Raw genomic sequence first — 115,343 nt, forward strand, 5'->3', positions numbered from 1 at the left:
TTGCTGTAAAGGCAGGAAAAGATTTTCATCAGAGAGGTTTTGAACAGGAATTTCGTAAGCAGAGCTTTTAATTTGTAAATTCAAAAGTTTTCCCTGCTGTTCATCATTAGCAAAATGAAGGTCTGTATTTCGGTCTTCTAGTTTTCTGTAGGCTAAAGAGGTTCCTCTTTTATGATAAGCGGAAATCCAGTTTGATAACTTTATGGTGTTCATGTCTTTGCCGGAATGGTTGTAATACACCAATTCCTGATTTACCGTTAAAGTTTTTTTATCCAAAGACAGTTTGGCTTCAATAGATATACTATCTTTCTGTGCAGAAACTTCTGCAACACCTAAAAACAAAATAAGACAAATACTAATTCTTTTCAATATTCCTGATAAAGTACCAAATATAACTTATTTTGAATAGATTTCGTAAAGATTTGAGTAAGGAGTTGATAAAAAATTAACCACAAAATATACAAGAGAACTGATTTAGGTCCTTTGTATATTTTGTGGTTCGAAAATATTCTGAATTGTTTTTTTATAAAGAGTTCAGGTAAGCTTTCCAGCCTTCATTTTTATAAGTGATGGCAGCTTGTTCAGGATTTTCAGCTTTGTAAATTCCTCTACCTACGATAATGAAATCTGTGTGAAGCTTTCTGAATACATGTTCCGGAGTGTTATACTGTTGTCCTTTTCCGTCACCTGAATCTGCTAGATTTACACCCGGAGTGAACAATAGCAATTCTTCAGGAAGAGTATTTTGAGAAACCCCTCCGATTACATTCGGGTGAGATTGAGCTACTTTTAAAGCTTCTTCTCTGTAGCTGCTTGTCGTTAAAGCTCCTTTAGAAGACATTCCGATAATAGCCACAACGCCTACATTTTTGAAACAGTCTAAAGATTCAAAACCACCGATTACCTGTGATGTTACAAAATCTGCCCAATCTGTAATTTTGAAAACTCCGCTTGTGAACTGAAGTTCCTGAGTATTTCCGATATCTGCAAACTTTCTGTCTTCCATTAATAAGAAATTGTGTTTTGCAGCCAATGCTTTTAACGGAGTAATTGTTTTTTCGTATTCAAAATCAGAAATAACATCGATATGAGTTTTTAAAGCAATTACGTGTGGTCCTACTTTTTCTGCAAGATCTAACAACTCCTGTGTAGTGGTAACGTCTGCAGAAGCAATTAAGTTAGATTGTTTTGCAATAGCAGTTTCTAATAATTTTTTTGAAACAGAATGTTGTGTATTGCTTAGTTTGTGTTCGTAAGAAGATTTTGTCTTTTCTTCAAATTGGATATGATTTCCCTGTAAGAAATCCTGAATTCTTTTTACTTCTTCGTCAGATAATTCTCCATTTTCCTGAAGAATCTCGCAAACCTCCGAAATATTGAAAAGCGTGTGAACTTTGTATCCGTTGCTTTCTAAAAGCTGTTTTCCACCTTGCTCTCTGTCAAGAACCACAACAATATCTGCAACTTTCAGATCTTCCTGTTCAACTTCTGCAATGGTTTCGATCAAAGATTTTCCTGAAGTGATTACATCTTCTACCAAAAGACAATTTTGTCCTTTCTGATAAATCCCTTCAATCAGTTTCTTTGTACCGTAGCTTTTTGCCTCTTTTCTTTTAATAATTAACGGAATGTAGCTTTCCAAAGACATAGCTGTTGCCATAGGAAGTGCTGCATAAGGAACTCCACAAATTAAATCAAAATTATCCAAAGGAAGCATTTCCAATAAATAATTAGCCAGGCTTTTCAAAATTTTAGGATCTGAAGCCAACGGTCTTAAATCTACATAAAACGGACTTTCAATACCGCTTTTTAATGTAAATCTTCCGAATTTAATGATGCCTAGTTTGTAGCACTCCAAAAAGAATTCTTTTTTACTTTCCATTATTTTTTATTAGATAGTGCAAATTTAAGAATTTGAAAACGAAATGGAAAAAAACTCAAATATCAATTTTATCAGATAAAGTAAATCGTGAATTTTAAGTTTAAACTTTTGAGACGTTATAAGGATATTTATTTTAAAGAAAATTTTAGAATTTTGTCATTTCGACGAAAGGAGAAATCTAGTTTTATTATTAATAGATTCTTCATCCCGCTTTCGTTTTATTCAGAATGACAAATACATATCATAAAAAAGCATTCCATTTTGGAATGCTTTTTTTATTCTATTATTTCAGCGTCAATGATTTTTGTATTTCCTGAGCTGTATTTCTGTTCAGCTTCCCAAAGCAGGAATTTATCTACTTCTTTGATCAGTTTTGGAATTACCAGATATAAAACTGCTAAATCATCCATTACCCCCAAAACAGGTAAGGCAACTTCAGGAAGAATATCGATCGGTGAAAGTACATATAAAATACCTAATAATGGAAGAATGATATTGATGGATTTTATAGGATATGCTCCTTTTCTCCACATTTTTACCATTCTGAAAATATCAGGGATTTTTTTAATGAAGCCCTTATGGTTGATAGCTTCTTTTGCCAGATTCAATTTCGAATATTTCATTTTGTGTTTAGTTTAAATAATTCTTAACTCTGTATATTTCACAAACTTTGTACCAAATATTTATAAAATTTAGTTAAAAAATTATTTAACAATACTGTCGATAAACTGATTGGCAGATTCTGAATTCCAGTCTCTTGAAGCATCCTCTTTGATAATAATCCTTCCGTTTTTGTCCAAGAGATAAGTGGTAGGGAAAACTTTAGGAAGTATTTTTTCAGAAATAGGACTTTGTGCGATGTACACAGGAACGTTGTAATTGTTTTCTTTTAAAAACTTTCTCACAGCATCTTCCTGATCATTCATGGCGATTAAAACAAAATCTACTTTATCTTTTCTTGCTTCATATAATTTTTGAATCGAAGGCCATTCTTTTCTGCATGGAGGACACCATGTTCCCCAAAAATTCAGAAAAACAGCTTTGCCTTTGAATGCTTTAAGATTAGTACTCGGAACATTGATTCCCTGTAAATCAATATCATAATCTTCATCACTTACATGAACGGCATTCTCAATAGTGGCAATCGGGAAAAAAGTGTCCTGTAATTTTTCTTTCACTCCCGGAACGAAAGCAATAACTCCGATAATAACGATTAATACAAGATAAATTATGTTTTTTTTCATTTTTACTTTTAATAAAAATTATTTTAAACCTTAAAGGTAATTATTGTTTTAAAAAAGTTAAACATTTAGTTGTCATTCCATAGGAATCTCGACAAAGTAAATTAACGTAATAAAATTATAAATTCAGCTTAGATTCCTACGGAATGACAAACTGCACGTAATATTTTAAACTGGCTTTTAAAACTATAATAGTTCTAAAATTTCCTGAACAGCATCTTTTCCTCTGTTTTTTGCATAATACAACTGCAGATCATTGTAAAAATTATCTTTCGGATACCCTTCAGGATCAGCCTTGTATTTCATAAGCAATTCTGTTCCGTATTTTGGACGTGGTCCCCAAGAGTTTTTTACATTAAAATCTTTATCCATGATGATCACTTTAGGAATAGATTCGGTTCCGTTGGTTAAAAACTGATTGATTAAACCTTTATCATTATCTCTCAGGAAGATTTTTACTTCATTATGACCTTCAAAAAATTTGATCAATGCAGGAACCGTTGCACTCGCATCACCACACCAAGCTTCGGAAATAATTAAAATTTTTCCGTCAAAGTTTTTTGCAGCCAGTTCGTTCAATTGTTCTTCATCCGGAACATACTTTTTTAAAGTTCTGTCCATTCTCTGAAGTCCCAGTTCGTAATATTGTTTGTATTCGATTTCTTGTTGAGTAGAAGGATTTTCTAATCTTTCTCTTGCGATCTGAATATATTCTTCAAAAGAAATTCCTTGAGCCCAGTAATTTTCCATTACTCTATTGATATTTAAAAATTATTGATATTTCTAGTTTTATTGATCAAAAATAAATCCGCTAAAACAAATGCGGCTAAGCTTTCCACTACAGGAACTGCTCTTGGAAGTACACAAGGATCGTGACGTCCTTTTCCTTCTACAATGGCAGGATTTCCAAATTTATCCACACTTTCCTGAGGTCTTAAAATAGTCGCAACCGGTTTGAAAGCTACACGGAAATAAATATCCATTCCGTTGGAAATTCCCCCCTGAATTCCACCAGAAAGATTAGATTTTGTAGTAAAATCTTCGTTGAAAAGGTCGTTATGCTCTTTTCCTGTCATCTTTGCCCCACAGAATCCGCTTCCATATTCAAAACCTTTTGCAGCATTGATATTAAGCATTGCTTTACCTAATTCTGCCTGAAGTTTTGAGAAAACCGGTTCACCAATTCCTACAGGAACATTTTTGATGACACAAGTAATCGTTCCACCGATTGTATTGCCTTCTTTTTTGATTTCTTTGATTCTTTCGATCATTCTTTCTGCAGTTTCTGCATCAGGACAACGAACCTCATTGCTTTCTGTTTTAGAAAAATCTAAAGCCTGATAAGGTTTTTCGCAGAAAATTTCACCTACGGAAGATACGTAAGCATTGATCTCGATATTTGATAAAAACTGTTTTGCTAAAGCACCGGCAACTACCCAGTTCATAGTTTCTCTCGCTGAAGATTTTCCTCCGCCGCGATAATCTCTCAAACCATACTTTTGATCATACGTGAAGTCTGCATGACTCGGGCGATATGAGTTGGCGATATGATCATAATCTTTTGATTTCTGATTTTCGTTTTCGATAATAAAACCAATGGGAGTTCCTGTCGTTTTGCCTTCAAAAATTCCTGAAAGAAATTGTACCGTGTCACTTTCTTTTCTTTGAGTTACGATTGCGGATTGTCCGGGTTTTCTTCGATCCAATTCGTATTGAATTTTTTCAAAATTAACCGTTAAACCTGCCGGGAAATTATTAATGATTCCACCATAAGCCAAGCCATGACTCTCTCCAAATGTTGTAAGACTGAGAAGATTACCTAAAGTATTTAACATGATACAAATTTAAGGCTTTTTCTTCAGATAAAAACGCTCCGTAATTACTTCTGTTGATACAAATTGTTGATAGAATTGATCACGTTTTGAGCTTCTTTTTTTTCTTCCGGATTCAGTCTTTTCCAGATAAATCCTTTTTTCATGTTTGTTTTGTCAATAAATTGAGGGAAAATTCCGGCTCTTATATGTTCAAAAACATAGCCTTCTGAAATGGCGGGAAGAGGGGTTTCGTAATTAAGCGGATATTTCTTAGTAACATTGAAATCAAGGTTTCCGATTTTATAAGAATTGAAATCCATGGTTTTGTAAACGGCAGGTTTATAAAATTGCTCCACTTTAGGCTCTTTCATGAAATTTCCCAGATAGAAACTTTGAAAATGTTTTTTGACAAGTTGGGGTATGGATATAAATCCAACAAAAAACAGGCTGAAAACAGAAAATAGGATAAGTGATTTTTTTTGATCAAAATAAGTAATAAACATTACGAAAAAGATAACGAAAAATACATCGATGAAAAATCGATATTGCGCTGAAAATAAAATCACCAAAATACTTTTAATGAGTATTGAAATACAGATTAGGGTAATGGTTTTGTCTTTTTTTCTGAATGTAAAAGCTGTGAAAATAAATAAACTGATAACAAATAGAATGTTAATTTTAGACTTTATACCCTTTAAGAAGAACCAGTTTTTTATATAATCCAACCAGGAAAATTGCTGAATCTGCCTATAAGTATATTGCATATCGTAGGTTTTCCGAATAGCAATTTGTGATGAAACTTTTAAAACTTCAGAATTGGGTTTCCAGCTTATTCCAATATCACCAATTGAAACCGGAAAAACAGGATAACCGAAAGTATAGATGTTTTTAATACAAAATAAGACAACGACTAAAATTCCGGGAATTAAGTTTTTAAAATTGGATTTGATAATAAAAATTGAATATAAAAAACTTAAAATAGGGAGCCAGATCATCGTGGGCTTTATCGCAAAAACAAATACGGAATAAATGAATATAAAAGAAATGTTTTTGTTTTGCTGTAAAATCTCGTTTAAAATAAGTAATGAAAAAATTATTACCGGCAAATCCGGGCTTGGAGATTGGGAAAATAGTAATAAAATAGGAAGAAAACATAGGTGAATCCAGCTTTTTCTTTCTATAATGTAGAAGGCATAAATAATTAGTACAATTGAATTTATTCTTAAAAATGGATCGGAAAAATTAGAAAATCCGGCCTGAAAAATGTGCCAAATAGACATTTGCCCAAGCGTAAGGTTAAGATTTGAAATCCCTTTAATTAAACCGAATTCTGTTAACCATTTGATTGTGGGAACATAATATCCGAAATGGTCTATCATATATGGATAAAATGAGCCGCAAAATAAAATAATTAGCGAAGTAATAAAAAGTAGTACATAGTCTTTTTTTGAAAATACAGAAAACTCTTGATATAATTTATCTTTTAAGAAGAAAAAAAGACCTAGTAAAATCGTAGGTATTTCCACATAAATATTCAGCGGAATAAAAAAGGAAAGAACAGTCCAGATTAAACTGATTATTAAAATTCCGGAAAATATTTTTCCTGACATTCCTTTTAATGAAGAACCCAAGAAATGTTCTGAAATTTTTCCCCAACCGATTAAAGTCGGAATAATCAAAATTGCCGAAAGTAAAATTGAAATCATAAAAAAAGATTGCTTAAAAATAAGCAATCTTTTAGTGTTATTGTAAAAATAATAATTTATTTTGGCTGAACTCGACCATCTTTTCTGTCACCGGCTCTACCAATTGTATAACCGGTTGCGCCACCTACAACTCCGCCAATTACAGCTCCAAGTCCTCTGTTTTTCTTAGCGATAATTGCTCCGGCTGCGGCACCCCCTACTGCACCAATAATGGTTCCTTTTGCTGCTTTACTCATTCCTTTTTTCTGAGTGGTTCCCTGTGAAGCGGTAGTTCCGTTGTTAGCATAGGTTCCGTTTGAACCTGAGCTTTCTCTATCTCTATAGATGGTTTTTGTTTCTCTTATTACCTGTGGTTTTGAACTGTTTGAAGAAGTGGCTTCTTTTGCTTTCTTAGCTTCAACGATGCTATCTGCTTGTTTTTGGGCTTCATAAGCCATTTTTTCTTTTTCAATAGCCAATTTCTGTTTCTCAATTTCCAATTGTCTCATTTGGAATTCAATTTTCTGCTGTTCCAAAGATTTTTCGGCTACCTGATTATCTTTTTTACAAGCTGTCAGTAAAAATATCGACAAAAAGCTTGTTAATACTACCTTTTTCATAATTCAATTTTTTTATTGACAGATTTTGCCAATCGTTGTAAAGGTAATTTCAATTATAAAGCCAAAATAATGTTAACAAGTGTTAAAATTAGCAAAGGAGGAAAAACAGAATTTAAAATTTTTAACGACAAGTAAGAAGGTTTTGGTTTGAAAATTAGGATGTTAGATGAATAATTAAGAAGATTTGGTTGTATTTATTTCACCTGAACTTGATGAAAACCTTGAAATATGTGTTTTTTTGATTTAAAATTATGCTGAAAGTGTCTTGAATAGGAGGTTTTTGTCCTTTTGAATGAACTTTTTGGTGAAAAAAATATTGCATTATATCAAATTGTATTGAAATAATTATAAATCTGTTTTTGGTGATTTTTTTACATTTTTTTCATGTAAAAGGTGAAAAAATATCTTAAAAAATCTGTTTTTTTAGTTTTTTATAGAATTTTTATTTTTGTAAATTTGTTTAAACTAAAAAACTAACCATGGACTTATTTGATTATTCATTCTTTAAACTAATTTTATTATTAGTACTCATTATGTTTGTTACTATTTGTTTGTATCTGTTTCTCCGGAAAAATAGTAGCAGATCTGGATTCTGGTATTACAGCTACGATTTTCCTCATTACAAAAAATATATGGATACTAAGAAAAAAGGCTTGGGTTCTAAAAGTATTGAAGTAAGTAAAAGCGTTAACTATCCTGATGGAAAGATATAATTTCATTAATCTAAAAAAGAGGTTATGATAAGAATTTGTGAAATTTTACTTTGCATTACAAATACCCATATCTAATTATAAGATCAAGTGGGAGCTATGGAAATGTCTTTTAGTTAAACTAAATTTTTACCGTTTCTTGTATTTAAGTCAACTTATTTAAAATAAAAAAACTCTGGTCTTAAAGATCAGAGTTTTTTGAGGTGCCTAGCGTACCCGAATGATGGGTTTTTATACATTTGTATAATATCTCAAAAATAGTTTAATTTACTATGTTTAAAAGGTTTGTAGGTGTTTTTAATTTCATTTGATTTCATAGAATTGCAAGTTTATCGGGAAAATATCGGGAAGATTCTCTATTTTTGTCTTGTTCAAAATTCTTAGTATGGCATCATCAAAGTTCTTCATTAGGTCAACTTCCGAGACCTCACAAATTTATATCCGTTTTATAATTGGCTATAGGAATGAATTTCAAGCAAAAACAGGCTTGAAAATTAAAGTTTCTGATTGGAGCAAAGAAAAGGCATTGCCAAAACAAACGAGTGTCGAGAACAAGAGAATTTCAACCCAATTAAAGGAACTTGAAACTTTCATTCTAAAAGATTACAATTTTGATTATTCAAAAGGTCAAGTATTCACAAAGGATTGGTTATCTGAAAAGATAAATTCTTTTTTCAATCGTATTGATATAAATGAGGATGATTCTGTATTTCTTATTTATCTAAGAAACTTTATTGATTTTAAAGAAAGTATTTCAGATTATACAGTCTCAACAATCGGAAAACTTAAAAATTTACAAGATCGTTTCCAACAGTACCAAAAACTTAAAAAGAAAACATTTTTAATCCATGAGATTGATGCGAAAACACTTATTGGTTTTAAAGACTTTTTAGTTAACGAATGCAATTTAATGGACACGACTGCTGTGAGATTCGTGAAAAATCTTAAAACAGTTATATTCGATGCCGGAACCAACGGAAAACAAATAAATCATCAGGTTAAAGGGTTTAGTCCAGGAACAACAAATACAGAATACAAGGTTTTCTTGTCATTTGATGAGTTGGATTTAATAAAAAACATCCAAACTCTAAATAAAGATTGGGAAATTGCAAAGGATTGGTTAATCATCGGTTGTTACGTGGGGCAGCGGGCTAGTGATTTACTAAGGATGACTAAAAGAATGATTTATACTAAAACTGACAGTGATGGTAATTTATTCCGATTCTTAGAAATTAAACAACAAAAAACAGGTGAAAAGGTTGTAATTCCTATACACGAAGAGGTTGAAACTATTTTGAAAAAATATAGTGGAGATTTCCCGCCAACCTTTGCAGAAAAATTTGATTCTAATACTGCATTATTCAATAGACATCTCAAAAAAGTTTGCGAATTAGCCGGAATACATGAGATGATTACAGGAAAGGTTTATGATGACGAAAAGAAAAAAAAATTGATTGTAGAAACCGAAAAATGCAATCTTGTAAGCTCCCATGTCTGCAGACGTTCTTTCGCCACCAATTTTTATGGTAATAAGATGTTTACAACACCTCAACTGATGAGTGTTACAGGTCATAAAACAGAATCTATGTTTCTAAATTATATTGGCCGAACTGCAGATGATTGGGCAATGCAAACCGCTAAAACTTTCAAAGAATTAAGTAGTAAGAAAATTTCATAATTTGAAAATTCGGTTTTACAATGAAAGAATCTGATAAATATGAGCAATCAATACGTGTAGAAAGAATTGCAACAAAAGAGGATGAGCTAAGAAACCCGATACTAATTGAGGGTACAAAATTTTCTGAAATACCAATTCCAAAAGATAAACAGAACTTAATTGAACGATTTGAAAAGCTTTATGCTCAAAGATGGTTTGAAGTCATGCAAAAACATTTTTTGGAAAAAAAATGTAAGGGGCTGAGTAATGAAATTTTTTATGAACAAGAAATTGAAGAATTGGAAACATTTATTTCTAAAACAAGGACCTTAAATATCTTTGATGCAATTGATAAAAATATTCAATCAAGCTACTATGAGTTTTTAAGGCTAGAAAATAATTATTATAATAGTAACTTGAAATACCAAAATGACTTTGAGGTATTTGATTACTTTAATCATGATTCAGATTATGTTTATGCGAAGTATTTTCTTTACAAAAAATGGCTAGAAAGTAGTTTGTCTGAGCTTCAAGGAATTAATACTCCTGCTCACTATATTAATGAAAATACCGAATTGCAGCAAATGATAAATGTCGTTTTCTCAGGTGATGGAGATATGGTTAATTTATTAAAGTACTTCTCTGATAACTTTACATCGACTTACAAAAAATTCACAAATCTTACAAAATACAACCAAATTTATTATTATTTTAATGTTGATGATATTAAAATAGAGCAAGCTGCCTACAAAAGATTAATTATGCTTCTCTTTGAATTTGACTATAAGAAGTCGGAAATCAAAGGTGTAAGCCCAAAACATCAAATGACACTTGATAATCTTAAAATATCGTATAATAATTCTAAAGGATAACAGACTTTAGTTGCTCTAGAATAAAATAGTAATAACTACGGAATAACTACGGAATAACTCTATTTTTACTTTGTACCCATAATAAACAATTATTAAATTATGAGTACAATTCAATTTGTCGGAATTCATCCGACCGACCTAATCATGGAATTAAAAAATTCTTTGATCCCGGAATTAACAGCTAAGCTTTCAACGCAATTCCAACCTGTCCAACCAACGGAATATCTTACGCGTTCCGAAGTGTGTAAACTTCTCAAAATCGATTTATCGACACTCCATAGATGGCGGAAAGAAAATGTTATTCCTAGCTATGGAATGCAGAATCGTGTTTATTTTAAGCGAAGCGAAGTTGAGCAATTAATCAATCAAAACAAGTTGAGTTAAAGAATTGCCATTTGATAAAAAAGGGAGTAGATAAACAACTCCCTTTTTTGTTCAAAATATGTAACAGTGGCAACTATTACAACATCCCAAAGATAGAAAACTATGATTGATAATTTGAAATTGAGAGTGGTTGATCAGGATATAATACAAAGGCTTTTAAATAATGAGAATATTATGCCTTGCAAACCGAAAACAAACTGTTATGATTCTTTCAAACATTCTGAATTTGGATTGAAATTAAGCTTTGATTTCCGAAAGGCAATAGATAAAGGTATATTGATAGGTTACAGTTATTTAGACATGAATTTAAGCCCTCATTATCACAATAATCAATACAAACATAACGGAAATGATTTTAATCCTTTGCAGGCTACGAACGCAATTTCTGATATTGTTACATACTTGAATATAAAACCTCACGAATGTGACAGGCTAAAAGTGTGTAATATCGAATTTGGAGTTAATATTGTCCCAGACATGGATGTCAAACAACTTATTGATGGTCTTTTTCTATATAAGAGAACACTTTTCAAAGTTCCTAACTGTAAGTTGCCATATTACAGGAAATCAGACACAACAACATTTAAAGAAATAAAGGCATATGCTAAAGGTTTGCAGTTTATAGAATTTCCAAAATACGATATAAATCCAAACACTTTCCGTTTTGAAATAAAAAGTAAACAGACGAAGTATATAAAAACCTGTGGAATAAATACCATTTCTGATTTGATGAGGTTGGAAGTTTACAACAGTTTAATTCAAAATATTTTAAACGAATGGGAATTGATTTTATTGGTCAATGTCAATCTTAAAACAAACGAATTGGACACTTATAAAAGAGAAGACCGCCAATTTATTCAAGATGCAAAAAGATTGGATTTTTGGAATATTTTAATGACTAAACACCGGAATACTTTCAATTCTAATAAAGAGAAATATTACGGAATCCTGAATGATAAAGATAATCTGCATAAACAAATTAAGATTTTAATTATTGACAAATTAACGTCATTCTCAGAATGTGCAAAATCCACATAGCAAAGTACCATAAATACGGAAAAACAACGAACCAATAAAATGAACTCTCAATTGATAAACTTGGAATCTGCACATTGTAACAGATGTATTGTAACAGGCTTAAATATTTCAATGCAGAAAAAAAGTAGTAGGTTTTTATTTATTACAGGCTTGAAATATTATCGAGATAATGAGCCGGAAATATATAAATTTCTACAATTGAAATTCTTAACATCGAAAGGTAAGCAACAAACTGAAGATCGACAAATGGAGCGTATTTGCAAAAACATAAGAAATATGGACAGTAATAAAAGAAATAATAGGAAAGCTTATGAAAAAAGAAATAATAAGCCCGGTCAATTACAATTCCCATTTGAAACAGGATTTGATTAATATCTTTTCATTTTATTGTTAACTTAAAGAGAGTTAACAACCGAAACAATGAATCTTTAAAATTACCTGAAAAATTATAGCAACTTTCTTTGTATTGCTATTCTTTAATAATTCTCTATCTTTACATATAATATTAGAAATATAGCGTTAGCTATTATTCGATGGAGTAAAAACGACCAAATAAAATTACAGACCGTTGAATGATAAGCAAATGCCCATGCTATGCGTGGGCTGTGCTTATTGTTGGTCTGTGGGTGCTTGGTCGTACCTTACTCCGATAATGTACAGACCCACGTTCTTTTTTTGTATAGGTCTGTTTGATAGTGATTAATAAAATTTAAATAGATCAGTAATGAAAAAAGTTTTTTTTGTGTTTGCCTTGTTGTTTATTAATGCAAACTTATTTTCTCAACAATTATCTTATCAAGACACAATTTCAGGAACCTATCAAAGTGCTATGATAAAGATAGCGCAGAGCTATAATGATGCTAGCAAGGTTATTCAATACAAAGACAAAGAGGAGGGGATAATTGTGCTTAAAGCGGCTTTTGGCTTTGATATCCCATTTTCATGGGGTGCTAATAAAACAGTTGATGGCATGATATATTATTCTCTGACAATAACGGATATAGGAAAAAATCAACTTACGATAAAGATGGATAATTTTGAACATCGTTCACATGGTAGTAAAAGTTTTGGTATCATAACAACCGATGAGGAACCTAATGTGAATACATCGCAAACAAAAGGTTGGAGAATCAAAGTGTATAATCGAATGAGAGAATATAGTGAACGAAATTATTTATCAATAAAATCAATTCTCAATAATAATTGATTAGATTAAGATAACAGAAAAGGGTTAATATAATAGCCCTTTTTTATTTTTCGATACAAAAATAAATTACATTGAAAAATTCATAACTTACAAAAAAAACGGCAAAATAAGGTAAATTTCTTATAAAATTAAAAAAAATAATGTTCCTACACTATTCCATAAATATGGCACTAAGTACTAAAAAGTTAGCTTTCATATTTTTGTGTTAAGTGTCTTATTCTCTGTGTTTAGATTGGGTTAAGTTTACATCAATTGAGTTATAAATTCACTAATTTTTGGAAGTGCGTCATAAATGCCTCTACCAGCTAGGGATGAACCAACACTAGCACACCATGCCATCAGTTTTTTTCCGAATTCAGGTTTGTCTTTATTATTTTCAGCCAGGATTGTATTTAATTGTTGAATCTCGATATCGTTAACTCCTAAATCCTTTAAATTTTTTTCTTGAATCGGAGATAGAGTGTTTGTGTATTCAGACTTTATAGATATATTGTTACCAGCTGCATTGTTCAGATTGTTGTTAGGTGCGTATATGTTATTTGTAATGATATTTGAAACCGCTTCATTATTTAGTTTAGAGTTTTCAAAATCATTTTCTAAGTCTGGAAATTGTTCGTTTAAATCCATAAGTATATCTAATAATTTTTGTTTTGTGAGATCTAAAACATTTTGAAAGTGCAGTTTTGCAAGTGTTCTATATCCTTTTCTTATCCATCCACCTTGCGATTTTACATTTTTGATGTATAATTGACTGAATACTTCTACCTGTTCAATACTAAGTTTCATGTTCCACTCAGGGCCCTCAACGTTTTTTACACTATTCTCTATAGTAGAAATAGGCATTAATATTTTATGAAATTTTGAAATTTCAATTGCTTCTTTATCAAACGTATCAGGCAGATTAACATTAATCTTGATTTGTTGACTCGTTTGAAATTCTGCAATTAAAACTATGGGCGCGACTACTATTCGATATTCTGGTACTTCAAGTGAATCGTAACCTTCTATTTCATTTTTTAGCCAATCTTTAAAAGATTTATTTTTAATCTTTGATTCTATGAGTTTGGCTCTCGTTAATGCTTGGGTCAGAGTAATATTATCGTATGCAATATCTGTAATTAATTGCTTTATCATATTTTTAGTTTTTCCGAATATACAAAAGATTATTTACTCATTCCATTTATCTTTTAAGGCTTGTAATGTCACATAATCAATAAAACCAAAACACATTTTATAATGCATGATAGAAGTACAATTGAATATAAATGAAATTCACAATAGTATTCATTGATATGTCCGATTGCTGAAAAATATATTATCATTTAATTTTGTACTCAATTCTCATATTTTAATTTGAGTTTTCATGGTTATTAGTTTTTATCCTCGGCTACGGTCGGGGATTTTTAATTATATTTGGCTTTCTAAAAACTACTGACATGAGTAATACAAAGAAACAGGATGGGACCCCTGAAAAAACCTCATTAATTGAAAATCAAGAAGAACAGAAAGATGATCGTCCCGTATGTGGTTTGATTATGCCAATTGCAGATACAGAAGGTTATCCTGCTGGTCATTGGGAAGAATTGAAAAGACTTTATATTTCTGTTGGTGAAGATGCTGGTTTTCGTACTCGACTTGTAAGCGACAGTGATGATGTTAGAATAATTCAAAAGAATATTGTACAAAATGTTTTTGATGATGATATTGTAATTTGCGATGTAAGTTCAAAGAATCCTAATGTAATGTTTGAACTTGGATTAAGGCTAGCGTTTGATAAGGCTGCGGTAATTGTGAAAGACAATATTACAGGTTATTCTTTTGATACAAGCCCTATCGCTCATATTAATTATCCTAAAGATTTAAGATATTATGATATTGAAGATTTTAAAATTGAATTAAAATCTAAATTATCTGCTACCTATACAGAGTCTAAAAAAACCAATCATTCAATGTATTTAGATAGTTTTGGTAAATTTATTGTGAAGGGCATACAAACACAAGAGATCACTGATAGTCAATTTGTTTTAGAAAGTCTTAGAGATATAAAAAATGAACTTAGAGGTTTACGTTCAAGTAAAAATAATAATTTAGTTAATAACAAGTTCAGAAATTCAAGTCCTAATATTAAGGCTAATTCAGATTATTTAAATGATATGTTTGAAAATTATTTAAATAACAAAAGGGAGGGTGGACAAATTAGCCCTGGAGATTTTTATAGATATGTAAGTGATCTAGCTGATCTTTTGGGGGATGAAATACCTTCTCAACAATCTACGTATGATTTTTTTAAAAGTAAAATATCACTGGATAAATTAACTTAACAAACTTTTTATTTCCTCTAAGAAGTAAGATTTATTTTTCTTCTCTCAATTATTTTTTTTATTATTATTTACCCATTCTTGAAATCCAGGGGAACATCAGCGTATATTAAAGGCTTTTTTTCTGACTAAATATTACCGAAAAAAAAGGCAAATTTTAATTTATCGGGAAAATATCGGGAAATACTTATAGCAAAAAACCCTAAGACATTATATGTAAATGAATTAGGGTTTTGTTGTGAGGTGCCTAGCGGATTCGAACCGCTGTAGATGGTGTTGCAGACCACTGCCTAGCCGCTCGGCCAAAGCACCGTTTTTACCATTTTTGAGGTGTGCAAATATAGTAAAATATATTATTCAACAAAAATTTTAGGGTAGATTTCTATGACAGGAATTCTTTTTATCTGTTTATCAGTCGGATAAATTTTAAAACAAATACTGATATTGTGCTGCGGATATATCAAATTCCGTTTAATATTAATTTTAAAGAAGCATTGGTATCAATAACGGCAGTAATAGCAGATGATGATAAAAGTATTTTTGTGGGTTTCAGGTTAAAAACTCTTCCGCTCATTTTTAATCCTTTATAATATTCTTTGTTGAAAGCTTCTTCAATGCTTTTTTTAGAACTGTTTTCCAGATCTTCTGTAGGGATGCCGTACTCTTCTTCGATCATTTTTACAATTTTTCCCTGGAATAAAACAGAGGCGGTTTTATGTATAATATTGGAAGTCTTAAGCTTGAATTTGGTTTCTGAGAGTACAATTTTTCTTTTTATTTCATCATACACCGGAATTCCCGAGATAATGCAGGTTCCTTTTATGTATCCTTCGGTCTGAGCCTCAATCATAATTCTATCATCTATTCCGTATACTCTGATGTCCGTAATTTTTACTTTGGAATCTCTTACATCGAATTCTTTATTCAAAAATGTTTTTTTTGCGATATTACTGGCTTCCGTATAAGGAATATTGGCTGTGGTTTGCAGTAAAAAATTATCGGCTAGTTTAGGCGAGAAATTGAAGTTTGAGGCTGTTTTTATGGGTTGTGAAGCTTCCGGTTTAGTTCCTGTAAACGTTTCGGAATAAATATCAATACCAATGCTAGTGTTGATCTGATTGGCATAAAATTTTAGCGGAGTAATATTTACGGTAATAGGAGAGACTTTTAGCCAGGTATTATATTCTTGCGAAATATTGAAAGGTTGTGAAAAAACGTTCCAGGCCATCACTGCATACTGTTGGAAATTCAGTTGTGTTGCCATTTGCTGATCAATAGTCTTGCAGAATTTTTCCTGTTGTTCTTTCAGGTTTTTTTCCACTAAAGAGGTAATAGGGATTTGAATTTTTCCGAAATCTAAAACCGGTTTTGTTACCCATCTGAAGCCGTTCGGTTTCGTACTGGTAGCAATCGTCCAATTGTTTTGAAAATTCAACGTAGTATTAAAAGACATTACCGTTTCAAAAGTTGTGTTTTGATAGGTGTAGATGCCCAATGTTCCGATACCTTTTTCTGCCCAGATTTTTAAAGGAACTTCTATTAAAAGGTTATTATTGGTTCCTCCGACTAATCGTATAGGTCGGGTTTTCCATACTTTTACCTTAAACTGATCATTATTGTTATCCGTATAAGAATCGTCCTGATAGATAAGCTCTTTTACGGAAGCATTAATCATATTGCTAATTTCCGCAAGAGGAATTGTTACCGGCATGGTAACATTGGATTTTATCTTCGGGAAATTGTAAGCTGTAGCTTGATTATCAACATTGGTTTGTCCAAAGATATTGATGAAACTAACCAGAAAAAATATTTTGATGAACTTCAATGGTGTGATTTTTATAAAACTAAATTAAGGAATAAATTAATTTACAGGTTTAAAGCTTTGTTCCAATTCAATACTCGCGCCTTTCATTTCACCTTGCATAGGAGGAGCTGTTTTGGTAATTTTTAATTTAATATAATCAATCTGCGAAAATTTTTCATGAATACTGGAAATGATTCTTCCTGCTACATGTTCCAATAATTTAGATTTGATTTCCATCTCGTCATGAATGATTTGGTTAATATCTGCATAACTGATGGTGTCATTCAAATCATCTGATTCTGCAGCCTTCCAAAGATCGGTATGAATTTCGAGATTTAAAATATAATACGTTCCGATAATGTTTTCTTCGGGGAGAACTCCGTGATAAGCATATATTTTTAAATCTTCAAGATATATTTTGCTCATATTTTTAGTTTGTAAGGTTAAAAAAAGCGAGTATTTAACTCGCTTTATACTATTTAATTGATTTTGATAAATCAAGCATTGCTTCGATGGGTTTCAATGCCTTTAATCTCAATTCTTCGTCGATCAATATCTCAGGAAGCTCATATTTCATACATAAATACAGTTTTTCCATTGTATTACGTTTCATATAGAAACACTCTGAACAGTTACAGCTTTCATCAAAAACTAAAGCAGGAATCAATTCTTTATGAGGAGCACGTTTTCTCATTTCGTGCAAAATTCCTTCTTCTGTGGCAATGATGAATTTCTGGCAATCGTCTTGTTCAACATAATTCAATAGGGCAGATGTAGAACCGATATAGTGAGCCAGTTTTAAAACGGCTTCTTCACTTTCCGGGTGAGCAATTAATTTTGCATCAGGATTGTCGGCCAATTGTTTTGCAATTCTCTCCATAGAAAACGCCTCATGAACGATACAGCTCCCATCCCAAAGAATCATATCGCGACCTGTTTTTTGAGATAAATATCTTCCCAAATTTTTATCTGGAGCGAAGATAATTGGTCTGTCTTTTGGAAGAGCTTCAATCACTGTTTCAGCGTTTGAGCTTGTTACAATGATATCACTTTCAGCCTTAGTTTCCGCATTACAATTGATGTAAGTCGCTACCAAAGCATTTGGGTGCTGTTCACGCATTTTTCTCAATCCTTCTCCTGAGCATCCGTCTGCCAAAGAACATCCTGCCATCGTATCCGGAAGAACTACTTTTTTCGTTGGATTCAGAATTTTTGCAGCTTCTGCCATGAAATGTACTCCACAGAATACAATCATATCGGCATTGGTATCTTTTGCCTGTCTTGCCAATTGTAGAGAATCTCCAAGGAAATCAGCGATATCCTGAATTTCTCCGGGTTGGTAATAATGCGCTAAAATGACCGCATTTTTTTCTTCTTTTAATTTAAGAATTGCTTTTACAAGCTCTTCTCCTTGAGGAATCACTAAATCTTTTATATCCAAAAATCCTTTTACCGGAATTGTAGATTTAGCTTTTTCTAATGTTTCTGTACTCATATCAACCTCAATGTTTTTTGAATATAGAAGTTAGAAGTTTGGGGTTAGAAATTAGAAGTTGAAATGTTCGAATTTAAAATAATCATCAAACTTTCATCTTCCTGGTTCAGGCTTCCATTCTTTTAACTTCCGATAAAATTTTTTATTAAACTTTCTATTTCTCTTTTTGCTTCGTCCAAATCCGTATTGATGACAATTTTGTCAAATTCATTAGCATAAGACATTTCTTCTTCTGCTTTTGCTACACGGGTTTTTATGGTTTCTGCATCATCTGTGTTTCTTGAAATCAATCTTCGTTCCAATTCTTCAATGGAAGGGGGTTCAATGAAAATTGACAATGCTTTTTCTCCAAAATATTTTTTTAGGGAAATTCCGCCTTTTACATCAACATCAAAAATAACAACTTTTCCCTGATTCCAGATTTTTTCAACTTCAGATTTTAAAGTCCCGTAATATTTATCCGTATAAACTTCTTCAAATTCTACAAAAGCATCTTCCGTAATTTTCTGTCTGAATTCATCCGGTGTTAAAAAATGATAATCTACTGCGTGAGTTTCACTTCCTCTCGGCTGCCTTGTTGTGCAAGAAATTGAGAACTGCAGCTCATTAAATACCTCCAAAGAATGTTTTACTAATGTAGTTTTTCCGCTTCCAGACGGTGCTGAAAATATGATAACTTTATCCATATGGTTGTTGGTTGCTTGTTTTCGGTTGCCTGTTTTCCAGCAACTGTCAACGATTAACTAGCAACTATTATAATACGTTTAACGTCTGTTCTTTAATTTTTTCCAAATCATCCTTCATCATCACTACCAGTTTCTGAATTTGTGCGTGATTAGCTTTTGATCCTAAAGTATTGATTTCACGACCGATTTCCTGAGAAATAAAACCAAGTTTTTTTCCATTGAAATCTTCATTGTCCATTACTTCTTTATAATATTTTAAGTGCTGAGCCAATCTCACTTTTTCTTCGGAAATATCCAGTTTCTCTGTGAAATAAGCCATTTCCTGATAAAAACGAGTTTCATCAACGTTTTCAAATTCTTTTAAAGTTTTTTGATAACGTTCCCTCACAGCAATGATTCTTTCTTCTTCAAAAGGAATCACTTCAGCTAAGTTTTTATCAATATTCTGAATGTTTCTTTCTAATTCCTCATGTAGAATTTTTCCTTCCGTTTTTCTGAATTCTTCAAAACGATCAATAGCTGTATTTACAATTTTTGCCAATGCTTCCCATTCACCTTCTGCCAATTCATCGGGTCTTGAAGTGATGGCATCAGGAAGTCTTACCGCCATTTTCAGATACTCAAAATCGGGTCCGTCCGCAGCAACTTCGCGAAGCTGATTGATGTATGAATCAATTAACCCTTTGTTGATTTTCACATCGTTGGTTTCTTCAAGATTCTCTATATTAACATAGCAATCTACTTTTCCACGGATGAGTCTATCGTTTAGAATTTTTCTTACTTCAAATTCTTTTTCTTTATATCGCAAAGGAATTTTAATATTCAAATCAAAGCTTTTGCTGTTCAATGATTTAATATCTATTGTAATTTTTTTTCCTTCAAAAACATCTTCGGCTCTGCCGAATCCGGTCATTGATAAAATCATAGTTTTTTATTGTCGTACAAAGATAATCATTTAAGTCTATAGTTTAACTAAAGTGCAATGGTAGGAAGCTAGAAGAGGGAAGAGGGAAGATTGTTTTCAATATAAATAACGGTAAGTCTTAAACTTCCAGCTTCAAACTTCAGACTTCCATCTTCCGGCAAATTCAGAAAAATAAAATTCAAATTATCTCAATTTCGTAAATTAGCGCTGTGAAAAAGAAAAATTTGATTTCTGTAGTAGGACCCACCGGAATTGGTAAAACGAAACTGGCAATTGATTTGGCTCAACATTTCAATACAGAGATTATTTCCTGTGATTCCAGGCAGTTTTTTAAAGGGATGGAAATTGGTACAGCAGCACCTTCTGCAGAGGAATTGGCGGAAGCACCTCATCATTTTATCGGGAATCTTTCGGTTCAGGAATATTATTCAATTGGGCAATATGAAGAAGATGCGTTGAAAAAACTCAATGAACTTTTTCAAAATCATGATACGGTCATCTTGGTTGGCGGAAGTATGATGTATGAAAAAGCGGTAATCGAAGGGTTGAATGATTTGCCGGAAGCTGATGAAGACAATCAGAAAAAACTACATGAAATTCTTGAAACCGAAGGAATTGAAAAACTTCAGGAAATTTTAAAAGAACTCGATCCCGAATATTTTGCAATAGTTGATTTTCATAATCACAGAAGGCTTTTACGGGCCATTGATGTTATTTGGCAAACCAATAAAAAATATTCTGAACAAATTGCTGTTTCACAAGATTCCAGAGATTTTAAAACCATCAGAATCGGAATTGAAGCGCCACGAGAAGAATTGTACGACCGAATCAACAGGAGAGTGGATATGATGATGGAGAAAGGATTGTTGGAGGAAGCAAAAAGTCTGGAAGAATTTAAAGATTTGACGGCATTGAAAACGGTTGGTTACTCTGAACTATTCAAATATTTTGATGGTGAATGGGAATTGGATTTTGCCGTTTCTGAAATTAAGAAAAACAGCCGAAGATATGCAAAACGCCAGTTGACATGGTACCGAAAAGCGGATGATATTCATTATTTGCCTTTGGGATATTCTCAGGAGGATTTTGATGGACTGATTGGGTATATTAATGGACAAACATCAATTCACTAAAAGTTTTTTTGACGCAAAGATTTATTTTTAATTCTGAATATTTTTAAAGGAGCAAAGAATGGAATCAACTTCATTGATTCTTACGAAGCTTTCTTTACCAGAAGCTTTATCGATTTGCTTTGTTCTTTGACCTAATATCTAATTATAAAATAAAAATGCGATCCCGAAAGACCGCATTCCATTAACAATATAATTTAATTTACTACTTCCAACCGCCTCCTAATGCTCGGTACAAATCTACAATGCTGCTTAATCTCTGTCTTTTTACGGATGCAAGATTCAGCTCTGCCTGCAGAGAATTTCCCTGAGCTGTTATTACTTCTAAATAGTTTGCCATTCCGCCTTTGTAAAGCATTTCGGCACTTTTAATTCCATTTTTTAAGGTTGTCACTTGTTCGGTAGCTTTTTGTTCCTGAACTTTTAAGCTTTCGTTAGAAACCAAAGCATCAGAAACTTCACCAACAGCATTTAAAACAGATTGACGGAATGCCAATACGTTTTTCTCTCTCTGAATTTTAGCAACATTCAAATCCGTTTTCAATTGTCTTTTCTGGAAAATAGGCTGAGTAATTCCTCCTAAAACAGAACCGAACAATGAAGCCGGAATCTGAAACCAGTTGTCAAATTTAAATGAGTTCACTCCTCCGTTTGCAGTAATTTTCAATGAAGGATACATATTTGCCTGAGCAATTCCTACGATTGAATTGGATTCTAACAATACCAGTTCTTGCTGACGAACATCTGGACGACGGCTTACCATGGCTGCAGGAAGTCCTGCAGAAATGTCCTGAGGTAAAGAAGTGTCAGACATTTCAATAGTTCTGGTAATCTTGTTTGGATTTTCACCAATCAAAATACTCAATGCATTTTCCTGAATCGCAATATTTTGTTCTAATTGTGTAATCAGAAGTTCTGTAGACTGCTTTTGTGCGGTTGCCTGTTGAACTCCCAACGAAGTGGTATCACCACTTTTCCACATTTTTTCTGTAATGGAAAGGGTATTTGTGCTTAATTCTAAGTTTGATTTGGCAATCTGTAATTGTTTGTCAAGCATCAATAAATTGTAATATCCCTGAGCAATCGCTGCAACAACTTGTGTCTGAATTGCTTTTGTAGCTTCATAAGTTTGCAGGTACTGCATTCTTGAAACTTCCTGTTGATTTTTGATCTTTCCCCAAATATCGGCTTCCCATGAAAGGTTGAACGCTGCATTATAATCTTCAACATGACTTTGACCTAAAAATAGATTTAAGCTCTGTCCGTTCATGCTGTTTTTTGAAGGTTTTGAAATCTGCGCTGAAACTCCGAAACCCACATCAGGATATTGAAGATATTTTGCCTGTTTTAATTTTTCCTGTGATGAAGCGACTTGTTTTAAAGCAATCTGTAAATCGTAATTGTTTTTAATCCCTTTTTCAATCAGGGTTTGCAACATTGGGTCACTGAAAAATTCTTTCCATTCTAAGTTGGCAACGCTGGCTGTATCAGCAGTTGCGGTATAGTTGAACGTTTCCGGAAGCTCAAGCTCAGGCTCCTTGAATGCCATTTTTGACACACAGGAGACCGAACCTAAAGCCAATCCAAAAGCGATGATGATATTAATTATTCTTTTCATATTTTTTAAATAAGCTTTTAATTGATTACAAAACTTTGAGAAATTGGATTTTGCAAAGAAGTCTTTAGTAGGAGAAAATGCTTTGCGTTATATGATATTAGTTTGAATAGTTTACTTCTCTATTGTATTCTCAAAGTTTTGTCAATCATTTTATTAATGAGCCGGACTTAAAAGTTCTTGCTCAAGTTTTTGTCTTTGAAGTCTTTTCTTTTTTCTGCTCGGCATTTTTTCATGTAAGTATTGGAAAATCACAAACATGACAGGAATAATGAAAATTCCGAATACTACTCCCGTGAACATTCCTCCAACAGTACTGATACCGATAGAATGATTCCCTTTTGCAGCTGCACCTTGTGACCAAACCAATGGTAACATACCCACGATGAACGCAAATGAGGTCATTAAGATCGGTCTTAAACGTAATCTTGAAGCCTGAAGAGCAGCTTCAATTAAACTTCTTCCTGCATTTCTTCTCTGAACGGCAAATTCTACAATCAGAATGGCATTTTTGGCTAATAATCCGACGAGCATGATCAATCCGACCTGAACATAAATATTATTATCAATTCCGGCTAATCCTGTGAAAGCAAATACCCCGAAAATCCCTGTTGGAATGGTTAGAATAACAGCAAACGGAAGTATATAACTTTCATATTGAGCTGCCAGTAGGAAATAAACAAAAAGAATACTTAATGCGAAGATAAATGTAGTTTGTCCGCTTGTCTTGATTTCTTCACGGGTAATTCCGGTCCATTCATATCCGAAACCTCTTGGAAGTGATTTCTGAGCAGTTTCTTCCACCGCTTTAATGGCGTCTCCGGTACTGTAGCCAGGTTTTGGAGTTCCGTTGATGGTAACCGCGTTGAATAAGTTGTTTCTTGTTACGGTTTCAGGTCCGAAAGTTCTTTTTAAAGTCACTAATGTTTTCACAGGAACCATTTCGCCTGATTTATTTTTAACATAGATTCCTTCCAGAGAATTTGCATCCGTACGATACGGAATATCTGCCTGAGCCATTACTCTGTAATATTTCCCGAATCTGTTGAAATCTGAAACAAAACTACTTCCGTAATAAATCTGCATGGTCTGCATCAATTCTGTAATCGAAACTCCCAGCTGATTTGCTTTGTCTGAATCTACATCAATCGTATATTGTGGATTTCCAGCTGCGTAAGTTGTAAAAGCAAACGCAATTTCCGGACGTTTCATCAATTCTCCGATAAATGCCTGGGTTGTTGTTCCTAATTGTTCGAAGGAGCCGTTGGTTTTATCCTGAAGCATAAATTCAAAACCGGAAACGTTACCAAATCCCTGAACAGTAGGGAAGTTGAAGAAGAATGCATTGGCATCTTTTACCTGTGATACTTTACCCGTTAATGTAGCAGCGATCTGATCAGGATCTTTTACTTCACCACGTTGATCATAATCTTTTAACTTAATAAATCCTGCAGAATAAGGAGAAGCATTGGCGTTACTGATAAAGTTCATTCCGTCGGCTACCCAAAGGTGATTCTTAGCTTTTTCACCATTGATGATTTGATCAATTTGTTCTGTAGCTTTATGTGTTCTATCTAATGAACTTCCCGGAGGAGTATTCACTGCGTACAACACGAAACCTTGATCTTCTGTAGGAATAAATCCTGAAGGTGCTTTTTTAATCAGAAAAACACTTCCTGCAATCAGAATGGCTAAACCTCCAATGGCAACCCATTTGTTCTTAATTAAAAACTTAAGGCTATAGATGTATTTTTTCGTCATGTTATCAAAACTAGCATTGAAAGCATTGAAAAATCTTGCTCCAAAACCTGTTTTTTTACCATGCTCACCGTGTTCTCCTTGAGGATCGTTCAGGAACATTGCACATAAAGCCGGGCTTAATGTTAATGCATTAATAGCAGAAATTAAAATTGCAATCGCCAATGTAAAGGCAAACTGTCTGTAGAAAACTCCCGCAGGTCCCTGCATGAAACCAACCGGAATAAATACGGCACACATCACCAATGTAATGGAAATAATGGCACCGGAAATTTCACTCATTGAGCTCATCGTTGCATGTTCTACCGGCATTCCTGTACGTTCCATTTTAGAATGGACCGCTTCAACGACTACAATTGCATCATCCACAACAATACCAATGGCGAGTACCAATGCAAACAATGTCAACATATTGATACTGAATCCAAATAACTGTAGGAAGAAGAATGTTCCGATAATTGCAACCGGAACAGCAATTGCAGGAATTAATGTAGATCTGAAATCCTGAAGGAAAATATACACTACAATAAATACCAGGATAAATGCAATGACCAAGGTCTCAACTACCTGATGAATGGATGCATCCAGGAAATCTTTAGAATTGTACATGATGATCGGTTCCACTCCTTTTGGAAGTGTGGTTTTCATCTGATCAACCTGTTTTTCAATTTCAGTTAAGATTTCGTTTGCGTTTGATCCTGCAGTTTGAAGAATGGCAAATCCGGCAACCGGTTTTCCGTCAACTCTGTTAGCTGCGGTGTAAGTATAAGATCCGAATTCTACTCTTGCCACGTCTTTCAGTCTTAGGAAAGAACCGTCGCTATTGGCTTTAATGGCAATATTCTCGTAGTCTTCGTTTTTGTTTAATTTACCTTTATATTTTAAAATATATTCGTAGGTTTCTTTACTTCCTTGTCCCAAACGACCAGGAGCTGCTTCCAGGTTGTGATCTTTTACTGCATTCAAAACCTCCTGTGGCGAAAGTCCGTTAGCAGCTAATCTGTCTGGTTTTAGCCAAAGTCGCATTGAATAATCTCGTGTTCCGAAAACCTGTGCCTGAGCAACCCCAGGAATACGCTGAATTTGAGGAATAACATTAATCTTCAAATAATTCTGCAAGAAAAGTTCATCATATTGTTTCGGATCATCACTTGATAATCCCATAAACATAATCATACTGTTCTGAACTTTCTGGGTTGAAATTCCGGCCTGTACAACTTCTTGTGGAAGTTGGCTCATTGCTTTGGAGACACGGTTCTGAACATTTACCGCAGCATTATCTGCATCGGCACCCTGTTTGAAAAATACACTTAACGTCATCGTTCCGTCATTACTGGAATTTGATGTCATATAAGTCATATTTTCAACTCCGTTCACGGCTTCTTCAATCGGTGTTGCCACTGAACGAGCCACAACTTCCGCATTTGCTCCCGGATAAAAAGCCGTCACCTGAACACTTGGTGGTGCAATATCCGGAAAGAGCGCGATGGGTAAATTAAAGAGGGACAAAGCCCCCAATAATAAAAGTATTATGGAGATGACCGTTGAAAGTACCGGTCTTTCTATAAATTGTTTTAACATAAGAAGTTTATTTTTTTAGTCTTCTGTATTGTGAATAGGATGTTTACAATGGTTTTGCTTTCAACAAACTGTCAGAAGAAATTGCTTTGGGCTTAATAGAAGCTCCGTCTTTTAAGTTACCTAACCCAACATATACGATTTTTTCTCCCGGTTGTACACCTTCAGAAATAAAGTAATAGTTCTCAGTTTTTCCGGAAATTTTTATCGGTTTGCTAGTCACTTTCTGGTCTTTTCCGACCACATAAACGTAAGTCTTATCCTGAATTTCAAACGTAGACTCTTGTGGAATCACCAATGCATTAGACATTAACTGAGGCATACGAACTCTTCCCGTATTTCCTGTTCTCAAAGTTCCGTTGGCATTTGGAAAAACTGCACGAACGCTGATGGCTCCGGTTGTTTTATCAAACTGCCCGTCAACAATGCTCATTTTTCCTTTTTGAGGATAAACACTGTTGTCTGCGATTACTAAATCTACCATTGGCATATTTTTCAGTTTTTCTTCTAAGGTCGCTCCCTGATATTTATTTTGGAAAGCAATAAAATCAAGCTCACTTAAAGAAAAGTAGGCATAGATCTCACTGATATCAGATAATAAAGTCAATGGATTCGCGTCGGTTCTCGAGATCAAACTTCCTTTTTTGTAAGGGATTCTTCCGATATATCCGCTTACCGGTGCTGTGATGGTGGTAAATCCAACGTTAATCTTAGCGCTTCCAACTGAAGCTCTTGCTTGTGAAGCGGCTGCAACCGCGGCTGCGTAATTTGCTTTTGCCGTTCTCAATTGTACATCAGAAACTACTTTTGCAGCAACAAGAGGTTCCAATCTGTCAACTTCTACTTTTGCTTTTTGAATGTTAGCATTAGCGGCCTGAAGATTGGCAGAGGCCATATTCATTTGCTCTCCGTAAGCTCTTGAATCTATTTTAAATAAAGGTTGTCCGGCTCTTACATAAGCGCCTTCTTCCACATAAATTTTATCTAAATAACCGTCCACCTGCGATCTGATTTCCACATTGTTTTTCCCTTCTAAAGCTGTTGGAAATTCCTGATATGTAGTAGCGGGAGACGTAATTACGGTATAAACAGGCAGTTCGGGAGCTGGAGGAGCCATATTTGATCCTTCGGCGGCCTTTGTGCAGTTTTGTAAAAGGATAATACTTGATATAAGTACGATGATCCTCGTTTTTCCAAATATTTTCATTTTAAGTTTAAATTTTTAATGAAGTGTTAAATTAAATAATGTTGTTTTTAAATTTGAATTCCGTTATATTTTCTAACAGTGTTAATGGTTTGTTCAAAAAAAATTTCAGAATTCTTAATCTTGCTTAAATTGTTGTTTTCATGATTACAATTTTTAGATGTTTTTTGGTTTGAATGGTTTTGCATGTTATTTTTCTTAACAGTGTTAATGATAAGGAAATAAAATCGCAAGAATTAATGTGAAAAAATCATATTTCATAATAGAAAATTGTTTTTAATGTTGGTTTAAGTATAGTTAAGATGAGGTGTAAATTGTGTTATTTTTACTAACGGTGTTAATTGAAATTGTAAAAAAAATTAATTTTTACGATTAATTTTCAAATCTTACATATGATGTTTTTTTAATTTTTAAATAAATACTGTATATTAATTCAGTGTTAATATTCCTAACGGTGTTAATTTTGGGTTCAAAAAAAATTACAAAGACTTAATGAAAGCAGAAACCGTTTCATCTAAAGTCGTCTTGTTCATCGTAGAAGGAATATCATCATTACGCATCATCATAATCGAGATCAATCCGTGTACTGCTGAAAACAGGGCGTGAGACATGTGACAGGCATTGTCAGGGTTTGATCCGTTTTTCTTGATAATTTCATACGTGCAATCGTAAAGCATGTCCTGAAAAGATGAAAATTCTTCTTTCATCATTCCTTTTCCGCTACATTGCATTCCCAATCCGAACATCAATTGATAGTACTCTTTGTTTTTGAATGCAAACTTCCAGTAAGCATCTACAATAGCTTTCAATTGTTCATCCGGAGCGTCGTGTTCTCTCTGGGCTTTTAACAATTCTATGTGCAAACAATTGAAACCATTTAACGAGATCTCGTATAAAATAGCTTCCTTGTTTTCAAAATAATCATAAACTACCGGTGCACTGTATTCAATGGCATCGGCAATTTTTCTCATGGAAAGTGAAGCCCAACCCTCAGTTTTAGCCAAAGAGAAAGCAGCGTCCAGAATGCTGGTGCGTATATTTTCTTTTTCTCTTTGTCGACGTTCATGTAGACCCATGATTTTTTATTACTAACAGTGTTAGCAAAACTACTAACTTTTGAACATATCTTCCAAACAATTTTTTGCATTTAATTTTTAACGAAAGGTTTGGAGAACTTTTTTAATTTGAATGAATGCTGATAGAATAGGTGTCTTAGGTTACTTTAAGTTACTAATATCTGAATTATTGTAAAAATTAATGAGGTCGATAGTTTAGTTCAATTGGGTTAAATTTTTTTAAATTCCCTAAACTTTCATCTTCCTGCTTCACGCTTCCTTACTTTAATGAAAGAAATTTTTATCTTTGTGGCTAAATAAAAAGTTATGAATACGCCCTCAAATATGATCGATCTGGGTACGAAAGCACCATTTTTTGAGCTTCCCAACCCGTCAAAAACAAACGAAATTCAGTCATTGGATGATCTGAAAGGAGAAAAAGGTACATTGGTAATCTTTATGTGTAACCATTGTCCGTTTGTTCTTCATGTCATTGATAAATTAAACGAATTATATGAAGACTACAATGAAAGAGGGATCGAATTTATCGCAATAAACTCTAATGATGTAGAGAAATATCCTGCAGATTCGCCGGAAAAAATGATCGAATTCCAAATTGAAAGAAATTTTGATTTTCCTTATTTGTATGACGAAAGCCAGGCAATTGCAAAAGCTTATGATGCAGCTTGTACACCGGATTTCTTTTTCTTTGATGAGAAATTGGACCTTGTCTACAGAGGGCAAATGGATGATTCAAGACCGGGAAATAATAAAGATGTAACTGGAGAAGATTTAATTATTGCTTTTGAAAATCTTTTGTTGGGTGAAGCTCAGGAAGAAATTCAGAGACCAAGCATGGGTTGCAATATTAAGTGGAAATAAAATTGAACACTATAAAAATGAAAAGCCGTCAGATTCTGACGGCTTTTTTTTATGTAAGAAAAGGATTGTGTTGTTTTTCAAATCCGATTGTTGTAGAATTTCCATGACCGGAGAAAACTTGGGTTTCATCATCAAGGATGAACAATTTTGTTTTAATACCGGTAATTAATTGCTCATAATTTCCTTTGTATAAATCCGTTCTTCCAATACTTCCTTCAAAAAGAACGTCACCGGAAATCATGAATTTTTTGACTTCATTATGATACACCACACTTCCTGGAGAGTGTCCTGGAACATGGTAAATTTTAAATTGCTCTCCGTCAAGATCAAGTTCATCACCTTCATTCACATATTGTGTTTCTACTTTCACAGGAGGGACCTGGAATCCGAATCTGGCACCGCTTGCCGAAAGCATATCCAAAACTTCCTGATCATCCTTATGTAAAATAACAGGCGTTTTAAAGATGTCGAAAGCCCATTGTAAGCCTAATACATGATCGATGTGAGCATGGGTTAAAAGAATTTTTTCAATGTTTAATTTATTTTCAGTGATAAAGTTGCTGATAACATGAGTTTCCTGCTCATTCATATTTCCCGGATCAATAATCCATGCATTTTTATTATCGTTATAAAGGATATACGTATTTTCACTGGCAAAATTGAACACGAATCTCTGGATATGAAGCATAATTGAATATTTTCCCCAAAAATACAATATTATGGAGAAAATGGGTATTTTTCGTTATCTTCGTCATAATGAAAACTTTGCAATTACTTTTATTTTCTTTGAGCGGACTGATGTTTGGACAAAATATCCAAAGTATTCAGCTTTTTAATCCTCAAACCAACGATGAGACACCGGTAATCAAAATGAACGAGACGCTGGTTTTAAGTTTTGATGATCTTACCAATGGCAGCGAAATTTACAGATATACCATAAAGCATTATAACAGAAACTGGGAAGACGACAATCTTTTCTTTACTGAATTTGCGAATGGAAGTTTGAACGGATTACTTGATAATTTTCAATATTCATTTAATACATTACAAGCGTACACTCATTATAAGTTGACATTTCCTAATGAAAAAATACAGCCTAAAATTTCAGGAAATTTTGAATTGATCGTTTATAAAGATTCTGCTGAAAAGCCTCTTTTCAAAAGACGCTTCTATGTCGTGGAAGATAATGCTGCTGTAGCTCTGGAAGTTTCAAGATTTGCAGATAAAAATCCCAATATCAACCAAAGAGTAGAGGTGCAGGTAGTTTCGAAAGGCGGCGACTTATCTTCAAATGTAAATTCGATGAGTCTGAATGTTATGCAGAATAACAATCCGAATGTGGCTGTTAACAATTTAAAACCAAGTGCAACATTGGGCAGTAAACTGCTTTTTCAACAAACCAATCTTTCTTTTCCCGGAAATAATGAATTTTATTATTTTGATAATAAAAACATGAACATGGCTGCAGATATGGTGCGTGCAACGGAAGTGAAAGACGGAGTAAATCATACCTATCTTCATCCGGTTTGGGCATATCCTCTGAATTATCAATATCAACCCGATGTAAACGGAGCTTGGTATTACAGACGAAATGATTTGGGGCTCGAAAGAAATGCTGAGAAAGAGGCTGATTATTCATGGGTTTATTTTTCAATAGATTCAGATCCTATGGAAAAAGAGTTGTATGTTTTAGGAGGTTTCAATGGTTATAAACCTTCTAAAGAATGTCAGATGCAATATGATGAAGCTACTAAAAAATATGTAGCAAAAATATATCTAAAACAAGGTTTTTATAATTATGTTTTGGCAACGAAGGAAGCAAACGGATCCCTGAATTTCGGTGAAGTCAATGGAAATTTCTGGCAGACAGAAAATCTTTACCAAGGCTTTTTGTATTACGCTCCTTTTGGCAGAAATTATGACGGTTTAATGGGATACGGTGAATTTAGAACACCGATTAGATAATAAAAAAAATCTCCCGGTTTATATAAGCCGGGAGATTTTTTTATGGGTTTAGTTTCTGTTTCGAAACAATTATTTTGAAATAATCAGAGTCTTCAAAACAGATTCCGTTTTCTTTCCAATAGGGGTTTTTAGGTTCAACCAGAGGCACATTAAAAGTTTTTAAATTTTCTGTAATTTGTTCAAACTCTTCTGTACTTTCCGGATAAAAGACTAAAATGTCATCTTCATCAAAAACCGATTTGGGTTCTTCAGAAGACTGAGTAAATTCAAGATGCCATTTTTCACCGTTTTTTCCAAGAAAAACACCATCGTAACCATCGTGATCTTGAAAACTTCCTAAAATATCAAAATTTAATATTTGAGTATAAAATTTTATCAGACTTTCAAGTTGGTTAGTATGTCTTGCGTAACGGAAAATCATACTTATTTACACTAAATAAAACTCATTAAGCTTTTCTTCACAAAGGGTTTTTACCACTTCAATCCATCGGTCTTCATCATTCAGGCAAGGAATATAATGGAAATTTTCTCCTCCTCCGTGCAAAAACTGTTCTTTTCCTTCTACAGAAATTTCTTCCAACGTTTCCAGACAATCTGATACAAACGCAGGGCAAACAATGGCAAGGTTTTTTACTCCTTTTCCAGGAATTGTTTCCAAAGTTTCGTCAGTATAAGGCTCGATCCATTTATCTTTCCCTAGTCTCGATTGGAAAGAGACAATTGTTTTTTCCTTTGGTAAATTAAGCTTTTCAATCACCAGATTGGTCGTAGTGAAACATTGGTGACGGTAGCAGAATTTATGACTCGGATTGCTCTCTCTTGAACAACAATCATTAAGGTTGCATGTTTTGGTAGGATCGGTTTTGTAAATATGTCTTTCCGGAACTCCGTGATAAGAAAATTGCAGGGCATCGAAGTTTTCAGGAAGTTTCTCCTTAATACTTTCTGCCAAACAGTTCACATAAATATCTCTGTCGTAAAACGGTTGGATATAATTGATTTTTACATCCGGAAACAGCTTTTTTCTTACTTCCTCTGCTTTTTCGATTACAGTTTCTGTTGTACTCATCGCATATTGCGGATACAAAGGGAAAAGTACAATTTCAGAAACGCCTTTCTCTGTTAATTTTCGGATACCAGTTTCAATGCTTGGTTCTGCATATCGCATTCCGATTTCTACCGGAACATCAACCAGCTTTTGAAGTTTTTGCTGAATTTTTTCTGTGATGACAATCAACGGAGATCCCTGATCTGTCCAAACTGTTTTGTAAGCTTCCGCAGATTTTGCAGGTCTGGTTTTTAAAATAATTCCACGAACCAGCAATGCACGGAAAATCCAACGATAGTCGATTACCCTTTCATCCATCAGGAATTCATCGAGATATTCTTTTACATCATTTACTTCAGTAGATTTCGGTGATCCTAGATTGACTAATAAAATTCCTTTCATAAATATAAATAATGAGTAATTGGTAATGAGTAATTTTTATTGCTTATTATTTTTTACTGATTACTTATGTTTTTATCCGTTTACAGCTTCTACTTTTTCTACTAAATCAGGCACGAATTGTTTCAAGATATTTTCAATTCCGTTTTTCAGAGTAGCGGTAGAACTTGGGCATCCTGAACAAGCTCCCTGAAGAAGCATTTTTGCAGTTTTATGTTCCTGATCATACTCCATCAAAGAAATTTTTCCACCGTCGTTTTCTACTGCAGGTGCAACGTATTCATTCAGAATATCAGAAATTCTTTGTTCGTCATTCGTATATTCTCTGTTGATGATTTTTTCTACAGGATTTTCGTGTTTCTGAGCTTCAATATTGGATATTTTACCTCCATTTTGAAGATATTCAGCAATAAAACCACGAACAGCCATCATCACCTGATGCCATTCTACAGAATTATCTCTTGTAACTGCCACGAAATTATCAGAAATAAAAACTTCCTTAGCAAAATCAAATTCTTTGAGAATTGCCTGAGCCAATGGAACTCCTTCTGCTTCATCTTTTGATTTTACCTCTACAAAACCTTCTATCAATAATTGATTAGAAACAAATTTCATTGCATTCGGATTTGGCGTCATTTCCGCGTAAATCTGATACATTTCTTTTCTTTTTTGAAGATAAATTCTCGGGTTTGCCAACAATTCGTCTTCTACTATATTTTTCAGGCTTTCAGCTACATGTTCCCATTCCACCGTATCTTGTTTTGCGACCGCAACAAAATTAGCCGTGATGAAAATTCTTTCCACAAAAGGATAATTGAAAAGTTCCTGTGCTAAAGGAATTTCTGAAATATCTGAATCTCTGTCCAACTCTAAAGATCCCGGAATCAGGTTGTAATCTGCTACAAATTTCATCACTTTCGGGTTTTCGGTCGGTTCTATAAGGATAGTATGCATTTTTTCGTTAAATTTGAGATACAAAAATACGGAATTAGAAATTGAAGTTAGAGGCTGGAAGTTAGATTTTCGCTATCGGTATCATTTTAAATTGATGAGATATAAAATTTAATTATCAGATGAACTTATTATCAAATATTCAAATTAAAAATATGGCACTTATAAAAGAACTTTTAGGAAAAGCACCACAGATAGGAGAAAACACTTTTTTGGCAGAAACCGCTACCATTATTGGAGATGTTACGATGGGAAAAGATTGCAGTATTTGGTATAATGCCGTGATCCGAGGAGATGTTCATTACATCAAAATGGGGAATAAGGTGAATGTTCAGGATAATGCAATGCTTCATTGTACCTATCAAAAACATCCTTTAAATATTGGAAATAATGTATCGATAGGTCATAATGCAATCGTTCACGGATGTACAATCCACGATAATGTTTTGATCGGAATGGGTTCCATTGTCATGGATGCTTGTCTTGTGGAAGAAAATTCTATTGTAGGTGCAGGTTCTGTAGTAACGCAGGGAACTCATATTAAGTCCGGAGAAGTTTGGGGTGGTGTTCCTGCAAGGAAAATTAAGGATATCAATGCTCAGTTGCTGGAAGGAGAAGTGAACAGAATCGCGGATAATTATGTGAAATATTCCTCTTGGTATAAAGAAAACACTAAAGAAATTGAAGGATAATTTTTAAAATTACGTCACTTCAAAAAATGAATAAAAAAGCTCTCTCAACTTCAATTGAGAGAGCTTTCTATTGTAAATAATAGGGTATTAATATACTAAAACCGCTTTTCCATTTTCACATTTCACTCCGGTAGGTTCAGCCGCCATCATACAGTCTGAGGTAATATTGTATTTTTTATTGTATTCGGACATTACATTTTTGTAAAGTTCAATCTTAGGGAGGAGAGTGCTTTCTATTTTTTTAGGATAAGCAATATAAGAAATAGGTCCGCCACAAGCTTTTGATCCAATAGGAGAAAACGTCCAATCAGCGGCATTGGTACATTCTTCTTTTGCAATATCTTCTTCAATAGATGATTTTATTTTATCAAGACGTGCCTGATCATATTTCTGACTATTTTCATCGGCTGGTCTCTCGGAAATGTCCTTTGGTAAATTTGCCTCGTCATTCACAACTGTTTTGCATGATACCGCAAAAAGAGATAAACAAAATAAGATGACAGATATTTTTAACAACTGATTTTTCATAAATTTTTTTTAACTATAATCAAAGTTTATGCCTTAATGACATTTTCCGTAATTTTGACAACGATGAACAATCATTTTTTTGACTTAATAGAACATACCAACCGAAGCATATTTTTAACGGGGAAAGCAGGGACAGGGAAAACTACTTTTCTCAATGATTTTGTAAAACGGACTCGTAAAAAACACATTGTTGTTGCACCTACGGGAATTGCAGCCATCAATGCAGGTGGAGTTACCATTCATTCGATGTTTGGATTACCGCTGAGAACTTTTTTACCAACTACTGATAGAATTGATACCAGTTTAGCAAATAATATTGCTGATCTGATGCCTCATTTTAAATATCGTAAGGATAAGCTTAAGCTGTTAAGAGAGGTTGAAGTGCTTATTATCGATGAGGTTTCGATGCTTCGTGCCGATGTATTGGATATGATGGATTTTTCTTTACGGTTTATCCGAAGAAATAATCAACGTTTTGGAGGTGTTCAGATGTTGTTCATTGGAGATTTGTATCAGCTTCCGCCGGTAGTGAGAGACGAACATATTTTGAAAATGTGTTACAATTCTCCTTTCTTTTTTGATAGTTTGGCTATCAAAGAAATTCCTTTACTTACGATTGAATTAACGAAAGTCTACCGTCAATCTGACGAAGAATTTTTGGAAATTTTAAATGCTATCCGTGACGGTGATGTTGCCCGTATTGATTTTGATCATTTGAATGAAAGATATGATCCGGATTTTGATATGGGGAAAGAGTCTTACGTTTACCTGTGTTCGCACAATAAAATGGCAGATGAAATCAATCAGGAAAAACTAACGGAAATAAAAGTTGATGCTAAGACGTATGAAGCTAAGCTTTTTGGAGAGTTCAAAGAAAATCAGTTTCCTAATGAACAGTTTTTAGAACTTAAAATAGGGGCTCAGATTATGTTTATCCGTAATGATATTTCAGGGGAAAAGAAGTATTTTAACGGAAAATTGGGTGAAATTTCCGCTTTGGATGAAAACGAAATTAAAGTTGTTTTAGAAGGAAGTGAGAGAGAAATTGTTGTTAAACGCGAAGTCTGGGAGCAGAAAAAATATTTCCTAGACACCGAAAAAAATATAAAGGAAGAGGTTTTAGGAAGTTTCGAGCAGTTTCCGATCAAACTGGCTTGGGCGGTTACGATTCATAAAAGTCAAGGATTAACGTTTGATAAAGTGATTATTGATGCCGGGAAAAGTTTTACAGCAGGACAGGTTTATGTGGCATTATCGCGTTGCAGAACATTGGAAGGAATTGTTTTAAAATCGAAAATTACCCCCGAAGTTATTTTTAAAGACAACAGGATTTTGAAATTTCAGGGTGAAACTCATGCTAATGATAATGTTGAAGCAATTTTAAATCAGGAAAAATACGATTACAGCATCAAAAAAGTTCTTCGTACAGTCGATTCCCAATGGTTGTTGAAAGAAGTTGAAGAATGGAATAACCTTTCGATCGTTACCAAAAGTATTGACAAGGTAAAAACTAATCAGCTGTATCTTCAGCTCAAACATGAAATCGTTAATCTTGGAAAGATTTTCGAAAAACTGGAAAGAGTTATTTCTCAGAAAGTCAATAATTTTATTGAACAGAAAGAAGAATGGTCAGAAATTGAGAATAAAACAAAAGGAGCAGTTAATTTCTTCTTTATCGAAATCAGAGATAAAGTTTTTAATCCTTTGAAAGAATTTTATGCTGAAATAAAAGGTGTAAAAGGGCTGAAACAATACAATGAAGAGTTTAAAAGCTGGCTGGAAGATGTTGAAGAATACCTGAACAGTCTGAAAGAAATTCATTTGTTGGATGTTAAACTTCTGGATGAGAAAAATGATAAGGAAATCAGCATGAAAATTGCAAAAGTTCCGTCTCAGGTTCTTACTTTTCAATTATTTGAACAAGGGAAAACAATTGCCGAAGTTGCCTTGGAGAGGGGATTGGTAAAAGAAACAGTAATCGGTCATCTGGCGAAATTTGCAGAACAGGGTTTATTGGATATTTCAAGAGTGATCACTTCAGATAAAATCAAAGCCTTTGAAGATATTTTCTATAAGGATCCAAAAGAAACGTTGACCGAATGGAAGAGTGCGCTGCCTAATACTTTTGAGTTTAATGAAATCAGGATTTTGATTAATCATTTTACTTATTTGAAGGAGAAAGGAAAATAAAATAAAAAAGGATTCAATTAGACTGGATCCTTTTTTATTTCATGGTTTGAAGATCGTTATTTTAGGTCAGAATATTTAATGTTTTTTTCTAGATTATATTTTTGGAGTAAATTTGAAATGATATCAAAAAACCATTGGGGGGCTTTAGGACTTATAATGATTTCTTCGATTAGAGTGTTTACATCAATATTGATATATTTTCCAAATTCATTTTCTTCTTTTGACCAATCATATTCTAAACCAGATTTAAATGGTACTTTATATATTAGTCTTATTTCTTTTTCATAATCATAATGGATACTTTTATGAATTATTGGATAATTCATATTGCCCATCTTCATTTTATCTTTCTTATAGTCAAGATATTTAATTTCACTTAATTGTATTTCTTCTTTAGTATTTTTAAATGATGCTTTTAACTTTTCAATATCCGTTGTTATCATAATACCCTTAGATAAGTCAGAATAAATTTTCCATAGAGCATATGATTCCGAATCGTATTTATTCCAACAAGAAACACAAACTAATTTTTTATATTTTTCTTCTGCTTCTTTTTCCTCAATCATTGTCTGTTCTACATGTTCCTCAACACTAGTTTGAATAATATCTAATAAGCGATTATGTGTAAATGCGGTATACCATTCTTTATATTCTTGAAAAGTAAGTTCAGGAACTGTGCCTTCATAATTATCCTCAAATTTGTCTAATCGAGAAAAATACAATCGATTTGTTTGAATTAGTGAAAGAAACTTAACTAAGTCTAAATATCTCACTATTTTATAATTATCAGTAGGAAAATATACTGGCGCACTATTCTGTGTTGGTATTTCGATTGGCATTATAGTTTTTATTTAAATAAATATAACTAATTTTAAATGATGCTCCATTAATGTATTTAAAATTTTAATCAAAATTAATTCCAATAGTTTTTTCCTGAACTACGCAATCCATCCTATCAATTACAAAAAGTAACTAATGCGATTTATTAGTTTTACATTTGCTTGGTTTTATGACCTAAAATTTAAAATATGAAGAATTTCGAAATATCGGTTCTTGATCTTGCTCCCGTAAAGCAGGAGAAAAGCATTCACGATACTTTTCAGGATAGTTTGTCTTTAGCCAATTATACTGAAAATTTAGATTATAAAAGATTCTGGCTTGCGGAACATCATAATATGGAAAGCATTGCCAGTTCTGCAACTTCGGTTCTGATTGGCTTCATTGCCAATGGAACAAAAAAAATCAGAGTAGGATCGGGAGGAATTATGCTTCCGAACCACAGTTCATTAGTTATTGCCGAACAATTCGGAACCTTAGAGTCTCTTTTTCCCGGAAGAATTGATCTTGGATTGGGAAGAGCTCCCGGAACGGATGGATTGACCGCTCAGGCATTGGGAAGAAATCCTGCAATCATTAATCAACAGTTTCCAAGACAGATTCTGGAATTACAAAAGTATTTCTCCAAAGAAAATCGTGATGCATTGGTTCGGGCAATTCCCGGAGAAGGATTGGATATTCCGTTGTATATTTTGGGTTCAAGTACAGACAGTGCTTTTTTAGCAGCAGAATTGGGACTTCCGTATGCATTTGCTGGGCATTTTGCTCCTGAACAAATGGAAATGGCTTTTAATATTTACAAAGAGCATTTTGAACCTTCAAAATATTTAGATCAGCCTTACATGATTGCTTGTGTAAACGGAATTGCCGCTGAAACTTCTGAAGAAGCGCATAAAATGTCAACGACTTTGTTTCAGGCTTTTATTAATATTGTGAGAAATGACAGAAAACCTTTCGCTCCGCCAGTTGATGATATGGATGAAATTTGGTCTCCTATGGAAAAATCGATGGTTTTGCAGAAGTTAAAATATACTTTAATCGGGGATCAAAGTGAAATTGAAGAAAAGCTGAAAAATTTTCAGGAAAAATTCAATGTGGACGAATTAATGATCAACTCCCATATTTACGATCATCAGAAAAGACTGGAGTCGTATCATATTTTCAGAAATGCCAAAAACTCAATATTCAAAGCATAAGATTAATTGGAAGATGCCTTTTTTTATGAGTATCTTTGCATAAATTTAAAAAGTAAAAATGTCTGATATTAAATTAAATACTATTCCAGAGGCTATTGAAGACCTTAAAAATGGTAAAATAATCATAGTAGTAGATGATGAGGATAGAGAAAATGAAGGTGATTTTCTTTGTGCAGCTGAATTAACAACACCTGAAATCATCAATTTCATGGCACTTCACGGAAGAGGGCTTATTTGTATGCCGCTTCCTGAAAAAAGATGTGATGAACTAGGATTAGAGGTAATGGTTAGTAGAAGCAGTGATCCGAAAGAAACAGCTTTTACGGTATCGGTTGACCTTCTTGGAAACGGAACTTCTACAGGAATTTCTGCAGGAGACAGAGCCAAAACAATTTTAGCTTTGATGGATGAAAAATCTAAACCTACAGATTTCATGAGACCAGGACACATTTTCCCGCTTCGTGCAAGAAAAGGAGGAGTGTTGAAAAGAGCAGGACATACTGAAGCAGCGATTGATCTTACGCATTTAGCAGGATTAAAAGAAGGAGGGGTAATCTGCGAAATTATGAATGAAGACGGATCAATGTCTCGCCTACCGGATTTACAGGTTTTTGCTCAAAAACACGATATGAAAATCGTTTCTATTGAAGATTTGATTCATTATCAGCTTAAAAAAGGAAACCTGATCGAAAGATTAGAGGAAAGAAAAGTAAAAACGGCTTATGGAGAATTTGATTTCTTTGCTTTCAGAGAGACTTCAAATGATCAGATCCATTTTGCCTTAACAAAAGGAGCTTGGACTGTTGATGAGCCTGTTTTGGTAAGAGTTCAGTCTTCTGATTCTTATTTTGATGTATTAACAAGATTGAATAATGGTGAAAAGCCTTTATTGGAGAAAGTAACCAATATGGTGAATGAAGCAGGAAAAGGGGCTATAATTTTCATCAATAACGTTTCAAATTCTGAAAATACATTAAGAAAACTACAACAGTTTTTAAATTATCAGGATGGTCAGGAACAGCATCCTACGTTAGCTTACAATTACAGAGATTATGGAATCGGAACTCAGATTTTAAAGAATCTTGGAATTAATAAGTTCAAAGTAATTACTCAAAATCCTAATATTAAACCTCAGGTTGGAGGATATGATGTTGAGGTGACGGAGTTGGTGCAACTATAAAATGTGAATTGTGAATGGTCAATTTTGCTTTGCAAGGGAATTTTCCAGTAATTTAAAATTGATAATGAAGTGAATTGACTTCGAAAAAAATTACAATTGACTTAAAATAAAAATGGCTTGATCAAATCAAGCCATTTTTATTTCGTCGAAGTTTCTGAAACCGTTCAGAAAATCTTTGATATTCATTCTTTTCTTTCCTTCCAATTGTAATTCTAGAGGAAAGTATATTCCGTCTTTCGTATAGATTTTAAATTCATTTTTCGAAATATCTAAACTTCCTACCGTTTTATCATGATTGGAAAGCTCGAATTTCCCACCGAATATTTTCAAACCTTTTTCTTCTTCTCCGATTTTCAATGTGGTGAACGCTGCCGGATAAGGCGACATTCCTAAAATAAACTGGTGAACTTCTTTTGATGTTTTCGTCCAGTCGATTTTTGTGTCTTCTTTAAAGATTTTATAAGCATTTTTCGGATGTTCTACATTGGTTTGAGGTTTTTCAATAATTGCATTTTCTGCCAATCCATCCAATGTTTTTACTACTAATTTAGACCCCATTTCCATTAGTCGGTCGTGAAGACTTCCTGCATTTTCATCAGGTAAAATAGCTAGTTCTTCCTGTAACAGAATATTTCCTTCATCTATTTTTTCATTGATGAAAAACGTAGTTGCTCCGGATTTTTCTTCTCCATTAATCACTGCATAATTGATAGGAGCTGCACCTCTGTAATCAGGAAGTAGGGAAGCGTGCAAATTGAACGTTCCCATTTTAGGCATTTCAAATAAGATCTTAGGCATCATTCTGAAAGCTACCACTACAAAAACATCCGCATCAAGCTTTCTTAACTCTTCTAAAAATTCAGGATTTCTCAATTTTTCAGGTTGAAAAACAGAGAGATTATTTTCTACTGCAAAAACTTTTACAGGTGATTGATTGATTTTTTGTCCGCGACCGCTCGCTTTATCAGCAACGGTTACAACGCCTACAACTTCATGATGTGAATGATGAATGGCTTCCAATGAAGTTTTTGCAAACTCCGGAGTGCCTAAAAAAACTACTTTCAATGATTTCATGGTGCAAAGATAAACTTTGTGGATTTAAAAAAATAAAGATTGAAGAATTTCAGGATAGATAAAATATTACCCATTACCTATTACTCATTACTTATGCCAAAGCGTATGTTCTAAAATTCAGCATTTTTACTTTTCCTGAATCTAAAAGATAAATAAGGTTTTCTAAAATGTTATCTTTTGGATGGTAAGTCAACTGTATGGATAATTCTTCTATCGTCGCCGGTTTTTTAGCTAAAATACTAATGATTTCCAGAGAGATATTCTGCCCGAAAACAGATCGTTTCTTTTTTTCACACACCGAACAATTGCCACAATTTTTAGCATCTTTTTCTCCAAAATACGAAAGAATAAGCTTCATTTTGCAGTATTGACTGTCTTCCAGATAGAATTTCATTTCTTCCCACTTCTGGATTTTGTTTTTCTGGATGTGTTCAAAAAGCTTCCAGTAAGAGCTGTTGATGACCCTTTCGTCTCTGGGTTTTAAAAATTTAATGCTGGACAATGCTCCGTCAATATATTCAACGTAATTTTTTTGCTGAAGTTCTTTTAGTCTTTCTTTTATTAAATGGACACTTACGTCGATTTTATTGCTTACCTGTTGCTCACTGAACATGACTTTGTGAGTGGCAATTCCTGAAACAGATCTTAGTAAGAGTTCAATAAAATAAGCATCTTTTTGAGGCAATTGATCGATTTCATCAGCTTGCATCAACAATTGAAGTGAGGAAAGACTTTTGTTATTGTTAAAATAAATAATTTCCTGATTGTGCAGGAAGCCCAAGACATTATTAATTTTTGCTTTTGATAACCTTGTGAAATTCTGAATTCCCGCTGTGTTGAGCTGAAAAACTTTTTCAGGAAGTTCATATTCCGCCACCTGAAAAATAGAGTAGAGGTAAGAAATTATTTTTAAAAACTCAGCTTTATTCGGGATTTGGTTTTTTAAAATCTGGTCGAAATTGGAGAGTTCCTGTTTATCCCAAAGTAAGAATGCAAAGCTTTTTTTACCATCTCTTCCGGTTCTTCCTATTTCCTGATAATAATTTTCAATAGAAGGAGAAGGAGAAAAATGAATCACGAAACGAACATTATCTTTGTCGATTCCCATTCCAAAAGCATTGGTAGATATTAAAACATGCTGATCACTATTATTCCAAATGTTTTGTCTCGTATTTTTTTCTTTTGACGTTAATCCTGCATGAAAGAAATCAACATTTTTTAATTGATTCTTATGAAGAAATTCTGTCAGCTGCTCTGCATCTTTTCTTGTCCTTACATACACAATACCCGATTTCGTAGCATACTTTAGAATGTCAAAAACTCTTTGATATTTATCTGAAACTTCTTCTGAGAATATTTTAATATTTTCTCTCCTGAAACTTTTTTGAAGAACAGTAGGATTTTTTAATTCAAGTTTAGTCTTTATTTCCTCTAAAACCTTTGGTGTAGCGGTTGCTGTTAATGCTAAACAGGCAATCTCAGGGTGGTTTTTCCGGAATTCTTTAATATTCTGATAACTGGGCCTGAAATCTTGCCCCCATTCCGAAATACAATGCGCTTCGTCAACAGCAATAAATGAGAGCTGTATTTCTTCAATATTTTGTAAAAACTGAATATTCGTCAATCTTTCCGGAGAGACATATAGCAATTTTGTAAGACCATCTTTACATCTATTATAAATAACTTCTGCATCAAATTCATCCAATTCAGAAGACAGATATTCAGCTTCAATCTGACGAGCTTTCAGTTGATTGACCTGATCTTTCATGAGCGCAAGTAGCGGTGAAATAACCAAGCAGACTCCTTCCCGAAGAAGTGCAGGCAACTGGTAACACAATGACTTTCCTGCTCCTGTAGGCAATAAGGCTAATGTATCTTTTGAATGGAGAACAGAATCTATAATTTCTTCCTGAGAATCCCTGAAAGTGTCATAGCTCCAAAAGTATTTTAGAGTTTCGAATTTTAATTTTTGAAGGTCTTGTGGAGAAATCATAAGGTAAAAGTAAGGAAAGTATTGACACAAAAAAAGTCACGCATTGCGTGACTTTTAAATATAATAGAAAGTTTATTATTATTTAGCTTCAAAATAAACCCTTCTGTTTGCTCTGTTTTTCCATTCAGGACATTTTGTAGCAGGATCACATTCAGGATACTTAAGGTCTTTTTTACCTTTTCCGATAGCATTTAATTTACCAGACTCAACTCCGTTTTTAATTAAGTAGTCTTTCACATTATTTGCTCTTCTTTCAGATAATTTTTGGTTGTAAGCATCAGTTCCTCTTGTATCTGTAGCTCCTACCACTGTATATGTTCCACTTGATGTGTTGATATAGTTTACAGCGTTGTTAAGGATAGGAGTGTTTGATGGTAAGATTCTATCAGAGTTTAAGTCAAACTCAATTCCTTCAAGAGTTCTTGTATCATCTGTTACAGGTCCAGTCGTTACAGGTCCAGTTGGACATCCAGCATTTTCAACTGGTCCAGGTACAGTTACACATTTATCGTAAAGGTCGATTACTCCATCTAGGTCTGTATCAAGTGCAACTCCGGCTCCGTCAACTCTTGCACCAGCAGGAGTGTCAAGCTGTCTGTCCCAATCGTCACAAACTCCATCATTGTCTAAATCTCCTTTTTTACAAACTTCAATATCTTGGTTTTTATTAGCTAAAACATCTAGTTTGTAATATACTTCTTGAAGCGGATCATGCCACATTAAGTGAGATTCGTGCTTACCTAATTTCAGAGTTACCCCTAAAGTAGCATTGAAGAAGTTGTCAGAAACCTGCTCTTCTCTTCTATTGATGTTACTGTATTGTGCACCTCCACCATCAAATTCATCATCAGTAGTCACGACATAGACTAATCTACCTTCAATATCCAACCTGCGGTTTATCTTATACTTAAGACCAGCTCCGGCTTGTCCGAATAGTGAGTTTAGTTTAAATGGTTTTACTTCAGTCATTAACTTTTGCCCCATCTCATCTTTTTGATAAGCCCTGTAAGCTAATGTACCGATACCGGCATAACCATGTAGAGCCCATCTGTATGGAGACTTGTTATCAACTCTTCTAAATATGTTTGAAATATTAAGATCTCCAATTAAAGAGATTGCATCATATTGGGTTCTAGCACCTACCTGCTGATAAGTAGAAGCGTTTGCTGGAGCAGCATTTTTTGTGTTAAACCATCCTTGTCTGGTTTCACCTCTGTCGTATTGTAGTTTTAAACCAAAAGCATGAGTAATCGCTTTATCAATACTTACATACGCAGAATATCCAAAAAGATTTTTACCATTACCATTTTTGATTGAGGTTAAATCTGCTGATTGAACCAATGGTACACCGGCTCCTGCTGAAATAGCCCAATCATTGAATCTTTTAGATTGTTGAGTGAAGGGCGAAACATTAGCTGAACCTGATGAAAAAGTATTAGGATATTTTTCTTCAGCCGAAACTGCTGTTGAATCTTGTGCAAAGCTTACGGCAGGAACCGCTAACGCTAATGCTACAATTGCTAAACTTATTTTCATAGTGTATTTTTATTATTTAGTTAATTAAATGATTTATTTATTTAGGACAACCAGCATTCTCAACTGGTCCCGGTACGGTTACACATTTATCGTAAAGATCAATCACACCATCAAGATCCATGTCAAGTGCAACTCCGGCTCCGTCAACTCTCGCACCAGCAGGTGTGTCAAGCTGTCTGTCCCAATCATCGCAAACTCCGTCATTGTCTTGGTCTCCTTTTTCACAAACAACAAAATCTACTTTTGTATTTTCTAAAGTATGAATTCTAGAATATGTTTCTTGTAAAGGATCATGCCAAGCTAAATGAGTGTTGTGTTTTCCTAACTTAAATGATAATCCTAAGTTAAAAGTCATCATGGCATCAGAATATGAATCGTTGATTAGGTTATAGTCAACTCTGTTTGGTGCCGTTTCATTTCCTCTGCTAACACCACCTCCGTCAAATTCTTCATCGAAGCTGTTAATATACATTACTCGAGCTTCAACGTCAATAAGTTTGGATACGTTATATTTTAGGCCAACTCCGGCTTGCATAAAGAAAGATTCAATCCCTAGCTTCTGATCAATTGAAATAGGAATTCTTTTAGGTGGAGCATCACTCCATCTGGAACCGTCTAAGTCAATCAATTCTGTTTTATAAGATTGTACTCCTCCTCCAATGTAGCCATGTAAAGCCCAACGGTAAGGTGAGAGATTATCAACCCTCCTAAAAAGATTAGAAAAATTAATATCTCCTAACAAAGATATTTGTTGATATTTTGTCCAAGCGTTCGCAACTCCGGCCGCAGGATTGTTCGGTAACTGAGCTTGTTGCTCCGTTTTTCCCATTTGATACTGCAAACTTAGCCCAAATACATGGGTAATTTGCTTATCTACACTGGCGTAGGCATTCCATCCCCAGTTTACTTTCTTGTCATAAACAGATGTTAAATCTGCAAATGTCATCAATGCAGTACCTCCTCCAACTGAGATGGCCCAGTCGTTGAATTTTCTTGCTTTGTTGTTGAAAGGCTGTACATTGGCAGAACCAGAAGAGAACGTATTAGGGTATTCATCGTAGGAACTAACAGCAATACTGTCCTGTGCATATGTTGCAATAGGCAATGCAGCCAATAATAATAAACCTAATTTCATACAATATGTTTTATGTTTTAGATAAAGTCTTTTAAAATTATCTTGGAGAATTCCCTTTCAAAAAGATGTTTCTGATGAGGGATTTCTAGCTTTTCTGACACAAATTTCAGGTTGTCAAACTTTACGATATCAATGTCTATTACTCTGTCCGTGTATATTCTAAGAGTGCTAGAATCATGTGCTCTTCCCATCTCAACTTCAATCCTTTTGATATGTTTAAGTAACTGAATAGGTGAAAAATGTGTACATATTACTAATGCAATATTACAAAAAATATTAGAACTAACAAATTCTACGGGTTCAGTAATTAAAAATTCGCTTAATTTTATTACTTTTCCTACCTCCTGATTGAGTCTGTGAATAGCAGTCTCAATATTTTTTTTTGTATCGCCAAGGTTACTTCCGAGTAACAAAATGACATTATGTTGCGACATATTGTTCAAAATAAGTTTTATGAAGAGTTTCTTTAAAAATGTATTGGCAAATATAGTTGCATTTGTGATACTATCTGTCGTGTTTTTTTTCTTTTTCGTGGTAGTTATTTTCTTCAGTGCAATGAGTGGAGAGAAGTCTGTGGTGGTAAAAAAGAATTCAGTTTTAACAATTAATTTAAAGACGGATATCATAGATAGTCCTACAGAGGAACAAACAAGTATATTTAATGTTAATGATAAGAATAAAAGTATATTGTTATATGATGTTTTAGAAGCAATTAAGAATGCTAAAACAGATAATAACATCAAAGGGATCAGTATTGAAACGGATCATTTAAATGCAGGAATTACTCAGTTGGATGATATTAGAGCTGCTTTAGAAGATTTTAAGAAAAGCGGAAAATTTGTTTATGCTTATGGAAACGGAGTTTCTCAGTCTACTTATTATTTAGGATCTGTAGCTGATCAGTATTTTCTAAATCCTTCAGGGATGATAGATCTGAAAGGGCTTGCTACAGAAGTAACTTTCTTTAAAGAATTTGCGGATAAATATGGTATCGGAATAGAAGTAATCAGACATGGTAAGTTTAAATCTGCGGTAGAACCTTTTTTAAGAAATGATATTTCCGATGAAAATAGAGAGCAATTAAGTACTTTATTGAATGATATCTGGAAAAATACTTCAGACAAGATCGCTGCTTCGAGAAAAATAGATGCCGGTCAGTTTAAAACTGTAGTAGACAGCTTGTACGGAATGATTCCTGAGCAAAGTTTAAAATATAAATTGGTAGACAAATTAGTTCAGAAGTCGGAATATGATGATTTTATTAAATCAAAAATCGGAGCATCTAAAGACGATAAACTGAATAAAGTATCAATTACAAATTATATCAATTCAACAGATAAAGAGAAGTCGGGTGAGGGAGTAGCGGTATTGTATGCATCAGGTTCTATTAATAACGGAGATAAATATGGAGATATTTATTCTGAAAAATATGTGAAATATATTCAGGATCTTAAAAATGATGATAAAGTAAAAGCGGTTGTTTTCAGAATCAATTCTCCGGGAGGAAGTGCAAATGCATCAGACGAAATTTTATATGAGCTTCAACAACTTAAAAAAGTGAAGCCGGTAGTTGTTTCATTTGGGGATTATGCAGCTTCAGGAGGTTATTATATTGCCATGGCTGCTGATAAGATTTATTCTGAACCGAATACACTTACGGGTTCTATCGGGGTTTTCGGAGTAATGCCTTATTTTAAAGAAATTGCCAATAAGAATGGAGTACGTTCTGATATTGTGGCTACTAATGCGAATTCAGCATATTATTCAAGCTTAAACGGACTTACGCCTTATGGTGTTGCACAAGTTACGAGAAGTGTTGAAGGTACTTATAAAAGATTTGTTCACTTTGTGACTCAAAACAGAAAACAAACTTTCGAACAGATCGATAATGTAGGAGGGGGTAGAGTCTGGAGCGGAGTACGTGCTAAACAGATTGGTTTGGTAGATGATTTAGGAACATTGGATGATGCCGTGAAGTTTGCAGCACAAAAAGCAAAATTGAAATCTTATGGCGTAACATCTTATCCAAAGAAGAAAACAGCTTTTGAACAAATTTTTGATGACATGAATGAGGATGATATTTCTGCAAGACTTATTAAAAATAAAATTGGAAAGGCGAATTATGAAATTCTGGAACAGATTACCAATGAAAAATTGAGATCTGAAGTAAAAATGGAAATGCCTTATCAGATAAAAATTAACTAAATTATATATTGTACACAGAAACGGCCGGTTTGAATATTCAAACCGGCCGTTTTATTTTTTATGTTAATTTTTTCTAACTACTTTTTTTAGTTGCCATTCCATAAATCCAGAGGACGATCAGTGCTCCTCCAATGGCTAAAATCCAGCTTCTTGGATTCCAGAAAGAAGTGACATCACCCCAGTGGAGAATGTAAACTCCAATAGCTCCTCCTACGAAAGCTCCTACAATACCTAGAATGATTGTGATCAGCCATCCGCCTCCCTGAGTTCCCGGCATGATCATTTTTGCGATTGCTCCAGCAATAAGTCCGAATAAAATCCATGTTAAAATTCCCATAGTTGCAAATTTTTAAATTGTTAATATTTATGAAATTGATATTGCTAATTTAGGGAAAACATGATAAATATCATCTTTTCTTGAAGAACGAATCAACAAATTCCGTACCATTGAATAATTGAAGGTCTTGCATTTTTTCACCCACTCCAATATATTTTACGGGAATTTGGAATTGATCGGAAATACCAATGACAACACCTCCTTTTGCAGTTCCGTCAAGTTTTGTTACTGCTAAAGCATTTACTTCGGTTGCAGCAGTAAACTGTTTTGCCTGTTCAAAAGCATTCTGACCTGTAGATCCATCCAAAACTAATAAAATCTCATGAGGAGCATCAGGAATTACCTTTTGCATTACTCTTTTGATTTTAGAAAGTTCATTCATCAAATTGATTTTGTTGTGAAGCCTTCCTGCTGTATCGATAATCACGACATCTGCATTTTGTGCAACGGCACTTTGTACAGTATCAAAAGCTACTGAAGCCGGATCAGAACCCATTTCCTGTTTTACAATAGGAACGCCCACTCTTTCGCTCCAGATCACTAACTGGTCAACGGCAGCAGCTCTAAAGGTGTCAGCAGCTCCTAAAACTACTTTTTTCCCTTCAGAAGTAAATTGGTGGGCTAATTTTCCGATTGTGGTTGTTTTACCAACACCATTTACTCCTACAACCATAATAACATACGGTTTTTTGGTGGTGTCGATATTCCCTGTTCCTGAATGAGGGTTGTCAAGTAAAAGTCCCGAGATTTCTTCACGAAGAATTTTGTCTAGTTCGTTTACGCTGACGTATTTGTCACGTGCAACACGTTCTTCGATTCTTTCTATGATTTTGATGGTTGTAGACGCGCCAACATCGGAGGCGATAAGTATTTCTTCCAGATCATCCAGAACTTCATCATCTACCTTGCTCTTGCCGACTACGGCTTTCGTCATTTTTTCAAAGAACCCCTGGCTGGATTTTTCCAATCCTTTATCTAAAGTTTCTTTTTCTTCTTTTTTAAAAATATTTTTAAACCAACTCATAGAATTTTATAATATAAGATGTTGTGTTATCTATGTTTAGAGCAAAGATAACAAAAAAACTACCCAAAAGCTGAGTAGTTTTTTATATTGTAAATAAAGTGTAGATTATTTTTTCAAATAACCGTCTACTTCGTCTGCATTCATTACTTTTTCTTCGAAAACGTAAGCACCTGACTTAGATGACTTAACCATTTTCACAACTTTAGTCATTTTTTTAGACCCAGTTTGTAGGGTTGCTACTACTTTCTTTGCCATGGTAAACTATATTTTCTAAATTACTTAATTTCTTTGTGAAGGGTAGATCTTTTAAGAACTGGATTATACTTCTTAAGCTCTAATCTCTCTGTAGTGTTCTTTTTATTTTTAGTAGAAATGTATCTAGACATTCCTGGCATACCACTTTCTTTGTGCTCTGTACATTCAAGGATTACTTGAACTCTATTTCCTTTTTTTGCCATGATTTATTAATTCTTTTTAATCAATCCGTTTCTAGTAGCTCTTTCAATAGCTTCCTCGATTCCAATCTTGTTAATCACTCTCAATCCATGAGCTGATACTTTCAGTGTTACGTGCTTATCTTGCTCCGGAAGGTAAAACTTCTTCTCCAATAAGTTAATTTCAAAACGACGCTTCGTTTTGTTATTAGCGTGAGAAACGTTGTTACCAACCATTGCACGCTTTCCTGTTATTTGGCAAATTCTTGACATATCTCGATGTTCTTATTTGTATAATATTTGAGGTTGCAAAATAACGAAGAATTTTTTAGATAGACAAATGTTTTAAAATTTATTTTTCAATTAGTTATCATATTTTTTCACAAATAAGACTGTTAAGCCTGTTGTTTAGCCATCTTTTTCTGAAACCATTTTATGATAAAATAAAATAATAAAAATCCTAATGCAAATATAGAAAACTGAGTGAGGAGATCTCCTGCCTTTACATAGAATGTTTGTTTTTCATAAAGATTAATTTTAGCAAAAAGAGTGGTTTTGTCTCCATAAAAAGTATCTTCCACAATTTCTCCTTTGGCATTAATATGGGCGGAAATACCGCTGTTTGCAGCACGTGCAATTTCTCTTCGGGTTTCTATGGCTCTTAATTTTGCATAAGATAGAAGTTGTTTATGGCCTTCTGAAACACCCCACCAAGAATCGTTGGTCATAATTCCCAGAAAGTTGGCTCCTTTTTTTACATATTCTGTTACGAATTCTCCATAAATACTTTCGTAACAAATAATAGGCGCAATTTTTCCTTTATTGTAAGGGTTCGAAAAAGCGATTCTTTCCTTGTCTGTTCCTAACGAGGCAACAGTTCCTCCCAGATTGAGCATAGCATCGCCGAGAATAGGCTTTAAATAGTCCATATAAGGGAAAATTTCTACACCCGGAACTAATTTACCTTTGTGGTATACTTCCACGTTTTGATTAGGGGTAATTTGAACTGCTGAATTGTATCGTTCCACCCAAAGTTCAGGGTTTAATTGATAGGCGGCTTTTGGCAAATTATTTGAACTGGTATAAAATCGATGAGACGAAATTCCTGCTGAAAAAACAGAACCCGGATGTTTTAATAAAAATCCTTTTACATTATTTAAAATTAGACTTTTCTCAAAAGCGGTTTCGGAAATGGAGCCATTGCCGGGAAGTGCTGTTTCGGGAGCAATATAATAATCTATTTTTCCTTTTGAATTTCTTTCGGCTAGGCTTAAAAGATCGTTTTCAATCGTTAAACTGTCCTGTGAATATTTTTCAGCATAGGGATCAAGATCCGGCTGTAGCATTAAGACATTCACTGTTCCGATCGGTTTTTCATTAAAGCTATTGTATTTGATTACTGAGATAATCATTGGGATAATAATTAACGCAGTAACAATAGATGTATTTTTAATTAAGTCTTTTCTTTTTCTACCAGCTTCCCAGATTCTTATGGTGTAAAATATCAAGATGTTAACTAACAATATCCAGAAGCTTCCACCTGTAGCACCTAATGTATCATACCACTGAATTAATTTTGGGTATTCTGAAAATGAATTTCCAAGATTCAACCATGGCCATGTTAGTTCCCAATTCAGATGGAATTTTTCAAAGCTCATCCAAATGGCTACAAAAAATGCTAGTCCCCAATACGTTCCCTGCGCATTTTTGTACCAGTGATAACATTGAAATACTAATGAATACAACAAAGAATTGACTAAAACAGGGAATAGAACAGCCATTAAAGAATGACTTCCGTCCGGATTTTTTGATCCATACAACCAGCCCGTTGTTACGATATTCCAAATGATAAAACAGATATAGGATAGTCCGAAAACAACCCAGCCTTTTCTTTTGTAATTGGAAAATTTAGAAATGCCGTGTTCCATCATTAAAAGAGGAACCAAAGCAACAAATATAAAAAACGGAACACCGTAAGTTGGCCACGAAATGGACAGAAGCATCGCTGAAATGAGCGCAAGTAAAACGTATTTCATTAAATTAATTTAACACACAAATTTAATGTTTTTGAAATGAATAAATTTGCAATCGATGTTAAAGAAATTTTATAAAATTATTATTATTCCCTTCACTGTATTTTTGCTCTATCTGATGTTTTTCGGGATGGGAAGGACTCAGATGGAGGATAATTTATTGACATTCGAGCCGATATTTTCCACCATCAATTTCATTAAAGGCTGTATCTCCTGGAAAGATATTGTGATGATTGTTGTCGGAAATGTTGTGATGTTTATTCCTTTCGGATTTTTGGGTTGGATTTTTCCTAAGCTTAAAGAATTAAAAAGTCTGCTTTTTGCTTTTATTTCTGCAATTACAATTGTTGAGGCTATTCAGTATTTTACAAGAATGGGGATTTTTGAAGTGGATGATATTATTCTGAATACTTTTGGAGTGTTTTTAGGCTTCTTGATGAGAAGATTTATCGAAAAGAAATTTCAGAATTTGGTGTTGTAAATTATTGAAAATTAGTTTTTCAAATATCATTTATTCAGTTCCTTAGCGCGCTTTTCTGCATTCAGGATTCCTTTTTTCAGGATTTCCTTGCAGTTGTTTTCATCGAACGTTTTTAAAGCGGCTTCGGTTGTTCCTCCTTTTGATGCCACATCTTTTATCAGGTCTTCAAGGCTTTTTTCAGAATTGTTCATCAGGTGATACGCTCCCAACATCGTTTGCTTTACAAAAAGTTTAGAAAGGTTTTCCTCAATTCCCATTTCAACCCCGGCTTTTATCATGGCATCAACGATGTAATAAAAGTAGGCAGGTCCGCTTCCAGAAAGGGCTGTAACGCCGTCTAATAACTCTTCATTTTCCAAGTAAACCGATCTTCCGGTGGAATTTAGTAATCTTTCGATATTAATCAATTGGCTGAAAGAAATTCCTTCCGCAGCAGTGTATCCGGTGATTCCCATTCCCAAAAGAGTAGGTGAGTTCGGCATTGCTCTGACAACCAACGGATGGTTTAATAATTTCTGGATTTTTTCTATTTTAATTCCTGCCATCACGGATAAAACCATCTGGTTTTCTTTTAACTGAAACTTTAAATTTTCAGCAACCTGTTGAAAATCTTGAGGTTTTACAGCGATGATGATTAAGTCTGCGTCCAGCTCTTTAACCTCATCAAAAGCTAAAATCTTCGACTTTGGAAAATCTTCCGATATGTTGGAGAAATTGGACTGATTCTTTGTAATTAAATATAGGTTTTCAGGTTTTATCAATTCATATTTTAGGAATGATTTTGAGAATGATAATCCCATATTTCCTGCTCCGAGAATAGCTATTTTCATATTCGTGTATGCTTGTTTTATATTTTGAAGAGGTGTTTCGACTCCGCTCAGCATGACAATACTACAAATTTGCTGCTAAGTTTATGTTGAAATAAAACAGTTAGTATTAGCAATGTCATCCTGAGCGGAGTCGAAGGATCTTATTATAAAGTTTTTAAATTATCTTTAAAAATATCAAATAATATTCACTTCTCTTTCCAGTTCAATTCCGTATTTTTCTTTCACGGAATTAATAATTTCTGTAGAAAAATCAAAAATCTCTTTTCCTGTTGCGTTTCCTGTTGCGTTGATGATCACTAAAGCCTGAAGCTTGTGTGAAGCTACATTCCCGATCTGCTTTCCTTTCCAACCGGATTGTTCGATCAGCCAACCTGCAGGAACTTTAACGAAGTTTCCATTGGGATATCCCTGGATGTTTTCGAACTTTTGTTTTAATTCTTCAAATTGGGTTAAAGGAATGGTAGGGTTTTTAAAAAAACTTCCTGCATTTCCAATCTCTTTTGGATCGGGAAGTTTACTTTGTCTGATGTTGACAACGGCTTTAGAAATATCCTGAATAGTGGGTTTGCGAATACCTAAATTCTCCAATTCAGATTTGATTGCTCCATATTCTGTTTTAATAGGGTGATCTTTTGTGGTAAGCCTGAATGTAACTTCCAGAATTACATATTTACCTTTTCCTTCCTGCTTGAAAATAGAATCTCTGTATCCGAATCTACACTGTTCAAGGTTAAATGTTTTGAGTTCAAGACTTTCAATATCTAACACTTTGCAGTCTACAAAAATGTCTTTTATTTCCGTTCCGTAAGCTCCGATATTCTGCATTGGAGAAGTTCCTACGTTTCCGGGAATTAAAGAAAGGTTTTCCAGACCTCCGTAATTTTTATCCAAACAGTGCATTACAAAATTATGCCAGTTTTCCCCTGCTTTAGCAGTTACCAATACTTCATTTTCTCCTACAATTTCTTCGGAAATTCCTCTTAAATTTAATTTAATGGCAAGTCCGTCAAAATCTTTGGTGAACAATATATTGCTTCCTCCTCCAAGAAATAAAATCGGAGTTTTTGGAGTTTGAGAGCTAGAGAAGTTAATAGCTTCTTTTAACTCTTCTACGGTAGTGACTTCAACGAAATATTTTGCTTTTGCTTCTACTCCGAAAGTATTGTAAGCTTTTAATGAAAAATTTTCTTGCATGAGATTATGGATGTTCTTTTGGGAGAATTTTTTCTAATTGTGATTTGAATCTTTCAAATTGCTTGTAATGAAGTGTGTCATTATAAGAATTTACATAGATATGGGATTTTTTGGAAGTCTTTATCTGAAATACTTCATCAGTTCCGCCCTTGGCTTGTATGCTTTCGGAACTTTTAATTTTGTTTAAAGTCGCAGCGTCAAAAGAGAAGATGAGTTGTTTCCATACTTCCGGATTTATACTGGAAGCCCATTGTTTATGGATTTGTCTGGCAGTATTTCCTTGTTTTAAAGTAATGGAATCTTTGGTGATTTTAATAATCCTGTAATTTCCTAAATTTCCACTTACGTTTGAGACGCTGATGGACGTAATTTCGTTGTTTTTGGAAATCGTTTTTTTCGATTTTTTGTTACAGGAAAAAAAAATCAGCAATAAAACTGTTGAAAAGAATATTTTCAAACGTAAAAATTTTATTGCTGACATTATAGGGTATTAAAGATTGAACTCTAATCTGTATTGCTGTAAAGCATCTTTTAGGATTTCTGCGCTTCTTTTCAAATCTTCTTCTTTAAGAACGTAAGCGATTCTTACTTGCTTTTTACCCAGCTCCGGATCACTGTAGAATCCTCCTGCAGGCGCAACCATAATGGTTTCGTTATTGTTTGAATATTTTTCTAACAACCATTGTGCAAACTTTTCAGTATCATCTACCGGAAGTTCTGCTACACAATAGAACGCTCCTTTTGGTTTCGGGCAGATAACTCCCGGAATAGCGTTCAGTTGATCTACTAGAACGTTTCTTCTGTGAGTATACTCTTCTCTTACCGCTCTGATATAAGCTCCGTCATTTTGATGCGCTGCAGTTGCTGCAATCTGTCCTAAAAGAACCGGACTTAATCTCGCCTGAGCAAAAAGCATTGCTGCATCATGGATTTTTTTAGAACGGGTAATCATACATCCGATTCTTACTCCACACATTGAATAACGCTTAGATTCTGAATCGATAATAATGCAGTTTTCGCTTAGTTCAGGGAAAGCAAGCATTGAAATTTGTTGTTTCCCGTCATATACATATTCTCTGTATACTTCATCTGAGATGACAACAATATCGTATTTTAAAGCAATTTCTGCTAGTTTTTGTAATTCTTCACGAGTGTATAAATATCCTGTAGGATTTCCAGGATTACAGATCACAATTGCTCTTGTTTTTTCTGTGATTTTCTTTTCAAATTCTTCGATAGGAGGAAGTGCAAAACCTGTATCGATTGTTGAAGGAACAGCAACTACATGTACGTTAAATGTACTTGTAAATCCATTATAGTTGGCATAATAAGGCTCAGGGATAATTACCTCGTCTCCATCATCACATAAAGTTGAAATAGCAAAATTAAGAGCTTCTGATCCTCCATTAGTAACAATGAAATTATCAGGGGTAAGATCTGTAAAGTCTAAAGAATGATAATATTCTGTAAGCGCTTTTCTGTAGTCTAAATTTCCTTCAGAAAGTGCATATTCTAATACTTTTAAATCAATGTTTTTTAAAGCATTCAGTGCTGTTTCAGGAGTTTCAATATCTGGTTGCCCGATATTAAGGTGGTATACTTTTGTTCCTTTCTGTTTTGCTTTCAATGCAAAAGGAACCAGTTTTCTTACCGGCGAAGGTGGCATCTGTTGTGCTCTGTTTGAAATATTAGGCATTCTTTTTTATCTAAAAATTAGTTGCACAAAAATAGCAAAATATTTTTTCTAAGGATGAAACGCGAAAGACTAAATGTAATATATTATGTTTTAGATAATAATTATGATATATTTTACTATTTGTTTTTATTAGTATTTATTTTTTGTAATTAAACGTTTGTTTTTTATTTAATTTATTCTGTTTTTGTTTAAATGTTGAAAAATAATCAAATTGACTATTGCTGTTTTGGATTAAATTCTTAGTTTTACGCGAACTAATAAAAAAGATTATGAGAAAAAATCAACCAGCTATTGTGTTGGGTGCATTGGGACTGTTTGCTAGTTCTTTTGCGTTAGCACAAAATTTTCAGCAAATGCCAGTTCAGTCAGGTTATAATGCAGATGTAATTGCGAATGGAGTAGGGTCGTCTATGGTTTCTACTAACAATGATGTAGATGGAGTTTCTTATGCTTTTCTGGCTAAAGATTTTCAATTGACATCAAGCAGTACGCCAGTTACTTATGGACTTCCTGTGAACGGGATTGTCAATTCTGTAGTGGCAGCAACTCCGGGATTAAGCTATCAGTTAGGGAATTTGAGCGCAAATAATTCTTTAAGATTAGCTGCGGTAAGTGATACCGGGACGTTAGTATTTACAACTCCAAAAGCGGCTACGACACTATATATGTTGGCTGTTAGTGGAAGTGGTACTTCTACAGTCGATGTCGTAGTAAACTTTACGGATGCTACTTCGCAGACATTTTCAGGGGTAAGTCTTGCGGACTGGTATGGCGGAACTAATTTTGCAATTGAAGGGATTGGTAGAATTAAAAGAACTACTGATGCTTTAGAAGCAAGTACTTCTACTGGGCCAAGATTATACCAAATGCCTTTAGCAATTAATGCAGCAAATCAGACAAAGCTTATCCAGAGTGTTGCTGTAACTAAAGCGAGCGGTACTGGATTACCAAATGTTTTTGCTTTTTCAGCAGATGTATATTCAACCTGTGCGCCTCCTACATTACAACCTGTTGGAACAATTACGGCTAATTCGGCTGCAATTTCATGGACTGCTCCTACTGGATCTGCAGTAACAAGTTATGATATATATTATAGTACTTCCAATACAATTCCGGCAAGTACTGCCACTCCAAATTTCCCTGGAGAAACGGGAACTTCCAAAGTTATTCCGGGATTGAACCCTAATACGACTTATTATTATTGGGTAAGAACAAATTGTAGCACGGGTACAAGTCAAAGTGTATGGTCTTTCGGAGGTACATTTAAAACAGCTTGTGGTACCATGACTTCCATGTCTGAAAGCTTTGATACCTATTCTTCGGGAACAACAATTTTCCCGGATTGTTGGGCGAAACTTGGTACAGGGTCAATTTATGTGTCAACAGGAGGAGTTACAGGTAACAATTTGTATCAATATAGTTCTAGTGCAGCCAACCAAACTGTTGCGGTATTGCCTGTATTTAGCAACATTAATGCAGGAACGCATTGGTTAAAATTTAAAGCTAAAACTTCGACGGCTAATAAAATTATAGAAGTTGGGTATGTTACTGATCCTGCAGATATTAATTCTTTTGTATCTCTGCAATCCTTAACGATTTCCATGACAACATATGGACCGGACTACACTGTTATTGTTCCATCGTCTGTGCCTGCAACAGCTAGACTGGCAATAAAAAACCCTGGTATTTCTGCGGGTACAACCTCTATAACCTTGTATTACGATGATGTAAGCTGGGAACCGCTGCCTTCTTGTTTTGCACCAGCATCTGTTGTAGCATCAAATATAACATCGGGATCTGCTACTATTGGCTGGACTGCACCTGCTACAGTACCTGCAAATGGATATCAGGTATATTATAGTACGTCGAATGTGGTACCTACTGCAACTCAGGTGTTAAATGCATCGAATTCGGCAGTATCGACAACGACTTCTGCTCCTGTTACTGGTTTGACTCCGAATACTACTTATTACGCTTGGGTGCGTTCTGTGTGCTCTTCAACAAATACAAGTACATGGACTTATGTGGTTGCATTTAAAACAGCTTGTGGTGCTGTGACTTCTGTAGTTGAGAATTTTGACAGTTACGCTACTGGAAGTATTGTTCCTGATTGTTGGGATAGAATCGTGGGAACTGGTTCACAAACAATTACTACAACTACACCTGCTTCAGGTACGAGGAATATTTATCAATATACAGCAACTGGTAGCACGCCTACCTATGTTGTACTTCCTTCATTTAGTAATATTAATTCTGGAGTAAACCAGCTAAGGCTTAAGGCAAGGGTAAGTAGCGGAGCTCCAGGAAGTCTTATTGTAGGATATGTTACAAGTATTGCGGATGCAAGTACATTTGTTGAATTGCAAACATTAACTATTAATAATACTACGTATACTGCAAATGCAGAGTATGTGGTACCTGTTCCAAATACAGTTCCGGCAAATGCAAGAATAGCAATTAAAGGTGCTATTGATGGTAAGTCGTATTATTGGGATGATGTGTATTGGGAAGCGCTAACTTTGGCTACGGCAGAAGTTTCAGTCAATAAAAATAACATCGAAGTGCATCCAAATCCATTTGTTGATGTATTGAATATTTCAGATATTAAAAATGTAAAATCTGTTTCGGTAATGGATGTTGCAGGAAGACTTGTTAAAAACATTGAAAACCCTTCTTCAGTTCTTCACCTGGGAGATTTGAAACAAGGGTTATATTTGGTTGTTCTGAACATGAAAGATGGTTCTAAGCAGACAATCAAAGCAATTAAAAAATAATAGTATATTTTGACTGTTCTTAGCGGCTTTACTTCGGTAAAGCCGCTTTTTTTATATAGATTGTTTCAAAGAGGGTAATGTCTTATCGGATATTTCTCTATGAAAGTTTATGATGTTTAGAGTTTTATGAATTATAGATCTCCATGCTCATATCTTCATTTGGATATTGATTTATGGTATTTTTGTTGTATTTATTGATTTACGATATGTTTATTGATTTTGTCTATTTAATGTGTTATTTTTTTAATTAAACGTTTGCTTTTTATTGTATTTATTTGGTTTTAATTTAAATTTTGAAAAATAATCAAATTATTTATTGCTGTTTTGGATTAAATTCTTAGTTTTACGCAGACTATAAAAAAAATTTATGAGAAAAAATCAACCAGCTCTTGTGCTGGGAGCAATAGGATTATTTGCCGGTTCTTTTGCTTTAGCACAAAACTATCAGCAAATGCCTATCCAGTCAGGTTTTACGGCAGATGTAATTGCGAATGGAGTAGGCTCTTCAGCGGTTACTACTAATAATGATGTAGACGGAGTTTCTTATGCTTTTGTAGCTACTGATTTTCAGTTAACATCAACGAGTACGCCCATCACATACGGTATTCCTGTGAATGGGCTTATCAATTCTGTAGTGGCAGCCACTCCGGGATTGAGTTATCAATTAGCAAGTTTAAGTGCAAACAATTCTTTGAGATTGGCTGCAGTAAATGATGCAGGGACTTTAGTGTTTACAACACCGAAAGCGGCTACTAAATTGTACATGCTTGCTGTTAGCGGTAGTGGTACTTCTACAGTAAATGTAGTGGTAAATTTTACAGATGCTACTACACAAACCTTTTCGGGGATCAGTCTTGCAGACTGGTATGGTGGTACCAATTTTGCGATTCAAGGGATTGGAAGGATAAAAAAACCGAGTACACCTTCTACTGCTAGTGATGATATTCCGTCACCTGAGGGGGGAACCAATCCGAGACTGTATCAAAGTGAATTGGCTATATTGGCAGCTAATCAAACAAAGCTTATCCAAAGTGTTACTGTAACTAAAGCGAGTGGTACAGGGCTACCAAATATTTTTGCTTTTTCAGCAGATGCTTATTCAACTTGTGCGCCTCCAACATTACAGCCTGTTGGAACAGTTACAGCTAATTCGGCTGCAATTTCTTGGACTGCTCCTACAGGATCAACGGTAGCAAGTTATGATATTTATTATAGTACGTCGAGTACAGTTCCTGCAAGTACTGCTACTCCAAATTTCCCTGGAGAAACGGGAACTTCCAAAACTATTCCGGGTCTAAACTCAAATACGACTTATTATTATTGGGTAAGAACAAACTGTAGTACAGGAACGAGCCAAAGCGCATGGTCTTTTGGTGGAACGTTTAAAACAGCTTGTTCTGTATTTACTACTCCATATACAGAGAATTTTGATACTACAAGTACAGGTTCTTCAACAAATACTAACGCACCAAGTTGTTGGTCGTACCTTGAAAGTGCTTCATTTGCGGGGTATGGATATGTAACTGCATCAAATCCGAATTCTTCACCGAATTCTTACTACCTGAATAATTCTAGTGCAACTACAGGTAGTCAGATGTTGGTTTCACCTCCGACAACGAATCTTTCAAACGGAACAAAACGTGTGAGATTCTATGCAAAATCTGGTACTGCCGGGACTACGCTGTTGGTCGGGACTTTGGCAAATGCTGCAGATCCTGCTACTTTTACACAAATTGGTTCTCCTATTACATTAACAACTACGCAAACTCAATATACGGTTAATATTCCTACAGGTACTGATGCCCAAGTAGCATTTAAGCACGGATTAACAGCAACATCTCGTATTATTTATATCGATGATGTTACCGTTCAGGATATTCCTTCTTGTTTTGAGCCAACTGCAGTTACATCATCAAATGTTACCGTTAATTCAGCAACTGTTGGTTGGACGGCTCCTGCTACGGCTCCTGCAAATGGATACGAAGTATATTACAGTACGTCAAATGTAGCTCCTACTGGAAGTACAGTATTGACTCCTACCAATTCAACTACATCTACTACTATGTCGGCTCCAGTAGGTAGTCTTACGAGTGCTACTACTTATTATGCCTGGGTAAGATCTGTTTGTAGTGGAACGGATAAGAGTGTTTGGAGTGCAACTTCAACAGTGTTTACAACAGCTTGTACGACAGCAAACCTTCCTTATACCATAGATTTTGAAAGTGTAGCAACACCTGCGCTTCCTGTTTGTACAGTTAATGTAAATGCAGGTACAGGAAACAATTGGGGGACAGTAAGTGCTCCGGGTTATGGATTTACTACCAAAGCACTGCAATACTCTTGGAACGGTTCAAATGCTGCAAATACGTGGTTCTTTACTCAAGGATTGAATCTGACTGCAGGAACTCAATATACAATTGCATATAAGTACGGAAATGATACTTCAGTAACATACACAGAAAAGTTGAAGGTAGCCTTCGGAACTTCAGCAACTGTTGCTGGAATGACCAGCCCTATCGCGGATTATCCTGCTATTAATGATGCAACGGCTCATACTGCATCTATTAATTTTACAGTTCCGACTACAGGAGTTTATTATTTTGGATTTAATGCGTATTCAGATGCAGATCAAAACCATTTATTTGTTGATGATATCTCTATTACGTCTGCCCAGTTGGCTACTGCCGAAACTTCTGCTAAGAAAAATGACATCAATGCATATCCTAATCCGTTTACTGATATCTTGAATATTTCTGATATCAAAAATGTTAAATCTATCTCAGTAATGGATACTGCAGGAAGACTTGTTAAAAATATTGAAAAACCTTCTTCAACGTTACATTTAGGAGACTTGAAGCAAGGTGTGTATTTGGTTGTTCTGAACATGAACGATGGTTCTAAACAGACAATTAAAGCAATTAAAAAATAACAGTATATTTTTGATTATTTCAGCGGCTTTACTTTTTGTAGAGCCGCTTTTGTTTTGTAGAGCACGCTAATGGGTAACAGAAATTTTACTAATTTTAGACCATTAAAAACTAATTTAAAATGCAAATTCCGGCAATTTCAATAGATGACTATATTTCAAAGATTCCTGAAGACAGACAGGAGGTTTTCAAAAAGCTTTTTGATGTGGTAAACGAAAATTTACCAAAAGGTTTTTCAGAAAATATCAATTATGGGATGATTGGTTGGGCAGTTCCGTTAGAGACTTATCCTCCCGGTTATCATTGTACACCCAACACTCCGCTTCCTTTTCTAGGATTGGCTTCTCAGAAAAACTTTATTGCATTGTATCATATGGGAATTTATGCAAAGCCGGAATTGTTGAACTGGTTCGTAGAAGAATTTCCTAAATACTCAAAAAGAAAACTCGATATGGGAAAATCTTGTATTCGGTTTAAAAAAGTAGATGATATTCCTCTTGAACTGATTGCTGAACTGAGTAAAAAAATGACTGTAGATGAATGGATCGAAACCTATGAAAAGAATTTTAAAAAATAAATTTCTTACTGTAAGTTCTTTACTTTATATCGTTCTGTTTATTGTTTCAGGATGTGCAGGAGTAAAGAATGGAGACTTGCTTTTTGTGACAGCAAAAGACTCCGGACTTTCTGGGGCAATCAACAATGTAACGCAAAAAGAAAAGAATGCTTCTTTCGATCATATTGGAATTGTTGAGAAGGTGAATGGGAGTTATTTTGTTCTTCATGCTTCTCCGAAAAGAGGTTCAGATAAACAAAAACTTAAAGATTTTGTAAAGGATCAGAAAAATGATGGACAAAATATTGTGGTGTATAGGCTGAAACCTGAATACCAAAGTGTAATTCCCGAAGCTATTACAAAAGGTAATTTAATGTTGGGGAAGCCGTATAACTTCAATTATATTTTGAATGAAGATTCATACTATTGTTCAGATTTTATTGAACGGATTTTTAGGAAAGACCATATTTTCACTTTAGAACCGATGACTTTTATTGATCCTAAAACTGGTAAAACCAATGAATTTTGGCAAAAATTTTATCAGGAGAAAAACCTCAAGGTTCCTGAGGGGGAATTGGGCTGCAATCCGAATGGCTTAGCAAGGTCTTCAAAAATAGAAAGAATAAAAGAACTTTGATAATATACAAAAGAAGCAATTTTTGCTTCTTTTTTTTGTGAAAATAAATTTTAAAAAAAATATTAGTCTATTAATTTGGTAGACTAATATTTTTTTATATTTTTGTCCTGTATTTAATAACAAACCAATTATATGTACTTCAGGAAATAATTATTTAATCAAAAAAACTTAGATGTTATGACGACAAATTTGCAATCATTGCCTAACAATGTAAACCTTATCAAAAAAGAACTGATTTTAGAAGTAGAATTGAACGGTAAAATGAAATTCGATCATTTACTTAATATAATCTATCAGCAGATGGGGATGTGTTACAGGGTTTTGAATGCGGATGTGGAGTATGTAAACGGAAATGATTTCGGTTCATTTCAATTGTACCTTAATGCAACTTCAGAAGATTTTCAGCAACTTGAATTTTTTCTGAATAAAAATAAACTTTTGAATACCACTGTAGAATATGTCTGCAGAAAGTATTCCTAGTTGTGTAGATCCATATAGTTTGAAGAGCGTTCATTTATTGAGCGCTTTTTTATTTCTTCTCCGATAAAAAGAGTACTTTTATAATAATTAAAAAATCACAAAAATTATGATTACACTTATTATTATCGGTGTCTTAGCAATTTTCCTTTTGTATGCGGTTTCTATTTATAATCGCTTGGTAAAGCTTAAGAATTTGGTTCAGGAAGCTTGGAGTGGTATTGATGTGATGCTGAAGAAGCGTCACGATCTTATTCCTAATCTCGTAGAAACAGTAAAAGGATATGCTACTCATGAGCGTGAAACCCTTGAAAGTGTTACAAGAGCAAGAAATCAGGCAGTAGCTGCGGGTTCTGTAGAAGCTAAAGAAGCTGCTGAGAAAAACCTAAATCAGGCGATGATGAATCTATTTGCTGTTGCAGAACAATATCCTGACCTGAAAGCCAATGCTAATTTCCAGCAATTACAGGCAGAGCTTACCTCTATTGAAAACGATATTGAAAAATCAAGAAGATATTATAACGGTACAGCTCGTGAGAACAATACATTGGTGGAATCATTCCCAAGCAATATTGTTGCTAATATGTACAAATTTGAAAAGGTTTCCTATTTCGAACTGGAAAATATTGCAGACAGAGAAGTTCCAACTGTAAAATTTTAATGATGAAGAAGTTTCTGAAGCTGGTCTTTCTGCTGTGTTTTGCTTTAGGCTTTGCTCAGGAAGATAATCCGTTAAGTGAAGATGTATTCGGACCGGAAAGAATCTTGTCTTATCATTCTGATATTAATGTTGATACTCATTCTACGCTTAGTATTACTGAGAAAATCAAGGTGCATAGTCTTGGAGATAAAATTCAAAGAGGGATATTCCGTACGTTACCCTTGTCGAGAAATCTGAATAACAGAACTCAAAAGGTAAAGTATGATATCATTTCAATAAAAAAAAATGGAGAAGAAGAAAATTATCATGAAGAAATAGAAGACGGATTTCTTAAGATTTATATCGGAAATAAAGATGTAATTCTTCAACCTGGAAATTATGAGTATGAAATTCAGTATAAAACAGAAAATCAAATCGGTTTTTTTGACAAATATGATGAGCTATACTGGAACGTAAACGGAAATTACTGGGATTTTCCTGTTGATACAATTTCTGCTGTAGTACATCTTCCGGAAGGAGCCAACATTTTACAAAATTCATGTTATACAGGTTTTGCAGGAAGTACGGAAAAAAACTGTTCTTCAAAAATACTTTCTGATCATTCCATTGAATGGAGTGCTTCTGGTTTTCAGGCTAATGACGGTCTTACAATAGCAGTAGGTTTTCAAAAAGGAATCATGATTCCTCCTCCGCCTCCAAGTTTTCTAGAGAAATTCGGAATTGTAATTGGTGGCTTTCTGGTTTTGTTAGGATTATTGTATTACTATTTTTCAACATGGAGAAAATACGGGGTAGATCCTGAAAAACCTGTTGTGTATCCTCAGTTTAATTCGCCTAATGATCTTTCGCCGGCATCTTTAGGATATTTAAAAACAGAAACCTTTAAAAATAAATATGTAACGGCATCATTGGTGAATCTTGCTATTAAAGGCTATATTCAGATTATTGAAAAAGAGGATTCAGGTATTTTAGGATTATTTAAATCAACATATTATACCATTAAAAAACTAAAACCAGCCGATGAAAACCTTCCCAAAGAAGAAAAAAAGCTGATGGATCATCTTTTGCCGAGTTCTCGTGACACAATTGATTTTGATGGTAAATATGATTCCAAAATAGAACAGGCAGTTGTAAATTGTAAAGAAGCTTTAAAGTTTCAACATGATGCGTTTTTAAATGAAGGAAATAATGCAAAAAAACTGATCTTACCTTCTTTGTTGATTACTTTTGTGTATCTGATCGGCTTGTTTCTAAGCTACAGAATGTTCCCGGAATTTGAAAAAGTGATCATCGGAATATTTCTGTACGGGGCTTTGCTCATTGCTTTTTTTATTGCAGTCGTACTATTTAAATATTTTCCCGGTCTCTTTAAGATCTTTTTGGTATTTCCGGTTATTATTTTTGCATGTATAGGAATATTTATTCACAAGAGCAGTGATTTTACCATTGATAATAACTTTAATATCTGCTACATTTTTATTGTACTAGGATTCACTTCACTTGTAATCTATGAATTTTTAATAAAAAGACCTTCAGAAGAAAAATTAAAAATAAAATCTCTGATTGAAGGTTTTCAAATGTATATGGGAGCTGCAGAAAATGAACAGCTTAAATTTCATAATCCTCCGGAAATGACTCCGCAGGTTTTTGAAAAATACCTTCCTTTTGCAATGGTTTTGGGAGTGGATGAAATTTGGGGGCAAAAATTTGATGCAATGCTTTCAAAAATGTCAACAGAATATCATAATAATTGGTATGTTGGTTCTACTTTAAACCGTTATGCTTTTGCAAGTACGCTTAATTCAAGTCTTACAAGCTCTATACAATCTTCATCAACACAGCCTTCCAATAATTCCAGCAGTGGTTCTGGTTCCGGAGGTGGTGGTTTTTCCGGCGGCGGAGGTGGAGGTGGCGGAGGCGGCGGTTGGTAAACTGTTTCCTCCTCTAATAAAAACAAAAGCGTTCAGGAATTCTGAACGCTTTTTATATTTAAATTGTAATCAATTAAATTCTTTCAATATCGGCACCGATAGCTCTCAATCTGCCGTCGATGTTTTCATATCCTCTGTCAATTTGTTCGATATTATGAATAATAGATTTTCCTTCAGCAGAAAGCGCAGCAATAAGAAGTGCATTTCCGGCTCTGATGTCAGGAGAAACCATGGTTGTTCCTCTTAACGGAGCTTCCTGATTCAGACCAATTACTGTGGCTCTGTGCGGATCACATAAGATAATTTGTGCTCCCATATCGATTAATTTATCAACAAAGAATAATCTTGATTCAAACATTTTTTGATGTACCAAAATACTTCCTTTAGCCTGGGTTGCCACTACTAAAATAATAGAAAGCAAATCCGGAGTGAATCCTGGCCAAGGAGCATCAGAAATGGTAAGAATAGAACCGTCAATAAATTTTTGAATTTTATAATTTTCCTGTGAAGGAATATAAATATCATCACCGCTCTGTTCCAATTGGATTCCTAGTTTTCTGAAAGTATTAGGAATGACACCAAGCTGGTTCCAGTTTACATTTTTAATGGTGATTTCAGACTTTGTCATAGCAGCAAGACCTATCCAAGATCCGATTTCTACCATGTCAGGAAGCATAGTATGTTCAGTTCCTCTAAGGTGAGTAACTCCTTCAATGGTCAAAAGATTAGATCCGATTCCGGAAATATTAGCGCCCATTCTGTTTAGCATTTTACAAAGCTGTTGAAGATAAGGCTCACATGCGGCATTATAAATTCTTGTCTTTCCTTTTGCTAAAGCAGCTGCCATTACAATATTGGCAGTTCCTGTTACAGAAGCTTCTTCCAGAAGGATGAATTTTCCGTTAAGTTCTTTCGCTTTTAGGGAATAAAAATATTCATCTTCATCATAATTGAATTCTGCTCCTAGTTCTACTAGTCCTTGGAAATGAGTGTCAAGCCTTCTTCTTCCGATTTTATCTCCACCCGGAGTTGGCATATACGCTTCTCCATATCTTGCAAGCATAGGTCCCATCAACATAATAGAACCTCTTAGTTTCGCACCGTCTTTTTTGAATTCTTCAGATTTAATATAATCGAAATTAACAGAATCAGCTTTAAACGTGTAATCTCCATGACCGTTTTTTACCACTTTTACACCAAAATCAGCTAAGATCTCGATCAATCGATTCACATCATGAATGTCCGGAATATTTTTTATTCTTACTTCTTCATCGGTCAACAAAACAGCACACAAAATTTGTAAAGCTTCGTTTTTTGCTCCTTGTGGAGTAATTTCTCCTTGCAGTCTTTTTCCTCCTCTTATTTGAAATGTTCCACTCATTATTTTCTGTTCTTGTGATTGTTGTTATGTCTTCTCTTATTCGGCTGATTTTTATTATTGTTGTTGTTATTATTACCACCTTTATTGTTTCGGTTGTTTCCGGTGTAGTAAATTTTGCTTTTTTCCAACGTTTCTATTCCGGTAAGATCAAGCCTGTTTTCAGAAAGTTCCTTTAAATGACGGAAAATGACATCATCTGTTACATGCTCTTTATTGTAAACATTGTAAGACTTCTTCATATTATTCGCAATGACCTCTATAAGAGCTTCTTTTTCATCTCCTGGTTCCAGTTCAATGGCCTTTTCTATAAGTTGAAGTATGCTTTTTCCGTAAAATTTAAAATCTCCCTGTAGTTTTGGATATTCCATCCTTTTAGGCTTTTCAGCAAGTTGTTCTCTTGTAGGAAATGGATAAGGTGAATCAACATCCAGATCATAATTAGCCAAAATAAAAAGATGGTCCCAAAGTTTATGCTTATAATTTTCTTCGTCACGAAGTTGTGGGTTTCTTTGCCCCATAAAATCGATAATCGCCATTGCCATTTCACTTCTTTCTTCCTTTGTAGAAAGCTCTTTGCAACGCTCAACCAATTGTTGTATTATTCTGCCGTATTCCGGTAAATGAAGCTGAGTTTTTTGGGTGTTATATTCCATAGTTTGCAAATATATGGATTAAAAGAAAAATCGTTTCGAAAAACTTAACTGTTTATAAATATTTAATAAAAAATACTTGAACTCTTTTTTACACTTCTATGAATTTCTTTTTCTGATGTGCATCAGGTAAAAAACATTTTTGAGAAGCCAATTTCATTCTGTTTCTAGAAATAAGATCATAAATTCTATTCCCGAAAAAGGTTGGAAAAATCTTCCCCAGTAGACTTAATAACTTATAAAAACCACCTAAAATAGCTGTGATTTTTAGTACTGCTTTAGATTTTATAAGATAATACTGCTGAGGTTTCCAAAGGTAAAGAGTATTGAATTGCTGGGTTTCAAGACCACGTTCTGTAAGAAACTTCTGTCCAAAATCCGATTGAAGGGAAGCAAACATGAATTCATCTTTTTTGTCTTTCTCCAAAATCCATTGAACCCAAAAATTGCAGACACCACATTCGCCGTCAAAAAATACAATGTGTTTATCTCGTAGGTCTTCTCGCATGATTCAGCTTTGATATTTATGATTCTAAAAACAAATAAAGATAGTGAATTTTTAATTAATCATAATAAATAGGCTAATGATTTCATTAATAGTAATTTGAATAATTCTAAATAGGTTTTTATCCATTTATTTTAAGATAAAATACTATGAAATTTTCCTAACTTAATTGCAGGATAATGTAATTTGATTTCATGATGCTTTTAAAAATGCAATTCAAAATTATTTATAGTTTTTAACTATTGTAAAAATATTTTTGATAGATTGCATTTATTTTAAAACTATTGTAAGTTTGCTCTGTCAATAAAGATAATTTAATCGTAATCAACATAAAAAATTAAACGACAATGGAAAAAGATTTGAATGACATCAGTAAATGTCCGTTCCATAACGGGACAATGAAAAAAGAAAGTGTAGCGGGTGGAGGTACAAAAAACCTGGATTGGTGGCCGGATCAGTTAAGAGTTGATATTCTTCGTCAGCATTCTTCGTTATCGAACCCTTTGGATAAAGATTTTAATTATGCAGAAGCATTTAAAAGTCTTGATCTTGATGCTGTAAAAAAAGATCTTCATGCCCTTATGACGGATTCTCAGGACTGGTGGCCTGCAGATTTCGGGCATTACGGTCCATTGTTTATTCGTATGGCATGGCATAGTGCAGGAACTTACCGTGTTGGTGATGGTAGAGGAGGAGCTGGAGCTGGACAACAGCGTTTTGCTCCATTGAACAGCTGGCCGGATAATGTAAGCTTAGATAAAGCAAGAAGATTGGTATGGCCTATCAAACAAAAATATGGCAATAAAATTTCTTGGGCAGATTTACTGATTCTTACAGGAAATGTTGCGTTAGAATCGATGGGTTTTAAAACGTTTGGTTTTGCGGGAGGTAGAGAAGATGTTTGGGAACCGGACATGGATGTATACTGGGGATCTGAAAAAGTATGGTTGGAACTAAGTGGAGGAGATAATAGTCGTTATTCAGGAGAACGTGATTTGGATAATCCTTTAGCTGCAGTACAAATGGGATTAATCTATGTAAATCCTGAAGGACCGGACGGAAATCCAGATCCTATTGCAGCAGCAAAAGATATCAGAGATACTTTCGGAAGAATGGCAATGAATGATGAAGAAACTGTAGCTTTAATTGCAGGTGGACATACTTTTGGGAAAACTCACGGAGCAGGACCGGCAGATCATGTTGGTAAAGAGCCTGAAGCAGCGGGAATGGAACTTCAGGGGTTTGGATGGGATAGTTCTTATAAATCTGGGAGAGGTACAGATGCTATTTCCAGTGGGTTGGAAGTTACCTGGACAGAAACACCGACAGAATGGAGCAATTATTTCTTTAAAAACCTTTTCGAAAATGAATGGGAACTAACGAAGAGTCCTGCAGGAGCTCATCAATGGGTAGCGAAAAACGGAGAAGAAATTATTCCTGATGCATTCGATTCTTCAAAAAAACACAGACCGACAATGTTGACTACAGATCTATCATTGAGGTTTGATCCTGTTTATGAAAAAATTTCAAGAAAATTTTATGAAAACCCGGATGCTTTTGCAGATGCTTTTGCCAGAGCATGGTTTAAATTAACACATAGAGATATGGGACCGAAGGCTCGTTATTTGGGTTCTGAAGTACCTTCTGAAGAATTAATTTGGCAAGATCCTATTCCTGAAGTAGATCATGTGTTGATTAATAATTCTGATATTGAAGCTTTGAAATCAAAAATCTTAAATTCAGGATTAAATGTTTCTGAATTGGTTTCTACAGCTTGGGCATCTGCTTCTACGTTCAGAGGAAGTGACAAAAGAGGAGGTGCAAATGGAGCAAGAATTCGTTTAGCTCCTCAAAGATATTGGGCGGTAAATAATCCAACTCAGCTTCAGAAAGTTTTATCTGTATTGGAAAATATTCAGAAAGAATTTAACGAAAGCCAAACAGGAGGTAAAAAAGTTTCTCTAGCGGATTTAATCGTTCTTGCAGGGGGTGCCGGAATTGAAAAAGCAGCTAAAAATGCTGGACACAATCTTATTGTACCTTTTGCTCCGGGAAGAATGGATGCTTCTCAGGAACAAACGGACGTAGAATCTATGGGATATCTTGAGCCTGCTGCAGATGGTTTCAGAAATTACTTAAAGAAAAGATTCTCTATTTCTACAGAATCTTTATTAATTGATAAAGCTCAGCTGTTAAATCTTACTGCTCCGGAATTAACCGTATTGATAGGAGGGATGAGAGCTTTAAATACAAATTTCGATGGTTCTACAAATGGTATTTTTACTAAATATACTGAAGTTCTTTCAAACGATTTTTTTGTCAATCTTTTAGATATGAATACACAATGGAAAGTAGCTTCTAATGATAATGAATTGTATGAAGGGGTAGATCGTAAAACCGGAGAGAAAAAATGGACGGCAACTCGTGCAGACCTTGTTTTTGGTTCGAATTCTGAATTAAGATCTATTGCGGAAGTCTACGCAAGCTCTGATGCTAAAGAAAAATTTGTTAATGATTTCGTTTCTGCTTGGGTGAAAGTAATGAATGCAGATCGATTTGATTTAGTATAATTATAATGACTATAATTTAAATAAAAAACCATCCTTAAAAAAGGATGGTTTTTTGTAGACCCACAGGGATTCGAACCCCGACTGACGGTACCAAAAACCGGAGTGCTACCGTTACACTATAGGTCTGTAATTCTATACTGCGAAATTATAGAAATTATTTCAAAAATAAAAATGATAATTGAAGATTAGTGAATAAAAAGTAGTGATGAAATCCTTTATTTATTGATATTCAAAGAATTATTTTTAGGATAAAAATTTAGAATAAAAGAAGGTGATAGTTACCGAAAGTTTTTATTTTTTGAAAAATATTGGCAAATGATTTATTGTCAAATAGATTAGTAAATAATCAAGTAAAAATAAAAACCTTATCTTTGCAAAAAATTGGGCTCCAAAAGTTGGAGAAACCCATTAATAATCAAATTATTAAACATTTTTATGTCGAATATTGTCGCAATCGTTGGGCGTCCCAACGTAGGAAAATCCACACTTTTTAATCGTTTACTGGAAAGAAGAGAAGCTATCGTAGATTCTACTGCCGGTGTTACCAGAGACCGTCATTACGGGAAATCTGACTGGAATGGGGTAGACTTTACTGTGATTGATACTGGAGGTTATGATGTAAATAATGATGATGTTTTCCAGGGAGAAATTTCTAAGCAGGTTCAATTGGCAATTGATGAAGCTACATCTATCATTTTTATGTTAAATGTGGAGGAAGGTCTTACTGATACGGATTTCGAAATCCACGAGATGTTAAGAAGATCAAACAAACCGACTTACATAGTTATCAATAAAGTAGATTCTGCAAAAGAAGAAATTGATGCTACAGAATTTTACCAGTTAGGAATCGAAAAATATTATACTATTTCTTCTGCAACAGGTTCGGGAACAGGTGAGATTTTAGATGATATTGTCAGAGATTTCCCGACTACAGATTATAAAGATCCTTTTGAAGGATTGCCAAAAATTACAATTGCAGGTCGCCCCAATGTAGGAAAGTCTACACTGACAAACGCTTTGCTTGATACTGAGAGAAATATCGTTACAGATGTTGCGGGAACGACAAGAGATAGTATTCAGACGCTTTATAATAAATTCGGGCACGAGTTTGTATTGGTAGATACTGCGGGAATGAGAAGAAAATCTAAAGTAAATGAAGATTTGGAATTCTATTCTGTAATGCGTTCTATCCGTTCTATCGAATATTCTGATGTGGTGGTGATCATGGTAGATGCTACATTAGGATGGGAGTCTCAGGATATGAATATCTTCGGATTGGCTCAGAAAAACAGAAAAGGTATCGTGATTTTGGTTAACAAATGGGATCTTGTTGAAGATAAGCAAACGAACACGATCAGAGATTTTGAAAAATCAATCAGAGATAAAATCGGTCAGTTCAGCGATATTCCAATTTTGTTTGTTTCGGCTTTAACAAAGCAGAGAATTTTAAAAGCAGTTGACATGGCGATGCAGGTGTATGAAGACCGTAAGAAAAAGATCAAAACTTCAAAACTAAACGAAGTGATGCTTCCAATTTTCGAGGGAACTCCGCCACCAGCAAACAAAGGAAAATACATCAAAATCAAATATTGTGTACAGCTTCCAACGCCGTCACCACAATTTGTGTTCTTCTGTAACTTACCACAATACGTGAAAGAACCATACAAAAGATTTACTGAAAATCAGCTGAGAAAAGAATTCGGATTTACCGGAGTTCCAATTGAAGTGTATTTCAGACAGAAATAAATAATAAAACCCTTTTAGATTATTCTAAGAGGGTTTTTATTCTTAATTAAATTTTATATAAAAGCTTTCAAAATAATGAATACAGTTGTATTGTCAGAACAGTTTTCTTTAGTTAATACTTGGATCAATGAATTGAGAAATGTAGAAATCCAGCATGACCGAATGAGATTCCGCAGAAATATGGAAAGAATCGGGGAAATTGCGGCATTTGAAATCAGTAAAGGATTGGAACAAAAAGAAATTGAAATCCAGACTCCTTTAGATACAATTAGAGTAAAGGAAATTGCTGTTCAGCCTGTTATTACAACGATTTTAAGAGCTGGAGTTCCATTGTTTGAAGGGATTTTAAATTACTTTGATAAAGCTGATTGCGGATTCGTAGCTGCTTACAGAAAACATGATGCCAATGATTATTTTTCCATCAAACAGGATTATTTAACTTGTCCGAATATTGAAGGAAGGCCATTAATCGTTGGAGATCCGATGTTGGCCACCGGAGCCTCTTTAATCGAAGCTATCAAAGATTTATTAACTAATGGAAATCCGAGTCAGCTTCACGTTGTTGCAGCTATTGCTTCAAGGCAAGGTGTTGAAACCATAGAAAAAGCATATCCCAACGCAAAAATATGGGTGGGTACAATTGATGAAAATTTAACATCAAAAGGTTACATCACACCTGGATTGGGAGATGCAGGAGATTTGAGCTATGGAGAAAAACTTCAGAGATAATTTAAGAGAGATTCCAAAAATCTTTCATTAAATTCAATAATAAATTTGGTCGTACTTTATCCATAGGATGCTTTGTGTCGGGAAGTACGGCCAATTTTGCGTTTGGAAGGCTTCTGTATACTTCTGTGCTTTCTTCAAGAGTGACCATATTATCCTGATCTCCAACCATAATCTGAACGGGAATATTGATGGTTGATAAATTATTTTTCAAAGGTGGGTTTTTACCTAAGGAAACCATCATATCAGCAATCGCGGGAAGTAACTGTTTCCATTGTGTGCCGTGCTGTTTTTCCAGTAACCCTGCGTATTTTGGAATTTTTTCTGCAATCACATCAGGATTGAGCATTTTACTTTCTTTTATAGCTTGCTCTTCGTTCCAGTCAAATTTTGTTCCTAATGTAATGATGGAATTGATAGAGGAAGGGTTTTCCATAGCATAGCAAAGTGCAACATAGCCTCCCATGCTGTGTCCAAAAATAGAAACATCATTCAGTTTTTCTTTTTCAATAAATTCTTTTAATTCCTGAGTGTATGTTTCAATAGTAATTCCATTTTCAGGAAGCTGAACATATCCATGTCCTGAAAAAAGAGGTGTGTAAACGGTAAAATATTTTGAAAGTTCTTCTTTAAAAGACTCAAAAACTTCATGGTGACCTAAAGCTCCGTGCAATAAAATAAGATTTGGCATTATCATTAGTTTGTCGGAAAATTAAGAAAAAGATTTCAATAAATTACTTGAAATTTTATGTTCGAAATTACCTGAAACGTCACTTCGAGTAGATTTTGAAAAAATAGTATCGAGAAGTAACTTCTAAATGAAAATAGGTTTAGCTCAAATCAACGAAATAATTTAAAACTCGAATCCCGCATCCCGAAACTCAAAACATCAAACATCAATCGCCATCACCAAAACACTCACTTTATTATCTCCTGCATTTAAAATTTCCCAAGCAATTGTCGCTAAAGTATTTCCTGTAGTGAAAACATCATCAATCAATACAATATGCTTCCCGGAAACAGGTTGGGTGATAGAAAAAGGATTTTCCGCTTCCAGTCGATGTTGTTTATTTTTCAAAGCCTGAGCTTTTGAATAATGATTTCTCTTGAGCAGGTCATGACTAAAAGGAGTATTATAAAACTTCGACAACGTTTCGGTAAATAAATGCAATTGGTTGTAACCTCTTTCTTTCAGTTTTTTTGGATGTATCGGAACAGAAACTAATAGATCCGGTTTTTCGTTTTTAAAATCTAATCGTTCAGTTGTCCAATCGGCTACAATTTTTCCAACATTTTCCCGACTTTTATATTTTAATTCATGAACGATTTTCCGGCTTAAATTTTCTTTTTCAAATTGCATCAAAGCAAAAGCATTCTCAGCCGGGAAAAGTAAAGCGCATTTTTCTTTAATGAAATTGTTTTGGTGATAATTAAAATGAGTAAAGTGAATGTGCTCAAAACAAAGATTGCAAACCAGTAAATGGTCGTCAATAATTCGGTTACAGTGAATGCAACGATTTGGAAATAAGATATCTAAAATCATTTGTGTGTATTGAGAGACTAAAATATAAATTTTAGACAGAACACAAAAAATAAAATAATCTACAAAATATCTTTTCTTAATTTTTCAATAGAATTTTTCATGCTTGAATTAAAATGTTCCTTTTTCAACCGAACAGGTGGAGCTTGTCTTACTTCACAATCTGCAATACTGCAGGATTCACAGGTTACTCCCACATTGATGGTTTTCAAAGTTGGAGATTTGATGAAATTGATTTTTTTAATAGTCTGAGAATTCAATAAAATCCCTAAACAATAACTTCTGTTGCTTCCATCAGAAAACGGATTCTTCTGGGAAGTAGAGATCACCAGATAACTGAAACCCTGATCTTTATAATGTGAAATTTGGGCATCTGTCAACGTTTCGTTTTCCTTTAAGTGATACAGATTTTTCACGGCAATCCATCTTCTGCAATAATGTTCATTGGTGGCATTCGCATGTGGAGCTTGTTGATGGTTTAAGTGTAATTCCTTTAAAATCTGAATTTTATCTGAATTTTTCTTTTTAACCAAACATAAATAAAACAGATCCTTAATTCCCAATTCAGAAGAAAGAATGTTGGTTAGTCGATAATAAAATGTTTCAGGAGAATGAGTGAAATTTTCAATTAAATTTTCGAAACTTGAGGGTTTCCAATCATTTTCTAAGAAAAATTCAGAAGTTTTCTCAATAGTTTCTTTTTTTGAGATCAGTAAAGCACCTGCAAAATAAGAAGCGTAAAAATTATTCAAAATTTCTTCAAAACTCCCAAAATCCAGCCATGAATAAGTATTTGGACGATTTTTCAGTTCCAAAACGTTAAAGCCTATTTCTTTAGCAAGAATAAAAGTCTTTTGATCTTGCTCTAATTTTCTGTTCAAAAGCAATAGTTTTTTCTCAGGAACAAACAAAGAACGAAGTCTATCTAAAGTTTCATATTGCTCAAAATCTTCCGATTGAATTCTGTAATTGAATTTCTCAGTCAAAATGGTTTCTAAAATATCAGACTGTAAGTTTTTACTGATTTTCAATTGATTTTCTTCTGCAAATTGCATTACTTTTTCTTCAATTTCCGGAAAATAATTATCATACAATTCCTGAAATGAACGCATTACAGCAAAGTAAAACCGTTCTTTTCCTAAATTATAGTTCTGTGAAATTTCAATCAGGGCATTAATAAAAGCAGTCACTTTTTTGGGAGCATCACTGATGATACTGATAAGATTGTTTTTATTGATCCCAAAAAGTTCCAGTGGAATTTCTTTGAAAAAATCTGACTGTAGAATTTCATTAAAAGGAGCTAAGCTTTTATCCAGTTTTGTGGAAACCAGATCATCAAAAGTGCAGTTCAATGCTTCCGAAAGCTGAATGATCTTATCATGTTTCGGATATTTTTTTCCGTTTTCAATTTCATTAAGATAGGACTTGGATAATCCGGTTTTCACAGCAAGGTCTTGCAAAGACCAGTTTTTCTTTTGTCTTTGCTGTTTTAGTTTCAATCCGAAAACCGTTTTGATAAAGTCGCTGTCTGAATTCATAATTCAAATATAATATTTAGAAGCGATTTTTCGCATAATAATTTTAAAAATAAATTTAGCGAACGTTCGCTATTTGTGAAAATTTTTATTTATGTTTGTAATGTTGAATCACAAAATCAATAGGTTATGGAAACTAAAGTTCAATTAAAAATAAAGGGACAGCAGCAGTTTGAAGAGATTTTTACTCATGATTTAATCGATTTTTTGGTGGAGCTTCATCAGAATTTTAATCCGGGAAGATTAGAACTTTTGGAAGAAAGAAAAAAGACTCAGCAAAAATTTGATCAGGGAATTCTTCCGAAATTTTTACCGGAAACTGAAAAAATACGAAATGGAAATTGGGTATGTTCTCCTCTTCCTGAAGATTTGCTGGATAGAAGAGTAGAAATTACCGGACCTGTTGACCGAAAAATGATTATTAATGCTCTTAATTCTGGTGCATCAACATTCATGGCAGATTTTGAAGACAGTAATGCTCCAACCTGGAAAAACTGTATGGAAGGACAGATTAATCTTTCAGATGCAATTAATAGAAGGATTGATTTCACCAATGAAGAAGGAAAATCTTATCAGCTGAATGAAAAAACGGCTGTGTTACTGGTTCGTCCGCGAGGATTGCATTTAAATGAAAAAAATATTGAAATCAATGAAGAACAGGCTTCAGCTTCGTTAATTGATTTTGGAATTTACTTTTTTAGAAATGCAAAGAGCTTGTTAGAAAATGGAAGTGGTCCTTATTTCTATCTACCAAAGTTAGAGCATTACAAAGAAGCCCGTTGGTGGAATGAAGTTTTTAAGTTCTCTCAAAATTATCTGGAAATTCCACAAGGAAGTATTAAAGCAACGGTTTTGATAGAAACTATTACAGCTTCATTTCAGATCGACGAAATTTTATTTGAACTAAAAGAGCACAGCTCAGGTCTGAATTGTGGACGCTGGGATTATATTTTTTCATTTATCAAAAAATTCAGAAACCTTCCCGGATTTATGGTTCCGGACAGAGATCAGGTAACGATGGCTTCTCCTTTTATGAGTGCCTATTCAAAAAGAGTAATAGAGATTTGCCATAAAAGAAATGTTCATGCAATTGGAGGAATGGCTGCACAAATCCCGATTAAAAATGATTACGAAGCCAACAGCATTGCATTCGGAAAAGTGAGAAGTGATAAAGAACGAGAAGTGAAAAACGGTCACGACGGAACCTGGGTGGCGCATCCTGCTTTGGTTTCTGTGGCAAAAAACATTTTTGATCAGTTGATGTCTTCTCAGAATCAAATTGATAAAAAGTTTGATTATCAGATTACAGAAAATGATCTGCTTGAAGTTCCGAAAGGAGATATCACGGAAAAAGGAGTTCGTAAAAATATCAATGTAGGAATCCTTTACATCGAATCCTGGTTAATGGGAACAGGTGCTGCTGCAATTTATAATTTGATGGAGGATGCGGCAACAGCGGAAATATCGAGAACCCAAATCTGGCAGTGGTTAAAAAATGAAGCGGTATTAAGTGACGATAGAACGTTGACAAGAGAAATGATTCTTCAATGGGAATTTGAAGAACTGGAACGTATCGAAAAATATGTCGGTTCAGAACGATTTAAAAACGGCAAATTCAGTCTGGCAAAAGAGCTTTTCAATGAATTAATTTTCTGTGAAAACTTTGCAGAGTTTCTGACTTTAAAAGCATATCCATTTATATAAACGTGAAGATGGAAATTTCATAAAACTCGAATCTTATACCTCGAAACCCGAAACCCGAACCTCAAAATCTTAAACTTTAAACCCCAAATAATATGAAAACAAAACAAGAACAAATCCAGGAAATAGAAAAAGACTGGCTTGAAAACCCACGTTGGAAAGGAGTAAAAAGACCTTATACAGCCGAAGAAGTACTAAAACTTCGTGGTTCTTATAAATTAGATTACACGATTGCTACAGAGATGTCAAAGAAATTCTGGAACCAATTAAATACTCAGGATTTCGTAGCAGGATTAGGTGCTTTAACCGGTAATCAGGCAGTACAGGAAGTGGATGCCGGGTTGGAAGCGATTTATCTTTCAGGATGGCAGGTTGCGGCAGATGCAAACTTATCCGGAGAAATGTATCCTGATCAGTCTTTGTATCCGGCGAATTCAGTGCCTGCTGTGGTGAAAAAAATAAATAATGCTTTGCTGAGAGCAGATCAGGTTCAATCGGTGAATGGGGGTGGAGAAAAAGAATATTTGGTTCCGATTATTGCAGATGCAGAAGCGGGTTTTGGTGGGAATTTAAATGCTTATGAATTAATGAAACAGATGATTGAAGCCGGAGCCGCTGCAGTACATTTTGAAGATCAGCTGTCTTCTGCGAAAAAATGTGGTCATTTGGGCGGAAAAGTTTTGGTTCCAACTCAGGAAGCGATCAATAAATTAATTTCAGCTCGTTTAGCAGCTGATGTTTTAGGTGTTCCGTCTTTAATTATTGCAAGAACGGATGCTGATGCAGCAGATTTGTTGACTTCAGATATTGATGACAGAGATAAAAAATTTGTGACAGGGGAAAGAACTTCCGAAGGATTTTATGTAGTGAAAAACGGAGTAGAGCAGGGGATTGACAGAGGTTTATCTTATGCTCCGTATGCGGATTTGATCTGGATGGAAACGTCAAATCCTGATTTGGAACAGGCGAGAAGATTTGCAGAAGGAATTCATGCAAAATTTCCGGATAAAATGCTTGCTTACAATTGTTCACCGTCTTTCAATTGGGCAGCAAGGTTAAGTGTTGATGAAATGCTTAATTTCAGGGAAGAACTGGCAAAATTGGGGTACAAATTCCAGTTTATCACGCTGGCTGGTTTCCATGCATTGAATACAGCAATGTTTGAATTGGCTTTAGCCTACAAGGAAAAAGGAATGGCTGGTTATTCCGAATTGCAGGAGCGTGAATTTGCATTACAAAAACAAGGATTCAGGGCGGTAAAACATCAGTCTTTTGTAGGAACCGGATATTTTGATGAGGTTCAGAATATTGTAACCAACGGTTCTTCTGCAACGGTGGCTATGAAAGATTCTACTGAGACGGCACAATTTCATTAAAAGTCCCATTTTTAAATAAATTTATGGTCAAAGCCTTCTCTATTTCGGGAAGGTTTTGCCTTTTATGTCTTATTTTTGAGTAAATATTTGAAGAAGATGAGTTTGATTTTTGAAAAACAAATACAGGTTACGGAAGAACATATCGATGGAAATAATCATGTCAACAATGTTCAGTATGTACATTGGGTGGAAGAAATTGCCGGAGAACATTGGGATTTTGTAAAACATAAAACTGAGTTTTCAGAATTCGCATGGATGCTTCTCGATCATCACATTCAATATAAAAAACAGGTATATCTCAATGATATTATCACCATAAAAACCTATCCGAAAGCTCCTGAAGGAATTCGACAGCCGAGAAAAGTAGAATTTTACTGCAATGATCAATTAGTGGTGGATTCAAGTACACTTTGGGTTTTGGTAGATGTGGAAACGCAGAGAATTAAAAGATTGGAAAGTGATTGGCTGGATAAATTGTAAGAGTTAGGCTTTCATAAATGATAAAGCAAATTCAAAACTCAAATTCCTTATCTTTGCACTATGATACGTATTACAAAAATTTTTACATTCGAAACAGCGCATGTGCTGTACAATTATGATGGAAAATGTAAAAATATGCATGGACATTCCTATAAACTTTTTGTAACAGTGAAAGGAAAGCCGATTAATGATTTGGAGGATCCTAAAAATGGGATGGTAGTAGATTTTGGTGATATTAAAACGATCGTGAAATCTGAAATTGTAGATGTTTGGGATCATGCGGTGATGATTAATGCACTTTCTCCTCATAAAGAATTGGGAGAAGGGTTGGAAAATCAGGGACATAAAGTGATTTATTGCAGTTTCCAGCCGACTTGCGAAAATATGTTATACGCCATTGCGTCAAAAATAAAGTCGAGACTTCCAGAAGGAATTTCTTTGGCTTATCTTAAACTTCACGAAACAGAAAACTCTTACGGAGAGTGGTTTGCAGAAGATAATCAGTAATTTAAAACTAAAACGGTGTTAAAAACAATCATCAATTTAGAACCTGGAAGAAAAGTGTACTTTGCTTCAGATCAGCATTTTGGTGCGCCTAATCCTAAGGAAAGCAAAGTTCGTGAAGAGCGATTTATCCGTTGGATGGATGAAATTAAGCATGATGCTCAGATTTTGTTTTTAATGGGCGATCTTTTTGATTTTTGGCACGAATGGAAACATGTAATTCCAAAAGGTTATGTGCGTGTTTTAGGGAAAATAGCTGAATTAAAAGATCGTGGAATTCATATTTATTTTTTTGTAGGTAATCATGATTTATGGATGAAAGATTATCTGGAAGAAGAAATCGGATGTACAGTTTTTTATAAAAAACAATATTTTGAAATGGGCGGAAAGCAATTTCTTTTGGCTCATGGAGATGGTTTAGGACCGGGAGATAAAGGGTATAAAAGAATGAAAAAAGTCTTCACGAATCCTGTTGCTCAGTGGTTTTTTAAATGGCTTCATCCGGATATTGCGATGAAAATCGCATTGTATATGTCTCAGAAAAATAAAATGATTTCCGGAGATGAAGACAAAGAGTTTTTAGGGGAAGACAAAGAGTTTTTAATTATTTACTCTAAAAAGAAGTTGGAAACCGAAAAAATCGATTATTTTATTTACGGTCATCGTCACCTTCCGATGGTTTTGGATCTGCATGGAAAAGCGAAGTATATTAATTTAGGAGACTGGATTTCGTATTTTACATACGGTGTTTTTGAAAAAGACTTTGAACTAAAAACTTTTGAAGACAAGGCAAAAAAAATTACCCCATAAAGAGGTAATCTTCGGAACGAAAATTAATTCATTCCTGTTTTTAATCCATTTTCCGAAAATTTAAATGCAAGAATTTTACCAAAATTTACTTTAAATAATAAGAAATAGTTAAAATTTTTCATTTTTCACATAAGTGTTTCGTTTTGAGCTAATAATAAATTTAAAAGAATTGCGTACAATATTTGACATACAGACAGAACAGGACTTTTTGGCTGAATCATTAAGGGTTTTTCGTTACCAATATGAGAATATTGAAGTATACAGAAATTTTGTCACTTATCTTAATATAAATCCTGAAGAAGTAACTAAGCTTGAACAAATCCCGTTTCTGCCTATAGAAATGTTTAAGAATCATACGGTGATTGATAAAAATGTGAAGACCAATCTTTTCTTTCAGAGTTCAGGAACCACTCAGATGAATTTGTCAAAGCATTACATTGCTGATGAAAATATTTACCAGGAAAGTATTTATAAAAGCTTTGAACAGTTTATCGGGAAGCCAGGAGATTTTATTTTCCTTGGGTTGTTGCCAAGCTATCTTGAGAGGCAAAACTCATCATTGATTTATATGGTAGATTATTTAATGAAAAAATCTGCCAAACCTGAAAATGGATATTTCCTTTACAACCATTCAGACCTATTTGAATTATTAAATACGTTGAAAGATAAAAAAGTGATTCTTTTCGGAGTTTCCTTTGCATTATTAGACTTTTTGGATTATTGTCATTCCGAGCGAAGTGAGGAACCTCTGAATCTTCTTGAAAATCTGATCGTCATTGAAACCGGCGGAATGAAAGGAAGAAAAGAAGAAATGACAAAAGATGAACTGCTGAAAATTTTAAAAGAAGGCTTTAAAACCGAAAAAATCTATTCAGAATATTCTATGACTGAGCTTCTTTCTCAGGCGTATTCTTTGGGGAATAACGAATATGATTGTCCTAATTGGATGAAAATCATGGTCAGAAATACCGAGGATCCTTTTGCCTATGAAAAAGAAGGAAGGACCGGAGCTATTAATATTATTGATTTGGCGAACATTCATTCATGTTCATTTATTGCAACCCAGGATTTAGGTAAAATAATCGGAAATAAATTTCAGGTGCTAGGAAGGATCGACCATTCAGATATTCGGGGATGTAGCCTTCTTGTCTCTTAAAATATAAAATAAAAATCCTGTTAATGAATAACAGGATTTTTTATGTATTTAAGTTGTTGTTGCTTAATGAGCAAGTTCTTCTTCCTGATTTTTCTGAAGTAAGAATTTATAAATCAATCCGCCGACAATTCCTCCTAAAATAGGTGCTGCCCAAAATAGCCATAATTGGGAAATGGCATTTCCACCTACAAAAACAGCTTGAGAAAGTGATCTTGCAGGGTTTACAGAAGTATTGGTAATAGGAATTGAAATTAAATGGATTAAAGTCAAAGCCAGACCAATGGCAATTCCTGCAAATTTTCCGTTCGCATATTTATCCGTTGCGCCCATAATGATGATAAGGAAAAACATTGTCAAAAGAAACTCCGCCATAAAAGCAGCTCCCATAGAATATCCTTTTCCAAAATAGACGGCATCGCCGTAAAAGTTGGTGGCAAAAGCTCCGGGACCTGAAAAATCGGGTGTTCCCGAACCACTTAAAATAAAGTACAATGCACCTGCTGCAACAATAGCGCCTAAACACTGTGCTACAATGTAAGGAATAAGATCTTTTGCGGAAAATCTACCACCTGCTACAAGACCGAATGAAACAGCGGGGTTGAAATGCCCTCCGGAAATGTGCCCCACAGCATAAGCCATGGTAAGTACGGTAAGCCCAAATGCTAAAGCAACTCCTACCAGAAGTATACCCATTTGACCATTAGAAGCCGGAGCAATTTGTGAAGCAAAAATTGCGCTTCCGCAACCTCCGAAAACAAGCCAGAATGTGCCGAAAAATTCAGCGAAAAGTTTTTTTATCATATGATTATTTTGTAAGTTATTCCAAATTTATAATTAAAAATTAATATTTTACGTTAATTTTTTAAAATATTTGTATGTAATTTGAAATAATATTTTTAATTTAATAAATGGGTTGTGTGCTGGTTGAATACAACGATAGCACGGAATTTGAATGGGATAAGATAAATTGGTAATTTTCGTTTATAAATTCAAAAATCGGTTGAATGAAAAAGTATGTATGTGTGTTTTTCCTGTTTTTTATTTTTGGCTTTTATCATGCTCAAGCTGTAAAAAAAACAGTACCATGTTACGACCTTAGTGAGGTCATGAAAGTAGAACCTACTCCGTTATATAAACCGCATCTGGATGCCTCCAAAAGCTTTGGAATGAAACTTCTTAAAGATTCCAAAATGGTTCAGAAATATATCAATAATGGGAAGTTTCATAAAATAAAAAAAAGCGGGAAAGGCTATCGTGTGCAGAAACTGGATTACAGCAGAGCATGGATGGTCTCAAAAGGGAAATCAACGCTTGAAAAAATTGCGACCCGTTTCAGTAAAGAAACAAAAGGACATACATTTACGGTTTCATCCATTACAAGAACATTAGAAGATCAATGTCGTCTGAGAAGAGTGAATTCTAATGCCGCTATGGGAATCAGTTCTCATAATTACGGAAATTCTTTTGATATTTCTTATGTTCGATTTAATAATGTTTTAAAAAATAATCCTAAAATGGAATTGGCTCTGGAGAAGGTTTTAAAATATTATTATGATGCAGGAAGGATCTATTACATCAAAGAAAGACAGCAAAGTTGTTTCCATGTTACCGTAAGAAACTACTAACATTCGGGGTAGTGAATGGATGAGAATTTTTGGGAAATTTTTCTTTTCATTAAATTCATTTCTTTTTCCGTATTTTTGCACGCGAAAATTCATTATTCACTATTAATCATTATTTAACATGCTTTCGGTTCAAAGTCTAGGATTACATCATTCAGGAACATATCTGTTTCAAAACGTGAATTTCACAATAAAAAAGGATGATAAAATTGGTTTGGTTGGTAAAAATGGGGCGGGGAAATCCACTTTATTGAAAATGCTTTCCGGAGAAATCACTTTCTACGAAGGAAATGTAGTTCCTGAAGGAAATATTACGATCGGTTTCCTAAAACAGGATCTTGATTTCGTAAAAGGGAGAACGGTTTGGGCAGAAACCATGCAGGCTTTTGAACAGATCAACGCTTGGAAAGAAGAACTAGAGGAAGTGAATCATCAAATGACGGTAAGAACTGACTACGAAAGTGATTCTTATACGGATTTGATCAATAAAATGACCGAACTTAATGACCTTTTGATGCATCATGATGCCTACAATCTGGAAGGCGACATGGAAAAAGTTCTGTTTGGTTTAGGTTTTAAAGCAGATGATTTTCAAAAAATTACCGACGAATTTTCCGGAGGTTGGAGAATGAGAATCGAGCTGGCAAAATTGCTTCTTCAAAAGAACGATATCATGCTTCTCGATGAGCCTACCAATCACTTGGATATGGAATCGATCATGTGGCTGGAAAATTTCTTGAAAGATTATCCCGGAGCGATCGTTTTGGTAAGTCACGATAAGCAGTTCATGACGGCCGTTTGTAACCGAACTTTTGATGTGAATAACAAAAAAGTGGATGATTATAAGGCTAATTATTCTAAATATCTCATCATGCGTGAAGACCGCCGTGAAAAACTGATTCAGGCTAAAAAGAATCAGGATGCGGAAATCAAGCAGATGGAAGATAATATCAATAAATTCCGTGCAAGTGCTACCAAAGCTTCTTTTGCCCAGTCTTTAATTAAAAAATTAGATAAAATCGAACGTATCGAAGTTGATAATGAAGACGTTTCTAAGTTCAATATTCGATTTGTTCAGTCACAAGTTCCGGGGAAAATTATTTTTGAAGCTGAAAACTTAGGAAAAGCTTACGGCAAAAAGCAGATTTTTGATGATGTAGATTTCATTGTTCAGAGAGGAGATAGAATTGCACTTCTTGGACAAAACGGACAGGGGAAAACTACTTTGGCGAAAATTCTTGCCGGAGATATTAAAGATTATTCAGGAAACTGGAATCTTGGTCATAATGTAAATATCGGGTACTTTGCCCAAAATCAGGAGGAAGTTTTAACACCCAATAAAACCGTTCAGGAAGAAGCTGAAGATGCAGCAACAGAAGAAACAAGACCAAGAGTTCGTGATTTATTAGGATCTTTCTTGTTTCAGGGAGAAGCCGTAAATAAAAAAACAAAAGTACTTTCCGGAGGAGAAAGAAACCGTCTGGCTCTTTGTAAATTACTTTTACGTCCGTTCAACACTTTGATTATGGACGAACCTACCAATCACTTGGATATTCAGTCTAAGGAAATTATTAAGTTGGCTCTTCAGAAGTTCGAAGGTACATTGATTGTAATTTCGCACGACAGGGAATTCCTTCAAGGGCTTTGTGATAAAATCTATGAATTCCGTGATGGTAAAATGAAAGAATTCTTAGGGGATATCAACGAATATCTTGAATTCAGACAAAAAGAATCAATCAGAGAAATTTCTGCAGAGAAGGCAAAACTTCACAGTGAAGAACCGAAAGTTGAGGTTGAAAAAGTGGAAGAAAAACCAGTGGTTAGTAATACTCAATCTTCTGTAATTGTAAGCAAAGAACAAAAAAGTATTCAGAATAAACTGAAAAAAGTAGAAGAAAGAATTTCAGAACTTGAAACAAGAGTGGAAGAGTTTGAGGCTTCTTTTACCAAAGAAAATCCTTCTGAAGAAATTTTGGAAAAATATAATAAAACGAAAGAAGATTTAGATCTTGCTTTGCAGGAATGGGAACATTTGGGTTCTCAACTGGATTAGTTTTCTTTTGGATTGAAATAATAATATTGAGATGCTTCGACTTCGCTCAGCATGACACTACGGATAGTTTAATGTTAAATTTTAACAGTTAGTGTTAGCGCTGTCATCCTGAGCGGAGTCGAAGGATTTTTAAGGTATATTTTAAAAGAAATGTAACAAAACCTCAATCATTTCTACACATTACTCAAAATATTTTAATAAAACTTTAATCTAAAAGCTTAAATTATTTTTATAATTTTGACACATGATTTTTAAAGAAAGCAGAAATCTAAAGAATTTTATTTCCAAATTGTTGTTTGGAATATATTTTCTTGCGCTGTTTTCTCAAAACTTTCACAGTCACAGTTCAGAAGAGGTTTTTAAAGGTTTTAACTTTAAAAAATCAGAAAATACCATTACAAAAAATGTAGTGAAAGAAAAAGCGGCTGATTGTTTGGCTTGTCATTTCTTAGCTACCGCACATACTTTGGTTCCTGAAGAATTCAGTTTTTCTTTTGAAAATTACACTCATGAAGTAAAGCAAATTATTGCTGTTCAGGAGAAAATATGGTCACAGACTAAATTTACATTTCAACTTCGCGGTCCTCCCGCAATTTCATAATTCATAGATTCTTTTCGGATTTTTTTGACTTAAATTTTTAAAATTTAAATATTTTTTTGGTGGAAATTTAAACCATTAAGGATCGTTAAATGATTAAGAATTTTAAATGTAATGCATTGATTCATATTGATTAATATTAATTGAGTATTTCATTTCCAAAAAAATCCAATCAACAAATTTTTTTCGAAAAAATGTACTTTACAACAAGTACGTAATCAATCTATTTAACAATGAAATTGATATATAGCTTTATGCTGATCCTTTGTGGATTTGCATTTACAAACGCACAACAGACTTTTTCTGTAGAGGGAACTGTTCAGGATTTTCATGACAAAACGATGTTGGAAAATGCGGTGGTGAAAATTGGTGACTTTGCTACAAAAACAGACAAAAAAGGAAAGTTTTCTTTTGATAAAATTCCTGCAGGAAAATATATACTCATTGCCAAACATCCTGATTGTAATGATTATACTGAAAATATAGGAGTTACTCAGGATTTGCATTTGACAATTACTCTTGAGCATCATATTCAGGATATTGAAACAGTAACCATTCACGGAAGCCATAAAAGCAACGGTTCTTTGGTGGTAAAAACGCTTGATAAGTCTGAAATTGATAGAAATTCTACAGATAATCTGGGTAATTTATTGACTAAAATTTCGGGGGTAAGTGCTCTGAAAACAGGAAGTAATATTTCAAAACCAATCATTCACGGACTTTACGGAAGCCGAATTTCCATTCTGAACAATGGGGTAAAACTAGCGGAACAGGAATGGGGAGTTGAGCATGCACCGAATGTTGATATTAATAATTTTCAACATATTGATGTCATTAAAGGAGCTTCTGCTTTGAAGTACGGAAGTGATGCAATTGGCGGGGTTGTGGTAATGGAACCTGAAGTTTTTCCTAAAAAAGACACGATTAAAGGCTCTGTAAATCTTTCCGGAATTTCTAACGGGAAAGGCCTTGGAGTAGAAGCCGATATTGCTAAAATATGGAAAAACGGATGGGCTGTGAAAACAGGAGGAAGCATCAAAAAATTAGGGGATCAGCATACTCCCGATTATAATTTGATGAATACAGGAATGGATTTTTCTTCATTTAATTTTACAGTTCAGAATAATACCTATGAAAGAGGAATTTCATTTGATTATTATTTAACGAACCAAAATATTGGAATTTACAGAGGTTCTCACGTTGGAAATAATGAAGATTTCTATAATGCAATCACTTCAAATATCCCGGCTTATACAGGAGATTTCAGTTATAATATTGATAATCCGAGACAGGTTATTGAGCATCATATTGCAAAAGTTTCTGCCTTCAAAAGATTTGAAAATATTGGGAAAGTTTCTGCAACGTATAGCTATCAGTTTAATCACAGACAGGAATATGATATCAGAAGAGGGGAATTGAAAGATACCCCATCTCTTGATCTGGAGTTAATGACCCATCAGTTTAATCTTAATGATTTGCTGGAAAGAGGAAAATTCTCTTTGGAAACCGGAATTGATGCAAGTTTTCAGAATAATTATTCGGATCCTTCGACAAAAGCAAGACGTCTGATCCCGAATTATGATAAATATGCTGCAGGATTCTATTCGATCTTTAAATATAAAATCTCCCATGATTTTAATGTGGAAGCAGGGGCGAGATATGATTTTACCCGTTATGATGTGACGAAATGGTATGATAAAAGTGATTGGGAAAGTCGATATGCTGATTTGTATCCGGAGTTTTATGTGAAAACGGATCAAAACAGAATTCTGACACGTCCTCAATTGAATTACCAAAACTTTTCGTTCAATGCGGGATTAGAATATCGACCGAATGCAAATTTTGATCTGAAATTTAATTATGCAAAAGTGGGAAGAACCCCAAATATTGCTGAATTATTTTCGGATGGACTGCATCATTCGGCTTCTGTGATCGAAATTGGAGATATGGGACTGAAAAGCGAACAGGGACATCAGTTTAATTTAACCATTGACTCAAGATTCAATGTATTAAAAGGATTAAATGTTTCTGTGAACCCTTACCTTTTTATTACCAAAAACTTTATCAATGAAGTTCCGACGGGAGTACAGAATACAATCAGAGGCGTATTCCCTGTTTGGTCTTATCAACAAATTGATGCTAAAATGTATGGTGTAGATTTAGATGTCAGTTTTAAACTTACGGATTATCTTACCTATGTCGGAAAAGGAAGTTATGTGTACGGACAGGATGATACACACAATGTTCCTCTGATCCTAATGATGCCGTCTAATTTTTCAAATGCATTGCAATTCAATAAAGAAAACTGGAATCATTTTTATTTTACTTTGGAAAACCAAACCTTTCTAAAACAAAACAGATTCCCGGTTTATAATGCCACTGTTCCTGTTTATGTAAATGGGGAAGAAGAGCAAAAAGAAGTTGATTTGAGTACTCCGCCAAACGGTTATTCTCTTTGGAATATCCAAACGGGGATCAATATCAGCAAAAACCTTTCTGCAGGTCTTATTGTGAACAATCTTTTTAATATTTCGTACAGAGATTATCTGAATCGTATGAGATTTTTCGCAGATGAGGCAGGAAGAAACTTTATTCTAAACTTTAGATACAGATTCTAAAGGATTCAAAATTATTTTATACACAATTTACAATCTTAAAATTTTAAACAAATGAAAGTATTCAATACTAAAAATATATTTACATTATTAGCTGTTTTATTTATTGCTGTTACTGTCGTTTCTTGTCAGAGAGACGGTTCAGCAGCTGAAGATGATCTTCCGCAAGAAGATCTTACCAATATCATTTTAAAAGTAAGAGACATTTCACCGGGAAGCACGGCTGCCGCAATACCATATAATTACAGTATGGGAGCGGGTGGATCTCCGTCTATCAAATTGGAGGACGGAAAAACATATGAAGTCATTGCAGAATTTAGAAATGGGAATGATGATGCTACTAAGGAAATCAGAGATGCAAAAGATGAACACTTTTTAATTTTCAACTTCCCAAATTCTGATATTTCCTTGACCCGTACAGACGATGCTTCTTCTACAAGAGCAGATGGAAAACGTGTAGGTTTAAGAACAGAGTGGGTTGTAAACAAAGCTAAAAAGAATCCATCTGCAACAAGTCAGCTGATCTTTACATTATATCATGAGCCTGCAAGTGTGACTGAAGATTCTAATGTAAGTGGGAATGGAGTCGTGTTCGGAACTCAGGTTGGAGGTGAAACCGATGCTCAGGCAAACTATAATATTACTAATTAATATATCTTTTAATCTTGTTAACAAAGCCACTGAATTTTTCGGTGGTTTTGTATTTAACAATATTTGGCTTTTTAAGTTGATTTTAAATGAGTGATTTTCATAAAATTTTCATATTTTTGCAACCTAAAATTTTAATCAATAATGAAGGTTACTGCAAAAAACCATGATGATGTAAGTGCATTACTTACAGTGACATTGGAAAAATCTGACTATAAGGAAAAAGTTGAGAAACAATTGATTAATTATGCTAAGAATGCACAAGTTCCTGGTTTCAGAAAAGGGAAAGTGCCTTTGAGTATGGTTAAAAAACAATATGAAGCTGGTATTGCTTTTGAAGAAATCAACAAGCAGGTTTCTGATGCTTTGAACGGTTATGTTAACGAAAACAAACTAAGATTAGTAGGTCAGCCAGTTCCTCAGCCAGTAAACGAATTCGATTACAATGCTGATCAATTGGAAGTTGCTTTTGAAGTAGGATATGAGCCTGCATTCACGATCGACTTGGCTAAATATGAAGCTCCTCACTACAAAGTAGAGGCTTCTGAAAAAGAAATCAATAAGAGTATTGAGAACATGCAGAAGCGTTTTGCTGAGCAGGCTCCTCAAGACAAAATCAATAAAGATTCTTACATCGCTCTAGAAGTTTCTCAGGTTGTTGAGGAAGATGCAGAAGGAGAGCACCACCACCACCCAAAGAACGTTACAATTACAGCTGAAAACAAAGAAGCTTTCAAATTAGTGAAATCTTTGAAAATGGACGGATCTGTAAAAGTTTCTAAAGAAACTCTTGCTGGTGACGAAGAATTGGCGAAAGAATTAGGATTCTCTAAAGAGGAAGTTGAGCACTTACACCACGCTGAAGTTGAGGTAAAAGTAAAAGATTTCTATGGTCTTAACTTAGCTGAATTAAATGAAGATTTATTCAACAAAGTTTACGGAGAAGGAAACATTAAGTCTGAAGAAGAACTTAAAGAAAAAGTAAAATCAGAATTAGACGAATATTTCCAACAAAATGCTGATGTTCATTTCGTAAACAAAGTATTGGAACAGGTTTCTGAAAAAGAAGAAGTAAAACTTCCTGAAACTTTCTTAGTAAAATGGTTACAGTTCTCTAATCAGAACATCCAGTCTGAAGAGCAGGCTAGAGAAATTCTTGAAGCTGAGAAAAACCAGTTGAAATATCAGATCATTGAAGGAAAATTGATGACGGATAACGAAATTCAATTAGACTATGCTGATGTTTTGGCACAAGCTGAGCAATTGGTAAGAAATCAGTTGGCTATCTACGGAATCCACCACTTAGGTGATGAGGAAATCCAGAAATATGCTGTTGAAATGTTGAAAGATCAGGAACAAGTAAGACAAATTTCTTCTGAAGTAGCTATGGCTAAGTTGAAAGATGTAATTCTTGAAAAAGCAACTAAGAAAGAAACTGTAATTTCTCACGACGAGTTTTTAGAAGAGCTTAAAAAATAATTTATTTTAAGTTTAAAATAAATAGTACAAAGCCACCAATATTTTGGTGGCTTTTGCATTGGTATCTTTTCAATATTATTATCTTTACATTCTAAATTTAATATATGAAAAAGATTATAATTCCGTTTTTCTGTGCAGTCCTTTTTTCTACTTCAGTAAATGCTCAGCAAAAATCGGCTCCTGTAAAAGCATCCGCTGTACAAGCTGCAATCACTCCTCAACAAGTTATTGATAAATATTATAAAGGCTTAGGAGGAAAGGATAAATTATTAGCGATCAAAACTTCAATTATAGATAATACACTTTCTATACAAGGTATGGAAGTTACTATGACGACTAAGAAGATGGGAAATAAATTCAGATCTGAGCAGTCGATGATGGGACAAAAAATGATTCAGGTTTTTGACGGTGAAAAAGGATATGCAGATCAGATGGGACAAAAAATGGATATTCCTGCGGATAAAATTCCTGAGCTTAAAAAGAGCAAAGTTATTGATGCATTAGGATATGATGCTTCCACTTTTAAAACCGCAAATGTGGAAAAAATAGATGGAAAGGATTATAATGTTTTAACTTCTGATAAAGGTAAATTCTACTTCGATGCTGCTACAGGATTATTATATAAATCTGAAGCTAAAGAAGGAAATGCATTGGTGAAGAGTTATATGACAGTAGACGGAATTCAATTCCCTGCTGAGATTGAAGCAGAAGGAAACGGTCAGAAAGTTACGATCAAAACAACAAAGGTAGTTCTTAACTCAGGAGTTACTGACGCTGATTTTAAATAGTATTTTTACTACTTAACATAATAAACCGGGCTTTTGTCCGGTTTTTTTATGGACTGGAAAAATTAACTCTATTTAACTCAAATTTAACTCTATATAAGAATAAAACATTTCCTCCTGTTGTGAATAATTTATATTTTTAATCCGAAAAAAATTAATAATTATTACTATGAAGAAAATGATATCCTCATTTGCAGTCCTTTTCCTGATGTCTGCAAATGGCTTTGCTCAGAATATTCCGGCAGATCCTTCTGTGAGAATAGGAACTCTTTCCAACGGAATGAAATACTATATTAAAAAGAATACCCTTCCTGAAAAAAAGGTAGACTTCAGACTAGCCATTAATGCAGGATCTATTCTTGAAGATGAAAACCAAAGAGGACTTGCTCACTTTATGGAGCACATGAACTTTAACGGAACTAAGAATTTCCCGGATAATAAATTGGTAGATTTTCTTCAGTCAATAGGAGTGAAATTCGGACAGCATCTTAATGCCTATACTGGTTTTGACGAGACGGTTTATATGCTTCCTGTACCTTTAGACAAACCCGGAAATCTTGATGCAGGTCTTAAAGTAATGGAAGACTGGGCTTTCAATGCGATACTTTCTGACGAACAAATTAATAAAGAAAGAGGAGTTGTATTGGAAGAATTGAGATTAGGTTTGGGAGCTGATAAAAGAATGTCGGATAAATATTTACCAAAACTATTATACAATTCTCAATACGCAAACCGACTTCCGATTGGTAAAAAAGAAGTATTGGAAAATTTTAAACCCGATGTTATAAGAAAATTCCATCAGGATTGGTACAGACCGGATTTGATGGCAATTGTAGTCGTAGGAGACATTAATGTAGATGAAATTGAAAAAAAGATCAAAGATAATTTCAGCAAATACAAAAATCCGTCTAAGCCAAAAGACAGAAAAATTTTTGATCTGCCAAACCATAAAGAAACATTAGTTGCTATAGAAACAGATCCGGATGCAACCAATTCTGCGGTTAGGTTTACGATGAAAGATTCGGAAGCGTATAAACCGGATGTAACCATTGAGCAATACAATCAGAGCCTTGTTAAAAATCTGGCAACGACCATGTTGAACAACAGACTGAGAGAATTAATCAATTCCAATAATCCACCTTTCACGTTTGGATCTGTTTATCATGGCGGAACGTACGCCAGAACAAAGGAGGCTTTTCAAGGGTTTGCCATGACAAAAGAAGGAGATCAGCTGAACGGGCTTACCGTACTGTTAACAGAAGTGGAAAGAGCTAAGAAATTCGGATTCACACAATCTGAGCTCGACAGGGCTAAATCTCAGGTTTTATCAAACCTTGAAACATCTTATAACAACAGAGACAAAACGGAAAGTGATATGCTTGTGGATGAATATGTAAGAAACTTTTTGGAGCAGGAACCCATGCCGGGAATTGCTTGGGAATATGAAGATACCAAATCATTCTTACCAAGTGTAACCTTAGCACAAACCAATGAGATTATCAAGAAATTTGTGAAAGACGACAGCAGGGTCATTGTAATTACAGGCCCTAAAAAGGATAATGTTAAAATGCCTACAGAAGCGATGGTTCTTAATGTTTTTGAATCTGTGAAAATGGCAGATATTAAGCCTTATGAAGAAAAAGCGACGATTAAAAATCTTGTAAAGCCGTTTAAATCTGAAGGTAAAATCGCTAAAACAGAAACAGATGCAAAGCTGGGAACAACAACCTGGACATTGAGCAACGGAGCAAAAGTTACGTTCAAGAAAACTGACTTTAAAGATGATGAAATTGTTTTTTCGGCAAGAAGCTTGGGAGGGAACTCATTATTAAATGATACGGATTTCAATAAAACACAATTTGCTTATCAGGCTTTAACGGAAGCAGGCGTAAATGGTGCTTCTAAAGCAGACCTTACGAATTATTTGGCAGGAAAGCAGGTGAATGTAACTCCATATATCAGCAGTACATTGGAAGGGGTATTTGGGAGAACAACCCAAAAAGATCTGAGTACTGCAATGGAATTGACGTATGCTTATTTTACGGGATTAAATTACAGTCCTGAAGCATTTAATGCTTACAAAATAAAGCAAGCTGCAATGCTGAACAATCTTTTATCGAATCCGCAGACTTACTTTGCAAGCGAGCATGCTAAATTTACCAATCAGAAAAATCCAAGATTCATCGGAATTCTTCCGTTGGAAAAAGATTGGGAGGCAACTGATTACAAAAAAGCGTATGATGTTTACAAAGAGAAATTTGCCAATGCAGGAAACTTCCATTTTTATTTTGTAGGAAATATTGATGAGGCTAAATTTAAAAATGAAGTTCTACAATATATTGCAAGTTTACCGACAACAGGAAAAACGACAAACTTCAAAGACACAGGTTACAGATCAATTACCGGAGATCATACCAAAGTATATAAAAAAGGAAAAGATCCTAAGAGTATGGTTCAAATCGTTTACTCAGGAGAAACTCCTTATAACGAGAAGGAAGCTTTGGCTCTTTCAGCTCTGGGTGAAGTGGCTACCATCAAAGTAATTGAAAAACTTAGAGAAGACGAGAGCGGTATCTATGGTGGCGGAGCGAGAGGTGGAATGTATAAAGTTCCTTACAGTAATTATAATTTCAGCGTAAGTTTCCCTTGTGGACCTGAAAACGCGGATAAACTGACGAAAAGTGCTATTGCAGAACTTCAGAAACTGATCGATAAAGGTCCTGAACAAAAAGATCTTGATAAGTATAAAGAAGGCGAGATGAATGATTATAAGACAGACATCAAAGACAATAACTATTGGATGAATGCTTTGTCTAAAAACCAACTGGATGGAAGTGATAAATATGAAATCCTTAATTATCAGGAAAAGGTAAAAGCGCTTACCGTAAAAGATCTTCATGATGCTGCCAAAAAATATCTGACTAAAAACAGAGTAGTGGCTACTTTAATGCCGGAAGACGGTTGGGAAAATGCTAAAAAAGAAGAGGGAAAACCTGCTGTAATTAAAGCAAGTGTTTCCAACTAAAATAGTAAAGATAAATTTGAATAAAAAAACCGCAGAAATTTTCTGCGGTTTTTTTATGATATAAGTGAGGATAATTTCTAATACAAAATTGTTGTAAAAACTAAGAACCATACTCATTCTTCCATTCATCAGCTACTTCGCTCAGAACATTATAAAATTCTTCGCCGTATTTTCTGATAAGTGGAGTTTTTAAGAACTTATACACAGGTACTTGTAATTCCTTTCCAAGCGTGCAGGCATCACTGCATACATTCCATTCATGATAATTAAGAGCTGTAAATGTAGAATATTCGGTAATACGGATAGGGTAAAGGTGGCATGAAATTGGTTTTTGCCAATCTACAGCACCGTCTTCATACGCTTTCTCAATACCACATTTAGTAATACCTTTTTCGTCAAAGGTTACATAAGCGCACTCGCGATTTTCAACCATTGGGGTTACATACATTCCATCAGATGGGTCTGTTGTCCAGGTCCCTTGCTCTTCCAGTGCTTGTATTCCTTCTGGTGTCAGATAAGGTTTTATTTTATCAAAAATAGTGTCTAATATTTCAAGCTCATCTTTATCTAGCGGAGCTCCTACATCTCCTTCCACACAACATGCTCCCTTACATTTGCTAAGGTTGCAAACAAACTCTTCGGAAAATATATCCTCAGAAATTAATTTATCGTCTATCTGAATCATAATCTTTTAAAAAATATCAAAATAAGTTTCTGCTTTAAACATCACTAGGCTTAAAATAATAAGCCACAAACTCACTTCCTGCATCCAATACTTAGGAAGGAACTTTAACATTCTACTTAGAATAATACTGACAGGAAATGCCAATAGTAATAAGTATTCATAACTCTTATTCATATACAGAATAATCGTAACCAGTTGTGCTAATGAAAAAACCAGTAAAAAAGTATATTTATATCTGCTTATCGGACTTTTCTTATTGTAATTGCTAAAGTGGTCATATATCGCATAGATAAGAAGCAATACAACAGGAATTAAAGGAAAAATCTCGTGATAATCTGTAATAATCTTCATTTTTCCAAAAGGGAAATAGTCAAGATTCCAAGTCGTGAAATCAAGAAAATACATCGTAGATAGATAGCTGGTTGCAATAAGAAGGACTCCCAATAAAAATCTGATAATATTCAAACCTACTCTTTCTGAAGTTGCAATAACGTGTATTAGAACAAAAATCGCCATAGGCCAGGTCGTAGGGAGAAATATAAAATTAAGAGCTACAATGGAACCTACCAATACATAAGATTTTTTTCTTACATCTTCATTGATACTTGTAAGAAGAAGTAAAAGAAAAGAATTGGTAAGTAGAGCTACAGCAATACCTATATCCATGACTCCAGGATATAAGCCGAAAATAAAAAATGTATATAAAAATAATGGAAGATGAGTCTGATAATTAAGGGCAATCGTGTGAAAACAAAAATATGCCAAAGCAATTCCCAAAAAAGTAATTCCGGCAATAATTGCTTCATAAGTATTGAAATTCAGTATGTTAAATATGATTACTATAAAAAGAAGAAAAACAATATAGACCGGTATCGAAAAAATATTGCTTTCTTTTGAAAGTAATTTAAACATTTTTTATAAATTTGTGCAAAGTTAATTTAAAAAAGGAAAATAATGACGTCTTTCTTTCTATTCTTAAGTAAAGTTTTCAAATGGTCTTTCGGTTTTTACGATACCTTTGGGAATGTGTTGAACTGGATTTTATTTATCGTTTGCTGTGTGTTGTTTACTTACTGGTGCTATGTTTTAGTAGCAAAATTAGGTGGAGATAAAGACAAAGACTATTTCTCTCCTACTGAAGGGAAACATCCTTACTACGATCCAAAGATCTACAAAAAAGAAGGTTAATTAATTGGTTATATAGTAAAAAACCGATCAAATAATTCATTTGATCGGTTTTTTTATGAGTACAATTAAAATTAATCGTGAATAGGAAGTACCACTACAGGAATGGGAGAACTTTTGGTAAGTCCTTTAGTAAGACTTCCCACAAAAACATCATAGATTCCGCTTCTTCCATGTGATCCCATCACAATAAAATCGGCATTCTTTACTTTTGCGTACTCCAGGATAATGTCTTTTGCGATGCCTTGCTTTAAAAGGTGTTCACAATCCAAATCGTGAGCCAGAATTCTTTGCTGAATTTTGTTGAGCTGTATCAGTTCTTCTCTGATTTCGTTTTCTTCAACTTCCGGGAAATATTGATAGCCCATATCGCCAATAGCAAAACCTATATCAGTAGGAGCAACATGTATCAGATTTATTTTTCCATTGACTTGTTTTGCAAATTTCACGGCTCCATCTATCAGCTGATCTGTTTTTTCCCCAAAATCTACGGGTAGTACTATATTTATCATATCTTCACATTTTGTCTCTTAAAGATATGAAAAAAATTGTTACGTTTCATGTTAAATAACTCATAATATTGTATTTATATGAGTTGTTTTCCTGATTAAATTATTTCTAGCTTTAGAAAACTTCACAAGATTATTATTCAAATTGATAGATAAATTCTTCAATCTCCATATTTCTTGCGTTGGCAAACCCTTTTCCTTTGCCAATGGATTGGAAACCGCAATTTTCAAGCACTTTTTGCGATCCGTAATTATCGTAGGCTACCCTTGCGAAAAGAGGACGTTTAACGGAGTCTTTAATAAATGCTTTTAATCCTTCGGTTGCGAATCCTTTTCCCCAATGTTGCTTATCGATCCAATAAGAAATATGAGTTTCATCCATAACATCAAAATGAATTACACTTCCTACAATTTCGTTTTCAAATCGTAGGGTCAGCATTTTTATATCAGGATTTTCTACAATTTTGGTCCATTTTTCCATGTAAAATTCCTTATCCCTCGGATCTTTAGCTGTAAAAGCTGCCATTTGAATTCCGTCTTTATCGGTTTGAAAAACAAATAAGGTTTCCAAATCCTCCAAAGTAGTTTTTGCTAATTCTATCATTGTCTGGTTACTTATAATATTCGGATGTCCAGAACTTTTTCATTTTCAAGATAGGCCTCAAGAATATCATTTTCATCTACTTTTCCGACTCCTTTTGGAGTTCCTGTAAAAATAAGGTCGCCGACTCTCAAGGTAAAATATTGTGAAACGAAAGCAATAATATCATCAATACTAAACATCATATCTTTCGTATTTCCGTCCTGTACCTTCTCTTTGTTTTTTAAGAGTGAAAAGTTCAGCGATTCAAGAGTGTAATTTTCTTTTTTGAAAAAACTTCCTACCACAGCAGAACCGTCAAAACCTTTAGCCAGTTCCCATGGCAGACCTTTAGATTTAAGCTCACTTTGAAGATCTCTTGCCGTAAAATCAATTCCTAATCCTATTTCTTCGTAATGCTTATGAGCAGACTCTTTCTGGATATATTTTCCTCCTTTGGAAACTTTCACCACAACTTCCAGTTCATAATGAACATCGTTCGAAAATTCAGGAATATAAAAATCATTTCCTTTCAAAACAGCAGTATCCGGCTTCATGAAAATGACCGATCTCTCAGGAATTTCATTTCCTAATTCTTTTGCGTGTTCGCTATAATTTCTTCCTATGCAGATTATTTTCATAATTTTTTTTATTTAATTTACAATTCCTTTAAAATATCCTTCCCCTTGTTCAAAATACTTTTCAGGGCCATATCCTTTTTGAATTTTAAACTCTGTATATCCAAAAATACTATCACCTTTCTTGTAAGAATCTTTATTAAGAATGACCTTGCTGTCAATGATTTTATAATATTCTTCATTCATAAAATCAAAAGGTTTCGGATTATCTGTATAATGATAAAGAGAAACTTTGTATCGATTGTTGATGATCTCTACATTATAACCTCCACCACTGTATCCGTCCCCTGTAAATATCTGTATTTGTAAAGAAAGTGGATTATCTTGAATGCTATAAATGTAAGATTCTGATGAAAAGCTGTCAGTCTTTACCTTAAAATTATTTGTTTTAATTTCTTCAGAGTCCCCTCCGACAATGTATTGTTGTTTTTGATGATTAAAATCTTTAAATAAAGTCTTTTTATTCAAATTATGATCAACCTCAATAGGACTCCATAAAAAGAAATATTTCCCCAAAACGAATAGAAGAGAAGCTATAATAGCGATCAGTAAATATTTTCCGAACTTCTTTATTTTGCTCATTTATAAAAGTTTTAATGAGTAAACTCGTTCCCGCAGTAATAGCAATGATATAAATTCGCTGGAACTTTTATGGGAATACCTATAAATAAAAGACTTAAACCAAACACGCCGCCTGGTTTTTCGTCTCTGTAGAGATGGTTTGAACCACATTTCGGGCAAACAAAATCAAATTCAGGATCTTCAATGGTATGTTCAACTTCCAAAGAGAATTCTTCATTATCCTTATACTCCTGTAAAATTTGTTCTGCTTTTTCAAGGTCTTCTTCAAAAACCTGCAGCTGAATTCCGCCAACAGCCTGAGAAAGCAGCCAATCAGACTGGATCAGCTGTTCATTCGCAATAAAGCTGTTGATGCCGTTTTCAGCCAATATCTGTTTGTCTCTATTGGCTTGAAGGGCATTTTCGTAAAATTTGAATTTAACCAGCCCGCTCATTTTTTAAAACTTGCTTGATAGTTGGATTTTTGTGAAGACTTTCTTTGTGTATAAAGGGAAATCAGCATTTTGAAGCCATCCGAAATATCCTAGATCTTTCTGGAAAACGGCTTTTACACCTTGTCCTTTGTATTTCCCAAAATTGAAGATTTCTTCATTTTTATCATTATACCCGATAAAACCTGCTAAATCAGCATTTTTATTATGGAATGTGAATTCACTTAAATCTGCAATTTCGTTCGGAATGTCCTCATATTTCCCAACTTGAGCATCCAAAACCTCGAAAGTTGCCATTACATCAGCTTCTGCAGAATGGGCGTTTTCCAATGTCTTGCCACAGTAAAACTGATAGGCAGCACCTAAGTTTCTTGGTTCTTTTTTGTGGAAAATTGTTTGGGCATCTACCAATTTGAATTTATTCAGATCAAAATCGAGTTCGGCTCTCAGTAATTCTTCTGCCAACAAAGGAACATCGAATCTATTGGAATTAAAACCTCCTAAATCGGCACCTGAAATCATTTCCATTACTTTGGATGCAATTTGCTTGAAAGTAGGAGCATCTTTTACATCTTCATCATAAATTCCGTGAATTTGACTAGATTCCACTGGAATAGGTATTTCAGGATTTATTTTCCATGTTTTACTTTCTCTTGAAGCATCTGGATTTACTTTTAAAATACAGATTTCAACGATTCTGTCTTTCCCAATATTCGTTCCGGTAGTTTCTAGGTCAAAAATGCAAAGAGGTTTATAGAGTTTTAAATTCATTTTTTGTAAGTTATAAATTGAAAGTTCTGAATTGTAAATAAGTTTTAAAGCTATGAGTGCTCATAACTTCTCACTCAAAACTTCTTACTATTTAAGTTGTTTTTGAAAAATAATTGAAATTAAAATATAATAAATAATCACCATTGGGATTCCAACGGTTTTAAAAAGAATTAAAAGAATAATGGAACCAATCAACAAAGCAACTTTCGGATAATTATCCTGCAATTTCATTGATTTGAATTTCATTGCAATCATCTTTATCGGGCTGATCAATAACCATGAAGAAACTGCTGTAAGAAGAATTAAAAATAATGAATTCTCAAATAAAAATCTGAAATCCCCACTTTCTTTTTGAGCATAATACAATCCGAAAAGCAAAATGGTATTGGATGGAGTATTCAATCCTTTAAAATAATATTTCTGATCTTCATCCAAATTGAAAATTGCTAGTCTTAAACATGAAAAAAGAGTCACAAACAATCCTAAATATTTAATTTCAAAAGGCAATTCCGTTCCAAGAAAAATGTTTCCGAATGGCTCTAAAGCAGCATACATCGTTAATCCCGGAAGGAATCCGAAGCTTACCATATCGGCCAAAGAATCTAATTGTACTCCCAAATTAGAATTTGCTTTTAAAGCTCTGGCTACAAAACCATCAAAAAAATCTAAAATCAAAGAAAGAATAATACAGATAGCAGTCGTTTGATAGTCACCAAGAATAAGGTGGATAGCTCCTACACTTCCGGAAAATAAATTCCCCAATGTGATGGCATTCGCAAGATTATTTTTAATAAAATTCATAGCCACAAAATTAAAACAATATATCAAATAAATTAAGGTAACCCTATATCAATTTAACTAGGTTTAACTAGTATTGCATTTCACGATTGCTGTGTTGTTCCATCGGTTTTATCTGAATTTGGTGTAAATTTGCGTCATGAAATCACCCTTAACACGCTTTTTTAAGTCAGTGTTTATGAATATTGTGATTGCATTTGACCTTTAAAAATAATAATGTCTACCAATGAAATTTTTTAAAGAATTTAGAAAACAGGAAGTTCTGGTATTGCTGTACCGGATTTTTTTAGCTTATTTTTTCTATCAGATTGCCAGGTTTTTATTTTGGTATTTTAATAAAGGGCTGATTAAAATAGACTCGGTTTCAGACTATTTTAGTCTTTCGTATCATGGGATTGCGTTTGATACCACTGCCATTCTCTACGTAAATGCTCTTTTCATTTTACTGAGCTTAGTTCCTGTTGTGATCAATACGAAGAAAGTGTATCAAAAAATACTCTTTTGGCTGTACTTTATCACTAACGGAATTACCTATGCAATGAACTTTGGAGACTTTGTATATTTTAAATTTTCCCAAACAAGGCTTACTTCTGCAGCTTTTCAGGTGGCACAGCACGAAGACAATATTTTTAAAGTATTCACGGCTTCCTTGATGCAGAATCCTTATATTTTATTATGGTTTGTTGTTTTGATGTGGCTTTGGGTTTTCTTGTATAAAAAAGTGAAAATTACAGAGCAGAAACCCGTAAAATTGGTGCCTTATTTTATTTTATCTGTTTTGACGCTTTGCATCACTGCGGTTTTAACTGTTGGTGGAATAAGAGGAGATTTTAAACACAGTACAAGACCGATCAATCTGGTGGATGCCAATCGTTTTGTAAAACTTCCGGTTCAGGGGAATATGGTGCTGAACAGTACTTTCTCCTTCTTCAGAACATTAAATACCAATAATTTTAAAGAAGTACATTTTGTAGATGAGAAATTTATTGACGAAAATATTCAGCCTTATAAAACGTACGACAGGAAAGTAGCTAACAAACCCAATATTGTTATTTTTATCGTAGAATCTTTCGGGAGAGAATATTCGGGAGCATTCAATAAAGATAAAAATATCAAGGATTATGTTTCTTATACTCCGTTTATAGATAGTTTGGCAGGGCAAAGCTTAATATTTCCCAATACTTTCGCAAACGGCAGACAATCTATTCATGGAATGAGTTCCGTTTTAGCAGGAATTCCGAGCTTGACGGATGCTTTTACCGGTTCGCCTTACTCAAATCAAAAAATACAGTCTATTGTTTCGATTTGTAATGACTTAGGTTATGATACTTCTTTTTATCACGGAGCTCCGAACGGTTCTATGGGATTTTTAGGCTTTGGAAATATTCTTGGATTTAAGCATTATTTCGGAAAAACGGAATACAATAATGATCAAGATTTCGATGGAATGTGGGCCATTTGGGATGAACCTTTTTTGCAGTATTTTGCTAAAAATACAGGGAAAACCCAACCTTTCATGGCGACAGTTTTTACGGCTTCTTCACACCATCCTTTCAAAATTCCTGAGAAATATAACGGGAAATTCAAAAAAGGGAAAAATCAGATGCATGAGCCGATACAATATACCGACTATGCGATAAAAAAGTATTTTGAAACGGCTAAAAAGCAACCTTGGTATAACAATACTATTTTTGTCTTTACAGGAGATCATACCAATGAAATTTATTATCCTGAATATGAAAAAATAATGAATCGTTTTGCGGTTCCTTTGATCTTCTATTCACCCAATCCGGAATATAATCTGAAAGGAGTGAATCCTGAACTGGCTCAGCAAATCGATATCTATCCTACATTAGCAGATTTAATAGGGTATGATAAAAAAATAAGAAGCTGGGGAAAAAGTTTGGTGAGTGATAAAAAATATCCTTCGGTTATTGCAAATTCCGACGGTACGGTAGAGCAGTTCATTATCGGAAATTATATTTACCGTTTTGATGGGAAGGAAATAGTGGGAGTTTTTGATAAAACTGATTTAGGATTAGAAAAAAACATAATGGATCAATTGAAAAAGAATCCGGAAGTCGAAAAAGGAAAGCTCATTGCTAAGGCTTGGTATCAGGATTATATGAACCGAGTAATTAACAGAAAAATGTATTAACGTTTAAAAAATGTTTAATTCTGAAATTTGGTATAGCTCTTGTTATATATGCCTTGGATAATAAAAGTTTTTGTTTGTTTAAAATTAATTTATATTTTTAACAGTAATTAGACAACAAAACTATTGTATCAGAATTAAAACTATAAAAATATGAGAAAATTATTATTAACATCTGCTTTCTCTTTGGTTGGAGTGCTGTCTTTTGCACAGATTGAAGGAAAATGGAAAACAATAGATGATGAAACGAAGCAGGCAAAATCTATCGTGGAGATCTATAAAAAATCTGACGGGAAATATTACGGAAAAGTTTCTCAGCTATTGATAAAACCTGCAGACCCTAACTGTACAGTTTGTAAAGACGACAGAAAAGGGAAACCTATTTTGGGGATGGAAATCATCAGAGGATTGAAAAAAGATGATGATGAATTCACAGGAGGAACGATTATGGATCCTAAAACGGGTAAAACGTACAAGTGTACCATTACAAGAGATGGCGATAAGTTGAATGTAAGAGGTTATATCGGTTTATCTTTGATTGGAAGAACACAGACCTGGCAAAAAGTGAACTAAATAAGTTTAAATAGAATTGTAAGACGGTATTTCTTTTAGGAATGCCGTTTTTTCGTTTTGGGAAAATTTGTAAAGAATTATATAGAGTGGAAGAAAATGTAATTTAAATTAAAATTAATCCAAAAATCTCGGTGAATGTGATGGCTTTTTTATGATGCGTATAATAAAAAAACACTATTTTTGTAGTCTAAATTTTTCAAATAGATATGGCAGAATATACTTTTCGTGAGGTAATTGCACAGGCAATGAGCGAGGAAATGCGTAAAGACGAATCCATCTTTTTAATGGGGGAGGAAGTTGCAGAATATAATGGTGCATATAAAGCTTCAAAAGGAATGCTGGATGAATTTGGTCCGAAAAGAGTAATCGATACCCCTATTGCTGAGCTTGGTTTTACAGGGATTGCTGTAGGAGCTGCAATGAACGGAAACAGACCAATTGTAGAATATATGACTTTTAATTTCTCATTGGTAGGGATTGATCAGATTATTAATAATGCTGCTAAAATCCGTCAGATGAGTGGTGGTCAGTGGAACTGCCCTATCGTTTTCAGAGGTCCTACTGCTTCTGCAGGTCAGTTGGGTGCAACACACTCGCAGGCTTTTGAAAACTGGTTTGCCAACATTCCAGGTCTTAAGGTAGTAGTTCCTTCAAATCCATATGATGCAAAAGGATTGTTGAAAACAGCTATTCAGGATAATGATCCTGTAATCTTCATGGAATCTGAGCAGATGTATGGAGATAAAATGGAGATTCCTGAGGAAGAATACTATTTACCACTAGGAAAAGCAGATATTAAGAGAGCGGGTACAGATGTTACATTGGTTTCTTTCGGAAAAATCATGAAGTTGGCGATTCAGGCGGCTGAAGATATGGAGAAAGAAGGTGTTTCTGTAGAAGTAATCGATCTTAGAACCGTTCGTCCGTTAGATTTTGATACGATTTTAGAATCTGTAAAGAAAACAAACAGATTGGTTATTTTAGAAGAAGCTTGGCCATTTGCTTCAATCTCTTCTGAAATTACTTATATGGTACAACAAAAAGCATTCGATTATTTAGATGCTCCTATCAAGAGAATTACGACTCCTGATGCTCCTGCACCATATTCAGCTGCATTATTTGCAGAGTGGTTCCCGAAACTTGAAAAAGTAAAAGAGGAAATTAAAAAAGCAATGTACGTTAAGTAATATAAAGATTATAGAGAAAAACTTCCGAAAGGAAGTTTTTTCATTTATTATATTCATGAAGAAAAGTTCTCAGGGATATAATTTTGGTTTAAATTTGCGCGTTTAAAATTAAAATTAGCTGTTATGGCAGAAGTTACAGAAGGCGGTCATCATTTTGACATTAAAAAGCTTTCTTTTATTGGAGTTTTGGTTTCTCTGGGAATTGTTTTTGGAGATATTGGTACTTCACCGCTTTACGTAATGAAAGCAATTGTAAACGCAAGACAAAGCGGAAGCAATATGCCTTTTAACGAATACATTGAAGGGGCGCTTTCCTGTATTATTTGGACCTTAACGCTACAAACAACGATTAAGTATGTAATTATTGCTCTTCGTGCAGATAACAAAGGCGAAGGTGGAATTCTTGCTTTATTCTCTTTAGTTAAAAACCTTAAAAAAGGTTGGTTGTATCTCATCGCTATTGTGGGAGCAGCGGCACTTATTGCGGATGGGGTAATTACTCCCTCATTGACGGTAATGTCTGCAATAGAAGGTCTTGAAATATATAATCCTCATACTCCTGTAGTTCCTATTACTATTGGGATTTTGATTGTTATTTTTGTGGTTCAGCAATTCGGAACAAGCTTTATTGGTAAGTTTTTCGGTCCTATCATGGTTGTTTGGTTTTTGGTATTGGGAGGATTGGGAATTTCTCATTTAAGCGAAAATTTCGAAATTTTAAGATCATTCAACCCTTATTATGCCTACAAACTTATTGTAAACTCACCGAGTGCTATTGTTATTCTTGGAGCTGTTTTCCTGTGTACAACGGGGGCGGAAGCTTTATATTCAGATCTTGGGCATTGTGGTGCAAAAAACATCAGAGTAAGCTGGGGATTTGTGAAAATCATGTTGATTTTAAATTACCTTGGACAGGGTGCTTGGTTATTAACAAACTATCAAAATCCGGGATTCTCTACAACAGTAAATCCTTTCTTTGGAATTATGCCTCAATGGGCGGTTTTACCAGGGGTAATTTTGGCAACGGCTGCTGCAATTATTGCCAGTCAGGCGTTAATTACAGGGTCTTTTACGATCTTCTCTGAAGCTATGTCTCTTAATTTGTGGCCCAATCAAAAAATTGATTACCCTTCAGGAGTCAAAGGACAGATGTATATTCCAAGAATCAACTGGGGGCTTTTGTTATTTTGTATTATTGTCGTTCTTCACTTTAGAGAATCAGGTAAAATGGAAGCCGCTTATGGTCTTTCTATTACAGTGACTATGTTGATGACAACAGTGCTTTTGGTGTTCTGGTTATTGAAGCATAGAATCAATAAAATTTTTATCCTTCTTTTTGCTTTTGTATATTTAGCGATAGAGCTAGGTTTCTTCAGTGCGAATATTATCAAATTCATGGAAGGAGGTTGGATTACCGTAGTATTGGCTGGCTCAATAGGAGTTTGTATGTATGCTTGGTACAACGGAAGATCTATAAAAACTCAGTTTATTCAGTTTGTTAAACTGGAGAACTATACTTCGATTATCAAAGACATGAAGCTGGATGAAACGATTCCTAAATATGCTACTAACCTTGCTTATCTGAGCAGGGCAAAAAGAAGTGATGAAGTAGAATCAAAAATTATCTATTCTATCATAAAAAAACAGCCGAAAAGAGCCGATCATTATTTTATCTTAACTATTACTAACCAGGAAGATCCGTTTACTTTTAAATATACAGTGGATGAGATTTTACCGGGTACCATTTATAAAGTCAATTTCCTTTTAGGATTTAAGGTAGATCGTAGAATCAATGACTATTTTAGTATGGTTTTAAAAGATTTAATGGCGGATGACACAATTCCTTCTCGAAGCAGTCATCCTTCTCTGAGAGCATATAATATTCCGCCGGATTTAAAATATGTAATTATAGATAACTCCTATATCAACGATATACTTTTGACTGTTAAACAGAAAATTACGCTCAATATTTACAACTTTGTGAAGTATATTGGTAGCGATGATTTCAAAGCTTGGGGAGTGACTTCGCACAATGTAGTAGTAGAGTCTGCGCCGATTACGGAGCTTACTGTTTACGATCATAAAATTGAACAAGCCGGGTTTTTAAGACATAATAATTAAAATTCTTTAACAGATTTGCCTACTTTTTAATTAAATAAAAATCGGTAAATTTGTAGATAATTTTTTTGATGGATACTTTACAAAAAGAAAAAAATATAGCTTTAATCAAGGATGTTTTAAGAAACTACTTATTAGAAAAAGGTTTCAGAAATACCCCTGAAAGATACACCATATTGGAAGAAATCTATAATATGGATCACCATTTTAATGTGGATGATTTATATCTATTGATGCTTCAGAAAAAATACCATGTATCGAAAGCAACCATTTACAATACAATTGAAATTTTCCTTGATGCTGGGCTGATTCGTAAGCATCAGTTTGGAGAGAAGACGCTGACTTCTTCTTCTTACGAAAAATCTTATTTTGATAAACAGCATGACCATTTGGTGATTTATAAAAAAGATTCAGATAAGGAAATTGAGGAAATTATCGAATTTTGCGATCCCAGAATTCAAGGGATCAAAGAAGCCATAGAAGAAGCTTTTGGCGTAAAAATTGATTCTCATTCGCTATATTTTTATGGCACTAAGAATGATTAATTAATGAGATATATTCTTTTTCTGTTACTTTTCGTTTCTACGTTCTTTTCTGCGCAGGATAAAAAAATCGTGCAGATGGATCCTTACGTACAGCCAAAAGCTAATGCTGTACAACAGCCTGTTCGTCCTGAAGATAAGGTGAGGATTCAAAATGCTGACGAATTTAAAAAAGACACTAAATATGATGGGAACCAATACATGGTTGGTCATGTGCAGATTGAACATCAGGGTTCTATTTTAACTGCGGATGAAGTGGTTCTTTATAACGAGCAAAGTCTTGTAAAAGCTTTTGGAAACGTAAAGTTGGTGAACGCTGATGGTTCTGTAATTTCTGCAAAAGAAATGGAGTATAACGGGACTACTCAGAGAGGTGTTGCCAAACAAAATGTAGTGCTTACCGATCCAAAAGGAACTATTATTAAAACGGAAACCATGTATTATGACAGACTGACCAATCAGGCTTATTATAATACAGGAGGTACTATTAATGATGGGAAAAGTACAACTTATTCTAAATCGGCTACTTACTTTTTAACAACTCGTACTATTGATCTTACCGGAAGAGTGAAAATTGTAGATCGCGATTATACTTTGGAGGGAGAGAATGTCGTTCAGAATCAAAATACCAATATTGTTACCATTAACGGGTACACTACCATTACGAATAATAAGAATCCTAAAAACAGAATCGTTACTGAAAAAGGGACTCATAATATGAATACCAAAGAATCTTTTCTAACAAAAAATTCAAGAGTATATTATAATGATAAGATTCTTACCGGAGACGAAATGTATTACAACCAGCTTACTGGTTTTGGAAAAGCAACAGGAAATGTGACATTGGATGATCCTAATGAAAGAAGATGGATAAAAGGAGGTTACGGAGAAATTTTTGAGAAAAAAGACTCTGCAATGATGACAAAAAATCCATACGCTGTAAAAGCTATGGAAAAAGATTCTTTATATTTCGCATCAGAGAAAATAATTTCTTACCAAAGGCCTGATTCTATAGATCCAAAAGTGAAGAAAAGCTTTTTAAGAGCATTTAAAAAAGCCAGATTTTATAAATCGAATGCACAAGGAAGAGCAGATTCCATTGCGTTTAATGAAACTGACGGTGTGATGCATATGTACACAGCTCCCATTCTTTGGAGTGGTGAGAAACAGGTTACAGGCGATAAGGTAGAAGCGTATTTTAATACTCAAAATGAAAGTATTGATTCATTGAAAGTAATAGGAAATGCTTTGGCAATCAGTAAAGTGGATTCTCTGAATCTGAAAGATGAATTCAATCAGGTGAGAGGGAAATTTATGACGGTTCATTATGAGAATAATGAAATTAAAGAAGCAACGGTAATTGGTAATGCTCAAGCAATTGCCTATGTGGATGACACCAATAAAGAAACCAAAAAAACGGAAAGAATAGGGATTACTTTATCCTCTTGCGGAATTATCAGTACTTTGTTTATAGAAAGGGCATTACATGTGATTTCTTGCAACATTGGAGCTGATTCTGAATTGCATCCCATGAGTAAAATTGAACCTTCGAAAAGAAAATTCCAGAATTTCAACTGGAATACGAAAGACAGGATCAGGAAATGGCAGGATATTCTCGTCGATACTCCGAATTATGAAGAAATAAAATATACTTCAGCGAGTGACCTCTACGATAAAGCTCAGGAAGCCATAGAAGCAGAAAGAGCTAAAGAAGAAGCTAAAAAACCGAAAAGAGTTAGAAAATAATAGAAAGACCAGTTTACAGAAGCTGGTCTTTTTTATAAGTATTAATTTTAGGGTTTAGCGAATGTTTTATAGCTTTGCTGAAAATTTTTCTTATAATGGAAATGCAAAAAGATTTTTTTATATATCAGGCTCAGACAACCAAGTTTGCTGCAGGTTTTGAAGTTGAAAAAGCAGTTGGGAGCTTTATTTATGGTACGGACGGAAAAAAATATTTAGACTTTGTAGCAGGTGTTTCGGCGAATACTTTAGGTCATTCCCATCCAAAAGTGGTAGATGCAATCAAAGAGCAGGCTGAGAAATACCTTCATGTCATGGTGTATGGAGAATATGCCCAAGAAAAGCCAATCGCTTTATGCAAACTATTGGCAGAAGCAACTCCTGATCCTTTGGAAATAACGTATTTGGTAAACAGTGGGGCTGAAGCTATTGACGGCAGTTTAAAACTGGCTAAAAGATATACAGGAAGAGAAGAGATTGTTTCATTTAAAAACTCATATCACGGAAATACACATGGTGCATTAAGTGTTTCAGGTAATGAAACCCACAAAAGAGAATTTCGTCCTTTGCTGCCGATGATTTCTTTTATTGAATTTAATAATGAAAACGACTTCAACAAGATCACAGAAAAAACGGCTTGTGTAATTCTTGAGACGATTCAGGGAGCAGCCGGTTTTTTGGTTCCGAATGATGATTATCTGATCAAGCTGAAAAAAAGATGTGAAGAAGTTGGAGCCCTTTTAATTCTTGATGAAATTCAGCCTGGATTTGGAAGAACAGGGAAATTATTTTCTTTTGAACATTTCGGAATTGTTCCCGATATTTTGGTGATGGGAAAAGGAATGGGAGGAGGTGTTCCGGTAGGAGCATTTATGAGCTCTAGAGAAATTATGGAAACACTGGCTCATTCTCCAAAACTGGGACATATAACAACTTTTGGAGGAAACCCATTAATTGCTGCTTCCAGTTATGCAACATTAAAAGAAGTATTGGAAAGCGGCTTGATGAATGAAGTGGAAGAAAAAGAAAAATTATTCAGATCGTTATTAGTACACCCAAAAATTCAAAACATTAATGGTAAAGGATTAATGCTTGCTGTGAACCTGGGTTCTCCGGAATATACTCTGGATGTTGCGAAAAAGTGTATGGGAAAAGGGTTGATCGTTTTCTGGCAGTTATACCGAAATGAATACTTAAGAATTTCTCCGCCGTTGACAATTTCTCTGGAAGAAATCAAGGAAGGATGTCAAATTATCTTAGATGTTTTAAACGAAAATTAATATAAAAAGTTCTTCAAAATGAAGAGCTTTTTTTGTGAAAACTGAGCTAAACAAGTATTTAAAAATCTCTGACAAATATCATGAAGATTATGCAAAAAAGTAAATACATTTTTGTGTAATCAAAAAATTAATTTATATATTGCGTGACGATTAAAACAAAGATTATATGGCGAAACATAAAGTCCATTACGAGTTCCCAATGCACTGTCTATCAGAGATTTTATATGAATATCTTGCGACTGCAGAAGGGTTGTCTGAATGGTTTGCGGATGAGGTAACAGAGAAGGGCGATGATTTCTTTTTCAGCTGGGGTGGAGGTCCTGCTGAGAAAGCCACTTTAATCAGATATAAGCCTGAAGGTTTCGTACGTTTCAGATGGGAAGAAGATGAAGGAACAAAAAATTTCTTTGAAATGACTATCGTAATTGATGATATTACAGAAGATTTAGCCTTAAATATTACAGATTTCTGTGAAGAAGGAGATGAAGATGAAAATGCAATGTACTGGGAAAATCTGATAGAGAATCTAAGAATAAAATTAGGTGCTGCTTAATGCATTTGCAACCAAATAACAAAACTGATGAACGATTTATCGTTCATTATTTTTTTATAACTCAATCAATATAAAAATTGGAAAATCAATATTTTACTTCAGGGGATTTACCTATGAAAAATAGAGCATTTCTTACAGGAGATGCGGTGAAGGTTTCTTTCTTTGTGAGAGAGGCTCAACTTATAATGGATGAAGAATGTTATTTTTTCTTAATGGCATCCATGAGAAAGATGCGAATGAATATTCCATTAACCTATACTTTGGAGTTTTTTCAGTCTCTTTTTCAACAGGAGATTATTGAAGGAAAAGGAGTGAAGAACGGGATTATACATTTTCAGGTGTTCAGAAATTCAGATGGCATTACGTTATCTAAATCCACGGTTTCTTATTTCTATGAAGTGACGGAAATGACTGATGTTTTATCTGTTCATGAAAGATTGCTGGAATTGGATTTAATTAAAGAAATCAATGTTAATAATAATCTTTTAAGCAATATCAGAGTTCATTCTCCGGAAAATATCTATGGTGAAATTTATGCGCAGGAAAATGATCTGGATGATGTTATTTTATTGAATCCTAACAAAAGAATTGCACGTACCACGTCAGGAAATCTTTTGTTTTTAGAAGGTGATATTATTAAAGTTCCAAAACAGACAGAAGGTGCCTACATTTCTCCTTTAATGGAAAATTTTGTTACTTTTTTACATAAAAATAAACTTGCAGATATTCAGGAGCACGAAATTATTGCTTTTGAATCTCAAAAAGCGGAAGAAATTTTAATGATTTCCGAAGAGAAAGGCATATTTTGTGTAGGTAAAATAAGAAATAAAACTTTTGAAGCCGCTCGTTTTTTAGAATGGGTAGAAAGCTGGAAACAAAGTTTTTAAATTGACAAACCCGGTAAACAACAAGGTCCCAAAAGTCCTTTACCGGGTTTTTTTCTGACTATTTCAGAAATTGTATTTTTATTCGGGGCATTTTTCCCACGAAAGTATACTCGGTTTTAGGGTTTCTTATAATAATGCTTAGACTTTATACGGATTGGTTGTAGAGTCATCAATAAAGAAGGAAATACTAATGAAATAAGAGATCTTAAGATATTCATTTTGTTATTGTTTGGTTATTCAAATAACGTCAATTCTTTCCTAAAAATTGGTTAACAATTTCTTAAAGTTTGTTAATTTTTAAGTCACTTTAGATAGAAAAATAAAACTTAATTTAGAGAAATGTCTTCAGGGGCATTTGCCCAAAGTAAATATTCTCCCCCAAGATTTTGCATGATTGATTTCCAAAGGGTTTGGTCATTGGGTAATGTATAATCAAGGTTGTAAATTTCTACAACGGTCCACAGTTTTTTTAGAACCTCATTGTCCAGCTGCTGAGCTGTCCATCCGGAATACCCTGAAAATATTTTTATATCCTCAATCTTCAATTCATTACTCAGAATGGCACTCATGATGTTTTCAATATCTTCTGTAAGATAGAATTCATCCGTTATTTCAGAATAGAGTTCCGTTACTTTTTTTCCTTTCACAATGAAGAATACCTTGTCATTTTCGACAGGTCCGCCATCATATACTTCAATTGGAAAATCAAAGAGGTTTTTAAATTTACCACTCATTTGGTTGTTTTTTTTATTTAAGATCAGACCAAATGCACCGCTTTCGTTATGTTCAATGATAAGAACTACCGACCTTGAAAAAATATCGCCGGAAATATCGGGTGTGGAAATTAATATTTTACCTTTGTAAGAGTAATTCATACTCAAATTTAATAAAAATATTTATGGAAAACCTGCACCACAAAAGAAAAGTGTATGAGAAATCCCAACTTGTTGAAAGTGAGATAAAACAAAATCCTATGGAGCAATTCCGGGACTGGTTTTTGGAGGCAAGTGAGAACCCAGGTATTTCTGAAGCGAATGCGATGGCGATTTCTACGGTGGAAGAAGATGGTTGTCCGCGTACAAGGATGGTTTTGCTGAAGTCATATACTTATGAAGGATTTATTTTTTACACCAACTACGATAGCAAAAAAGGAAAATCTATAGAAAGAACGCATAAAGCCTGTCTTCACTTCTTTTGGCCTGGTTTAGAGCGTCAGATTATTATTAAGGCTGACCTGGAAAGAATTGCTGAAAATCTTAGTGACGGATATTTTCATTCAAGACCGAAAGGAAGCCAGCTTGGAGCTGCAGTTTCTCCACAAAGTCAGGAAATTCCTAACCGGGAGTTTTTAGAAGAAAAATTGAAAGCTTTAGAAGAAAAATACGAAAATACCGAAGTGCCGAGACCTGAAAATTGGGGTGGTTATATTGCTAAGCCTTATGAAATAGAATTCTGGCAGGGCAGACCCAACAGATTACACGATAGAATCGTATATCAGTTAAAAGATCTGGATTGGGAAATATCAAGATTGGCGCCTTAATTTACCGTACATAAAAAAGCCTCATCAATCGATGAGGCTTAATTTTTTTTAATCTGAATGATTATTTTTTCTTAGCACCAGAAACTGCAGTCGCTAAATCAGCTCCAGCTTTGAACTTGGCAACTTTTTTAGCAGCAATTTTGATTGGTTTTTTAGTTGCAGGGTTGATACCTTGTCTTGCAGCTCTTTCAGCTACTGAGAATGTTCCGAAACCTACTAAAGAAACTTTTCCGTCTTTTTTCTTTAGAGTAGAAGTTACATTACCGATGAATGATTCTAAAGCAGCTTTTGCTGCAACTTTAGTAATTCCTGCATCCTTTGCGATTGCGTCGATTAATTCAGACTTGTTCATAATTTTTAATATTAAAGTTAGTTCGTAATTATAGCAAATATAATACTATTTTCTAATTGTGCAATTTTTTTATTAAATATTGTGGAAATTTTTCAAATTTCCATTAAAATGATTAAAATATCATAATTTGACATTTCACGAAAAATCTACGTTATCCGTTACTAAAATCATGCCAATTGCTTATGTATATTGACTTTAGCAAAAAATGAAATTTATTTTCTGTATTTATTAAATCCTGAATTTAAGAT

General features: G+C 34.2%; 108 protein-coding genes and 2 tRNA genes (1 of these 110 cut by a window edge). 51 read left to right on the forward strand and 59 right to left on the reverse strand.

What is annotated here, in order from left to right:
- The 8 genes from LV842_RS13120 to LV842_RS13155 form a co-directional block, all read right to left on the reverse strand.
- Positions 1-369, reverse strand: partial view of a gluzincin family metallopeptidase gene (locus LV842_RS13120; RefSeq protein WP_233111898.1) — the 5' end (the start) only. The gene continues 2,448 nt to the left of window position 1, outside the view; only the first 369 of its 2,817 coding nucleotides appear in the window; its start codon is at positions 367-369; its stop codon lies off the left edge, out of view.
- 154 nt (positions 370-523) lie between these two features.
- Positions 524-1,882: an orotidine-5'-phosphate decarboxylase gene (gene pyrF, locus LV842_RS13125; protein ID WP_233111899.1), complete on the reverse strand. Its 1,359-nt coding sequence runs from the start codon at positions 1,880-1,882 to the stop codon at positions 524-526.
- 275 nt (positions 1,883-2,157) lie between these two features.
- Positions 2,158-2,505, reverse strand: a complete 348-nt coding sequence (locus LV842_RS13130) for a YkvA family protein (protein WP_233111900.1) — start codon at positions 2,503-2,505, stop codon at positions 2,158-2,160.
- An 81-nt stretch (positions 2,506-2,586) separates the two neighbouring features.
- Entirely contained in the window at positions 2,587-3,126 is a 540-nt protein-coding gene (locus LV842_RS13135) for a TlpA family protein disulfide reductase (RefSeq protein ID WP_233111901.1), read from the reverse strand.
- 183 nt (positions 3,127-3,309) lie between these two features.
- Positions 3,310-3,873, reverse strand: coding sequence for a thioredoxin family protein (locus tag LV842_RS13140; protein ID WP_233111902.1), 564 nt, complete (start codon positions 3,871-3,873; stop codon positions 3,310-3,312).
- A gap of 14 nt (positions 3,874-3,887) precedes the next feature.
- Positions 3,888-4,958 (reverse strand): chorismate synthase, encoded by a 1,071-nt coding sequence (gene aroC / locus LV842_RS13145; protein WP_233111903.1) that lies wholly within the window; start codon positions 4,956-4,958, stop codon positions 3,888-3,890.
- A 44-nt stretch (positions 4,959-5,002) separates the two neighbouring features.
- Positions 5,003-6,643, reverse strand: a complete 1,641-nt coding sequence (locus LV842_RS13150) for an LIC_10190 family membrane protein (protein ID WP_233111904.1) — start codon at positions 6,641-6,643, stop codon at positions 5,003-5,005.
- A 56-nt stretch (positions 6,644-6,699) separates the two neighbouring features.
- Positions 6,700-7,242 (reverse strand): YMGG-like glycine zipper-containing protein, encoded by a 543-nt coding sequence (locus LV842_RS13155; RefSeq protein ID WP_233111905.1) that lies wholly within the window; start codon positions 7,240-7,242, stop codon positions 6,700-6,702.
- A gap of 1,095 nt (positions 7,243-8,337) precedes the next feature.
- Here LV842_RS13155 and LV842_RS13160 point away from each other — a divergent pair.
- The 6 genes from LV842_RS13160 (at position 8,338) to LV842_RS13185 (ending at position 13,110) form a co-directional block, all read left to right on the forward strand.
- Entirely contained in the window at positions 8,338-9,630 is a 1,293-nt protein-coding gene (locus LV842_RS13160; protein ID WP_233111906.1) for a phage integrase SAM-like domain-containing protein, read from the forward strand.
- A 20-nt stretch (positions 9,631-9,650) separates the two neighbouring features.
- A complete protein-coding gene (locus tag LV842_RS13165) occupies positions 9,651-10,481 on the forward strand; it encodes a hypothetical protein (RefSeq protein WP_233111907.1) in 831 nt (276 codons plus the stop codon).
- A gap of 99 nt (positions 10,482-10,580) precedes the next feature.
- A complete protein-coding gene (locus tag LV842_RS13170; RefSeq protein WP_233111908.1) occupies positions 10,581-10,865 on the forward strand; it encodes a helix-turn-helix domain-containing protein in 285 nt (94 codons plus the stop codon).
- Between the two features lie 102 nt (positions 10,866-10,967).
- Positions 10,968-11,903, forward strand: coding sequence for a hypothetical protein (locus LV842_RS13175; protein ID WP_233111909.1), 936 nt, complete (start codon positions 10,968-10,970; stop codon positions 11,901-11,903).
- A gap of 111 nt (positions 11,904-12,014) precedes the next feature.
- Positions 12,015-12,275 carry a hypothetical protein gene (locus LV842_RS13180; protein ID WP_233111910.1) on the forward strand — a complete coding sequence of 87 codons (261 nt, stop codon included), beginning with the start codon at positions 12,015-12,017 and terminating at the stop codon, positions 12,273-12,275.
- 352 nt (positions 12,276-12,627) lie between these two features.
- Entirely contained in the window at positions 12,628-13,110 is a 483-nt protein-coding gene (locus LV842_RS13185; RefSeq protein ID WP_233111911.1) for a DUF4468 domain-containing protein, read from the forward strand.
- Between the two features lie 243 nt (positions 13,111-13,353).
- On the opposite strand, the gene LV842_RS13190 is transcribed toward LV842_RS13185, so the two are convergent.
- Positions 13,354-14,244 carry an AbiTii domain-containing protein gene (locus LV842_RS13190; protein ID WP_233111912.1) on the reverse strand — a complete coding sequence of 297 codons (891 nt, stop codon included), beginning with the start codon at positions 14,242-14,244 and terminating at the stop codon, positions 13,354-13,356.
- A gap of 302 nt (positions 14,245-14,546) precedes the next feature.
- Here LV842_RS13190 and LV842_RS13195 point away from each other — a divergent pair, with 302 nt between their 5' ends.
- A complete protein-coding gene (locus LV842_RS13195) occupies positions 14,547-15,431 on the forward strand; it encodes a hypothetical protein (protein WP_233111913.1) in 885 nt (294 codons plus the stop codon).
- A gap of 238 nt (positions 15,432-15,669) precedes the next feature.
- Here the strand turns inward: LV842_RS13195 and LV842_RS13200 are convergent.
- From LV842_RS13200 to LV842_RS13225, 6 genes are all read right to left on the reverse strand, one after another.
- Positions 15,670-15,740: transfer RNA gene (locus tag LV842_RS13200), tRNA-Cys, on the reverse strand.
- A gap of 148 nt (positions 15,741-15,888) precedes the next feature.
- Positions 15,889-17,253 (reverse strand): DUF4403 family protein, encoded by a 1,365-nt coding sequence (locus LV842_RS13205; protein ID WP_233111914.1) that lies wholly within the window; start codon positions 17,251-17,253, stop codon positions 15,889-15,891.
- A gap of 36 nt (positions 17,254-17,289) precedes the next feature.
- Entirely contained in the window at positions 17,290-17,658 is a 369-nt protein-coding gene (folB, locus tag LV842_RS13210) for a dihydroneopterin aldolase (protein WP_233111915.1), read from the reverse strand.
- Positions 17,659-17,707: 49 nt separating this feature from the next.
- Positions 17,708-18,727, reverse strand: coding sequence for a quinolinate synthase NadA (gene nadA, locus LV842_RS13215; RefSeq protein WP_233111916.1), 1,020 nt, complete (start codon positions 18,725-18,727; stop codon positions 17,708-17,710).
- A 122-nt stretch (positions 18,728-18,849) separates the two neighbouring features.
- Positions 18,850-19,413 (reverse strand): guanylate kinase, encoded by a 564-nt coding sequence (gene gmk / locus LV842_RS13220; protein WP_233111917.1) that lies wholly within the window; start codon positions 19,411-19,413, stop codon positions 18,850-18,852.
- Between the two features lie 67 nt (positions 19,414-19,480).
- A complete protein-coding gene (locus LV842_RS13225; protein ID WP_233111918.1) occupies positions 19,481-20,326 on the reverse strand; it encodes a YicC family protein in 846 nt (281 codons plus the stop codon).
- 221 nt (positions 20,327-20,547) lie between these two features.
- Here LV842_RS13225 and miaA point away from each other — a divergent pair, with 221 nt between their 5' ends.
- Positions 20,548-21,471 (forward strand): tRNA (adenosine(37)-N6)-dimethylallyltransferase MiaA, encoded by a 924-nt coding sequence (gene miaA / locus LV842_RS13230; protein ID WP_233111919.1) that lies wholly within the window; start codon positions 20,548-20,550, stop codon positions 21,469-21,471.
- 202 nt (positions 21,472-21,673) lie between these two features.
- On the opposite strand, the gene LV842_RS13235 is transcribed toward miaA, so the two are convergent.
- From LV842_RS13235 to LV842_RS13250, 4 genes are all read right to left on the reverse strand, one after another.
- Positions 21,674-23,086 (reverse strand): efflux transporter outer membrane subunit, encoded by a 1,413-nt coding sequence (locus tag LV842_RS13235; protein WP_233111920.1) that lies wholly within the window; start codon positions 23,084-23,086, stop codon positions 21,674-21,676.
- Between the two features lie 153 nt (positions 23,087-23,239).
- The gene (locus LV842_RS13240) at positions 23,240-26,422 is read right to left on the reverse strand and encodes an efflux RND transporter permease subunit (protein WP_233111921.1); all 3,183 of its coding nucleotides are present in this window, start codon (positions 26,420-26,422) and stop codon (positions 23,240-23,242) included.
- 43 nt (positions 26,423-26,465) lie between these two features.
- A complete protein-coding gene (locus tag LV842_RS13245; protein ID WP_233111922.1) occupies positions 26,466-27,626 on the reverse strand; it encodes an efflux RND transporter periplasmic adaptor subunit in 1,161 nt (386 codons plus the stop codon).
- A gap of 476 nt (positions 27,627-28,102) precedes the next feature.
- Positions 28,103-28,699 carry a TetR/AcrR family transcriptional regulator gene (locus LV842_RS13250; protein ID WP_233111923.1) on the reverse strand — a complete coding sequence of 199 codons (597 nt, stop codon included), beginning with the start codon at positions 28,697-28,699 and terminating at the stop codon, positions 28,103-28,105.
- Positions 28,700-29,005: 306 nt separating this feature from the next.
- Here LV842_RS13250 and LV842_RS13255 point away from each other — a divergent pair, with 306 nt between their 5' ends.
- Positions 29,006-29,560 carry a thioredoxin family protein gene (locus LV842_RS13255; protein ID WP_233111924.1) on the forward strand — a complete coding sequence of 185 codons (555 nt, stop codon included), beginning with the start codon at positions 29,006-29,008 and terminating at the stop codon, positions 29,558-29,560.
- A 49-nt stretch (positions 29,561-29,609) separates the two neighbouring features.
- Here LV842_RS13255 and LV842_RS13260 read toward each other — a convergent pair whose 3' ends face one another.
- On the reverse strand, positions 29,610-30,248 hold the full coding sequence (locus tag LV842_RS13260) for an MBL fold metallo-hydrolase (protein WP_233111925.1): 639 nt from the start codon (positions 30,246-30,248) through the stop codon (positions 29,610-29,612).
- 68 nt (positions 30,249-30,316) lie between these two features.
- Between LV842_RS13260 and LV842_RS13265 the strand changes: the two genes are divergently transcribed.
- Complete coding sequence (locus tag LV842_RS13265) at positions 30,317-31,525, forward strand: type IX secretion system plug protein (protein WP_233111926.1); 1,209 nt, start codon at positions 30,317-30,319, stop codon at positions 31,523-31,525.
- 40 nt (positions 31,526-31,565) lie between these two features.
- Here LV842_RS13265 and LV842_RS13270 read toward each other — a convergent pair whose 3' ends face one another.
- From LV842_RS13270 to LV842_RS13280, 3 genes are all read right to left on the reverse strand, one after another.
- Entirely contained in the window at positions 31,566-31,946 is a 381-nt protein-coding gene (locus LV842_RS13270; RefSeq protein WP_233111927.1) for a VOC family protein, read from the reverse strand.
- Between the two features lie 6 nt (positions 31,947-31,952).
- Positions 31,953-32,975, reverse strand: coding sequence for a ferrochelatase (hemH, locus tag LV842_RS13275; RefSeq protein WP_262909425.1), 1,023 nt, complete (start codon positions 32,973-32,975; stop codon positions 31,953-31,955).
- Positions 32,976-33,047: 72 nt separating this feature from the next.
- Positions 33,048-33,926 (reverse strand): NifU family protein, encoded by an 879-nt coding sequence (locus LV842_RS13280; RefSeq protein ID WP_233111928.1) that lies wholly within the window; start codon positions 33,924-33,926, stop codon positions 33,048-33,050.
- 152 nt (positions 33,927-34,078) lie between these two features.
- Here LV842_RS13280 and LV842_RS13285 point away from each other — a divergent pair, with 152 nt between their 5' ends.
- Positions 34,079-34,615: a gamma carbonic anhydrase family protein gene (locus LV842_RS13285; RefSeq protein WP_233111929.1), complete on the forward strand. Its 537-nt coding sequence runs from the start codon at positions 34,079-34,081 to the stop codon at positions 34,613-34,615.
- Positions 34,616-34,702: 87 nt separating this feature from the next.
- On the opposite strand, the gene LV842_RS13290 is transcribed toward LV842_RS13285, so the two are convergent.
- Positions 34,703-35,143: a hypothetical protein gene (locus LV842_RS13290; RefSeq protein ID WP_233111930.1), complete on the reverse strand. Its 441-nt coding sequence runs from the start codon at positions 35,141-35,143 to the stop codon at positions 34,703-34,705.
- 63 nt (positions 35,144-35,206) lie between these two features.
- Between LV842_RS13290 and LV842_RS13295 the strand changes: the two genes are divergently transcribed.
- A complete protein-coding gene (locus LV842_RS13295) occupies positions 35,207-37,333 on the forward strand; it encodes a helix-turn-helix domain-containing protein (RefSeq protein ID WP_233111931.1) in 2,127 nt (708 codons plus the stop codon).
- Positions 37,334-37,389: 56 nt separating this feature from the next.
- Here the strand turns inward: LV842_RS13295 and LV842_RS13300 are convergent, their stop codons facing one another.
- Positions 37,390-38,172 carry a DUF2971 domain-containing protein gene (locus LV842_RS13300; protein WP_233111932.1) on the reverse strand — a complete coding sequence of 261 codons (783 nt, stop codon included), beginning with the start codon at positions 38,170-38,172 and terminating at the stop codon, positions 37,390-37,392.
- A gap of 189 nt (positions 38,173-38,361) precedes the next feature.
- On the opposite strand from LV842_RS13300, the gene LV842_RS13305 reads away from it, so the two are divergent.
- Positions 38,362-39,366 (forward strand): LLM class flavin-dependent oxidoreductase, encoded by a 1,005-nt coding sequence (locus LV842_RS13305; RefSeq protein WP_233111933.1) that lies wholly within the window; start codon positions 38,362-38,364, stop codon positions 39,364-39,366.
- Between the two features lie 58 nt (positions 39,367-39,424).
- Complete coding sequence (ribB, locus tag LV842_RS13310; RefSeq protein ID WP_233111934.1) at positions 39,425-40,546, forward strand: 3,4-dihydroxy-2-butanone-4-phosphate synthase; 1,122 nt, start codon at positions 39,425-39,427, stop codon at positions 40,544-40,546.
- A 126-nt stretch (positions 40,547-40,672) separates the two neighbouring features.
- On the opposite strand, the gene fmt is transcribed toward ribB, so the two are convergent.
- The 5 genes from fmt to folK form a co-directional block, all read right to left on the reverse strand.
- Positions 40,673-41,620, reverse strand: coding sequence for a methionyl-tRNA formyltransferase (fmt, locus tag LV842_RS13315; RefSeq protein ID WP_233111935.1), 948 nt, complete (start codon positions 41,618-41,620; stop codon positions 40,673-40,675).
- Positions 41,621-41,711: 91 nt separating this feature from the next.
- Positions 41,712-43,613 carry a RecQ family ATP-dependent DNA helicase gene (locus LV842_RS13320; protein ID WP_233111936.1) on the reverse strand — a complete coding sequence of 634 codons (1,902 nt, stop codon included), beginning with the start codon at positions 43,611-43,613 and terminating at the stop codon, positions 41,712-41,714.
- A gap of 78 nt (positions 43,614-43,691) precedes the next feature.
- Positions 43,692-45,149 (reverse strand): OmpA family protein, encoded by a 1,458-nt coding sequence (locus LV842_RS13325; protein WP_233111937.1) that lies wholly within the window; start codon positions 45,147-45,149, stop codon positions 43,692-43,694.
- 37 nt (positions 45,150-45,186) lie between these two features.
- Positions 45,187-46,284 (reverse strand): OmpA family protein, encoded by a 1,098-nt coding sequence (locus LV842_RS13330; RefSeq protein ID WP_233111938.1) that lies wholly within the window; start codon positions 46,282-46,284, stop codon positions 45,187-45,189.
- 17 nt (positions 46,285-46,301) lie between these two features.
- Positions 46,302-46,718, reverse strand: a complete 417-nt coding sequence (gene folK / locus LV842_RS13335; RefSeq protein ID WP_233111939.1) for a 2-amino-4-hydroxy-6-hydroxymethyldihydropteridine diphosphokinase — start codon at positions 46,716-46,718, stop codon at positions 46,302-46,304.
- Between the two features lie 19 nt (positions 46,719-46,737).
- Between folK and sppA the strand changes: the two genes are divergently transcribed.
- Positions 46,738-48,489, forward strand: a complete 1,752-nt coding sequence (sppA, locus tag LV842_RS13340) for a signal peptide peptidase SppA (protein WP_233111940.1) — start codon at positions 46,738-46,740, stop codon at positions 48,487-48,489.
- Between the two features lie 73 nt (positions 48,490-48,562).
- On the opposite strand, the gene LV842_RS13345 is transcribed toward sppA, so the two are convergent.
- The 6 genes from LV842_RS13345 to lnt form a co-directional block, all read right to left on the reverse strand.
- On the reverse strand, positions 48,563-48,826 hold the full coding sequence (locus LV842_RS13345) for a GlsB/YeaQ/YmgE family stress response membrane protein (protein ID WP_047441876.1): 264 nt from the start codon (positions 48,824-48,826) through the stop codon (positions 48,563-48,565).
- Between the two features lie 70 nt (positions 48,827-48,896).
- Entirely contained in the window at positions 48,897-49,850 is a 954-nt protein-coding gene (gene ftsY, locus LV842_RS13350; protein WP_233111941.1) for a signal recognition particle-docking protein FtsY, read from the reverse strand.
- A gap of 105 nt (positions 49,851-49,955) precedes the next feature.
- Entirely contained in the window at positions 49,956-50,105 is a 150-nt protein-coding gene (locus tag LV842_RS13355) for a DUF4295 family protein (RefSeq protein ID WP_065722020.1), read from the reverse strand.
- A 20-nt stretch (positions 50,106-50,125) separates the two neighbouring features.
- Positions 50,126-50,308, reverse strand: a complete 183-nt coding sequence (rpmG, locus tag LV842_RS13360; protein ID WP_027373683.1) for a 50S ribosomal protein L33 — start codon at positions 50,306-50,308, stop codon at positions 50,126-50,128.
- Positions 50,309-50,314: 6 nt separating this feature from the next.
- Complete coding sequence (gene rpmB, locus LV842_RS13365; RefSeq protein WP_002976757.1) at positions 50,315-50,557, reverse strand: 50S ribosomal protein L28; 243 nt, start codon at positions 50,555-50,557, stop codon at positions 50,315-50,317.
- Positions 50,558-50,679: 122 nt separating this feature from the next.
- Complete coding sequence (gene lnt / locus LV842_RS13370; RefSeq protein WP_233111942.1) at positions 50,680-52,320, reverse strand: apolipoprotein N-acyltransferase; 1,641 nt, start codon at positions 52,318-52,320, stop codon at positions 50,680-50,682.
- Positions 52,321-52,375: 55 nt separating this feature from the next.
- On the opposite strand from lnt, the gene LV842_RS13375 reads away from it, so the two are divergent.
- A complete protein-coding gene (locus LV842_RS13375) occupies positions 52,376-52,798 on the forward strand; it encodes a VanZ family protein (protein ID WP_233111943.1) in 423 nt (140 codons plus the stop codon).
- 26 nt (positions 52,799-52,824) lie between these two features.
- Here LV842_RS13375 and proC read toward each other — a convergent pair whose 3' ends face one another.
- The 4 genes from proC to LV842_RS13395 form a co-directional block, all read right to left on the reverse strand.
- On the reverse strand, positions 52,825-53,682 hold the full coding sequence (proC, locus tag LV842_RS13380; RefSeq protein ID WP_233111944.1) for a pyrroline-5-carboxylate reductase: 858 nt from the start codon (positions 53,680-53,682) through the stop codon (positions 52,825-52,827).
- Between the two features lie 120 nt (positions 53,683-53,802).
- On the reverse strand, positions 53,803-54,822 hold the full coding sequence (gene murB, locus LV842_RS13385; RefSeq protein WP_233111945.1) for a UDP-N-acetylmuramate dehydrogenase: 1,020 nt from the start codon (positions 54,820-54,822) through the stop codon (positions 53,803-53,805).
- 4 nt (positions 54,823-54,826) lie between these two features.
- Positions 54,827-55,303, reverse strand: coding sequence for a hypothetical protein (locus LV842_RS13390; protein ID WP_233111946.1), 477 nt, complete (start codon positions 55,301-55,303; stop codon positions 54,827-54,829).
- Between the two features lie 9 nt (positions 55,304-55,312).
- Positions 55,313-56,518, reverse strand: a complete 1,206-nt coding sequence (locus LV842_RS13395; protein WP_233111947.1) for a pyridoxal phosphate-dependent aminotransferase — start codon at positions 56,516-56,518, stop codon at positions 55,313-55,315.
- 269 nt (positions 56,519-56,787) lie between these two features.
- Here LV842_RS13395 and LV842_RS13400 point away from each other — a divergent pair, with 269 nt between their 5' ends.
- The 7 genes from LV842_RS13400 to LV842_RS13430 all read left to right on the forward strand — a co-directional run bounded on the left by LV842_RS13400 (position 56,788) and on the right by LV842_RS13430 (position 66,481).
- On the forward strand, positions 56,788-59,292 hold the full coding sequence (locus tag LV842_RS13400) for a fibronectin type III domain-containing protein (RefSeq protein WP_233111948.1): 2,505 nt from the start codon (positions 56,788-56,790) through the stop codon (positions 59,290-59,292).
- Between the two features lie 367 nt (positions 59,293-59,659).
- Positions 59,660-62,221 carry a fibronectin type III domain-containing protein gene (locus tag LV842_RS13405; RefSeq protein ID WP_233111949.1) on the forward strand — a complete coding sequence of 854 codons (2,562 nt, stop codon included), beginning with the start codon at positions 59,660-59,662 and terminating at the stop codon, positions 62,219-62,221.
- Positions 62,222-62,340: 119 nt separating this feature from the next.
- Entirely contained in the window at positions 62,341-62,796 is a 456-nt protein-coding gene (locus tag LV842_RS13410) for a DUF1801 domain-containing protein (RefSeq protein ID WP_233111950.1), read from the forward strand.
- Complete coding sequence (locus LV842_RS13415) at positions 62,774-63,412, forward strand: YiiX/YebB-like N1pC/P60 family cysteine hydrolase (RefSeq protein WP_233111951.1); 639 nt, start codon at positions 62,774-62,776, stop codon at positions 63,410-63,412. Before LV842_RS13410 ends, LV842_RS13415 begins: the two co-directional genes overlap by 23 nt.
- A gap of 177 nt (positions 63,413-63,589) precedes the next feature.
- Entirely contained in the window at positions 63,590-63,892 is a 303-nt protein-coding gene (locus LV842_RS13420) for an NIL domain-containing protein (protein WP_233111952.1), read from the forward strand.
- Between the two features lie 106 nt (positions 63,893-63,998).
- On the forward strand, positions 63,999-64,550 hold the full coding sequence (locus tag LV842_RS13425; protein WP_233111953.1) for a LemA family protein: 552 nt from the start codon (positions 63,999-64,001) through the stop codon (positions 64,548-64,550).
- A 2-nt stretch (positions 64,551-64,552) separates the two neighbouring features.
- On the forward strand, positions 64,553-66,481 hold the full coding sequence (locus LV842_RS13430) for a DUF2207 domain-containing protein (RefSeq protein WP_233111954.1): 1,929 nt from the start codon (positions 64,553-64,555) through the stop codon (positions 66,479-66,481).
- 73 nt (positions 66,482-66,554) lie between these two features.
- Here the strand turns inward: LV842_RS13430 and murA are convergent, their stop codons facing one another.
- The 3 genes from murA to LV842_RS13445 all read right to left on the reverse strand — a co-directional run bounded on the left by murA (position 66,555) and on the right by LV842_RS13445 (position 69,020).
- Positions 66,555-67,862: a UDP-N-acetylglucosamine 1-carboxyvinyltransferase gene (gene murA / locus LV842_RS13435; protein ID WP_233111955.1), complete on the reverse strand. Its 1,308-nt coding sequence runs from the start codon at positions 67,860-67,862 to the stop codon at positions 66,555-66,557.
- Positions 67,862-68,515: a DUF4290 domain-containing protein gene (locus tag LV842_RS13440; RefSeq protein WP_233111956.1), complete on the reverse strand. Its 654-nt coding sequence runs from the start codon at positions 68,513-68,515 to the stop codon at positions 67,862-67,864. Before LV842_RS13440 ends, murA begins: the two co-directional genes overlap by 1 nt.
- 88 nt (positions 68,516-68,603) lie before the next feature.
- Positions 68,604-69,020 (reverse strand): thiol-disulfide oxidoreductase DCC family protein, encoded by a 417-nt coding sequence (locus LV842_RS13445; RefSeq protein WP_233111957.1) that lies wholly within the window; start codon positions 69,018-69,020, stop codon positions 68,604-68,606.
- Between the two features lie 344 nt (positions 69,021-69,364).
- Here LV842_RS13445 and katG point away from each other — a divergent pair, with 344 nt between their 5' ends.
- Complete coding sequence (katG, locus tag LV842_RS13450; RefSeq protein WP_262909426.1) at positions 69,365-71,587, forward strand: catalase/peroxidase HPI; 2,223 nt, start codon at positions 69,365-69,367, stop codon at positions 71,585-71,587.
- 55 nt (positions 71,588-71,642) lie between these two features.
- Here the strand turns inward: katG and LV842_RS13455 are convergent.
- A tRNA-Gln gene (locus tag LV842_RS13455) sits at positions 71,643-71,713 on the reverse strand.
- A gap of 309 nt (positions 71,714-72,022) precedes the next feature.
- Between LV842_RS13455 and der the strand changes: the two genes are divergently transcribed.
- Entirely contained in the window at positions 72,023-73,333 is a 1,311-nt protein-coding gene (der, locus tag LV842_RS13460) for a ribosome biogenesis GTPase Der (protein ID WP_233111958.1), read from the forward strand.
- 75 nt (positions 73,334-73,408) lie between these two features.
- Positions 73,409-74,062 (forward strand): uracil phosphoribosyltransferase, encoded by a 654-nt coding sequence (gene upp, locus LV842_RS13465; protein WP_233111959.1) that lies wholly within the window; start codon positions 73,409-73,411, stop codon positions 74,060-74,062.
- A 1-nt stretch (position 74,063) separates the two neighbouring features.
- Here upp and LV842_RS13470 read toward each other — a convergent pair whose 3' ends face one another.
- The 3 genes from LV842_RS13470 to LV842_RS13480 form a co-directional block, all read right to left on the reverse strand.
- Complete coding sequence (locus LV842_RS13470) at positions 74,064-74,750, reverse strand: alpha/beta fold hydrolase (protein ID WP_233111960.1); 687 nt, start codon at positions 74,748-74,750, stop codon at positions 74,064-74,066.
- A 198-nt stretch (positions 74,751-74,948) separates the two neighbouring features.
- Complete coding sequence (locus tag LV842_RS13475) at positions 74,949-75,602, reverse strand: ComF family protein (RefSeq protein WP_233111961.1); 654 nt, start codon at positions 75,600-75,602, stop codon at positions 74,949-74,951.
- A 59-nt stretch (positions 75,603-75,661) separates the two neighbouring features.
- Positions 75,662-77,137, reverse strand: coding sequence for a helix-turn-helix domain-containing protein (locus LV842_RS13480; protein ID WP_233111962.1), 1,476 nt, complete (start codon positions 77,135-77,137; stop codon positions 75,662-75,664).
- Positions 77,138-77,263: 126 nt separating this feature from the next.
- Between LV842_RS13480 and aceB the strand changes: the two genes are divergently transcribed.
- The 6 genes from aceB to LV842_RS13510 all read left to right on the forward strand — a co-directional run bounded on the left by aceB (position 77,264) and on the right by LV842_RS13510 (position 83,161).
- Positions 77,264-78,838, forward strand: coding sequence for a malate synthase A (gene aceB, locus LV842_RS13485; RefSeq protein WP_233111963.1), 1,575 nt, complete (start codon positions 77,264-77,266; stop codon positions 78,836-78,838).
- A gap of 92 nt (positions 78,839-78,930) precedes the next feature.
- On the forward strand, positions 78,931-80,211 hold the full coding sequence (gene aceA, locus LV842_RS13490) for an isocitrate lyase (RefSeq protein ID WP_233111964.1): 1,281 nt from the start codon (positions 78,931-78,933) through the stop codon (positions 80,209-80,211).
- 96 nt (positions 80,212-80,307) lie between these two features.
- A complete protein-coding gene (locus LV842_RS13495; protein WP_233111965.1) occupies positions 80,308-80,691 on the forward strand; it encodes an acyl-CoA thioesterase in 384 nt (127 codons plus the stop codon).
- Between the two features lie 60 nt (positions 80,692-80,751).
- Entirely contained in the window at positions 80,752-81,198 is a 447-nt protein-coding gene (locus LV842_RS13500; RefSeq protein ID WP_233111966.1) for a 6-pyruvoyl trahydropterin synthase family protein, read from the forward strand.
- Positions 81,199-81,213: 15 nt separating this feature from the next.
- On the forward strand, positions 81,214-82,005 hold the full coding sequence (locus tag LV842_RS13505) for a UDP-2,3-diacylglucosamine diphosphatase (protein ID WP_233111967.1): 792 nt from the start codon (positions 81,214-81,216) through the stop codon (positions 82,003-82,005).
- Positions 82,006-82,174: 169 nt separating this feature from the next.
- Positions 82,175-83,161 (forward strand): long-chain-fatty-acid--protein ligase, encoded by a 987-nt coding sequence (locus LV842_RS13510; protein ID WP_233111968.1) that lies wholly within the window; start codon positions 82,175-82,177, stop codon positions 83,159-83,161.
- A gap of 63 nt (positions 83,162-83,224) precedes the next feature.
- Here LV842_RS13510 and aqpZ read toward each other — a convergent pair whose 3' ends face one another.
- Positions 83,225-83,962, reverse strand: a complete 738-nt coding sequence (gene aqpZ / locus LV842_RS13515) for an aquaporin Z (RefSeq protein ID WP_262909427.1) — start codon at positions 83,960-83,962, stop codon at positions 83,225-83,227.
- A 203-nt stretch (positions 83,963-84,165) separates the two neighbouring features.
- Here aqpZ and LV842_RS13520 point away from each other — a divergent pair, with 203 nt between their 5' ends.
- From LV842_RS13520 to LV842_RS13555, 8 genes are all read left to right on the forward strand, one after another.
- Positions 84,166-84,786 (forward strand): DUF5715 family protein, encoded by a 621-nt coding sequence (locus tag LV842_RS13520; protein ID WP_233111969.1) that lies wholly within the window; start codon positions 84,166-84,168, stop codon positions 84,784-84,786.
- 118 nt (positions 84,787-84,904) lie between these two features.
- Positions 84,905-86,836, forward strand: a complete 1,932-nt coding sequence (locus tag LV842_RS13525) for an ABC-F family ATP-binding cassette domain-containing protein (RefSeq protein WP_233111970.1) — start codon at positions 84,905-84,907, stop codon at positions 86,834-86,836.
- A 244-nt stretch (positions 86,837-87,080) separates the two neighbouring features.
- Positions 87,081-87,437, forward strand: coding sequence for a hypothetical protein (locus LV842_RS13530; protein ID WP_233111971.1), 357 nt, complete (start codon positions 87,081-87,083; stop codon positions 87,435-87,437).
- A gap of 230 nt (positions 87,438-87,667) precedes the next feature.
- Complete coding sequence (locus LV842_RS13535; protein ID WP_233111972.1) at positions 87,668-90,052, forward strand: TonB-dependent receptor; 2,385 nt, start codon at positions 87,668-87,670, stop codon at positions 90,050-90,052.
- Positions 90,053-90,103: 51 nt separating this feature from the next.
- On the forward strand, positions 90,104-90,700 hold the full coding sequence (locus LV842_RS13540; RefSeq protein ID WP_233111973.1) for a hypothetical protein: 597 nt from the start codon (positions 90,104-90,106) through the stop codon (positions 90,698-90,700).
- A gap of 141 nt (positions 90,701-90,841) precedes the next feature.
- Positions 90,842-92,176 (forward strand): trigger factor, encoded by a 1,335-nt coding sequence (locus LV842_RS13545; protein WP_233111974.1) that lies wholly within the window; start codon positions 90,842-90,844, stop codon positions 92,174-92,176.
- Between the two features lie 104 nt (positions 92,177-92,280).
- Complete coding sequence (locus LV842_RS13550; protein ID WP_233111975.1) at positions 92,281-92,964, forward strand: hypothetical protein; 684 nt, start codon at positions 92,281-92,283, stop codon at positions 92,962-92,964.
- Positions 92,965-93,130: 166 nt separating this feature from the next.
- Complete coding sequence (locus LV842_RS13555; RefSeq protein WP_233111976.1) at positions 93,131-95,986, forward strand: M16 family metallopeptidase; 2,856 nt, start codon at positions 93,131-93,133, stop codon at positions 95,984-95,986.
- Positions 95,987-96,086: 100 nt separating this feature from the next.
- On the opposite strand, the gene LV842_RS13560 is transcribed toward LV842_RS13555, so the two are convergent.
- Positions 96,087-96,671, reverse strand: a complete 585-nt coding sequence (locus tag LV842_RS13560) for a DUF3109 family protein (RefSeq protein WP_233111977.1) — start codon at positions 96,669-96,671, stop codon at positions 96,087-96,089.
- Positions 96,672-96,677: 6 nt separating this feature from the next.
- Complete coding sequence (locus tag LV842_RS13565; RefSeq protein WP_233111978.1) at positions 96,678-97,583, reverse strand: DUF6427 family protein; 906 nt, start codon at positions 97,581-97,583, stop codon at positions 96,678-96,680.
- Between the two features lie 42 nt (positions 97,584-97,625).
- Between LV842_RS13565 and LV842_RS13570 the strand changes: the two genes are divergently transcribed.
- Positions 97,626-97,859 (forward strand): DUF6341 family protein, encoded by a 234-nt coding sequence (locus tag LV842_RS13570; RefSeq protein WP_233111979.1) that lies wholly within the window; start codon positions 97,626-97,628, stop codon positions 97,857-97,859.
- A 71-nt stretch (positions 97,860-97,930) separates the two neighbouring features.
- Here LV842_RS13570 and LV842_RS13575 read toward each other — a convergent pair whose 3' ends face one another.
- The 7 genes from LV842_RS13575 to LV842_RS13605 form a co-directional block, all read right to left on the reverse strand.
- Positions 97,931-98,368 (reverse strand): universal stress protein, encoded by a 438-nt coding sequence (locus LV842_RS13575; RefSeq protein ID WP_233111980.1) that lies wholly within the window; start codon positions 98,366-98,368, stop codon positions 97,931-97,933.
- Between the two features lie 133 nt (positions 98,369-98,501).
- Entirely contained in the window at positions 98,502-98,969 is a 468-nt protein-coding gene (locus LV842_RS13580; protein ID WP_233111981.1) for a GNAT family N-acetyltransferase, read from the reverse strand.
- 11 nt (positions 98,970-98,980) lie between these two features.
- Positions 98,981-99,586: a fumarylacetoacetate hydrolase family protein gene (locus LV842_RS13585; RefSeq protein ID WP_233111982.1), complete on the reverse strand. Its 606-nt coding sequence runs from the start codon at positions 99,584-99,586 to the stop codon at positions 98,981-98,983.
- 12 nt (positions 99,587-99,598) lie between these two features.
- Entirely contained in the window at positions 99,599-100,165 is a 567-nt protein-coding gene (locus LV842_RS13590) for a hypothetical protein (protein WP_233111983.1), read from the reverse strand.
- A gap of 11 nt (positions 100,166-100,176) precedes the next feature.
- The gene (locus LV842_RS13595) at positions 100,177-100,599 is read right to left on the reverse strand and encodes a putative signal transducing protein (RefSeq protein ID WP_233111984.1); all 423 of its coding nucleotides are present in this window, start codon (positions 100,597-100,599) and stop codon (positions 100,177-100,179) included.
- A 3-nt stretch (positions 100,600-100,602) separates the two neighbouring features.
- On the reverse strand, positions 100,603-101,367 hold the full coding sequence (locus LV842_RS13600; protein ID WP_233111985.1) for a 3'-5' exonuclease: 765 nt from the start codon (positions 101,365-101,367) through the stop codon (positions 100,603-100,605).
- A gap of 87 nt (positions 101,368-101,454) precedes the next feature.
- Positions 101,455-102,168 carry a CDP-alcohol phosphatidyltransferase family protein gene (locus tag LV842_RS13605; RefSeq protein ID WP_233111986.1) on the reverse strand — a complete coding sequence of 238 codons (714 nt, stop codon included), beginning with the start codon at positions 102,166-102,168 and terminating at the stop codon, positions 101,455-101,457.
- Between the two features lie 223 nt (positions 102,169-102,391).
- On the opposite strand from LV842_RS13605, the gene LV842_RS13610 reads away from it, so the two are divergent.
- From LV842_RS13610 to LV842_RS13650, 9 genes are all read left to right on the forward strand, one after another.
- Complete coding sequence (locus tag LV842_RS13610) at positions 102,392-104,323, forward strand: LTA synthase family protein (RefSeq protein ID WP_233111987.1); 1,932 nt, start codon at positions 102,392-102,394, stop codon at positions 104,321-104,323.
- A gap of 150 nt (positions 104,324-104,473) precedes the next feature.
- Positions 104,474-104,893 carry a DUF2147 domain-containing protein gene (locus tag LV842_RS13615; RefSeq protein WP_233111988.1) on the forward strand — a complete coding sequence of 140 codons (420 nt, stop codon included), beginning with the start codon at positions 104,474-104,476 and terminating at the stop codon, positions 104,891-104,893.
- Positions 104,894-105,099: 206 nt separating this feature from the next.
- The gene (locus LV842_RS13620; protein ID WP_233111989.1) at positions 105,100-106,080 is read left to right on the forward strand and encodes a pyruvate dehydrogenase complex E1 component subunit beta; all 981 of its coding nucleotides are present in this window, start codon (positions 105,100-105,102) and stop codon (positions 106,078-106,080) included.
- A 123-nt stretch (positions 106,081-106,203) separates the two neighbouring features.
- Positions 106,204-108,201 (forward strand): KUP/HAK/KT family potassium transporter, encoded by a 1,998-nt coding sequence (locus LV842_RS13625; protein WP_233111990.1) that lies wholly within the window; start codon positions 106,204-106,206, stop codon positions 108,199-108,201.
- A 68-nt stretch (positions 108,202-108,269) separates the two neighbouring features.
- A complete protein-coding gene (locus tag LV842_RS13630; protein ID WP_039366604.1) occupies positions 108,270-108,743 on the forward strand; it encodes a Fur family transcriptional regulator in 474 nt (157 codons plus the stop codon).
- A 3-nt stretch (positions 108,744-108,746) separates the two neighbouring features.
- Complete coding sequence (locus LV842_RS13635) at positions 108,747-110,486, forward strand: OstA-like protein (RefSeq protein ID WP_233111991.1); 1,740 nt, start codon at positions 108,747-108,749, stop codon at positions 110,484-110,486.
- Between the two features lie 101 nt (positions 110,487-110,587).
- On the forward strand, positions 110,588-111,763 hold the full coding sequence (locus LV842_RS13640; RefSeq protein ID WP_233112074.1) for an aspartate aminotransferase family protein: 1,176 nt from the start codon (positions 110,588-110,590) through the stop codon (positions 111,761-111,763).
- 166 nt (positions 111,764-111,929) lie between these two features.
- Positions 111,930-112,316 (forward strand): START-like domain-containing protein, encoded by a 387-nt coding sequence (locus LV842_RS13645; RefSeq protein WP_065394969.1) that lies wholly within the window; start codon positions 111,930-111,932, stop codon positions 112,314-112,316.
- A gap of 113 nt (positions 112,317-112,429) precedes the next feature.
- Positions 112,430-113,203 carry an aminotransferase class IV gene (locus LV842_RS13650; protein ID WP_233111992.1) on the forward strand — a complete coding sequence of 258 codons (774 nt, stop codon included), beginning with the start codon at positions 112,430-112,432 and terminating at the stop codon, positions 113,201-113,203.
- Positions 113,204-113,529: 326 nt separating this feature from the next.
- Here LV842_RS13650 and LV842_RS13655 read toward each other — a convergent pair whose 3' ends face one another.
- Positions 113,530-114,078, reverse strand: a complete 549-nt coding sequence (locus tag LV842_RS13655) for a YqgE/AlgH family protein (protein WP_233111993.1) — start codon at positions 114,076-114,078, stop codon at positions 113,530-113,532.
- A gap of 23 nt (positions 114,079-114,101) precedes the next feature.
- On the opposite strand from LV842_RS13655, the gene pdxH reads away from it, so the two are divergent.
- Positions 114,102-114,743, forward strand: a complete 642-nt coding sequence (gene pdxH / locus LV842_RS13660; protein ID WP_233111994.1) for a pyridoxamine 5'-phosphate oxidase — start codon at positions 114,102-114,104, stop codon at positions 114,741-114,743.
- Between the two features lie 61 nt (positions 114,744-114,804).
- Here pdxH and LV842_RS13665 read toward each other — a convergent pair whose 3' ends face one another.
- Positions 114,805-115,095, reverse strand: a complete 291-nt coding sequence (locus LV842_RS13665) for an HU family DNA-binding protein (RefSeq protein WP_039366625.1) — start codon at positions 115,093-115,095, stop codon at positions 114,805-114,807.
- Positions 115,096-115,343: the final 248 nt, after the last annotated feature.

It is taken from the genome of Chryseobacterium gwangjuense (assembly GCF_021311115.1).
In the GTDB taxonomy this organism is placed as follows: Bacteria; Bacteroidota; Bacteroidia; order Flavobacteriales; family Weeksellaceae; genus Chryseobacterium; species Chryseobacterium gwangjuense.

Excerpts from the sequence above, each read along its gene's own strand:
- LV842_RS13540 (WP_233111973.1), top strand. The coding sequence starts at position 90,104 with ATGAAAGTATTCAATACTAAAAATATATTTACATTATTAGCTGTTTTA.
- nadA (WP_233111916.1), bottom strand. The coding sequence starts at position 18,727 with ATGAGTACAGAAACATTAGAAAAAGCTAAATCTACAATTCCGGTAAAA.
- murB (WP_233111945.1), bottom strand. The coding sequence starts at position 54,822 with ATGCAAGAAAATTTTTCATTAAAAGCTTACAATACTTTCGGAGTAGAA.
- LV842_RS13405 (WP_233111949.1), top strand. The coding sequence starts at position 59,660 with ATGAGAAAAAATCAACCAGCTCTTGTGCTGGGAGCAATAGGATTATTT.
- LV842_RS13155 (WP_233111905.1), bottom strand. The coding sequence starts at position 7,242 with ATGAAAAAGGTAGTATTAACAAGCTTTTTGTCGATATTTTTACTGACA.
- LV842_RS13290 (WP_233111930.1), bottom strand. The coding sequence starts at position 35,143 with ATGAAAAATCAGTTGTTAAAAATATCTGTCATCTTATTTTGTTTATCT.
- LV842_RS13520 (WP_233111969.1), top strand. The coding sequence starts at position 84,166 with ATGAAAAAGTATGTATGTGTGTTTTTCCTGTTTTTTATTTTTGGCTTT.
- LV842_RS13395 (WP_233111947.1), bottom strand. The coding sequence starts at position 56,518 with ATGCCTAATATTTCAAACAGAGCACAACAGATGCCACCTTCGCCGGTA.
- rpmG (WP_027373683.1), bottom strand. The coding sequence starts at position 50,308 with ATGGCAAAAAAAGGAAATAGAGTTCAAGTAATCCTTGAATGTACAGAG.
- LV842_RS13620 (WP_233111989.1), top strand. The coding sequence starts at position 105,100 with ATGGCAGAATATACTTTTCGTGAGGTAATTGCACAGGCAATGAGCGAG.
- LV842_RS13560 (WP_233111977.1), bottom strand. The coding sequence starts at position 96,671 with ATGATTCAGATAGACGATAAATTAATTTCTGAGGATATATTTTCCGAA.
- LV842_RS13410 (WP_233111950.1), top strand. The coding sequence starts at position 62,341 with ATGCAAATTCCGGCAATTTCAATAGATGACTATATTTCAAAGATTCCT.
- LV842_RS13305 (WP_233111933.1), top strand. The coding sequence starts at position 38,362 with ATGAAGAATTTCGAAATATCGGTTCTTGATCTTGCTCCCGTAAAGCAG.
- LV842_RS13195 (WP_233111913.1), top strand. The coding sequence starts at position 14,547 with ATGAGTAATACAAAGAAACAGGATGGGACCCCTGAAAAAACCTCATTA.
- gmk (WP_233111917.1), bottom strand. The coding sequence starts at position 19,413 with ATGGATAAAGTTATCATATTTTCAGCACCGTCTGGAAGCGGAAAAACT.
- LV842_RS13260 (WP_233111925.1), bottom strand. The coding sequence starts at position 30,248 with ATGCTTCATATCCAGAGATTCGTGTTCAATTTTGCCAGTGAAAATACG.
- folK (WP_233111939.1), bottom strand. The coding sequence starts at position 46,718 with ATGTCGCAACATAATGTCATTTTGTTACTCGGAAGTAACCTTGGCGAT.
- LV842_RS13160 (WP_233111906.1), top strand. The coding sequence starts at position 8,338 with ATGGCATCATCAAAGTTCTTCATTAGGTCAACTTCCGAGACCTCACAA.
- LV842_RS13630 (WP_039366604.1), top strand. The coding sequence starts at position 108,270 with ATGGATACTTTACAAAAAGAAAAAAATATAGCTTTAATCAAGGATGTT.
- LV842_RS13565 (WP_233111978.1), bottom strand. The coding sequence starts at position 97,583 with ATGTTTAAATTACTTTCAAAAGAAAGCAATATTTTTTCGATACCGGTC.
- proC (WP_233111944.1), bottom strand. The coding sequence starts at position 53,682 with ATGCTGAGCGGAGTCGAAACACCTCTTCAAAATATAAAACAAGCATAC.
- LV842_RS13165 (WP_233111907.1), top strand. The coding sequence starts at position 9,651 with ATGAAAGAATCTGATAAATATGAGCAATCAATACGTGTAGAAAGAATT.
- LV842_RS13425 (WP_233111953.1), top strand. The coding sequence starts at position 63,999 with ATGATTACACTTATTATTATCGGTGTCTTAGCAATTTTCCTTTTGTAT.
- aqpZ (WP_262909427.1), bottom strand. The coding sequence starts at position 83,962 with ATGATAAAAAAACTTTTCGCTGAATTTTTCGGCACATTCTGGCTTGTT.
- LV842_RS13585 (WP_233111982.1), bottom strand. The coding sequence starts at position 99,586 with ATGAAAATAATCTGCATAGGAAGAAATTATAGCGAACACGCAAAAGAA.
- LV842_RS13665 (WP_039366625.1), bottom strand. The coding sequence starts at position 115,095 with ATGAACAAGTCTGAATTAATCGACGCAATCGCAAAGGATGCAGGAATT.
- LV842_RS13635 (WP_233111991.1), top strand. The coding sequence starts at position 108,747 with ATGAGATATATTCTTTTTCTGTTACTTTTCGTTTCTACGTTCTTTTCT.
- der (WP_233111958.1), top strand. The coding sequence starts at position 72,023 with ATGTCGAATATTGTCGCAATCGTTGGGCGTCCCAACGTAGGAAAATCC.
- LV842_RS13280 (WP_233111928.1), bottom strand. The coding sequence starts at position 33,926 with ATGCATACTATCCTTATAGAACCGACCGAAAACCCGAAAGTGATGAAA.
- LV842_RS13530 (WP_233111971.1), top strand. The coding sequence starts at position 87,081 with ATGATTTTTAAAGAAAGCAGAAATCTAAAGAATTTTATTTCCAAATTG.
- LV842_RS13535 (WP_233111972.1), top strand. The coding sequence starts at position 87,668 with ATGAAATTGATATATAGCTTTATGCTGATCCTTTGTGGATTTGCATTT.
- LV842_RS13355 (WP_065722020.1), bottom strand. The coding sequence starts at position 50,105 with ATGGCAAAGAAAGTAGTAGCAACCCTACAAACTGGGTCTAAAAAAATG.
- LV842_RS13445 (WP_233111957.1), bottom strand. The coding sequence starts at position 69,020 with ATGCGAGAAGACCTACGAGATAAACACATTGTATTTTTTGACGGCGAA.
- LV842_RS13650 (WP_233111992.1), top strand. The coding sequence starts at position 112,430 with ATGAAAAATAGAGCATTTCTTACAGGAGATGCGGTGAAGGTTTCTTTC.
- LV842_RS13470 (WP_233111960.1), bottom strand. The coding sequence starts at position 74,750 with ATGCCAAATCTTATTTTATTGCACGGAGCTTTAGGTCACCATGAAGTT.
- LV842_RS13580 (WP_233111981.1), bottom strand. The coding sequence starts at position 98,969 with ATGATAGAATTAGCAAAAACTACTTTGGAGGATTTGGAAACCTTATTT.
- katG (WP_262909426.1), top strand. The coding sequence starts at position 69,365 with ATGGAAAAAGATTTGAATGACATCAGTAAATGTCCGTTCCATAACGGG.
- LV842_RS13645 (WP_065394969.1), top strand. The coding sequence starts at position 111,930 with ATGGCGAAACATAAAGTCCATTACGAGTTCCCAATGCACTGTCTATCA.
- hemH (WP_262909425.1), bottom strand. The coding sequence starts at position 32,975 with ATGAAAGGAATTTTATTAGTCAATCTAGGATCACCGAAATCTACTGAA.
- murA (WP_233111955.1), bottom strand. The coding sequence starts at position 67,862 with ATGAGTGGAACATTTCAAATAAGAGGAGGAAAAAGACTGCAAGGAGAA.
- LV842_RS13240 (WP_233111921.1), bottom strand. The coding sequence starts at position 26,422 with ATGTTAAAACAATTTATAGAAAGACCGGTACTTTCAACGGTCATCTCC.
- pdxH (WP_233111994.1), top strand. The coding sequence starts at position 114,102 with ATGGAAAACCTGCACCACAAAAGAAAAGTGTATGAGAAATCCCAACTT.
- LV842_RS13185 (WP_233111911.1), top strand. The coding sequence starts at position 12,628 with ATGAAAAAAGTTTTTTTTGTGTTTGCCTTGTTGTTTATTAATGCAAAC.
- LV842_RS13555 (WP_233111976.1), top strand. The coding sequence starts at position 93,131 with ATGAAGAAAATGATATCCTCATTTGCAGTCCTTTTCCTGATGTCTGCA.
- rpmB (WP_002976757.1), bottom strand. The coding sequence starts at position 50,557 with ATGTCAAGAATTTGCCAAATAACAGGAAAGCGTGCAATGGTTGGTAAC.
- LV842_RS13495 (WP_233111965.1), top strand. The coding sequence starts at position 80,308 with ATGAGTTTGATTTTTGAAAAACAAATACAGGTTACGGAAGAACATATC.
- LV842_RS13330 (WP_233111938.1), bottom strand. The coding sequence starts at position 46,284 with ATGAAATTAGGTTTATTATTATTGGCTGCATTGCCTATTGCAACATAT.
- LV842_RS13550 (WP_233111975.1), top strand. The coding sequence starts at position 92,281 with ATGAAAAAGATTATAATTCCGTTTTTCTGTGCAGTCCTTTTTTCTACT.
- LV842_RS13545 (WP_233111974.1), top strand. The coding sequence starts at position 90,842 with ATGAAGGTTACTGCAAAAAACCATGATGATGTAAGTGCATTACTTACA.
- LV842_RS13250 (WP_233111923.1), bottom strand. The coding sequence starts at position 28,699 with ATGGGTCTACATGAACGTCGACAAAGAGAAAAAGAAAATATACGCACC.
- aceA (WP_233111964.1), top strand. The coding sequence starts at position 78,931 with ATGAAAACAAAACAAGAACAAATCCAGGAAATAGAAAAAGACTGGCTT.
- LV842_RS13570 (WP_233111979.1), top strand. The coding sequence starts at position 97,626 with ATGACGTCTTTCTTTCTATTCTTAAGTAAAGTTTTCAAATGGTCTTTC.
- upp (WP_233111959.1), top strand. The coding sequence starts at position 73,409 with ATGAATACAGTTGTATTGTCAGAACAGTTTTCTTTAGTTAATACTTGG.
- LV842_RS13610 (WP_233111987.1), top strand. The coding sequence starts at position 102,392 with ATGAAATTTTTTAAAGAATTTAGAAAACAGGAAGTTCTGGTATTGCTG.
- LV842_RS13375 (WP_233111943.1), top strand. The coding sequence starts at position 52,376 with ATGTTAAAGAAATTTTATAAAATTATTATTATTCCCTTCACTGTATTT.
- ribB (WP_233111934.1), top strand. The coding sequence starts at position 39,425 with ATGTCTGATATTAAATTAAATACTATTCCAGAGGCTATTGAAGACCTT.
- LV842_RS13600 (WP_233111985.1), bottom strand. The coding sequence starts at position 101,367 with ATGAATTTAAAACTCTATAAACCTCTTTGCATTTTTGACCTAGAAACT.
- LV842_RS13245 (WP_233111922.1), bottom strand. The coding sequence starts at position 27,626 with ATGAAAATATTTGGAAAAACGAGGATCATCGTACTTATATCAAGTATT.
- fmt (WP_233111935.1), bottom strand. The coding sequence starts at position 41,620 with ATGAAATCATTGAAAGTAGTTTTTTTAGGCACTCCGGAGTTTGCAAAA.
- LV842_RS13615 (WP_233111988.1), top strand. The coding sequence starts at position 104,474 with ATGAGAAAATTATTATTAACATCTGCTTTCTCTTTGGTTGGAGTGCTG.
- LV842_RS13150 (WP_233111904.1), bottom strand. The coding sequence starts at position 6,643 with ATGATTTCAATTTTACTTTCGGCAATTTTGATTATTCCGACTTTAATC.
- LV842_RS13180 (WP_233111910.1), top strand. The coding sequence starts at position 12,015 with ATGCAGAAAAAAAGTAGTAGGTTTTTATTTATTACAGGCTTGAAATAT.
- LV842_RS13265 (WP_233111926.1), top strand. The coding sequence starts at position 30,317 with ATGAAAACTTTGCAATTACTTTTATTTTCTTTGAGCGGACTGATGTTT.
- LV842_RS13135 (WP_233111901.1), bottom strand. The coding sequence starts at position 3,126 with ATGAAAAAAAACATAATTTATCTTGTATTAATCGTTATTATCGGAGTT.
- LV842_RS13390 (WP_233111946.1), bottom strand. The coding sequence starts at position 55,303 with ATGTCAGCAATAAAATTTTTACGTTTGAAAATATTCTTTTCAACAGTT.
- aroC (WP_233111903.1), bottom strand. The coding sequence starts at position 4,958 with ATGTTAAATACTTTAGGTAATCTTCTCAGTCTTACAACATTTGGAGAG.
- LV842_RS13420 (WP_233111952.1), top strand. The coding sequence starts at position 63,590 with ATGACGACAAATTTGCAATCATTGCCTAACAATGTAAACCTTATCAAA.
- LV842_RS13255 (WP_233111924.1), top strand. The coding sequence starts at position 29,006 with ATGAATACGCCCTCAAATATGATCGATCTGGGTACGAAAGCACCATTT.
- LV842_RS13190 (WP_233111912.1), bottom strand. The coding sequence starts at position 14,244 with ATGATAAAGCAATTAATTACAGATATTGCATACGATAATATTACTCTG.
- LV842_RS13300 (WP_233111932.1), bottom strand. The coding sequence starts at position 38,172 with ATGCCAATCGAAATACCAACACAGAATAGTGCGCCAGTATATTTTCCT.
- LV842_RS13430 (WP_233111954.1), top strand. The coding sequence starts at position 64,553 with ATGAAGAAGTTTCTGAAGCTGGTCTTTCTGCTGTGTTTTGCTTTAGGC.
- LV842_RS13130 (WP_233111900.1), bottom strand. The coding sequence starts at position 2,505 with ATGAAATATTCGAAATTGAATCTGGCAAAAGAAGCTATCAACCATAAG.
- lnt (WP_233111942.1), bottom strand. The coding sequence starts at position 52,320 with ATGAAATACGTTTTACTTGCGCTCATTTCAGCGATGCTTCTGTCCATT.
- LV842_RS13605 (WP_233111986.1), bottom strand. The coding sequence starts at position 102,168 with ATGAATTTTATTAAAAATAATCTTGCGAATGCCATCACATTGGGGAAT.
- LV842_RS13595 (WP_233111984.1), bottom strand. The coding sequence starts at position 100,599 with ATGAGCGGGCTGGTTAAATTCAAATTTTACGAAAATGCCCTTCAAGCC.
- LV842_RS13400 (WP_233111948.1), top strand. The coding sequence starts at position 56,788 with ATGAGAAAAAATCAACCAGCTATTGTGTTGGGTGCATTGGGACTGTTT.
- LV842_RS13295 (WP_233111931.1), top strand. The coding sequence starts at position 35,207 with ATGAACAATCATTTTTTTGACTTAATAGAACATACCAACCGAAGCATA.
- ftsY (WP_233111941.1), bottom strand. The coding sequence starts at position 49,850 with ATGAGTTGGTTTAAAAATATTTTTAAAAAAGAAGAAAAAGAAACTTTA.
- LV842_RS13270 (WP_233111927.1), bottom strand. The coding sequence starts at position 31,946 with ATGATTTTCCGTTACGCAAGACATACTAACCAACTTGAAAGTCTGATA.
- LV842_RS13640 (WP_233112074.1), top strand. The coding sequence starts at position 110,588 with ATGCAAAAAGATTTTTTTATATATCAGGCTCAGACAACCAAGTTTGCT.
- LV842_RS13475 (WP_233111961.1), bottom strand. The coding sequence starts at position 75,602 with ATGATTTTAGATATCTTATTTCCAAATCGTTGCATTCACTGTAACCGA.
- LV842_RS13225 (WP_233111918.1), bottom strand. The coding sequence starts at position 20,326 with ATGACCGGATTCGGCAGAGCCGAAGATGTTTTTGAAGGAAAAAAAATT.
- sppA (WP_233111940.1), top strand. The coding sequence starts at position 46,738 with ATGAAGAGTTTCTTTAAAAATGTATTGGCAAATATAGTTGCATTTGTG.
- LV842_RS13235 (WP_233111920.1), bottom strand. The coding sequence starts at position 23,086 with ATGAAAAGAATAATTAATATCATCATCGCTTTTGGATTGGCTTTAGGT.
- LV842_RS13325 (WP_233111937.1), bottom strand. The coding sequence starts at position 45,149 with ATGAAAATAAGTTTAGCAATTGTAGCATTAGCGTTAGCGGTTCCTGCC.
- folB (WP_233111915.1), bottom strand. The coding sequence starts at position 17,658 with ATGAGCAAAATATATCTTGAAGATTTAAAAATATATGCTTATCACGGA.
- LV842_RS13285 (WP_233111929.1), top strand. The coding sequence starts at position 34,079 with ATGGCACTTATAAAAGAACTTTTAGGAAAAGCACCACAGATAGGAGAA.
- LV842_RS13480 (WP_233111962.1), bottom strand. The coding sequence starts at position 77,137 with ATGAATTCAGACAGCGACTTTATCAAAACGGTTTTCGGATTGAAACTA.
- LV842_RS13320 (WP_233111936.1), bottom strand. The coding sequence starts at position 43,613 with ATGATTTCTCCACAAGACCTTCAAAAATTAAAATTCGAAACTCTAAAA.
- LV842_RS13140 (WP_233111902.1), bottom strand. The coding sequence starts at position 3,873 with ATGGAAAATTACTGGGCTCAAGGAATTTCTTTTGAAGAATATATTCAG.
- LV842_RS13525 (WP_233111970.1), top strand. The coding sequence starts at position 84,905 with ATGCTTTCGGTTCAAAGTCTAGGATTACATCATTCAGGAACATATCTG.
- LV842_RS13625 (WP_233111990.1), top strand. The coding sequence starts at position 106,204 with ATGGCAGAAGTTACAGAAGGCGGTCATCATTTTGACATTAAAAAGCTT.
- LV842_RS13575 (WP_233111980.1), bottom strand. The coding sequence starts at position 98,368 with ATGATAAATATAGTACTACCCGTAGATTTTGGGGAAAAAACAGATCAG.
- LV842_RS13415 (WP_233111951.1), top strand. The coding sequence starts at position 62,774 with ATGAAAAGAATTTTAAAAAATAAATTTCTTACTGTAAGTTCTTTACTT.
- aceB (WP_233111963.1), top strand. The coding sequence starts at position 77,264 with ATGGAAACTAAAGTTCAATTAAAAATAAAGGGACAGCAGCAGTTTGAA.
- LV842_RS13590 (WP_233111983.1), bottom strand. The coding sequence starts at position 100,165 with ATGAGCAAAATAAAGAAGTTCGGAAAATATTTACTGATCGCTATTATA.
- LV842_RS13655 (WP_233111993.1), bottom strand. The coding sequence starts at position 114,078 with ATGAATTACTCTTACAAAGGTAAAATATTAATTTCCACACCCGATATT.
- LV842_RS13500 (WP_233111966.1), top strand. The coding sequence starts at position 80,752 with ATGATACGTATTACAAAAATTTTTACATTCGAAACAGCGCATGTGCTG.
- LV842_RS13440 (WP_233111956.1), bottom strand. The coding sequence starts at position 68,515 with ATGGAATATAACACCCAAAAAACTCAGCTTCATTTACCGGAATACGGC.
- pyrF (WP_233111899.1), bottom strand. The coding sequence starts at position 1,882 with ATGGAAAGTAAAAAAGAATTCTTTTTGGAGTGCTACAAACTAGGCATC.
- LV842_RS13170 (WP_233111908.1), top strand. The coding sequence starts at position 10,581 with ATGAGTACAATTCAATTTGTCGGAATTCATCCGACCGACCTAATCATG.
- LV842_RS13345 (WP_047441876.1), bottom strand. The coding sequence starts at position 48,826 with ATGGGAATTTTAACATGGATTTTATTCGGACTTATTGCTGGAGCAATC.
- LV842_RS13175 (WP_233111909.1), top strand. The coding sequence starts at position 10,968 with ATGATTGATAATTTGAAATTGAGAGTGGTTGATCAGGATATAATACAA.